Source organism: Flavobacterium chungangensis, from assembly GCF_042654045.1.
Taxonomy (GTDB): Bacteria; Bacteroidota; Bacteroidia; order Flavobacteriales; family Flavobacteriaceae; genus Flavobacterium; species Flavobacterium chungangensis.
Genome location: NZ_JBHSFY010000011.1, coordinates 57,672 through 173,014, shown reverse-complemented (window position 1 = coordinate 173,014; position 115,343 = coordinate 57,672). Strand labels below are relative to the sequence as shown.

101 protein-coding genes and 1 pseudogene (2 of these 102 cut by a window edge) are annotated in these 115,343 nt (G+C 34.6%); 45 read left to right on the top strand and 57 right to left on the bottom strand.

The window, feature by feature from the left end; genetic code table 11:
* Together ACFO3N_RS17385 and ACFO3N_RS17380 are read left to right on the top strand one after the other, a co-directional pair.
* Positions 1-331: the 3' portion of an aldo/keto reductase gene (locus ACFO3N_RS17385; protein ID WP_379799826.1), read on the top strand. 800 nt of this gene lie to the left of the window's left edge; 331 of the gene's 1,131 nt are visible here — the last part of the coding sequence; the start codon falls outside the window, past its left edge; it ends in the stop codon at positions 329-331.
* Between the two features lie 19 nt (positions 332-350).
* Positions 351-950 (top strand): NAD(P)H-dependent oxidoreductase, encoded by a 600-nt coding sequence (locus tag ACFO3N_RS17380; RefSeq protein ID WP_379799824.1) that lies wholly within the window; start codon positions 351-353, stop codon positions 948-950.
* Positions 951-1,492: 542 nt separating this feature from the next.
* On the opposite strand, the gene ACFO3N_RS17375 is transcribed toward ACFO3N_RS17380, so the two are convergent.
* Together ACFO3N_RS17375 and ACFO3N_RS17370 are read right to left on the bottom strand one after the other, a co-directional pair.
* Positions 1,493-1,915, bottom strand: a complete 423-nt coding sequence (locus tag ACFO3N_RS17375) for a DUF2141 domain-containing protein (protein WP_379799822.1) — start codon at positions 1,913-1,915, stop codon at positions 1,493-1,495.
* A gap of 19 nt (positions 1,916-1,934) precedes the next feature.
* Positions 1,935-2,993 (bottom strand): NAD-dependent epimerase/dehydratase family protein, encoded by a 1,059-nt coding sequence (locus ACFO3N_RS17370; RefSeq protein ID WP_379799820.1) that lies wholly within the window; start codon positions 2,991-2,993, stop codon positions 1,935-1,937.
* A 217-nt stretch (positions 2,994-3,210) separates the two neighbouring features.
* Between ACFO3N_RS17370 and ACFO3N_RS17365 the strand changes: the two genes are divergently transcribed.
* On the top strand, positions 3,211-3,759 hold the full coding sequence (locus ACFO3N_RS17365; RefSeq protein WP_379799818.1) for a TetR/AcrR family transcriptional regulator: 549 nt from the start codon (positions 3,211-3,213) through the stop codon (positions 3,757-3,759).
* Positions 3,760-3,898: 139 nt separating this feature from the next.
* On the opposite strand, the gene ACFO3N_RS17360 is transcribed toward ACFO3N_RS17365, so the two are convergent.
* The 4 genes from ACFO3N_RS17360 to ACFO3N_RS17345 all read right to left on the bottom strand — a co-directional run bounded on the left by ACFO3N_RS17360 (position 3,899) and on the right by ACFO3N_RS17345 (position 7,738).
* Positions 3,899-4,351 carry an Lrp/AsnC family transcriptional regulator gene (locus tag ACFO3N_RS17360; RefSeq protein WP_095929232.1) on the bottom strand — a complete coding sequence of 151 codons (453 nt, stop codon included), beginning with the start codon at positions 4,349-4,351 and terminating at the stop codon, positions 3,899-3,901.
* Between the two features lie 221 nt (positions 4,352-4,572).
* The gene (locus ACFO3N_RS17355) at positions 4,573-5,565 is read right to left on the bottom strand and encodes a bile acid:sodium symporter family protein (protein ID WP_379799816.1); all 993 of its coding nucleotides are present in this window, start codon (positions 5,563-5,565) and stop codon (positions 4,573-4,575) included.
* Between the two features lie 58 nt (positions 5,566-5,623).
* Positions 5,624-6,655, bottom strand: a complete 1,032-nt coding sequence (locus ACFO3N_RS17350; RefSeq protein ID WP_379799814.1) for a methionine synthase — start codon at positions 6,653-6,655, stop codon at positions 5,624-5,626.
* Between the two features lie 30 nt (positions 6,656-6,685).
* Positions 6,686-7,738 (bottom strand): DUF1852 domain-containing protein, encoded by a 1,053-nt coding sequence (locus ACFO3N_RS17345; protein WP_379799812.1) that lies wholly within the window; start codon positions 7,736-7,738, stop codon positions 6,686-6,688.
* 267 nt (positions 7,739-8,005) lie between these two features.
* Between ACFO3N_RS17345 and ACFO3N_RS17340 the strand changes: the two genes are divergently transcribed.
* Positions 8,006-8,635: a nitroreductase family protein gene (locus ACFO3N_RS17340; RefSeq protein ID WP_379799810.1), complete on the top strand. Its 630-nt coding sequence runs from the start codon at positions 8,006-8,008 to the stop codon at positions 8,633-8,635.
* Positions 8,636-8,905: 270 nt separating this feature from the next.
* Here ACFO3N_RS17340 and ACFO3N_RS17335 read toward each other — a convergent pair whose 3' ends face one another.
* The 13 genes from ACFO3N_RS17335 to ACFO3N_RS17275 form a co-directional block, all read right to left on the bottom strand.
* Positions 8,906-9,811, bottom strand: a complete 906-nt coding sequence (locus tag ACFO3N_RS17335; RefSeq protein ID WP_379799808.1) for a carbohydrate kinase family protein — start codon at positions 9,809-9,811, stop codon at positions 8,906-8,908.
* 23 nt (positions 9,812-9,834) lie between these two features.
* Positions 9,835-11,391 (bottom strand): glycoside hydrolase domain-containing protein, encoded by a 1,557-nt coding sequence (locus tag ACFO3N_RS17330; RefSeq protein WP_379799806.1) that lies wholly within the window; start codon positions 11,389-11,391, stop codon positions 9,835-9,837.
* Between the two features lie 21 nt (positions 11,392-11,412).
* Positions 11,413-12,810, bottom strand: a complete 1,398-nt coding sequence (locus ACFO3N_RS17325) for a DUF4960 domain-containing protein (protein WP_379799804.1) — start codon at positions 12,808-12,810, stop codon at positions 11,413-11,415.
* Between the two features lie 19 nt (positions 12,811-12,829).
* Entirely contained in the window at positions 12,830-14,521 is a 1,692-nt protein-coding gene (locus ACFO3N_RS17320) for a RagB/SusD family nutrient uptake outer membrane protein (RefSeq protein ID WP_379799802.1), read from the bottom strand.
* Between the two features lie 15 nt (positions 14,522-14,536).
* Positions 14,537-17,641 carry a SusC/RagA family TonB-linked outer membrane protein gene (locus ACFO3N_RS17315; RefSeq protein WP_379799800.1) on the bottom strand — a complete coding sequence of 1,035 codons (3,105 nt, stop codon included), beginning with the start codon at positions 17,639-17,641 and terminating at the stop codon, positions 14,537-14,539.
* Positions 17,642-17,823: 182 nt separating this feature from the next.
* Positions 17,824-19,440, bottom strand: a complete 1,617-nt coding sequence (locus tag ACFO3N_RS17310; protein WP_379799798.1) for a glycoside hydrolase family 32 protein — start codon at positions 19,438-19,440, stop codon at positions 17,824-17,826.
* Positions 19,403-20,761 carry a sugar porter family MFS transporter gene (locus tag ACFO3N_RS17305; protein WP_379799796.1) on the bottom strand — a complete coding sequence of 453 codons (1,359 nt, stop codon included), beginning with the start codon at positions 20,759-20,761 and terminating at the stop codon, positions 19,403-19,405. The genes ACFO3N_RS17310 and ACFO3N_RS17305 overlap by 38 nt, the downstream gene beginning before the upstream one ends.
* Positions 20,762-20,991: 230 nt before the next feature.
* A complete protein-coding gene (locus ACFO3N_RS17300; RefSeq protein WP_379799794.1) occupies positions 20,992-23,730 on the bottom strand; it encodes a substrate-binding domain-containing protein in 2,739 nt (912 codons plus the stop codon).
* A 321-nt stretch (positions 23,731-24,051) separates the two neighbouring features.
* A complete protein-coding gene (locus tag ACFO3N_RS17295) occupies positions 24,052-24,630 on the bottom strand; it encodes a DUF4833 domain-containing protein (RefSeq protein ID WP_379799792.1) in 579 nt (192 codons plus the stop codon).
* A 250-nt stretch (positions 24,631-24,880) separates the two neighbouring features.
* Positions 24,881-25,312: a GtrA family protein gene (locus tag ACFO3N_RS17290; RefSeq protein WP_379799790.1), complete on the bottom strand. Its 432-nt coding sequence runs from the start codon at positions 25,310-25,312 to the stop codon at positions 24,881-24,883.
* 1 nt (position 25,313) lies between these two features.
* A complete protein-coding gene (locus tag ACFO3N_RS17285) occupies positions 25,314-26,000 on the bottom strand; it encodes a CDP-alcohol phosphatidyltransferase family protein (protein WP_379799788.1) in 687 nt (228 codons plus the stop codon).
* Between the two features lie 154 nt (positions 26,001-26,154).
* Positions 26,155-26,961, bottom strand: coding sequence for a phytanoyl-CoA dioxygenase family protein (locus ACFO3N_RS17280; protein ID WP_379799786.1), 807 nt, complete (start codon positions 26,959-26,961; stop codon positions 26,155-26,157).
* A gap of 233 nt (positions 26,962-27,194) precedes the next feature.
* A complete protein-coding gene (locus ACFO3N_RS17275; RefSeq protein WP_379799784.1) occupies positions 27,195-27,983 on the bottom strand; it encodes an SDR family NAD(P)-dependent oxidoreductase in 789 nt (262 codons plus the stop codon).
* 278 nt (positions 27,984-28,261) lie between these two features.
* On the opposite strand from ACFO3N_RS17275, the gene ACFO3N_RS17270 reads away from it, so the two are divergent.
* The 6 genes from ACFO3N_RS17270 (at position 28,262) to ACFO3N_RS17245 (ending at position 33,229) form a co-directional block, all read left to right on the top strand.
* Positions 28,262-28,684 carry a hypothetical protein gene (locus ACFO3N_RS17270; protein ID WP_379799782.1) on the top strand — a complete coding sequence of 141 codons (423 nt, stop codon included), beginning with the start codon at positions 28,262-28,264 and terminating at the stop codon, positions 28,682-28,684.
* A complete protein-coding gene (locus tag ACFO3N_RS17265; protein ID WP_379799780.1) occupies positions 28,681-29,904 on the top strand; it encodes a hypothetical protein in 1,224 nt (407 codons plus the stop codon). The genes ACFO3N_RS17270 and ACFO3N_RS17265 overlap by 4 nt, the downstream gene beginning before the upstream one ends.
* A 303-nt stretch (positions 29,905-30,207) precedes the next feature.
* The gene (locus ACFO3N_RS17260) at positions 30,208-30,633 is read left to right on the top strand and encodes a VOC family protein (protein ID WP_379799778.1); all 426 of its coding nucleotides are present in this window, start codon (positions 30,208-30,210) and stop codon (positions 30,631-30,633) included.
* Positions 30,634-30,716: 83 nt separating this feature from the next.
* On the top strand, positions 30,717-31,295 hold the full coding sequence (locus ACFO3N_RS17255; protein ID WP_379799776.1) for a TetR/AcrR family transcriptional regulator: 579 nt from the start codon (positions 30,717-30,719) through the stop codon (positions 31,293-31,295).
* Between the two features lie 61 nt (positions 31,296-31,356).
* A complete protein-coding gene (locus ACFO3N_RS17250; RefSeq protein WP_250835994.1) occupies positions 31,357-32,148 on the top strand; it encodes a glucose 1-dehydrogenase in 792 nt (263 codons plus the stop codon).
* Between the two features lie 160 nt (positions 32,149-32,308).
* Positions 32,309-33,229, top strand: a complete 921-nt coding sequence (locus tag ACFO3N_RS17245) for a hypothetical protein (protein ID WP_379799773.1) — start codon at positions 32,309-32,311, stop codon at positions 33,227-33,229.
* A 316-nt stretch (positions 33,230-33,545) separates the two neighbouring features.
* On the opposite strand, the pseudogene ACFO3N_RS17240 reads toward ACFO3N_RS17245, so the two are convergent.
* From ACFO3N_RS17240 to ACFO3N_RS17215, 6 genes and pseudogenes are all read right to left on the bottom strand, one after another.
* A pseudogene (locus ACFO3N_RS17240) lies at positions 33,546-34,101 on the bottom strand (REP-associated tyrosine transposase).
* Positions 34,102-34,237: 136 nt separating this feature from the next.
* Positions 34,238-34,588: a hypothetical protein gene (locus tag ACFO3N_RS17235; protein WP_379799771.1), complete on the bottom strand. Its 351-nt coding sequence runs from the start codon at positions 34,586-34,588 to the stop codon at positions 34,238-34,240.
* Between the two features lie 251 nt (positions 34,589-34,839).
* Complete coding sequence (locus tag ACFO3N_RS17230) at positions 34,840-35,226, bottom strand: hypothetical protein (protein WP_379799769.1); 387 nt, start codon at positions 35,224-35,226, stop codon at positions 34,840-34,842.
* 265 nt (positions 35,227-35,491) lie between these two features.
* Complete coding sequence (locus tag ACFO3N_RS17225; RefSeq protein WP_379799767.1) at positions 35,492-36,088, bottom strand: hypothetical protein; 597 nt, start codon at positions 36,086-36,088, stop codon at positions 35,492-35,494.
* Between the two features lie 245 nt (positions 36,089-36,333).
* Complete coding sequence (locus ACFO3N_RS17220) at positions 36,334-36,639, bottom strand: hypothetical protein (protein ID WP_379799765.1); 306 nt, start codon at positions 36,637-36,639, stop codon at positions 36,334-36,336.
* Positions 36,640-37,181: 542 nt separating this feature from the next.
* Positions 37,182-38,204, bottom strand: a complete 1,023-nt coding sequence (locus ACFO3N_RS17215) for an META domain-containing protein (RefSeq protein ID WP_379799763.1) — start codon at positions 38,202-38,204, stop codon at positions 37,182-37,184.
* Between the two features lie 361 nt (positions 38,205-38,565).
* Here ACFO3N_RS17215 and ACFO3N_RS17210 point away from each other — a divergent pair, with 361 nt between their 5' ends.
* Positions 38,566-38,811, top strand: coding sequence for a ribbon-helix-helix domain-containing protein (locus ACFO3N_RS17210; protein WP_095929198.1), 246 nt, complete (start codon positions 38,566-38,568; stop codon positions 38,809-38,811).
* Positions 38,804-39,082, top strand: coding sequence for a type II toxin-antitoxin system RelE/ParE family toxin (locus tag ACFO3N_RS17205; RefSeq protein ID WP_379799761.1), 279 nt, complete (start codon positions 38,804-38,806; stop codon positions 39,080-39,082). The genes ACFO3N_RS17210 and ACFO3N_RS17205 overlap by 8 nt, the downstream gene beginning before the upstream one ends.
* Before the next feature lie 62 nt (positions 39,083-39,144).
* On the opposite strand, the gene ACFO3N_RS17200 is transcribed toward ACFO3N_RS17205, so the two are convergent.
* Together ACFO3N_RS17200 and ACFO3N_RS17195 are read right to left on the bottom strand one after the other, a co-directional pair.
* Positions 39,145-39,771, bottom strand: a complete 627-nt coding sequence (locus ACFO3N_RS17200) for an MEDS domain-containing protein (protein ID WP_379799759.1) — start codon at positions 39,769-39,771, stop codon at positions 39,145-39,147.
* 170 nt (positions 39,772-39,941) lie between these two features.
* Positions 39,942-41,366, bottom strand: coding sequence for an amino acid permease (locus ACFO3N_RS17195; protein WP_379799757.1), 1,425 nt, complete (start codon positions 41,364-41,366; stop codon positions 39,942-39,944).
* A gap of 176 nt (positions 41,367-41,542) precedes the next feature.
* On the opposite strand from ACFO3N_RS17195, the gene ACFO3N_RS17190 reads away from it, so the two are divergent.
* On the top strand, positions 41,543-42,238 hold the full coding sequence (locus tag ACFO3N_RS17190) for a pseudouridine synthase (protein ID WP_379799755.1): 696 nt from the start codon (positions 41,543-41,545) through the stop codon (positions 42,236-42,238).
* Between the two features lie 116 nt (positions 42,239-42,354).
* Here ACFO3N_RS17190 and ACFO3N_RS17185 read toward each other — a convergent pair whose 3' ends face one another.
* A complete protein-coding gene (locus ACFO3N_RS17185) occupies positions 42,355-43,053 on the bottom strand; it encodes a DUF1826 domain-containing protein (protein ID WP_379799753.1) in 699 nt (232 codons plus the stop codon).
* Between the two features lie 199 nt (positions 43,054-43,252).
* Between ACFO3N_RS17185 and ACFO3N_RS17180 the strand changes: the two genes are divergently transcribed.
* On the top strand, positions 43,253-43,855 hold the full coding sequence (locus tag ACFO3N_RS17180; protein WP_379799751.1) for a hypothetical protein: 603 nt from the start codon (positions 43,253-43,255) through the stop codon (positions 43,853-43,855).
* Between the two features lie 60 nt (positions 43,856-43,915).
* Here ACFO3N_RS17180 and ACFO3N_RS17175 read toward each other — a convergent pair whose 3' ends face one another.
* From ACFO3N_RS17175 to ACFO3N_RS17165, 3 genes are all read right to left on the bottom strand, one after another.
* Complete coding sequence (locus tag ACFO3N_RS17175; protein WP_379799749.1) at positions 43,916-45,274, bottom strand: NAD-dependent succinate-semialdehyde dehydrogenase; 1,359 nt, start codon at positions 45,272-45,274, stop codon at positions 43,916-43,918.
* 233 nt (positions 45,275-45,507) lie between these two features.
* Positions 45,508-45,690, bottom strand: coding sequence for a hypothetical protein (locus ACFO3N_RS17170; RefSeq protein WP_379799747.1), 183 nt, complete (start codon positions 45,688-45,690; stop codon positions 45,508-45,510).
* 103 nt (positions 45,691-45,793) lie between these two features.
* The gene (locus ACFO3N_RS17165) at positions 45,794-47,344 is read right to left on the bottom strand and encodes a vitamin K epoxide reductase family protein (RefSeq protein WP_379799745.1); all 1,551 of its coding nucleotides are present in this window, start codon (positions 47,342-47,344) and stop codon (positions 45,794-45,796) included.
* Between the two features lie 647 nt (positions 47,345-47,991).
* On the opposite strand from ACFO3N_RS17165, the gene ACFO3N_RS17160 reads away from it, so the two are divergent.
* Complete coding sequence (locus ACFO3N_RS17160; protein ID WP_379799743.1) at positions 47,992-48,780, top strand: polysaccharide lyase; 789 nt, start codon at positions 47,992-47,994, stop codon at positions 48,778-48,780.
* Positions 48,781-48,887: 107 nt separating this feature from the next.
* Here ACFO3N_RS17160 and ACFO3N_RS17155 read toward each other — a convergent pair whose 3' ends face one another.
* From ACFO3N_RS17155 to ACFO3N_RS17140, 4 genes are all read right to left on the bottom strand, one after another.
* On the bottom strand, positions 48,888-49,862 hold the full coding sequence (locus tag ACFO3N_RS17155) for a GNAT family N-acetyltransferase (RefSeq protein WP_379799741.1): 975 nt from the start codon (positions 49,860-49,862) through the stop codon (positions 48,888-48,890).
* A 172-nt stretch (positions 49,863-50,034) separates the two neighbouring features.
* Entirely contained in the window at positions 50,035-50,439 is a 405-nt protein-coding gene (locus ACFO3N_RS17150) for a putative quinol monooxygenase (protein WP_379799739.1), read from the bottom strand.
* Between the two features lie 133 nt (positions 50,440-50,572).
* Positions 50,573-51,268, bottom strand: coding sequence for a LytR/AlgR family response regulator transcription factor (locus tag ACFO3N_RS17145; RefSeq protein WP_379799737.1), 696 nt, complete (start codon positions 51,266-51,268; stop codon positions 50,573-50,575).
* Position 51,269: 1 nt separating this feature from the next.
* Positions 51,270-52,910 carry a histidine kinase gene (locus ACFO3N_RS17140; protein ID WP_379799735.1) on the bottom strand — a complete coding sequence of 547 codons (1,641 nt, stop codon included), beginning with the start codon at positions 52,908-52,910 and terminating at the stop codon, positions 51,270-51,272.
* Positions 52,911-53,034: 124 nt separating this feature from the next.
* Between ACFO3N_RS17140 and ACFO3N_RS17135 the strand changes: the two genes are divergently transcribed.
* The gene (locus ACFO3N_RS17135) at positions 53,035-55,410 is read left to right on the top strand and encodes an outer membrane beta-barrel protein (protein ID WP_379799733.1); all 2,376 of its coding nucleotides are present in this window, start codon (positions 53,035-53,037) and stop codon (positions 55,408-55,410) included.
* A gap of 123 nt (positions 55,411-55,533) precedes the next feature.
* Complete coding sequence (locus ACFO3N_RS17130; RefSeq protein WP_379799731.1) at positions 55,534-55,938, top strand: (R)-mandelonitrile lyase; 405 nt, start codon at positions 55,534-55,536, stop codon at positions 55,936-55,938.
* A gap of 55 nt (positions 55,939-55,993) precedes the next feature.
* Here the strand turns inward: ACFO3N_RS17130 and ACFO3N_RS17125 are convergent, their stop codons facing one another.
* Positions 55,994-57,016, bottom strand: a complete 1,023-nt coding sequence (locus ACFO3N_RS17125; RefSeq protein WP_379799729.1) for an LLM class flavin-dependent oxidoreductase — start codon at positions 57,014-57,016, stop codon at positions 55,994-55,996.
* Between the two features lie 139 nt (positions 57,017-57,155).
* Positions 57,156-58,775, bottom strand: a complete 1,620-nt coding sequence (locus ACFO3N_RS17120; protein ID WP_379799727.1) for an arylsulfatase — start codon at positions 58,773-58,775, stop codon at positions 57,156-57,158.
* A gap of 539 nt (positions 58,776-59,314) precedes the next feature.
* On the opposite strand from ACFO3N_RS17120, the gene aspT reads away from it, so the two are divergent.
* Genes aspT through ACFO3N_RS17100 form a run of 4 tightly spaced genes read left to right on the top strand, consistent with a single transcriptional unit; the run spans position 59,315 to position 64,983 of the window.
* Positions 59,315-61,009: an aspartate-alanine antiporter gene (gene aspT, locus ACFO3N_RS17115; RefSeq protein WP_379799725.1), complete on the top strand. Its 1,695-nt coding sequence runs from the start codon at positions 59,315-59,317 to the stop codon at positions 61,007-61,009.
* Positions 61,010-61,044: 35 nt separating this feature from the next.
* Positions 61,045-62,691: an aspartate 4-decarboxylase gene (gene aspD, locus ACFO3N_RS17110; RefSeq protein ID WP_379799723.1), complete on the top strand. Its 1,647-nt coding sequence runs from the start codon at positions 61,045-61,047 to the stop codon at positions 62,689-62,691.
* Between the two features lie 28 nt (positions 62,692-62,719).
* On the top strand, positions 62,720-63,769 hold the full coding sequence (locus ACFO3N_RS17105; RefSeq protein WP_379799721.1) for a type II asparaginase: 1,050 nt from the start codon (positions 62,720-62,722) through the stop codon (positions 63,767-63,769).
* 20 nt (positions 63,770-63,789) lie between these two features.
* A complete protein-coding gene (locus ACFO3N_RS17100; protein ID WP_379799719.1) occupies positions 63,790-64,983 on the top strand; it encodes a porin in 1,194 nt (397 codons plus the stop codon).
* Between the two features lie 648 nt (positions 64,984-65,631).
* Here ACFO3N_RS17100 and ACFO3N_RS17095 read toward each other — a convergent pair.
* From ACFO3N_RS17095 to ACFO3N_RS17080, 4 genes are read right to left on the bottom strand one after another with little or no spacing between them, the layout of a single operon-like run.
* Positions 65,632-66,801, bottom strand: coding sequence for an ABC transporter permease (locus ACFO3N_RS17095; protein ID WP_379799717.1), 1,170 nt, complete (start codon positions 66,799-66,801; stop codon positions 65,632-65,634).
* Positions 66,770-67,945: an ABC transporter permease gene (locus ACFO3N_RS17090; RefSeq protein ID WP_379799715.1), complete on the bottom strand. Its 1,176-nt coding sequence runs from the start codon at positions 67,943-67,945 to the stop codon at positions 66,770-66,772. The genes ACFO3N_RS17095 and ACFO3N_RS17090 overlap by 32 nt, the downstream gene beginning before the upstream one ends.
* 5 nt (positions 67,946-67,950) lie before the next feature.
* Positions 67,951-68,943: an HlyD family secretion protein gene (locus ACFO3N_RS17085; protein WP_379799713.1), complete on the bottom strand. Its 993-nt coding sequence runs from the start codon at positions 68,941-68,943 to the stop codon at positions 67,951-67,953.
* A complete protein-coding gene (locus ACFO3N_RS17080) occupies positions 68,944-70,398 on the bottom strand; it encodes a TolC family protein (RefSeq protein ID WP_379799711.1) in 1,455 nt (484 codons plus the stop codon).
* Positions 70,399-70,890: 492 nt separating this feature from the next.
* On the opposite strand from ACFO3N_RS17080, the gene ACFO3N_RS17075 reads away from it, so the two are divergent.
* Positions 70,891-71,571, top strand: a complete 681-nt coding sequence (locus ACFO3N_RS17075; protein WP_379799708.1) for a metal-dependent hydrolase — start codon at positions 70,891-70,893, stop codon at positions 71,569-71,571.
* Positions 71,572-71,738: 167 nt separating this feature from the next.
* Here the strand turns inward: ACFO3N_RS17075 and ACFO3N_RS17070 are convergent, their stop codons facing one another.
* Entirely contained in the window at positions 71,739-72,575 is an 837-nt protein-coding gene (locus ACFO3N_RS17070) for an alpha/beta fold hydrolase (protein ID WP_379799706.1), read from the bottom strand.
* Between the two features lie 281 nt (positions 72,576-72,856).
* Between ACFO3N_RS17070 and ACFO3N_RS17065 the strand changes: the two genes are divergently transcribed.
* Entirely contained in the window at positions 72,857-73,645 is a 789-nt protein-coding gene (locus ACFO3N_RS17065; RefSeq protein WP_379799703.1) for an alpha/beta fold hydrolase, read from the top strand.
* A gap of 122 nt (positions 73,646-73,767) precedes the next feature.
* Here the strand turns inward: ACFO3N_RS17065 and ACFO3N_RS17060 are convergent, their stop codons facing one another.
* Positions 73,768-75,744 carry a sigma 54-interacting transcriptional regulator gene (locus ACFO3N_RS17060; protein ID WP_379799701.1) on the bottom strand — a complete coding sequence of 659 codons (1,977 nt, stop codon included), beginning with the start codon at positions 75,742-75,744 and terminating at the stop codon, positions 73,768-73,770.
* 203 nt (positions 75,745-75,947) lie between these two features.
* Here ACFO3N_RS17060 and ACFO3N_RS17055 point away from each other — a divergent pair, with 203 nt between their 5' ends.
* The 5 genes from ACFO3N_RS17055 to ACFO3N_RS17035 all read left to right on the top strand — a co-directional run bounded on the left by ACFO3N_RS17055 (position 75,948) and on the right by ACFO3N_RS17035 (position 81,960).
* Entirely contained in the window at positions 75,948-78,383 is a 2,436-nt protein-coding gene (locus ACFO3N_RS17055; RefSeq protein ID WP_379799699.1) for a histidine kinase dimerization/phosphoacceptor domain -containing protein, read from the top strand.
* A 348-nt stretch (positions 78,384-78,731) separates the two neighbouring features.
* Positions 78,732-79,475 carry a hypothetical protein gene (locus tag ACFO3N_RS17050; protein ID WP_379799697.1) on the top strand — a complete coding sequence of 248 codons (744 nt, stop codon included), beginning with the start codon at positions 78,732-78,734 and terminating at the stop codon, positions 79,473-79,475.
* A gap of 25 nt (positions 79,476-79,500) precedes the next feature.
* A complete protein-coding gene (locus ACFO3N_RS17045; protein WP_379799695.1) occupies positions 79,501-80,538 on the top strand; it encodes an alpha/beta hydrolase in 1,038 nt (345 codons plus the stop codon).
* Positions 80,539-80,641: 103 nt separating this feature from the next.
* The gene (locus tag ACFO3N_RS17040) at positions 80,642-81,181 is read left to right on the top strand and encodes a hydrolase (protein ID WP_379799693.1); all 540 of its coding nucleotides are present in this window, start codon (positions 80,642-80,644) and stop codon (positions 81,179-81,181) included.
* Positions 81,182-81,189: 8 nt separating this feature from the next.
* On the top strand, positions 81,190-81,960 hold the full coding sequence (locus ACFO3N_RS17035; RefSeq protein ID WP_379799691.1) for an alpha/beta hydrolase: 771 nt from the start codon (positions 81,190-81,192) through the stop codon (positions 81,958-81,960).
* 90 nt (positions 81,961-82,050) lie between these two features.
* Here ACFO3N_RS17035 and ACFO3N_RS17030 read toward each other — a convergent pair whose 3' ends face one another.
* The 6 genes from ACFO3N_RS17030 to ACFO3N_RS17005 all read right to left on the bottom strand — a co-directional run bounded on the left by ACFO3N_RS17030 (position 82,051) and on the right by ACFO3N_RS17005 (position 90,219).
* Positions 82,051-82,980, bottom strand: a complete 930-nt coding sequence (locus ACFO3N_RS17030) for an NAD-dependent epimerase/dehydratase family protein (RefSeq protein ID WP_379799689.1) — start codon at positions 82,978-82,980, stop codon at positions 82,051-82,053.
* 329 nt (positions 82,981-83,309) lie between these two features.
* Positions 83,310-84,734 carry a SusD/RagB family nutrient-binding outer membrane lipoprotein gene (locus tag ACFO3N_RS17025; protein ID WP_379799687.1) on the bottom strand — a complete coding sequence of 475 codons (1,425 nt, stop codon included), beginning with the start codon at positions 84,732-84,734 and terminating at the stop codon, positions 83,310-83,312.
* Positions 84,735-84,746: 12 nt separating this feature from the next.
* Positions 84,747-87,938: a SusC/RagA family TonB-linked outer membrane protein gene (locus tag ACFO3N_RS17020; protein WP_379799685.1), complete on the bottom strand. Its 3,192-nt coding sequence runs from the start codon at positions 87,936-87,938 to the stop codon at positions 84,747-84,749.
* Between the two features lie 663 nt (positions 87,939-88,601).
* Entirely contained in the window at positions 88,602-89,045 is a 444-nt protein-coding gene (locus ACFO3N_RS17015; RefSeq protein ID WP_095929165.1) for a hypothetical protein, read from the bottom strand.
* A 162-nt stretch (positions 89,046-89,207) separates the two neighbouring features.
* Positions 89,208-89,843 (bottom strand): hypothetical protein, encoded by a 636-nt coding sequence (locus ACFO3N_RS17010; protein WP_379799683.1) that lies wholly within the window; start codon positions 89,841-89,843, stop codon positions 89,208-89,210.
* Between the two features lie 172 nt (positions 89,844-90,015).
* A complete protein-coding gene (locus ACFO3N_RS17005) occupies positions 90,016-90,219 on the bottom strand; it encodes a hypothetical protein (protein WP_248726625.1) in 204 nt (67 codons plus the stop codon).
* A 398-nt stretch (positions 90,220-90,617) separates the two neighbouring features.
* Here ACFO3N_RS17005 and ACFO3N_RS17000 point away from each other — a divergent pair, with 398 nt between their 5' ends.
* A complete protein-coding gene (locus ACFO3N_RS17000) occupies positions 90,618-92,036 on the top strand; it encodes an FAD-dependent oxidoreductase (protein ID WP_379799681.1) in 1,419 nt (472 codons plus the stop codon).
* 188 nt (positions 92,037-92,224) lie between these two features.
* Complete coding sequence (locus tag ACFO3N_RS16995; RefSeq protein ID WP_250835949.1) at positions 92,225-92,428, top strand: hypothetical protein; 204 nt, start codon at positions 92,225-92,227, stop codon at positions 92,426-92,428.
* A gap of 58 nt (positions 92,429-92,486) precedes the next feature.
* Here the strand turns inward: ACFO3N_RS16995 and ACFO3N_RS16990 are convergent, their stop codons facing one another.
* From ACFO3N_RS16990 to ACFO3N_RS16960, 7 genes are all read right to left on the bottom strand, one after another.
* The gene (locus tag ACFO3N_RS16990; protein ID WP_250835948.1) at positions 92,487-92,735 is read right to left on the bottom strand and encodes a hypothetical protein; all 249 of its coding nucleotides are present in this window, start codon (positions 92,733-92,735) and stop codon (positions 92,487-92,489) included.
* 173 nt (positions 92,736-92,908) lie between these two features.
* Positions 92,909-93,901, bottom strand: coding sequence for a cytochrome-c peroxidase (locus ACFO3N_RS16985; protein ID WP_379799902.1), 993 nt, complete (start codon positions 93,899-93,901; stop codon positions 92,909-92,911).
* 222 nt (positions 93,902-94,123) lie between these two features.
* Positions 94,124-94,990, bottom strand: a complete 867-nt coding sequence (locus ACFO3N_RS16980) for an MbnP family protein (RefSeq protein WP_379799679.1) — start codon at positions 94,988-94,990, stop codon at positions 94,124-94,126.
* A gap of 176 nt (positions 94,991-95,166) precedes the next feature.
* Positions 95,167-95,535: a hypothetical protein gene (locus tag ACFO3N_RS16975; RefSeq protein WP_379799677.1), complete on the bottom strand. Its 369-nt coding sequence runs from the start codon at positions 95,533-95,535 to the stop codon at positions 95,167-95,169.
* 215 nt (positions 95,536-95,750) lie between these two features.
* Positions 95,751-97,730: a TonB-dependent receptor plug domain-containing protein gene (locus tag ACFO3N_RS16970; protein ID WP_379799675.1), complete on the bottom strand. Its 1,980-nt coding sequence runs from the start codon at positions 97,728-97,730 to the stop codon at positions 95,751-95,753.
* Positions 97,731-97,734: 4 nt separating this feature from the next.
* Complete coding sequence (locus tag ACFO3N_RS16965) at positions 97,735-98,658, bottom strand: hypothetical protein (RefSeq protein WP_379799673.1); 924 nt, start codon at positions 98,656-98,658, stop codon at positions 97,735-97,737.
* 292 nt (positions 98,659-98,950) lie between these two features.
* The gene (locus ACFO3N_RS16960) at positions 98,951-99,355 is read right to left on the bottom strand and encodes a hypothetical protein (RefSeq protein ID WP_379799671.1); all 405 of its coding nucleotides are present in this window, start codon (positions 99,353-99,355) and stop codon (positions 98,951-98,953) included.
* 506 nt (positions 99,356-99,861) lie between these two features.
* Between ACFO3N_RS16960 and ACFO3N_RS16955 the strand changes: the two genes are divergently transcribed.
* The 13 genes from ACFO3N_RS16955 to ACFO3N_RS16895 all read left to right on the top strand — a co-directional run bounded on the left by ACFO3N_RS16955 (position 99,862) and on the right by ACFO3N_RS16895 (position 111,213).
* On the top strand, positions 99,862-100,677 hold the full coding sequence (locus tag ACFO3N_RS16955; protein ID WP_379799669.1) for an alpha/beta fold hydrolase: 816 nt from the start codon (positions 99,862-99,864) through the stop codon (positions 100,675-100,677).
* Positions 100,678-100,732: 55 nt separating this feature from the next.
* On the top strand, positions 100,733-101,050 hold the full coding sequence (locus ACFO3N_RS16950) for a phosphoribosylpyrophosphate synthetase (protein ID WP_095929150.1): 318 nt from the start codon (positions 100,733-100,735) through the stop codon (positions 101,048-101,050).
* A gap of 81 nt (positions 101,051-101,131) precedes the next feature.
* Entirely contained in the window at positions 101,132-101,764 is a 633-nt protein-coding gene (locus ACFO3N_RS16945; RefSeq protein ID WP_379799667.1) for a hydrolase, read from the top strand.
* A gap of 103 nt (positions 101,765-101,867) precedes the next feature.
* Entirely contained in the window at positions 101,868-103,199 is a 1,332-nt protein-coding gene (locus ACFO3N_RS16940) for an alginate export family protein (RefSeq protein WP_379799665.1), read from the top strand.
* 262 nt (positions 103,200-103,461) lie between these two features.
* Complete coding sequence (locus ACFO3N_RS16935; RefSeq protein WP_202002170.1) at positions 103,462-104,196, top strand: M17 family peptidase N-terminal domain-containing protein; 735 nt, start codon at positions 103,462-103,464, stop codon at positions 104,194-104,196.
* A 7-nt stretch (positions 104,197-104,203) separates the two neighbouring features.
* Positions 104,204-106,090, top strand: coding sequence for an amidohydrolase (locus ACFO3N_RS16930; protein WP_379799663.1), 1,887 nt, complete (start codon positions 104,204-104,206; stop codon positions 106,088-106,090).
* A gap of 11 nt (positions 106,091-106,101) precedes the next feature.
* Complete coding sequence (locus tag ACFO3N_RS16925; RefSeq protein WP_320493690.1) at positions 106,102-106,536, top strand: DoxX family protein; 435 nt, start codon at positions 106,102-106,104, stop codon at positions 106,534-106,536.
* Between the two features lie 240 nt (positions 106,537-106,776).
* A complete protein-coding gene (locus tag ACFO3N_RS16920; protein ID WP_379799661.1) occupies positions 106,777-107,250 on the top strand; it encodes a Dps family protein in 474 nt (157 codons plus the stop codon).
* A 9-nt stretch (positions 107,251-107,259) separates the two neighbouring features.
* The gene (locus ACFO3N_RS16915) at positions 107,260-107,928 is read left to right on the top strand and encodes a YoaK family protein (protein ID WP_379799659.1); all 669 of its coding nucleotides are present in this window, start codon (positions 107,260-107,262) and stop codon (positions 107,926-107,928) included.
* Positions 107,929-108,097: 169 nt separating this feature from the next.
* Positions 108,098-109,459, top strand: coding sequence for a sigma-54-dependent transcriptional regulator (locus ACFO3N_RS16910; protein WP_379799657.1), 1,362 nt, complete (start codon positions 108,098-108,100; stop codon positions 109,457-109,459).
* Between the two features lie 310 nt (positions 109,460-109,769).
* A complete protein-coding gene (locus tag ACFO3N_RS16905) occupies positions 109,770-110,060 on the top strand; it encodes a GNAT family N-acetyltransferase (RefSeq protein WP_379799655.1) in 291 nt (96 codons plus the stop codon).
* Between the two features lie 179 nt (positions 110,061-110,239).
* Positions 110,240-110,860 carry an alpha/beta hydrolase gene (locus ACFO3N_RS16900; protein ID WP_379799653.1) on the top strand — a complete coding sequence of 207 codons (621 nt, stop codon included), beginning with the start codon at positions 110,240-110,242 and terminating at the stop codon, positions 110,858-110,860.
* A complete protein-coding gene (locus ACFO3N_RS16895; RefSeq protein WP_379799651.1) occupies positions 110,860-111,213 on the top strand; it encodes a cupin domain-containing protein in 354 nt (117 codons plus the stop codon). The genes ACFO3N_RS16900 and ACFO3N_RS16895 overlap by 1 nt, the downstream gene beginning before the upstream one ends.
* Positions 111,214-111,310: 97 nt before the next feature.
* Here the strand turns inward: ACFO3N_RS16895 and ACFO3N_RS16890 are convergent, their stop codons facing one another.
* Positions 111,311-112,882: a sigma-54 interaction domain-containing protein gene (locus ACFO3N_RS16890; protein ID WP_379799649.1), complete on the bottom strand. Its 1,572-nt coding sequence runs from the start codon at positions 112,880-112,882 to the stop codon at positions 111,311-111,313.
* A gap of 316 nt (positions 112,883-113,198) precedes the next feature.
* Here ACFO3N_RS16890 and ACFO3N_RS16885 point away from each other — a divergent pair, with 316 nt between their 5' ends.
* Positions 113,199-114,137 (top strand): ring-cleaving dioxygenase, encoded by a 939-nt coding sequence (locus ACFO3N_RS16885; protein ID WP_379799647.1) that lies wholly within the window; start codon positions 113,199-113,201, stop codon positions 114,135-114,137.
* Between the two features lie 399 nt (positions 114,138-114,536).
* Positions 114,537-115,343 carry the start of a hypothetical protein gene (locus ACFO3N_RS16880; protein WP_379799645.1) on the top strand. 1,530 nt of this gene lie beyond the right edge of the window, so 807 of the gene's 2,337 nt are visible here — the first part of the coding sequence; the start codon lies at positions 114,537-114,539; its stop codon lies off the right edge, out of view.

Below are 115,343 nucleotides of genomic sequence, written 5' to 3'. Positions count from 1 at the left end.
AGAATCAGATTTCCGTTCGGGCTTTCCTCGTTTTTCAAACGAATTTTTACCATTGAATATGCCAATGATTGAGTGGCTAAAGGATTATGCAGAAAAAAAGAATGCGACACCAGCTCAAATTGCCCTCGCGTGGTTACTTGCTAAAAGTCCAAATATTGTTCCAATTCCTGGCACTCGTTATGAGAAACATTTATTAGAAAACCTTGGCGCATCAAAAATTCATTTAACAAAGGAAGAGATACAAGGCATAGAAATTTGTTTTACAAAGTTTCCTGTTTTCGGTGACCGTATGGGAAAAGCGCATATGAGTTCAATTGATTACACAATTTAATAACAAGATATAATAAAAAATGAAAAAGGTATTATTAATCAACGCACATTTAACTTATCAAGGCTGGTCAGAGGGAACATTAAACAATTCTTTTATCCAAAAGGCTAAAGATTTTTTTACAACAAAAGGATTGGAAATATTAGAAACCCAAATAGAGAATGGCTATGATGCAGAGGAAGAAGTTGAAAAGCATCTCCTAGCTGATATTATCATTCTTCAAACCCCCGTAAATTGGTTTGGTGCGCCTTGGATTTATAAAAAATATATAGATGAAGTCTTTAATAGTGGATTGAACAGTCAAAAATTTCTTTCAGGCGACGGAAGAACGAGAGAAGATTTAACCAAACAATACGGAACAGGTGGAAAAATGCAGGGGAAAAAGTTCATGATTTGCGCTACTTTTAATGCACCCGCAGAAAGTTTTGACAATCCTCTACAGTCTTTAATGCAAGGAAAAGGAACCGAAGATTTATTTTTAAATATTACAAGCAATTATCGTTTTTGTGGCGTAGAAATTTTAAAAGGTTATAACTGTTTTGATATTTTTAAAGATGGGGATATCGCTCAAGATTTAGAAAATTACCCTAAACATTTAGAAAAAATCACGAGCCAACAATAGAACTATTTTTGAAACAAAAAAGCACCAAAATCTTTGAATTTGGTGCTTTTTTATTTTTAATATTAGTATTTACTTTTGTGGAAGAATTACGCATAACAATTTTTAGAATGCATACCATTTTCTTCACAAAAAATTTAAATCATCTTACTTTAACTAAATAAAAATATACAATTGATAAACAGCACCTTACGATTACATTAAAACCATTTGAAAAATCTAATATCCTTACCAAATTTTGACTTAATAATTCTAAAGAAATTACCTTACAAATTGAGAGAAAAATAAGCCAATTTCTTCAAATCTTCCAAAAAAGATGTAGTAATTTGTCTCGTCGAGGTCATAAAGCCAAATGGCGCCAATTGAAGACAATTGGCACCTTTTTTTATTACCTAACCAAATAACTAAAAAACTAACGTTATCCAGCGGGGCTCACCCTTTCCAATTCCTAATAGAAAATTTAAACCCCGCCTGTACAGATATTAATGTATTCATGATCAGCAGAGTATAACAATATGTAATTCCCATAACTCAGCAAGGGTCTTCTATTTAATCAATACAATATTGGTTTTAGCATACTGGTTAATTGCAATTTTCACCTGATCAAAACTAGGTGCTGAGAATTTTGGTTTGTAATTTTTAGAAAATCCAAATCCTTCGGTAGGATAACCAATCATATTTTTATCACATTTTCCGTTATTATTCAAGTCTTGATAAACAGCAATGGCATAATCGCCATCTGGTAGGTTTTTGAACGTATAGACCACTTTATTTTCTGTAGCTTTTACTTTTGCGGTGGCAATCTGTGACTCATTATCAAGAAAGCCTTTCTCTTTATCGTACAATCCAAAAAAAACAGATCCTTTGCCGGGTTCTACGCCCGATACTTCAACGCTAAAATTATGTTGTGCAAACAGTGCCGAATTAACTGCTAAAAGCACTATCAAGCTTATCATTTTAATTTTCATAAGTTATATTATTTAGGATTTAAAATAGAACATTTTCTAGTTTCTCTTTCTCTAATTGGTTAAAAAAGTGATTCATTTTTTTTACATTCCCTTTTTTAAACGCCTGGTAGGGTTCTGATTGTGAGAGCAGCCATTTTTTTATAATACTTTTAAAAATGAAGGTAATTTTTTTTTGGAGAGGATGAATTTTCTGGCGGACCATCTCGAAATAATCGTTCAAATTTTGCTGTCGAAAACCCAGAATATTATCTAAATCTTCACCATCTTTTAAAATTCCGCAGTGAAAATTTTTCTCAGCAAACGCCTTTTGTGGAAAATCAGCTTCGCCTAAGCCAAATTCAGCAAACATTTTGTCTAGAAACGATTCATAAGTAATAACACAATCCGCTCCTCCTCCCAAATTGAATATTTGCTTCTCTAGTTTTTTTTGGTTTTCAATTGCTTTAGCAAAAGCTCTACCCGTATCTTTTGGCGTGCAGATTTCCATTGGCGTATCCAGCGGCATGTGAAACATCAATTTGGATATTTTATGATTCCCCATAATGGCAGCCAAACGAAAAATACTCCATGATAATTTGGATTTCCTAATCAAGGACTCACACAATACCTTTGTTTCTCCATACTGATCTCCTGGACTGGGTTGCAGAATATCAGTGATACATATCTGGGGATTCTTCATCCGATCGCCATAAACTGAAATACTGGAACTAAAAATCAAATAACAATCCGGTGAGTTCTTCTCTAAAGCATAAATAAGATTTTCGGTGCCTCTCACATTTACACTGTAAGCCATCTCTGGATCTATATCTGCAAGAGGTGGAATGACCGCTGCCAAATGGATAGCTACATCCTTATTTTGCGCAACTTTTAGCACTTCTTGTCGATTGCTGATATCGCCATACATAATCTCTACACGAGATCGAAAGGGAGCCAGTTTCTTTATCGAATTTTGGGTTTTTAGATCAAAAACCGTTATTTCATAATCCGTATGCTCAACCAGATGCTGCAAGGTTTCAATTCCTACGGTTCCAGATGCACCGGTGAGCAGTATTTTTTTTCGTGATATCTTATTTTCCATTTTTTTTTAATTTATCATTTATCCTCTTCAATCCGCTTAAATTTTGATGAAAAAGCTATATTTGTTATACAGTATGTTCAATATTTAACGTTGTGTTCTTTTTGATTACTACGTAAAACTAGTAAGGACGAATGTATTTGCTGTTTCAAAAAAGGATGTTACTGTACATTAGCGAACAAAGACTAATGCTTTTGTAGCGTATGTAAAATAATTTGTGATGGATTTAAGAAAAGACAGAAGGGTTCAGTATACTAAAAAAATATTGCGTGAGGCTTTGTTTAGTTTGCTGCACGAGAGGGAATTGAGCGAAATTACCATAACAGAACTATGTAAAGCAGCCGATGTCAACCGCAATACATTTTATCGGCATTATAATATTCCGCTGGATATACTGCTTGAAATAGAAGATGATGTTTTTGAAAAACTCTCAGCGGTTTTGCGTAAAAGCACCAATATGGATGAAGTGATACTGCTCAGCTGCCAGTTATTGGAAAGCGATAAGCAGATGAGTAAAATTGTGTTTACCAAAGCGGATGGAAGCGGAATTCTGTCCCGAATCCTTAGAAGTGTTCGGAATAATTTTCCAGTTGAAAATCAAATAGAACTTACTGCCGAAGTAAAGCCTTTTGCTGAAATGGCATACCAATTTGGCGAAAAAGGAAGTATTGCTGTCATCAAAAATTGGATCGAAAATGATTTCTCAATTCCTGCTGAAAGTATTGCACAAATAATAAGTTATCTGGTAAATAAACTCAATAAATTGTAGTCGTAATTCCAAAATAATTTTTGCTTGTACTTAATTTGAAAAAGCAGAACCTTGACGAAATCAAGTTCTTGTTTTAGGAAAAAATGTACACAACAGATAAAAAAAGTTTGCCAATTTCAAATAATAAACCATCGCGGAACTATCCGTACAAATTTTTAATCTCCGACATAACAAAGGTACTTTGGGTACTTCCTATACTTTCAACTGATCCCAATTTATTAAACACAAAATCCTGATAATGCTTCATATCTTTGGCAGAGACTTTCATTAAAAAATCGTAATCTCCTGAGATATTATAGCATTCCACAACTTCTTCGATTTTCATAATATCGCTAACAAACTGATTACCGATATTACGATCGTGCTGTTTAAGTTTAATATTACAGAAAACTATAAACCCTCTGTTTAATTTTTCTGCATCAAGGAGTGCTATATATTTCTTAATGTAACCGCTGTTCTCTAATCTTTTAATTCGCTCAAAAACAGGCGATGCCGAAAGATTTACCATCTTAGCAAGCTCTTTTACGGTATACTTAGAATTATCGTGTAGTATATTTAATAACTGAAGATCAATATCGTCTATTTGTTCCATAGAATATTTTGGTTTAATTTATTTCTAAAACAGAATAAAATTCCTCAAATATAACTAAAAACAATACAAAAATCTTATTTTGTAAAAATTAAAAACATAAAATACTGCAAAATTTATGTTTATAGTATAAAAATCCAAAAGGCTTTATTTTTATAGTAGGGAGCGTTATCTTTGGTGCCCTTTATCGAGAAAAAGATAAAGGGCTTCACCATAAATAAAAATTATACTTCTTTTCGTCGAGCCATACCCTGAGCAATGATGCTGGCAGCAATCAATTGCAAGGCATGGTAAAGCATGAGGGGAAGTAATACGATGCCAGTGATAGTACTGTGCTGAAAAAGTACTTTTGACATAACAGTGCCGTGTACCAGTGACTTTTTAGACCCGCAGAATAAGACCGTAATACGGTCTTCATCTGAAAAACCAAGCAGGCGGCTGAGTAGTCCAACACAAAAGAATACGGCAAAAAACAACGCTATCATTCCTGCAGCGAGTCCGGCAAGTTCAAGGGCAGTGAAGCCTTCAAAAAGATGTTCCGAAAATGACTTGCAAAACGACGTGTAAATAATTGTTAGAATAACGGCCTGATCGAAATATTTGAGCTGTTTCTTGTATTTTTCGGCAATGGCACCGAAACGGGAATTGAGGCTTATACCAATTATGACAGGTAGCAAGACTTGCAGAATCAATTTTATGACAATTTGAGTGACATCAAAATCGCCTGTCGCAGAAGCTATAAACAACCCAACCCAGAGCGGGGTAACGACTACTCCGATCAAACTGGAAATACTTGCATTGAAAATAGCTGCGGGAATATTTCCCTTGGCGATGGAAACCATGACCACCGAAGAGGAAACTGTGGACGGCAATGCCGCCAGAAAAAATACACCCAGCCAAAGCAGCTCGAAACCATTATTGACAAACAATGGGCGAAATGCCAAAACAAGGAGCGGAAAAAATAAAAAGGTTGTCAACTGTACGATAATGTGCATTTTCCAGTTGGAAAGTCCGGCTTTTAATTTCTCAACACTCAGTCGCATACCATAAAACAAGAAAATCAAGGAAACGCCAGCATTGGCAATCTCTTCCAGAGAAACAGGTTCTTTGACCATGCCTGGCTGTGGCAAAAAATAAGCCATCAGAATCATGGTGGCTATCATCAACAGGAAACCGTCGAAACCTGCTTTCTTTAATACTTCTAATAATTTCTTCAATGTGTTTTAAATATTATTCCTCCGTGGAGGCACGGACTCCATTATTACTATATTGATACTAAATCCCAAGTTCTTTGCGTATAATTTCTGCTCCTGCGCTTAAGGCACTTAACTTGCCTCTGGCTACGTCTCGAGAAAGCGGGGCCATACCGCAGTTTGTAGAAGGGTAAAGATTTTCGGCATCTACAAACTCAAGAGCTTTACGCAGGGTAGCAGCTACTTCTTCTGGCGTTTCGATAGTGTTTTTTGCCACATCAATGGCACCGACCATTACTTTTTTACCACGAACCAATTCCATTAAATCTAAAGGCACATTGGAGTTGTGACATTCTAAAGACACCACATCAATTTTAGATTTTTGAATTTTCGGAAAAATTTCTTCATATTGTCGCCACTCAGAACCTAATGTCTTTTTCCAATCTGTATTGGCCTGTATTCCATAACCATAGCAAATATGAACCGCAGTCTGGCAGTGCAAACCTTCAATGGCTCTTTCTAATGCTGCCATTCCCCAATCGTTTACTTCATCAAAGAACACATTAAATGCAGGTTCATCAAACTGGATAATATCTACCCCTGCGTCTTGAAGTTCTCTTGCTTCTTCATTGAGTGCTTTCGCAAACTCCCACGCCAATTTTTCACGGCTTTTATAATGGTCGTCGTACAAAGTATCTACCATGGTCAACGGACCTGGCAATGCCCATTTTATTGGCTTATTAGTCTGTCTACGTAAAAATTTAGCATCTTCAACAAAAACTGCTTTCTGGCGTGCAACCTCACCTACAACCACTGGAACACTCGCGTCATAACGGTTACGGATTTTTACTGTTTTACGATTTTCAAAATCTACACCGCTTAAATGCTCGATAAAAGTCGTTACAAAATGCTGGCGTGTCTGCTCGCCGTCACAAATGATATCTAGATCTGCCAATTGTTGTTCCTGCAAAGAAATGCGTAAAGCATCTTGTTTCCCTTCAAGCAGCTGATCGCCTTCTAATTTCCATGGTGACCAAAGTTTTTCGGGTGGTGCAAGCCAAGCGGGTTTGGGTAAACTTCCAACAATAGAGGTAGGTAATAATAATTTCTTCATAATAGTATAATTTTAAGGCGTTGTAATCAATTAAAGGGTAAAATTAGCAGACCATTCTTCCAAGAGATTTTTATAAGGCTTAATGAAATGCTCTTCTGCATATTTACCCTGTTCAACAGCCAGTCGGCTGCGCTCTTCACGGTCATAATCCACGCGAGTCAGTGAATAATCTTCGTATTTAAGACTAGGTTGATAGATTTTACTAGCCACTGAATTTGCATTGTAAATTTCAGGGCGATAAATCTTCTGGAAAGTCTCCATTGTGCTGATTGAGCTGATTAATCCAAGATCAGTATAATCAGCAAGCAGATCGCCAGAATGATAAAAAGCCATCGGTGCCACACTATGCGGAGGCATGAAAAAACGAACTTTTAAGCCCATTTTAGAGAAATAGTCATCAGTGATAGAATACTGATCCTGCAGATACTCAAAACCTAGAACTGGATGCTGATAATCAGTACGAGTATACGTTTTGTTGCTCGACACACTTAGACAAATGATCGGTGACATCTTAAAGTGTTCTTTATAAGTAGGTGAACTCACAAAGCACTTATAAAGTTTTCCGTGCAAATCACCAAAATTTTCAGGGATAGAAAAATTAGATTTATTTTTATTGTGCTCGATCAATAAAATACTAAAATCATAATCACGTACATAAGAGGAATAATTATTTCCGGCAACTCCTTCTATTTGCTGGCCAGTATTACGGTCAATAATATTTGTTTTTAAAACTTCAATCATCGGCAGATCGTTACTACCATCCTTATCATCAATACTCATTGTTACTGTGAGGATTTCAAGTTCCACATGGTAACGATCCCCTTTTGGATTATCCAAATGAGCCAATGCATTAAATCGATTGTTAATCATATTTAAGGCATTGCGTAAGTTTTGCTGGCGATTAGCTCCTCTGGCCAAGTTGGCAAAATTGGTTGTCAAACGCGTTTTACTTGAGGGGTGATAGTTTTCATCTAAACAAGTGCTTTTAAGTGCGAATGCAAAATCATTCTTGATTGTGTTCTGGGTGTTTTCAATATTCTGCTTTTCGTTTACTCCCCTATCTTCTTGTATGTTCGCTTTCATCTGATGATAATATTTAGTTTTTTTACCCTGCAAATTTGAATATAAAAGATTAAATATTTTTATTTATACTTAAATTCAGTTAATTATTCTTTCAAAATACTTTTTAAAAGAATATTAACCTTTAAACAAATATAATAATGAAGGAAAACAGATAAATATTCTTTAGTGACCTAAGATGATTGGCTTGGAGATTCCCAGAGCGCTTCAAAAACTCGAAAAAGAAAACAATATCATTTATATTTGCCAAAATTTAAGACCGATACAGCAATGAATTTGATAGAAAATTTAAAATGGCGCTACGCCACAAAAGCTTACAATAACATTAAAGTAACAGAAGAGAAGGTTGATCAGATCTTAGAGGCTATAAATCTTTCAGCATCTTCTTGCGGTCTGCAATCTTACCGTGTTTTTGTTGTTAGCAACCCGGAAATCCAAAAGAAATTAGGTGCTGATTCGTATAATGGACAGATTAGCTCTTGCTCTCATTTGTTAGTTTTTGCCGCATTCAATGACATGACTTCGACTTACATTGACGATTACATGGCAATGACAGAAAAGCAAAGAGGTCTTGATGCTGGTGCCTTATCAGGATTTAGAAATGGATTGCATTCCTATTTTAGCGCTATTAACGCAGAACAAAAAGCACATTGGGCTGCCAAACAGGCCTATATTGCATTAGGAACAGCACTTATTGCTGCGGCAGAACTGAAAGTGGACGCCACTCCTATCGAAGGATTTAATGCCGCCATTATCGATGAGGTTTTAGGTTTGAAAGAAAAAGGATTGCATTCTACAGTTATCCTCGCTTTAGGATATCGTGATTCGGAAAAAGACTATATGGCAGCTACAAAAAAAGTTCGTTTGCCTATAGAGGAAATGATAACGAAAGTTTATTAACGTTATTAGAATACTCTCCAAATTTTGAAATATAAAAAAACTGGCAATCTGAGATTAGAAAAGACGCTATTGGATTAGATGATTTTTGAAGAAAAATTAGTTTAATTATCACTAACCTTTACCATTAGGAACCAAACCACAATTGTTTCTCTATTTGAAAATCGGATTCTTTTGTAAAAAAAAGCCTGATATCAAAAAGATATCAGGCTTAACTTCAAAAAACAAGCATTCAATTAATCGAATACCATGAGTCTTTTTTTTGTAAATAAATTAAATTTTAATTACAGCCATTAAATTTTCAATTTTAGAATTAGGAACTTCCGGATTTGCTCCAGGCGCTTCAGCAACAAGAGCCCCCACTGCACAGGCAAAATCAATTGAATTCTGAGGTTCTTTTCCGGTTAATAATGAAGTGATCAAAGCAGCAAGAAATGAATCTCCAGCACCTACTGTATCAGCAACTTCAATTGGATAACCGCCATTTTCATAAATTTTTCCTTCCCACAATAATAAAGCGCCGTGTTTTCCTTTAGTAACACACATTGCAGTTGCTTTCGTCTTATCTTTAATGAAAGCCATATTGTCTTCCAAGCTTTCAAAAGGAGAATTCATCGCTTTTGCAATTTCAAGCAATTCTTCATCATTAAACTTTATAAAATCAGCCGCTTGCATAAGTTGGTTCAGGATTTCATAAGTATAATGTGGTTTTCTTAAATTGACATCAAATACTTTATAAACATCATTTTGAAGCAGCTCTTCTAAAGCATTTCTCGAAACATTATCTCGACAGACCAAACTTCCGTAAATCAATACATCAGCTTCTTTTACAGTTGTTTTTGCTAATGCATTCAATTCAATTTTATCCCAAGCAGACGGATAACTGATTTCGTAAGTTGCCGATCCGCGCTCGTTTAAGGTAACATTGACCAAACCAGTTGGGAAATCTTCAGAAACTACAATTGTATCTGTTTCAAGTCCCAGTTCTTTCACTTGCTCTTTTATTGCTTTTCCGTCTTCGTCATTGCCTACACAGCTTATCATAGCCACTTCGCAACCCAGCGTTTTCATACGCAAGGCTACATTCAATGGTGCTCCTCCAATCTTTTTTTCATTGGCAAAAACATCCCAAAGTACCTCTCCGTATGCCACCGCCTTAAGGTTTTTTCCGTTATTCATTCTAAAATATTTTATTATTGTTCTTATTCAGGCTGGGTTATCTGAAGATTTGAGATTGTGCTCGTTTGTCCTTCAGCAATTAAACCCCATTTATTTTGGTCTCTTCCGTAAATGCGGTTGGTGAGGGCTGCTTTTCCGTTGATATAAAAAACAACAACACTTCCTTCTGCAATTATTTCAACATCATATTTAACATTTGTCTGAAATACAAATGGCAAACGGGTAACTTCCTGTGAAGCCGAATTATAACCGCTTATTTTTCCATTGGCAATATCCAAAACCACTTTATAGTAACTTCCTGTATCATTAGTATGGAAAGCAAATCCGGTGGTTCCTGAAGCTTTTGTCAAAGTAACTTCTGCTTTTATTTTGACTTTCTTTCCAATGCTTTTAAAAGTTACCATTGCTTTTTCTGTTTCTCCGGACAAAGAATAAGTTCCATTGTTAGCTGTTGCATTAGAAGTAATTGCATCTACTTCTGTAGTTCTATTCTTTTTAGAAAACAAATCCTTAACCGACTTCGGAGATTGCGTTCCTAAAGTTCCATCTGAATTCTGAACCAATTCATGAATAACCATATTCCCTGCCCAATCTTTATTTCCTAAATCATTCTCAGGCGTTTTTCTCGCATTCCATCCAAAAACATATCTTTTATTTCCGTCAGAAGCGGTTTTTCCAGCATAAAAATATTCTCCGTCAATTCTGTCATTTTCAGGTTTTATCCAAGGACCATTTATTGATGATGAAATTCTGTAATGCGTTCCTTTGTTGCCGCTCCAATTCTCAGAAAAAATTAAATACCAATTGTTTCCCATTTTGAAAATATCCGCACATTCCATCATCAGATAATTATCCTCAGGCGTTGTGGTATAAATCGGAGCTTGAACATCCCATTTTCCAGATGTTGGATCAGCGCTTGTAAAGTGCAACAAAACGGCTTTTCTTCCCGGTTCTGTCTGCGTACTTACCAACATGGAATATTTTTTCAATTCATCATTATAAAACACATGCGGATCTCTGAAATCATAGTTGTAATAACCTGCGGGAGCTGTAATTTTAAAAGATGGAACTTTTGTCCATTTTTTTAAATCGCTACTTGTTGCGCACAACACACTTTCTCTAGCATTCGATTGTACAAAAGCCGGAATTTCATTATGTCCTGTGTAATAGAAATAATAAAGATTGCCCACTTTGACCACTGATCCTGTGCCAACAGCAAAATCTGGTTCCAGAGTTGTGCCATACGGAATAGTTTGACCTTCATAAGTAAAATGCGCCAAATTTGTACTTTGATATTCATGTATATTATGAAACCCTTTTCCAGCAGGTTTATTCTGTGCATCATGTAGAAAGTAAATATGGAATTTTCCGTTATCGAAAAAAGGCATAATATCTCCGGTATAACCTGCGCTGTAATAGGGGTCGTTTGCCCCCATCCATTGCGCGGGCGGAACAGGAAAAACACTTGTTATCTCAGAATTTCCTCCAGAAATCGAACCTCCAATATACGTTTCATCCTGACTGCACGAAGCCAGCGAAAAGAAAACGAAGGCGATTGTGATTATATTTCTATATTTCATTTTTATTAAATTCAAGGTGATTTATTTTGACGCTAAATAATTGATACTGTTTTGCGTCAATAGTCTGATGTTTGTTATAAACTCATTGGCCTGACTTGGCACGCCGCTGCTGTTGGTTTCATTGTACCAATCGTAAGCTCCCATAGAAATAACAATTACATTTTTATTCGTACTTGTATTCGGGAATTCTGCAATTGCTACTCTTCCGTTCAGTTCATTATCCCAAGCTTCGCTAGCCAGATTGGTTCCTCCTGTTTGGTTTCTCCACCCTTCTCCATTATTGTAGCCTCCCCATTCTGGTAAAAACCACCATGCTGTATGATTTAATCTGAAAGTTCCGCTTTGCAATAAATTGGCTTTTCCCGCTTCAAAAGTGGTTAAATCTTGGAATATAGGATGTCCTTCATGACCAACAAATGACATTCCCCATGAATTTCCATCTACAAATCCGTTTGGAGGAAAATCACCAAAAACATTATTCGGTCCTTTTCCTGACGGAACAATTCCTAAAGCATCAACATATTGCGAAGCAAAAGAAGTTAAAAGCAAGTTTCCACCATTTGTTCTGAAATTTTTAAGTGCGTTTGTAACCGCAGGATTATAAGCTACAGAAGGTAAATTTACAGCTGAATCAAAATGCCACCAAATCACATCGATATTACTTAAATCTGCACCGTTTTGAATGCTTTCAAACGAAATATATTTAGCTCCCGGGAAATTATCAAATAACCAATTTGAGGCTGTAACTTCATCCATATTTGTAATTCCCGATTTTGTAGCAGCAGTTCCTAAAAATGCAACTGTTAATCCTGTAACCGGAACTCCAACATTTGCCGTATAGTTAACGCTTTTGCCATTGGAGGTTATTACAAAAGCGACAGCATTTGTAAAATCAATTGCTACTCCTGAAGCTGGTGAAATTGTAACACCTGTTGTCACTTCAATAATGGGTTTAAGCGCTTTTAAATCAGTATTTTCAGGAAGGGTCATATTAATGGTTTTGCTAATATCGTTTATCGTGGCTGCAACACCATTGATTGTAAAACTTTTAATCGGACTTAAAACAGTTGTAGTTACGGTGTAATCTTTGTATAAATTGCCATTAACTACTCTGAATTTTACTGGATTTGTAAAATTAATAGCCGAATTTAATTCTGGATTGGATGTTGCGCCATCTACAAAAATAACCTCTGGTTTTATAGCTGTTATGTCAGATCCATAAGGCATTACAACAGTAATTTTTCCTGTTGTCTGATCAATGCTTCCTGAAACTCCATTCAATTTAAATGAAAGCACATCTGAAGGCGAACTCACATCAAATCCGCCCGTTTCAAAACTGTTTTCGCAGGCAGTAACCATAAAAATCATTGCTAAAACGATGGACACTTTAGTCCAATATATATTTAAAGCTTTTTTCATATTGCTGATTCTTTAAGGATTAATAACCTGGATTTTGTTTGTACAATCCCTGGCTGAAATTAATTTGCTTCAGCGGAATTGGGCAATATTCTTCCTTATGTGCATCAAAAAAAGCATCCTGATAATAAGTACGTTTTGTTTTTTCTTTAGCATAAAAATCATTCATCACCTGATCGGTAATTCCCCAACGAACAAGATCAAAGAATCGGCTTCCTTCCATCGCCAATTCTAAACGACGTTCCCAACGCAACGCTTTTCGGGCAAAATCCTGCGTCCAGTTGCAATTGCTTCCATCTACATAGGTATTGATTTTGAAGTTTTTCACGTAAGGTAGTCTTCCTGTACTCTGCGCCGCTCTTACTCTGATTTCATTAATTAACGGTAAAGCTTCAGATTGTCTTCCTAATTCAATCAAAGCTTCGGCACGCATCAAAATCACATCAGCATAACGAATCTGAATTCTGTTTTTCGAATTTCCGTAAAACGGATCAATATTTACGACACAAGTGCAATTTGGAGCAACGTTTTCTTTTAAAGAAGCAAAATAGCCATACGTTCCCGGAGATCTTACCCAAGCTTCAACATATAGAAATTCTGGATCATATTTATACGGAAGACCAGGCATTGCAACAGTATGGTACAATCTTGGATCAACTGTATTGGCATCAATATTTTTATAATCAAAATCTTCGTTGTTGTAAGTATCAAATTCTGGTAATCCATTTGCTCCAGTTTTAAAAGCATTCACTAAATTCTGACTTGGTTTATGAAAATCGCAACAACCTAAACCTTGCGGTGTAGAAAGAACATCAGAAAAATTCAATCTTCCATACAGCGTTCCATCATTATCAGAAAACTGAATTGAGAAAATAGATTCTGCTCCGTTTTCGTAAGTTCCAGGCAAGAAGTTATTGGCGAAATCTGGCTCTAAAGAAGCTTTTCCAATTACGTTATCTGTTGCCGCGATTACTTCCTGCAAATGCTGCTGGTTTATACCTGTAACTTTGAAAGTTTCATCCTGTGTATACGCCTGGTACAATCTTGTTTTTGCCAAATACGCATAAGCCGCTTTTTTAGTGGCACGTCCTACTTGTGGTTGTGCGTCGGGTAAATTTTCGGCTGCAGCCTGAAAATCTTCAGCAATTTTATTCCAAAGTTCTTCGTTTGAAAACACTTTGTTTGAAATGGTTTTGTACTCCTCTACTGGAATCTCTTCTGTTATATATGGTACATTTCTAAACATAATTTTCAGCATAAAATAAAAATGTCCTCTCAGAAAACGCATTTCAGCCATTCGTGTTTTTTTCAGCGGATAATCAGCTTCTGATAGCTGTTCTAAGGCTTTTAAAGCTTTATTGGCTCGCGAAACCCCTACATAACTGATGTACCAGAAATTGTCTAATTCTGCAAAATCTGGGCGGATGTTATTTGAAACTTCAAAAAAGTGAAAATCCTGAATATCATTTGTCCCGCTTCCGCCTTTATAAGCATCATCTGAACGAACATTACCAAACGGCCATAAACTGTACGGAGAATCGTAATGATCATTGCCTAACTGTGCATAAGCCGCGTTCATAAATCCTTCAACCGACTGCGGTGTTACAATATCTTCTTCAGACAACACACCACGCGGATCATTTTCTAAAAAATCGGAACAGGAAGTGAAGAACCCCATCACTGCAAATCCTGCTATATATAGTATTTTTTTCATTTTTAAAATCTTTTATTATAAAGTAAAATTAAGACCAGCAGTAAAAGTTGTCGGCTGAGGATATCCAAAACCTGCATTTTCCGGATCAACTCCTGTAAAGCTTTTCGCATCGATAATCAATAAGTTTTGACCGCTGATATAAAACCTGAAACTTTCCATGCTTAGTTTTTTCAGTAAATCTTTTGGCAAACTATAACCAAACTGTAAAACTCTAAGTTTAAGATAACTTCCGTTTTCTACATAATAAGTTGAAAATCTTGATTCCGCATTTCTGTCTACTGTTGTCAATGCCGGAATAGTCGAATTTGGATTATCCAGAGACCAAGCATTCAACAGGCGTGTTCCTTTATTTGACCCGACATCATCAACACTCCAGAAATCAGTCTGATATTTGGTATTGTTAATCACATCAACATCTGTTGCACCTTCCCAAAAAGTGGTAAAATCAAAGTTTTTATAAGACAAGTTTAAATTAATTCCGTACAACAATCCCGGATTTGGATTTCCGATCCAGGTACGGTCTTTATCTGTAATTACCCCGTCTCCGTTTAAATCTTTATAACGGATTCTTCCAAGGCCTTTTCCTTCCTGAATTGCCGAGTTGTCCACCTGATCCTGACTTGTAAATAATCCGTCAGTAACATAACCGTACATCGAATTGATTGGACGACCTAAAATATTATCTTCTAATCCATCGCCACCGTAGTTGTTTTTTACTTCATCTGGCAATTGTGTAATCTTATTTTTGTTTGCCGAAATGTTTCCAGAAATATCATATTTCAATCCAAATGAAGTTTCGTCGTGATAACCTAAAGAAAACTCCCAACCTTTATTTTCCATAGAAGCTCCGTTTACCCAACGATTTCCACCTTCTCCAATAACTCCTAAATATGGAGGCAATACCAAAATATCATCTGTTTTCTTGATATAATAATCTATAGAGCCGCTTAATTTTTGTTTGAATAAACCAAAGTCCAAACCAATGTTGGTCTGCGTTGTGGTTTCCCATTTCAAATCATCATTTCCTGATTGTGTTGCAATAAAACCAGACGGAAGCAGTCCGTTTCCGTTTCCTGCAATATCGTAAGCTGTCCCGTAAGAAGTTGCCCAAGTTGGACTTCCGCCTGCGTAACTTGCCAGATAAAGCGAATAAACCGCTGTATTACTGATTTCTTGATTACCCGTTTGTCCCCAGCCTGCTCTTAGTTTTAAGTCAGAAAAAACAGGAGCATTATTTTTAATAAAATTTTCGTTGCTGATTCTCCATCCCGCAGAAACTGCCGGAAATGTTCCAAACTGATTGTTTTTTCCAAAACGAGAAGAACCATCGCGACGAATTGTTGCCGAAACCAAATAACGATTATCAAACTCGTAATCTGCTTTTCCAAAATAAGAAAGCAAAGAATATACAGTCGAAGTTCCACTGGTAAACGATTCGCCTGTTCCTGCATCTGGATACATATAATCTGGCGTTTCGATCAAAAAGTCATTTTTACGTAATGTATTTGTATCATAAGTATCTTTGTACATCTCCGTTCCCGCCATCAAATTCAGATTACTTTTTCCAAAGTTTAAGCTATAAATTGCTGTATTCGTCCAAGTCCATTTGTCGCTGATCGATTGATCGATAGTTACAGAAGTCTGATCGTTTTGCAAATAACCCGATTTGTAGCTTCTTTGTAACGTGCGCTTCTTATAAAAACCATAATCCATTCCGAAACTGGTTTTGATGTGCAGGTTTTTAATGATTTCCAAATCCGCGTAAGCGTTACCAAAAAGACGTAAATAATCGTATTTGTTATCTTTATTGTATTCTAAAAGTCGAACCGGATTTTGTCTGTCGTTCATTCCTCCAACCGGTCCTCCCCAACCTATTCCGTCTACAGTATGCACCGGAATAATTGGCAAAGCTCTAAGAGCAGGATCTAAAACGCCCGGATCTGTTACTTCGTTGGTACGGTTTAAACTGAAGTTTTCTCCGATAACTAATTTGCCATCAAAATATTTATACGAACTGTTCATTCTCGCAGAAATTCTTTCAAAATCTGTCGTTTTTACAACACCTTCATTTCCATAATACCCTAGCGAGAAAACATAATTTCCTTTGTCAGAAGCATTCGAAACAGACAAATCATAAGAATTGGCAATTCCAGTTTGAGAAATTGCATCATACCAATCTGTATTTGAAGCCTTAAGGGTTTGCTGTGTATCTAAATATTCTGGAACCAAAACTTTATTCAACTGCGGTTTATTGTTATTTACCGACCAGTCAAACTGATAGCGCAAATTATTATTATTCGGATTTAAACCGTCGTTAATATTTGCCTGCCAAAGTGCCTGTCCAAACTGGTTTGCATTGAGAACATCTAATTTTCTAGAATAATCTGAAAAGGAAGCATAGGTGCTGAAATTGATTCTCATTTTACCTTCTTTCCCTTTTTTGGTTGTAATGATAATAACACCGTTTGAAGCTCGGGAACCGTAAATACTGGCTGAAGAAGCATCTTTAAGCACCTGAATGGTTTCAATATCATTAGGGTTTAATTCATGCATTCCAGATTTTGTTGGCATTCCGTCAATTACATAAAGTGGATCTGTGTTGTTTAGCGTCCCCACACCGCGAATCACCACTTTTGTATTTCCTCCGCTTGGCGAACCATCAGACGATACTTTTACTCCTGCAATTCTTCCTTGTAAAGCTTTGATTGGGTTTGGTTCTGGCTGTTTCATAACGTCCTTCATGTTCACCACTGCAACTGCTCCGGTAATATCTGTTTTCTTTTGTTTGGAATAACCAGTTACGACGACCTCATTTAATTGATTGTTGTCGACTTTCAGCGTTACATTGATTGTTTTTTGCCCTTTAACAGAAATCGATTGCGGGGCATATCCTATAAAAGAAACTACAAGTACAGCATCTGAAGCAACATTTGGGAAAGAAAAATTTCCATCAAAATCGGTTGCCGAACTGATATTTGTACCTGAAATAATTACTGTCGCTCCAGGAAGCGGCATTCCGTCATCAGACGAAATTATCGTTCCTTTAATTCCGTTTTCCTGCGCTGTTATCATCAGCATCGGAAAGAAGAAAAATAGAAAATAAATAATCTTACTTTTCATAAAATAATGGTTTTGGTTTATATTTAATTGGTTATTATGTAGTTAGTATTTCGCTTGCCAGTTTTAAGCAACCGATCTATTTCAGAATAAAGCATAAAAGGTCAGAAAGAAAAATCTTTCGAATTTTTTCAAGCTTTAGCAGTCATTTCTTCACTAAAGAAAAAGTGATTTGCTATTCTTTTTTAATGACTTTTAGAAAAATTTAATTCTTGAATTTTAAAATTGTTTACCTCTATTTTCTCTTGTGAAGAAATAGAAAGAGCTGAAAATGGTTTGTTTAGAAAAAAGATTTCCGTCATCACTTTTTCGCCATTGTTATAAAAGATTTCGATTGAAGTTTTATCCAAAATAATTTTAAAAGTGGCACTTTTTTGGCTTCCTTCCAAAAACGCCTTACTTACGGTTGAAGCAAACTTATCTGAGAAATCAACTTTACCGGCTTTAGAACGATCAACAAATAAATAATTTTCTTTGTTGTTTAAACCGAAACTTAAAGATTCTCCATTTGTATTTGAAAGTGTAAAAGTGTAATCTTCCTGTTTTAAGTTTTTTAAATCTAAACTAACAACTGTCTGCGTTAAATCAGCTTTTCCATTTTCAATTAAATTCAAAGTTCCTTTTCCAGTTTTGCTTTTTGTTTTAATGGTTTTAGAAACGTAATTATTGATTTCTTTTACCGGTGTGCTAACCAAATTATAATTGTTTTGTTTTTTAACCAATTTCAATTCGCGCGGAATAGTTGTACTGCTTCTCCATGTCGTTGTTGGAACCTGTTGCGCATATTCCCAGTTTGACATCCATCCGATAAATAAGCGTCTTCCGTCTGAAGTTGGAACATTATTCCAGGTCACTCCTGCATAATTATCTTTTCCATAATCTGCCCAGACTGCTTTTTCATTATTTACTCTTTCAACAAAAGTAGCGTCCATCGCAAATGTTTTACCATCAAAATCTCCAACAAAATATTGAACCCCAGAACCACCGTTTGGCCCGCCCGGATTTAAGTTTACAATTAAAACCCATTTGGTTTCTTTTGTACCCTCCACTTTAATCTCGAAGAAATCAGGACATTCCCAAACACCGCCGTGAGCGCCAATATTTTTTCCAAATTCAGATGCAAATTCCCAGTTTTTCAGATTCGATGATTTGTAAAACTGTATTCGATCTTGTGCTGCCAAAGCCATAATCCATTGCTTATGAGTTTCATCCCAAGATACTTTTGGATCACGAAAATCTCTAATTCCTGGATTTTTCACGACAGGATTTCCTTCCTCAAATTTCTGCCATGTAAAACCATTATCATTAGAAAAAGCAATATCCTGCTGTTCCACATCAATTTTGCCTGCTTTTTCCTTTGTCATATCATGCAACGTATAAATAGCAATAATTGGTGCTGTTTTTCCAGTTCCTAAACCAGATGTATTGTGCGTATCGACAACAGCACTTCCGGAAAATATATATTTGTCTTTATCTGGGTAAAGCGCTATTGGCTGTTCTTCCCATTTAATTAAATCTTTAGAAATGGCATGTCCCCAATGCATTGGTCCCCATGTATTTCCATCAGGATAATGCTGGTAAAACAAATGATAATATCCATTGGCGAAGAACATTCCGTTAGGATCATTCATCCAGCCTTTTTTTGGCGTAAAATGAAAATTTGGTCGATACATTTGTTCTTCTACCGTGTTCGATACAGTTACGGCAGCAGTTTGTGCGGTTGCAGAAGATGGTTTTAATCCTACTATCGACAGTAAGGCAGCACTATAAAGAGCTAACGGCAGATGTTTCTTTGATTTCATTTTTGTGGTTATTTTTTTTAGTTAGTGTTTCGCTTAAAGCTTCTAAAGAAATTCCTTTTGTTTCCGGCATCAGAAAAATTACAAATAACAATTGTAAAACCATCATTAAAGTAAAAATAAGGAATACAACTTCGGGTCCGATTTCTGAGAACAACATCGGAATTAAAGACGGAATAATTGCCGCCAAAACCCAATGTACTGAACTTCCAAATGCTTGTCCAGACGCGCGAATGTGATTCGGAAAAATTTCTGAAATAAAAACCCAAATTACTGCGCCCTGACCAATTGCATGCGAAGCTATAAAAAGGAAAAGGAAAATAGGAACCGATAAACCTCCCCAATTGTAATAGAAAGAAGCCGATACTAATCCGAGTGAAATAATATATCCAACAGAACCAATGTACATTAACAACTTCCTTCCTAATTTGTCAATTAATGCTACACCAATTAAGGTGAAAATAAGATTTGTAACTCCAATTCCGATACTGCTTAACAATGCTGTATTTTGTCCTAAACCAGCTTCTTCAAAAATTCTTGGCGCATAATAAAGAAATGCATTGATTCCCGAAAACTGATTAAAAAAGGCAATTAAAAAAGCCAGAATCAATGGGAAACGGTATTTCTTCATGAAAATATTCTCGTGTTTAGTAACACCGTTTTCACGCGAATCGTCGATTAAATCAGAAATATTTGCAGACGGATCAATTGTATATAAAACTTTACGGGCTTCTTCGTCACGATTTTTAGACAAAAGCCATCTAGGACTTTCAGGAATTGTCAAAATAAACAGAATGTAAATAAGAGAAGGGATTGCCTGAACACCAATCATCCATCTCCAGGCATTTTCGCCAATATCTTTTAAAAAGTAATTAGAGATAAAAGCAATTAAAATTCCTAGTACGATATTGAACTGATATAAAGCTACCAATCTTCCGCGTTTGTCTGCCGGAGCAATTTCTGATACATAAGCCGGAGCAGCAATAGTAGAAGCGCCTACTCCTAAACCACCAACAAATCTGAAGGCAGCAAAAACAAACGGATCGTTGGCAAAAGCGGCGCCAATTGCAGAAGCAAAGTATAAAATACCAATCCAGAAGAGCGTTTTTTTACGTCCTATTTTATTCGTTGGAATTCCTCCAAAAATAGCACCAACTACAGTTCCCCATAATGCCATTGCCATAACAACTGAACCATGAAAGGCATCTGATGAGTGCCAAAGAAGCTGTAATTGTTTATCAGCTCCAGAAATAACTACGGTATCAAAACCGAAAAGAAAACCTGCCAGTGCAGCAGTAACAGACCAAATCAATATCTTATTCATTGTACATGTATTAAAAACTTGTTGCTAAGATATCTGCAAAAAAAACAACTTATTTTTAATGATGTTACAATTTATTTCTATAAATATTGCTAGTTTAATATTATAAAGACAAAACCTTTATTTACAAGACTTTACGTAAATTAAAAATCTTTTACGAAAACCTTGTAGTTTCGATTTTGTTACATAACCTTCAAAATTGATACTTTAAAAGAAACAATTTCAAAGACAAATTAGCTTGACGTTTTATATTCTTTAGGAGAAATTCCAAATTTATTCTTAAAAGCTGTAGAAAAATAGTTAGGAGAAGAGAAACCTAACGAGTACGCAATTTCAGAAATATTCATTTCATTAGACTTTAAAAGCTCTGCTGCTTTCTCTAATTTGACATTATTAATATGATCGCTAATATTAATGCCGATAATTGCTTTTACTTTTCTATACAACTGCACTCTCGAAACGCCCAATTTATCCGCCAAGTGTTCAACCGAAAACTTTGGATTCTCAACATTCTTTTTGATAATGTCATTCATTTTGGTAATAAAAGTCTGTTCTTGATTTCCAAATTTAGATTCAGGTTCAACTCTATAAATATTATTGGTGTAATAATAACGTAGTTTTTCTCTGTTAAAAAGTAAACTTGAAATAGATTGTTTTAAAATTGAAAGACTAAAAGGCTTTGTAAGATATTGATCTACCCCACTCTGAAGCCCTTTTAAAACAGATTCTTTATTACTTTGTGCCGTTAGAATTATAATTGGAATATGCGAAGAACGAAGGTCTTTCTTTAGTTCTTTGCTTATTTGGTAACCATCTTTGTCGACTAAATTAATGTCGCAGATAATAATATCCGGAATAATTTCCAACGCTTTTTCAATTGCATCGCTTCCGTCAGAATTGTAAACTACATATTCATTGGACAGTTTTGCTTTTAAAAAGTTAACCAAATCTACATTGTCTTCTATAATGAGTAAAGTATGTTTCTCAGTATCTGAAAGGGTATTTGATTCTTTTAAATCGGGTTCTATATCTAAATTATCAGTAATTAAATTCGGAATATTGGTTAGCTTTTCGACTTTCTGAATAATTTGACCAGGCTGCAAATGACTGTTTCCTTTTAATAACGTAATCACAAATTCGCTGCCTTGCTTTGATTTTAGCTCGATAGTTCCCTGATGCAAAAGTACAAATTCTTTTGACAAATGCAAACCAATTCCGGAGCTGTTTTTATTATTATTTGAAGCCCTGAAAAATGGATCAAAAACATTAGAAAGCTCATCGTCTGGAATTCCAATTCCGGAATCTTTAAAGTGAATCTTTACTGTATTATCCTGATTTTCGACAATTGAAATACTAATTTTTCCATTATCTGGCGTAAATTTAAAAGCATTTGATAATAGATTGAAATACACTTTATCCATTAAACCGCGGTCAATAAACAGTTCTAGATTTTTGTTTTTACAGACTAATTGAAAATCAATATTTCTTCGGGCTGCTTCACCTTTAAAATTGGCCATGACTTCATTTGTAAAATCATAAATCTTTGTATTCGAAGCTCTCAGCGTAAATTTTTGCTCTTCAATTTTTCTAAAATCTAATAATTGATTGATTAATCGCAGTAATCTGTTTGAATTTTTATGAATCAGTTTTACTTCATCTATCAATGCGGTTCCTTTAATTTTCTCATTTTCGATTAACGATTCCACATAACTCATTATTAAAGTTATTGGCGTTTTAAATTCATGCGAAAGTCCCGTGAAGAAATTCAGTTTTGCTTCATTGCTTTTAGCTGCAATCTGAGCCATTTCCTGAATTTCATTGTTTTGGTCAATTACCGTTTGATTGATTCTTTCCAGCTGTTTTTTCTTTTTTGAAATCGAAATGGTAGAATAAATGCTGTAAATCGTTAAACTCAAAATAATTACAAGAAAAAAACTAAGCAGCCGTACCAAATTATTCTGCGAAGCATATTCTCTTTCCTGTACTTTAATAGCCCCTTGCTGTGATTCGATTACCAACTGCTGCTGATCGACTTTATCCATCTGGTTTTCGATAATTTCAGCATTGTTTTTATCAATAACAATCGTATTTAGGATATTGTTTCTGGAAATTGATTCTTTGTTGTACATTTTCAATGCCAATTTTAGAGCCTCGTTTCCTCCGGTTGGATATAATATTGTTCCATCAAGAACGCCGCTTTTTACCAGCTCTATTCCACCGTTTACTGAGTTTAAGGCGTCAACACCAATAAACTTTATTTTCTTTTCAAGCCCAAGGGTTTTAGCAGTTTCCCAAGCGCTTAAAGCCATTCGGTCGTTATGAGCGAAAATATATTCAATATTCGGATTTTGTATAAGAATTGCTTTCAAAGGCGCTTTAACCGATTCTTTTTCCCAATCTCCCCGAATGGTGTTTACAATCTTAAAACGCTTATTCTCGTTGATAATTTGATTAAAGCCAAGTGTTCTTTCATAAGCCGGAGATGATCCGCTGGCTCCTGTGATTTCTATAATATTGCCAGAACCTTTACTGTGCGATATGATGTAGCGGGCGGCAATTCGGCCAATTTCAATATTATCAGCTCCGAGATAAGCTGTGTAATTTTCTCCCTCAATTTTGCGATCCACAACTAGTACGGGAATTCCAGCTTTTATAGATTTTTCTACAACTACTGTTAAAGGTTTGGACTCAATTGGCGATACAATAATAACATCAACTTTATTAGAAATAAAACGCTCTATATCTTCGATTTGTTTCCCTACATTATTATTGGCATCTTTAATTGTCAAATCGACTTCAGGTCGCAAGGAAGCTTCGATTTTTATAGAACTGTTCATTTGCTTGCGCCAGTCGTCAGTTGTCATTGCCTGAGAAAAACCTACTTTTATTTTGTCTGCCTGTTTTTGTTTACAGGATATTAAACTTAAGGATGCCAAAAAAAGCATCAAAATATATTTTACAAATTGATACATGAAATTTTGAGTTTTGTAAATAAAAAATAAGCACTTAAAATGCATTCTTTAATTGCGTTTGTCTAAATAATTAGGAAGGATTATTTTTTAGATGACAAGCAAGAAAGGTGTATAGTTTAAAAAGTAAAATTAAACTTTTATTTCATGTACACAAATGAGCAAACAATATATCTGATGCAAAATAATGAAAATGCTACTATTCACTTAATTGATTTAGAAATCAAATAGATTTTCCCACGCATCAACTAAAGAAAAAACGCTTAAAGCTTGAAGTAAAATGAGTAATAACAGATTGTGAGACATAATTAACGTATCAATATCTTATTTTAATAGAATTCTTTCCGTAATTACTTTATTTGAATAAGCATCAATTCCGGTAACTTCGGCATACTTTACATTGGGCAGCCAAAAAGAACCTCCTTCAATACGTACAAATATTTTTTCTACTTGTATTTTTTTCTGATTTACACTTACAAAAACATGATATTTTTGATCTGAATCTATCTTTTTTAAGGTTAAAGGCAACTTTTTATACGAAACAAATTGAAGCTCAAATTCTTCATTATTCAAGACTTTGCTTTCTATTCCGTAGGCAAATTTGCGTTGTATATAATTGAAGTCTTTCTTCTCTCCTTTCTCGGCATATCGGATCCAATACCCTTTTATCGGATTCTCTTTATCTATTTTTCCATTTTCTTGGTAGTTTATGGCATAAATAGCAGTGTTTATGTTGGGATCTCTCTGAATGTAAAATAGCATATTATCTACGTTTTTAGGCGTAGGAAAATTTAATGGCGAAGGATTTTTAGCTTGTGCCGTTAGATTTTCGGAGATTATATTAACTAAGATCGTTAGAACGATAAGTGATTTTGTAAAATATTTAAATGATAATTTATTCATGATGAAATTTTTATATGCCGTATTGGATGCATTTATTTTAACACATAATCCCGAAGCACGATGTCAGTAACTTAAGAAAAAAAACAATAATGTTATGCCGAATAAATTTCTGGCAAAATCGCAAATGTTTGTCATTTCGACGAAGGAGAAATCACACTAGAAACGCCACAATCAAAATCGCCAATCTTTGTCGATTATCGTGTGTGATTTCTCCTTCGTCGAAATGACAATATTGTGTATACCCAACAGATTAATTTGATTTGATTATATCCTGTTTTTGGTTGGTCTTAAAAACCCAATATTTTATCAGCGGGTAATTAAATCCATAAGAAACAAAACTGTCGGTGATTAATCTTCCGATTCGGTAATCGATTTGAAATGCTTTTTGCAAAATAAACGTACCAGATGACTTTAAAGAAATGCTTCCTAATACTACCAACGCAAATTTAAAAAGCTGACTATTGATACGACTGCTATAACCACATTGATTTTTAAACACCCAAAATCTATTAATGCTGAAATTGATGATGGCGCCAACGGTTCCGGAGATTAAAATAGAGAATGTAAAATGCAATTTAAATACTTCTGTTAATAGGATCATTAAGCCATAATCGGTAATGCCACCTAAAAATGCCGCAACTTGCGCCTGCAGAAAAGTGACAATAGCTTTTTTCTTGAACATTTCAGCCTTGGTTTTTATCTTTTAAATCACCCAACTTTAAGAGTTTCAAGCTGTCTATGGTATTAACTATAAATAACGCAATGGTGATTAAGCCTGCCAAATAGGTTATTGATCCAGGAAATAAAACTTCTATAATTAAAATTAAAGCAATAATAAACCGAAGTTCTGTTGGACCAACAAAACCAGAATCTATACTGTATTGATCTGTAATTTTGTAGCGCAACTGACTGATGATAATCGACCAGCCATACAATGCAACAAAAGCAAAGGCTAATACTTGTGTGCCATTTTTAGCATAAATGTAGTAGCCAAAGCCTATAAGTACAATACCGATCCAATCGGCGATAATATCGAGTGCAAAACCATACCAACGGCGCGGAATATTTCTATAATAAGCCAATCTTCCGTCTAAAGAATCTCCTAGCCAATTTATAGCCAATCCGATAATACCCAAAAGCAAATACCAGTTTGTCAAATAAGTTCCTAAAACAAAGGCTAAAAAAACGAATCCTGAACCAAGCGTTCCAAGTAAAGTAAGCAAGTTGGGCGAAATGAATTTAGGCACTTTTGGAAGCAAAAATACAATAGTTAACTGTTCTGCTCTTTTTAAAATATTAGTTCGCTTGCGGTCCGAAAATGTTCTTTGCGCAATTGTACTATACTCCTCTACCTGTATTTCTTTTCCCATTATTAGCCCAATATTTGTAACCCTGAGAGGATTGCCAATTCTACTTTTGCAATTTTCAATTTGATTTTTCTTTGCTTATTTTTAAAGAAATCGCTGGCACTTTTTAGTTTACCTGATCTAACCAGATAACTAAATGCGAGAACAATCAGCATAATTATTTAACAATACCTGCAAAACGTTGATAGAAAACCGTTGGACTGTTCTCGTTTTTAGGAGCATATTTTCCTGCTATAATCGGAATATAAATAACCCTTCTTCTACTCTCTTCGCCACGAATAGAGGATTGCGCTACTCTGTGCCACAAACGGCCATCGTGAATAGTTAAATCTCCAGCTTCCGGATTAATAGAAACTTCCTCTGGATCGGCTTGATGATCTAAAAAGTATTTTTTACGAAAAAGCATTTGATAAATACTTTGCTTGTGTGTACCTGGAATGATTTTAAGACCGCCATTTTCGGGTTTTAAAGTACTTAAGTGAATACCCACATTTAACATCGGGTTTAATTTTCCACCATAAAAAATATCTCTTAAACCGTCTGTGTGCCAGCCCATTTTTGTAAACTTACTTTCTGGCCCGTTGATATAATGATTGAAAACCATTCCGTCTTTTTCTTCAGTTCCCAATCTAGCTCCATCGCCTGCCAATGGCAACAAACCATTAAATCTTGGATCAAGTAAAAGTCCGCTTAAGGCTTGATGATGTTGATTGATAAAAGCAAAACGCTGTACAATAGGAGAACCATCTAAATCTTTTCCGAATTTGATAGGAACACCATTTACTTTTTGAAGATTGTTTTCAATCCATTTTTGCTCCACTTGTTTGGAAGCTTCAATGATGGATGAAACCGTTTCTGGGTTTATGAATTTTTTGAAATGGATAAAACCATGTTCGTTAAAAAAGTTTATTTGCTCATTAGTTAATTGCTCAGTAAGAGTGAAGGTTTTATAAGAAGATCCCATGATAATATAGATTTAATAAATGAAATAATAGTGTTTATAATTTTGTCTAAAAGATTGCTGCAACAACAACAGCAACAACACATTCGCATATTTGCTTGCATTCGACCTTTAGGAAAATTAAACGTATTTTTTCTTTTATCTGACATACTCTATAGAATTAGTAGAATTTAATACAAACATAATATATATTTTTTCTTTTGCAAAGAATATTTTTATATTTTTTTCGAAAAAAATTAGATTTTATAAATCCCAGCTGCCGTTTTTTCGATAAAAGCCTTTGGTAATACACGGTTGGCATAAACTGAAATGATATTGGTAAACCCCGGAATAACTTCCGATTTTTTGCTGAACATGGCTTTTACCGCCATCTTTGCCACTTCATCGGGCTGCATATTAAACTTTTCTGCCATTTTGTTTAAAGCGCTTAAACCAGCTCTTGCAGCAAAACCAGTATCCACTGGACCCGGACTAAAACAGGTTACCGAAATTGAGGTTTGAGCCAATTCGAAACGCAAGGCACGGGTAAACGACAAAACAAAAGCCTTTGTAGCCGAATAAACCGCTAGCGTAGGTACAGCTTGATAGGCAGCGGTACTCGAAATATTTAAAACGTAGGCTTGTTTTTGTTTTGAAAGTGTAGGAACTAATAAATACGAAAGCTCTACCACTACATTCATATTGAGCTGCATCATGCCAAGCTGATCGCTTAGAGCAGACTGACTAAAATCGCCCCACACGCCATAACCAGCATTATTAACTAGAATTCCAAGTGGATAGTTATTACTTTTTATCCAATCGGTTACTTTTTGCGATGCGCCATTGGTTGAAAGATCAAGAGATAAAATAAAAGCATTGATGCCGTATTTATCTTGAAGATCATTAGATAATGCTTTTAATTCCTCCTCACTTCTTGCCACAAGCAATAGCGGATAACCTTGTTTGGCCAATTGATAAGCAATAGCTTTTCCAATGCCTTTGCTGGCACCCGTTATTAAGGCATACGGTTTCGTTCTTTCGCTCATTTTCTTCATTTAAATTACTCAAATATAAAAATTATTGTAACCTGTTGGCATAATTAAATTATTTGATTTTGACATTGTTTATTGGTCTGTCAAAGATTATCTTATTTTAATAGTATTATAACTTATTGTATACTATGTAAGTCGTATAACAGACTAAATTTGTAAATCCTAAATTTTATCTATTAGCTTAATCAATAAATATATATTAAAAGAATCACGAGAAGGTTTCTTTGTTACATAAAATTCAATAACGTCATAAATTAAAAAACTTAAAAATTATGAAACTAAAAATAGTGCTCATTTGCTTATTTACTACTCTGTTATCTCAGGCACAAACTAAAGTAATAGCACATAAAAGCCACAGTGGCTCTAGTAATTCTTTTGCGAAGGCATATCAAAACAATTTATTTAACATAAATAGTTCAAACTTTGGAACTCACGAAATAAATTTTGTTAGGCTTGATACAGTTATCATTGTAAACAAATCTCTCACTGTAATAAAATATAGACAATCTAAAAGTACGTATTACGATTGGTCAAAGTATGATACTCTAAAGGAGTCCGATTTTATTCATATGAGAGATACACTTGTAAATGATCCTGTATTGAATAAAAAAAACATCCTAAAACTAAGAAAATCCTCCAAGACAATACTGATGCAAACTCCTATTAATAAAATAGTTTTTATTGGCTTAAAATGAAAAAAATAGGCATTTTTATTTATCAATTATTTTTAATACTTGTCACTTTAGGATTAATATTTATCCCATTTTCTTTTCAATATCTAGATTTTCAACCTAAAATTACAAATCTCCTTTTTGGAAGTTTAATTCAATTTATTGCTTCAAATTTTGACGGAATTCATGTTGCAAATAGTGAAATCACATCAGATTCGACAACTCTATATTTGCTGTTCTTCATCTTATTGATTCTGGCACTAATTTCTAGAATTTCATTGTCCTTTTCTTATTTCTGGAAGATTCATCAAATTTTTATTATCAAGACAATTCAAATGATCTTGACCTTTTATCTTTCCTGTCTAATGCTTAAATATGGTTTTGATAAAATCTTTAAATCGCAATTCTACCTTCCCGAACCAAATACTTTATACACGCCTTTAGGATTGCTAGATAGAGACATTTTGTTTTGGAGTGCTATGGGAAGCTCTTATTCATACAATTTTTTTATGGGTGCAATAGAAGTCATTCCGGCTTTGATGCTGCTTTATAAAAAAACTCGAATTCTTGGTCTTTTTATTCTTTTTGGAGTTTTAACAAACGTTGTTTTTATCAATTTTGGTTTTGACATTTCTGTAAAATTATATTCTTCATTCTTATTACTAATTTGTTTTTTATTGCTTATTCCTTCTCTAAATATAGTTTGGCAATTTTTTATTCTAAATAAAACTGTAGCTCTCACCAGTCTTTCGGTCAACGATTTATGTTCTTCAAAAACAATAAGATTGAGTATAAAATCTGCTTTAATCCTTTTTCTCTTTTTTGAATCACTATATCCTTATATTCAAAAAAATGAATTCAATGATGACACTATTTTACGGAATCCACTTCATGGGGCATATGAAGTCATAGAAACAAAAAATGAAAACGAGAAAAAAAATGCGGTAGACGTAAAAATAAAACGAATTTTTATTCACCGAAAAAACTATTTAATTTTTCAGTACGCAGACGATAAAATGGAAGATTTTTACTTAGAAATTAATTCTTCTAAAAATCAATTTCTACTATCTAACTATCATAACAACGAAAAAATTAAAATGCAATACAAATATTCGTATGAATCAAAGATATTGAAACTTGAATCTCAGGAGTTAGGAATAACTATATATTCTAAATCACTTCCTTGGAAAAAACTGCCACTATTGCAACCTCTATTTCATTGGACAGTAGATTGTATTCATTAGAAATAATTAAAAATGTTATTCTATATTAAATACAATTACCTTGCTGGCCGGAGCGTTTCTCTCATAAACGTATGTTTTTAAATTACTCAAATATAAAAATTAATTGTAAACTGCTGGATAAGCAACATCCATAATGGTTATCCCTAACCCTATTCGCTGGCACTTATTTCGACCAATATGCCAGAAAGATATTCAAACCGATTCCGAATAAATTCTAATAATCAACCACACTTAAACTATTGAAAATAGTATAGTTAAAAAAAATACTACTTTTATAGTAACAAATAATGGAAGTTTATGAAATTGGAAGAAGAAAAAAATCAAGAAAAAAGTACACTTCAGAAAGCTCAAATCAAGCCTTTCCTGACAGTAAATAACGGATTAAAAGCGGTTAAATTTTACACTGACGCTTTTGGCGCTGTTGAATCTAAAAGATTTGAAATTGATAACAACAAAATATCTTCTGTATTGCAAATTGAAGGCGCCGAATTTTATCTTAGTGACGAAACACCGTGTGATGGCAGTGAAAATCCAGCATTTACTACACTAATCAGAATAATTCTCGAAACTAAAAATGCAGATAAAATATTTGAAAATGCACTAAAATTTGGTGCAATACAGATTTGCCCCATGGTAACCGAAGAAGATTGGAGAATTGGAAAGCTAAAAGATCCTTTTGGACATATATGGGAGATTGGCTATGAATTAGGAGAAAATAATAGCAATTGAGAATACTATCTAAACGCGTTAAAGAAAAGTTATAATTCAGACAACTGTATTTAAATGAATATTTTTTCATTTAACTTTACTATATGAGACCATTAGATCCAGATAAAAGAGAGAAAATTTTGAAATCTGTATATGTACTTACAGGCAAACAGGGATTAGCAAGCGTTACTATTTCTGGCATAAGTAAAACCGCCGAAGTTGCTGCAGGAACCCTTTACATCTACTTTAAAAACAAAGAAGAAGTGGTTCAATTGGCCTATGCCGCTGTAGAGGATAAAATGACGCAGGCCATGTATCGGGACTTTGACATTAATTTACCCGTAAGGCAATCACTTAAGAAGATTTACATCAATATGCTTAACTACAGGCTAAACCATTATGATGAAACCGTATTTATCGACCAATATCAACAGTCGGGTTACATACAACTCAATTTCTCCAAACAACTGGCTGAGTACGAAAAACAGAACAAACCTCTTTATGATCTTTTAGAAAAAGGACAGCGAGAAGGAATTATAAAAGCACTGGATGCCATTATACTAATCAGTTTTTTTGATGGTGCGGTACGCTCCTGCTCTACAGGCATCATACAAAAGTTATTTCCATTAAGCCAGCAGCTCATTGATGACTGCTTTGATTTGGTATGGAGAGGTATAAGCTAGCATTTTTTTTTTAATTTTAAATGAATAATTTTTCAATTAACCTATTTTAATACTATATATCATGAGCATTTTTAAAGACAAAACAATTATCATTACTGGAGCAGCTATGGGGCTCGGACTAGCAGCAAGTAAAGCAGTAGCAGTAAAAGGAGCCAATCTGTCAATTGTAGATTACAATGCCGAAGCACTCGAAAAAGCAAAAGCAGAAATCCATTCAGTTGCTCCAAATGCAAAAATCATAACTATAATCGCTGACGTTTCAGACGAACAGGCTGTCAAAAATTATGTAGACAAAACAGTTGAAGAGTTTGGCCGTATCGATGGATTCTACAACAATGCAGGTATCGAAGGAAAACAGGCATCAATAGTGGATTATGACATCAATATATTTAAAAAAGTAATTGACATCAATCTTATGGGTGTCTATTACGGTCTAAAATATGTGATCCCGGTAATGCAGAAAAACGGCGGAGGAAAAATTGTAAACGTAGCTTCTGTAGGAGGAATCAGAGGGGTTATTAATCAGATGCCTTATGTAGCAAGTAAACATGCCGTTTCGGGTATGACCAAAAATGCGGCAATAGAATATGGTAAAGATGGAATTTATACCAATGCAATCGCGCCTGGAGCTATCCTTACGCCAATGGTGGCAGAAGCTTTTAAACAAGTAAACCCATCTGACCCTAAAGCTGCCGAAACAACATACGCACAAAGAAACCCTACAAGAAGGTTAGGGAAACCTGAAGATGTAGGTAACCTTGTAGCATTTCTTCTTAGCGATGAATGCCAATATGTAAACGGACAGACCATTGCTATTGATGGAGGGGAATCAAACCTTTATGGTAATTCTTAATCAAGATATTTTTATGTAGAAACGGATTACGGAATAACCTGTAATCCGTTTTTTTTTATATTCATTTTTTAGGTTAAGCCTTCAGAAATTCTATTTCTAACGAAATGTTTTTTTAACAGTAAAAAGTTAATTCGTATTTTTAATGTTAAAGAAAATCAATATGAAACAGCGTAAAATATTTATTTTATTCATTATATCTATTTTTGTATCCTCATGTACAACCGTTTTGAATAGTCCAAAAATTGATTATCTCACCAGCAATTACTGTCAGCCTACCATTGAATATGATTATTCTAAACTCGAAGTTTTCCCGAATAAAACATCCAATAACGACAGTATTCTAAAAGCTAATTTATCGCAGCATGATATCCTGATAAGCAAGGCTATTGGTATTGAATCTTATCTAGCAGAATATCTTCAAATCAAAAAAGACACTTTAAAAAGACTCGTCTTAAAACAAAAAATTACCGATCGTTTAATTCTTACCAGCATAGAGATAAATGCACTGGCATCAGAATTAGATTGTAATGGCGAACGTATCGATAAACTGGCCAATTTTATAAACGATATCAATAATAAAAAAACTAGAAATCTTACGGTTGCTTCTGTAACTATTGGCGCATTAACTACTGTAGCCACTGTTTTAATAAAAAACAATAATGCCAGTGATATCGTTGGTGTCAGCGGCGGATTAGTGAGTGCCGGATTAGGAGCGCTGACTATTGCTCCTAAAGGAAAAAAAATCAACTTAAAACTGGAAAGAAATCTGCTGCGAAATATCTGGTTCAATGATAATTCTAACGGTGCATACCCTAACTCTATCTGGGCGATTCTAAACGAAAAACAATTTAGCAATTCGGGAAAAAATGATCTGCAGGAAAGCATTAAAAACAGATGGTTGCAATACAATTTTGATGGAAAAATAGATGCTCAAACCGAAAAACTCTTTTTTTATGATGGCGGAATTTACTCCGCAGACGATTTATCTTCGAGAGCCAATATGCTAAATGAATTGCAAGCCACTGTTCGCTCTCTCGAACAAGATTTAAAAAGTTTATCGGTAAGACTTAACAGTATTTAATATGCGTTAAAAATTAAAATTTGATTTTGTAAAATTCCTAAAAATCTATGAATAATTTTGGCTGTTAAATATACTAAATTATCAATATCAAATTGCTTTCGCTTTATTGGGTTACAGCATCAACTGGAATCTTTTTCTTGATTTTCTCTACTCCCTCATAAATTTAGTTTAAATTAATTGGGGGAAAAAAACGATCGCGCAGATCTACTCTCAATCGTTAGCGCGGATTTGAAATCCGTGCCCGCAAAGATTGGACACAATGCAAATCAAAAAAAATCAATTGTTGTTGATGTTTTCTAGAACGCAATAGATTTTTTCAAAACAGATCTAACAAAACAACATCTAAATCATTTTCTAAGCCTGAATAATTCCTTGCAGAACTAAAATAATAATCTTCAGCCGAACTAACAGTTTTGTTTTTTTACAGGATTGTTATGGATGTAATCAATTTTTTGCTTGATAAATTTATTGCTGTAAATATGTTCTGCGTGATAGCCATTTTGCCATACTTTATAAGTCTGGTTCTTTTTTAAATGTTCGCATGACTTCTGAAAATATTCCAACATCCATTCTCTTCTGCTTTCAGGTTCATCTATTATAGTTTGTATTATTTTTTTTGATGTAAATTTTTTAAAATCTCTAATAATATCAGATAATAAAAAACCATTCGTTCCTTTGCAGAGCAAATGAATATGGCTGCTCATAATACAATAGGCATAAATTTCTAAACCTTTATTTTCCTGACAATATTTTAAAGCATTGATTAGAACATTTTTCTGATTTAATCTTGTAAATATATCTATCCATCCTACGGCAGTTACAGTTATAAAATATGCTTCCTCAGTTGTTGTTGCTTTATATTTTGTTGACATGTTCTTTTTTCCTACAAAAATAAAAAGTATAAAGGAAAGTTTCACTTTTTATTTGTGGGGTTTTGACGGAATTACTTTGCGGGCACGGATTACAAATCCGCGCTATCGTTGCGGAGATAGATCTGCGCGATCGGGTTTAAATAGATATAAAATCTAACCATTCATTAAGTAATTCTTTCCAAATTTGTAAAGAAATCAAATGATTGTTTGGTGATATAATAATATTTGGAGGTGAAATAATCAATTCAAAATTACCTGTTAAACTATCAGGTTGATGAAAATCTTCAAACTGCATTCCATTTTGTGCTAATGTGATATTTTCAAGTAAATAATTTACATCATCTTTTTCATGATATCCAGATAGTATGGTAGCTAAGCACAAAGATTGATTGTTTGAAGAAGACAATGAATTACAATAATAAATTATGCTGCCACCAGGAGTTTTTGTTCTGTTAAATGCTAAATTAAAATCTTTTTTTCTAGACATGTTTTTATAGTTAGTTTAATATTAAGTTTAAATAAGAAATAGCGTTGTTATGACCGCGCTGGCGCGAGCGTCTCGCTCGTGAACACACTGAAGATTAATTAATGTGAATTTGTAAAAACATTCTCAGACAAGTACTAAAACTTTTTTAAGGACAGACAAAACTTTACGTTCACGAGCCAGACACTCGGGCTGCTGGGGGATCAAACCAATCTTTGGGGGCATGGATTGGAAATCCGCTCAATCGGATTTATTTATACATTAGTCACATGTAAAGGAGTAGTTTGTAAAAATGCACGCCACAATATAAGTATTTCTTTAAAATCAATAAGTGGTAATTCTTGTAGTAAGATATCGTTTTGGGTTTTAAAAATCACTGTTTTATCATGATAAAAAACAAATAATCGATCTAAAGAAATATCTCTTTGATATTCATCATTGTAATATCCATCGGTCAGGATAAAATCTATATCAGCTATTATATCATTAATACTTTCTACATCTTTAAAATAATGTAACAGATATCCAAAAAAATCATTTTTAATATTATGATTTGCATTTTTGTGATATACTTTTTGATTATCAGGGTAAGTAAAAATATCATTACTAAAATTTAAATTATAGTTATCTAAAATAGCCATATTGTTATTTATTAAGGATTGATATTTGGACAACAACTAATTCCCTTCTAACGCGAGCGCCTCGCTCGTGCACAAACAGGAAGGTCAATTAATGTCAATTTGTAAAAACATTTTCAGACAAGTACTAAAACTTTTTCAAGGACAGACAAAACTTTACGTTCACAGCCAGACGCTCGCGGCTGCTGGGGGGGAATTACTTTGCGGGCACGGATTACAAATCCGCGCTATCGTTCGTTGCGTAGCTAAATCTGCGCTATCGGGTAAATTAAACTATAATTTCACCAGGCACTTCCAGCTGAGCATTTAAATAATAAGAAGAGTATTGTGGCCACCATTCGAAATTAGGTATTAAAGCTAGTTCACTTAATCTAAATTCTTCAAAAAAATAGACCGTTTTGTTAGATACTATAATTCTAGCAAGTTCCCCAGAAGTATAATATTGAAATTTAAATTCATAACCTGTTTTTATATCTTCATAGTATTTATACGTTTTATTATATAATGGAATATTTGTTTGAATGTCTATATCTTGTGACATAATTGTCTTTCCATTTAATTCAATTTCTATTCCCTTACTCTCAAGTATTTTATTTGAATAGGTATAACAATGTAATTTAGTATAATTATCATTAATATCTTCAATTTCAATAATTCCAATTGAATCATTATTTTGGGATAATAGTTCTTCATGCGAAGCCCCTAATTCGATATAATTTAGCTCATTGAACAATATATTATTTTCGTAGTATTCTTTTTTTTTCAGTCTGTTATTATCTTTAAAAACTTTGACGAAAATATTATTTAATCCAACCTGTTGAGTTGTTAGATTTTCTCCGTATAAATTGGTATATTTAATTTCCATTTTTTATTAAACATTTAAAATTATATAAGGCGGTGTTCCATACTGATCTATTGAATTATCTTTAATTGTAATGTCAAAACCCGATCGCGCAGATCTACTCTCAATCGTTAGCGCGGATTTGTAATCCGTTCCCGCAAAGTATATCATAACAGATTTAAAAAGAAAATCCTACTTTCATTAATATTTAGGAATAGGTACAGAAAGAATTTCCACGCTATTGTTGAGTATAAACTAGTATCAAATTGTCAAACAAAATCATACTTTTCAAAAGGTAATGAGAAAGCACTTGTCCAATCTCCCCAATCTGGCGACTCATCCAAATTCCCATTATAGAAAGTCAACTCTCCATCATCTACAATTACAGTTGGAAAATTTAGATGGTATTCATTGATTAATTCAATTTTTGTTGCAATGCCTTTTCCAACAATTTGCAGTATCGATACATTCTCATTTTGATCATGTTTGTATTTAGCTACAAACTTTAATAAAATTGAATTCTCATCTATTTTTCGAACTTCTACTAGTACATGATGTTTATTTATGATTTTCATTTTTAGGAAATACTATTAAAATTACAACTAAAATTTTAGCAGACTATTTAAGATTAAGGTATTTATGCAAATATCGATCACTTTCTTAATTTCCACCGCCATATGGTTTTAACAAATCTAACAATAAAAATCTACCCCTGCTCTGCAAAGTGTACCTCACAAGCGCTGCGCAAAATGTCTCTGACTTTGCGCCATTTTTCAAATATATAATTTAAAACGTAAAAGTCATAAAGTCTCAGACTTTAAAACTAAATCTCTTAAATGCAATTTATAGATAAAGAAAGAATAAAAAACAACACTAAAAAATAATTGTAAAAAGTCGGGAGACTTTTATAAATTTTACTAATTCACAAGTGTAAAAAAAGCGCAAAGTCAGAGACATTTGCGCAGCATTTCAGTTGAACTCTTTGGAAATCTGAAGTAATCGAATCTCAGACTTTAAAACTAATTACCCATAAAAAAAAACATTGAATCACCTCCACTGGTTTTACAATTATCTTTCATAAATCATCCTCTATTTTAAGACGACTTATAGAACTGGTTTATTTTGTAATGCCAAACATCATGACCAATTTATCATTAAGATAAAAATTAAGCGTTTGGTCTGCTACATCAAAACGAAGGTCTTTATTGTTTAAATACGACAACACTTTTTGCTCTGTTTCATTTCCTTCACCAATACATGCCATTCTTGTAGACGCTACTTTATCAAAAGAAATATGATCACCGTTGGTTTCATAAATTCCAGAGAAGTTGTTGCAGCCTGTGTTTCCGCTTACTTTCTTTTCTGCTACATTAAACTTAATAGAAGCTCTACCGTAATCCTGTCCAACATTTTCTAGTGCTATTAGTTTCCAGTTATTTTTTTCGATAAAACTCCACAATTGGTCTTGAGTTGGAATAGAAAATTCCATCACCACTTTGTTCTTCGCGTTTTTAAACTGTACGGTATTGTTTTTCTTTACAATTTTGAACTTTTTCTTTGTTATTGCAGCGCTAAATTCTTGTTCTAATTTCATGCTTTCGTCGTCGCAAGCCATTAAAGTTCCCATTGGAGAATTAGTCTTAATTTGATTCTTTGAAGAAAGCTTCGTGTATTTTATGTTGAAATTATTACATCCGTTTTTACCGCTTATTGTGCCCGTTTCATCATTAATCGTAATAAATGCTTTTCCGCTATTTATCTTTTTCCCGTTTAATTGGGTTAAAATCATTTTGGTATTGTAAATACCTTTTTCGGTATTTACAGGCGTTTTCGAAATAATACTTTTCAGTTTATACTGGTAGGAAGAAGCATCCGCCGGAATAGGTTCTGGTCTTTTGGTTCTGGTTACCATTATCTCATATCGATTTCCTTTTTCAAAATTAAAACCTTCAATATGATCATAAAAAAGTTGCCATTCTTTGTCCTTATCGTACTTCACTTGCAGACATTCCATTGGGCCAACACCCTGACATGGCACTTTACTTTCTTTTACAAACATTTTTAAACTTTCCTGACCGTATGTAAATGCTGATACTAATACTACCACAAAAACATACATACATTTAAATCTTTTCATCATTTTAATTTTTTAGAATACCGATAAGCATTCAGATTATTTATGTTTTTTTTGCAGGCATGAATTGTGCCATTATAAAATAAAGAATGCTTTTAACTTTTTTTTATCAGCCATAGATTCGGCTTTTTCTTTAACAATCAAACTGCTAGATATTGATAATCAGTTTACTTGTTTTACTTAAGCAAAAGTTCTTCTTTGTATTACATTTAAGGATGCATTAGTAGGATTTTTAGCTTTTTTTTAAGCTTGAAACTGTCAGCATATTGTAAAAATAGGCAAACTTTTATAAACTTTAATAATTCATAAATGTTTCCTTTTCAAAATTTTGGTGTAAATTTACACCAATAAAGAAACTTATATTATTATGACACGACAAAGTATATCATTAACTACTCCTAATGATGAGTGGTTGAAAAATCAGGTAAATACAGAAGAATTTAGCAGTAAAAGCGAAGCTATCAACTATTTGATTAAGCAAGCTCGTTCGCAAGAAGAATATTATGAGTTTGTAAGAGCTAAAATAGATAAGGGAGAAAAAAGCGGTTTTGCAAAAAAACAAACTAGAGAAGAAATGTTAGCCGAATTTAAAAAAGGTCTACCTGATGTATAGCTATTATTTAAGTAGCGAAGCCAAAGAAGATTTGAAAAGAATTTATTATTATGGTGTTGGTAAGTTTGGCATTAATCAAGCTGACAGCTATTTCAATATGTTTTATGATTGTTTTGAAAAAATAGAGGAAAATCCTTTTTTATTTCCATCTGCTGACCACATTAAAATAGGATATCGCTATTGTGTTTGTGGTGTTGACACTATTTATTACCAAATTAATGGAGATAATCGGATAGAGATTATTACCATTATTGGAAGGCAGAACTTTTGAAGCAGTTCAAATTTACGCATTATCGTTGTGCGTAATCAAGCGATCTGTCTAAAAACAATTACTTACGATTTAAGTTTATCAGATCGATAATTCGAAAGATTAGAAATAAATTCCAAAGGCTCTACATAGTGTGGATTTTTGCTGATTTTTCCATCTTTTATAACATACGGATGTGTAAGCAATATATCGGTAAGTGTGCTTGGGCTAAAACTGCTGACATCGTACATACAAATTAGAGAAACTGCATGTTGTGGAGTTAACAGATTTAATTTGGCTTCATATTCTAAAAGTTCATCAGTTCCTGGCAGATTCTTAAGAGCCCAAATCATATCTCCACACGCTCTTACACTATCATATCCTGATCTTGAAGCTGATAATAAAGTCTGTTCAAGCGTTTTATACATTTTTTCGGCAGCAAACTCGCCATCTTTTATATACGTATTTTCAGAAGCTAGCACTTCTAATTGACCACTCGCGAGTTTTTGAGCAATAGATATTCCATTATCTGCCAGACAACGACAATGTTCTCCATGGCGGTTTCCTTCAAGGATATTAATTACTTTATCATTCGTTTCCAGTCCCTCCAAAATATAAGGAATAATGACTTCATATTGTTGTTCTCTCGAATCGAAAAAACCACAAATATGCATAGGAGCCGAAAATGATTCTCCACATACCGAAAAAGACATTTGTTTGTTCATAACTCAAATATCGCAATAAGTTTTTGCTTACACAAGTACTACATTTTAAAATTTTAAATACCATTTGCTATTTCAATTTTCCCAATATAAAAAGGCATCGAAAATCAACCTTACGTTAATAATCAATGCCTTAATAATGATATTATACTAAATGATGCCTATTCTTTCGCTTTAAAAACTTTATAAAACACAAAAAGAATACCCAGCCAAATCGGAATTAATTCTACAGATATCTCCATATTCGTCATCCACATGATGGCTAAAATACCCAATAGAAAGGCGAAACAGATGTAATTGCTTACCGGATAAAATATAGAAGCAAACTTCGTTTTGGTGTTTTCTTTGTCTTTGGCACGTCTAAATTGAAAATGCGTATACGAAATCATAACCCAGTTAATTACTAAGCAAGACACAACTAAAGACATTAAAATACTAAAAGCCTCTTCTGGAATTATTTTGTTTATTAAAATACAGATCGCGGCAAAACACGAAGAAACTAAAATAGCATTAACTGGAACCGATTGTTTGTTTAACTTCTTTAAAAATTTAGGAGCACTATTCTGATCTGCCAAACCAAATAACATTCGCGAGTTACTGTAAACACTGCTATTGTAAACAGATAAAGCGGCAGTTAATACAATTAAATTAAGCACATTGGCGATAAGGCTTGTAAAAAATATTTTGTTTCCAAAAAGTTCAAATTCCATTCCGTTTAAGTTTTGAAAAACCATTACAAACGGACTACTGTCTGTCGTAATTTGTCTCCAAGGCGACAAAGCAAATAAAATGACCAATGCCCCAACATAAAATATAAGAATTCTATAAATAACCTGATTGGTTGCTTTTGGAATGTTTTTTTCTGGATTCTCTGCTTCAGCAGCGGTAATTCCAATAAGTTCCAAACCACCAAAAGAGAACATAATCAAGGCCATTGCCGACAACAGACCTTGAAAACCGCCACTTCCAGTTTTTTCAAAAATCCCTTTTGGAAAAAAACCTCCGTCGTTATATAAATTATGAATCGTAGCGTGCTCTCCTCCTGTTCCGCTTATTAGCAGATAAGTACCAAAAAGAATCATGGCAATAATCGCAACCACTTTTATAATTGAAAACCAAAATTCAGTTTCTCCGTACACCTTTACCGAGGCAAAATTTAAAGCATTAATAACCAGAAAGAAAAACAAACTGGATGCCCAAAGCGGAATTTCAGGCCACCAAAACTGCACATAAACTCCAATGGCTGTCAGTTCGGCCATACTTACCAGAATATATAAAATCCAATAATTCCAACCTGATGCAAAACCGGCAAAAGAACCGCAATATTTATAGGCAAAATAGCTAAAGCTTCCAGATACGGGTTCTTCGACCACCATTTCGCCCAGTTGTCTCATAATAAAGAAAGCGATAATTCCGGCAATAGCATATCCTAAAATAACAGATGGCCCTGCTAATACGGCCGCTGGACCAATGCCAAGGAAAAGACCTGTTCCTATAGATCCGCCTAAGGCAATTAACTGAATGTGTCGGTTAGTTAGTCCACGTTTAAGCTGATTCTCTTCTACAGCATCATGATTGTTTTTCACAGATTTTGTTTTAAGGTATTTAAATGTATTCAGAATGTATAAAAAGCGAAGATAAGTAAAAAAGTAATCGTACAAAACACGAAGATTATTCTTGGGCGTTCCTTTTTCGATTTAAAAAAATATATAAATAAGTACTAAAAAGCAATTTGAATCGAAATGTCTTCTACTTTTGCCGCATGTTAGAAATTCTTTACCAAGACGATTATATTATCGCCATTAATAAACCAAGCGGATTGTTGGTTCACAAATCATTTTATGCGCGCGATGCAAAAGTGTATGCCATTCAGGAATTGAGAAACCAAATTGGGCAGCACGTTTATCCTGTTCATCGGTTAGACCGCAAAACATCTGGTGTCTTGTTATTTGCGCTCGATAAAGATATTTTAAAAATTATGAATGATCGTTTTGCCACACGCGAAGTAGAAAAAAAATATTTAGCCATTTTACGCGGGTGGTCTGCCGAAGAACAAACGATTGATTATGAGTTAACGAATGATGATGACGTTACACAAAATGCAATAACACACTTTCATCGTTTGCAAAATGCCGAAGTGGAGTTAGCATTTAACAATAAACCTACTTCAAGATATTGTTTGGTAGAAGCGATTCCAGAAACTGGACGTATGCATCAATTACGAAAACATTTCAAGCATATTTTTCATCCTATTTTAGGAAGTCGTCCGCATGGTTGTAATAAACAAAATAAATTATGGCTGGAGAATTTTGACCTTAAAGAAATGATGCTTCATGCGCATCAGTTAATTTTTAATCATCCTATAAACAACGAACAATTAATCTTGAATGCAAAGGTTAATGAAGAGTTTAGTAGAGTTGGAGATATTCTTAATCTGGATCTGAGTAAGTATCAATAGAATATCATTGTAAAGCCTAAAAAAATTAAACACATAGAAACATAGATTTTATGTGTTTATCTGAAGATATTAGAGCAAGCGAATAATAAACAAATATTATTAACAAGGAATCATACTTAGCAAATCAACAACAATCTATATTCTCCATCATTTTCTTTTGGTGCCCTATGAATAGAAGGTTTCACTTGCTGTTTTGGATGATCGACAGCCAAACGCCAAATGTGCATTTTACCTAAATTAATGGGTTCTGCGTCTTCATGCAATTGATAATGCAGGTCAAAGAAATTCTCTTTTAAAAAGTCTTCGAAATCTTCCTCTGCTCCATCATGCAGTTCTTTTAGTTTTGCTCGAATTTCTGGAATTAAAATTTTCTGTTCTGCCTGCGAATTAGGAATTATATCACTTGCCGCTCCGTGGTAAGTGCACAAAAATGTATCGGTTGCAATGGGCGATCGATCAACGTGAAACGAATATACATCGGTGGATATGAAATCAAATTCGTCATCGCGCTCGTAACACTTCAGTAAATTAAGAGAAGGCGAAGCGCCAAATTCAGTTAATAATTGCAAATCGTTTAAAATGATTTCTCTCGCTATATTTCCTTTTTTAGATAATTGGAGCGCGATTAAATCTTCTGGATAAACTTCTGTTATATTTTCTTTTAAACTTAATTGATTCACAATCTCTTTAAAATCGCCATCCAGGTTTCTGTACCAACATAATGCATTCATTTCTTCCTTAAAATCGGTATGCACAAGCTCAGAAAAAGTAGAGACCACGCCAATTTGACTGTTGGAAGAAAATGTTTTGTTCATAGTTTGGATATTTTAGATCGATTGCAAAAATAGGCAATAGCAGTTGCTTCTTACCTTCTTATGCATTTAATTTTATTTGATGCTGCACTCTTTTCTTAAAGAAAAGCTACTGCTTTTTAATAGCAAATAACCATGAAATCAGGTATTGTTTACTGCATATTGCATTGGTAAATTTGTTGTGAACTCAAAAAAATATAGAATGATAGATACTAATGTTGATGGTTTTAAAGTAATGAAATCATTTTCTTTAAAAAATAAAACAGCTCGTTTTATAAAACAGCTTTTTTATATTTCCATTATAACCATGCTTTTCTCGGCTTGTTCAAGCAGTGATAGTGAATCAAATAACAATGAATCTGATTATTATTTTAAAGCCACTCTAGATGGTCGTAAAATAAACTTTTATAATGCCAACTTTCAGGCCTCTGGCAACGATAATCGATTTGAGTATATTATACTCGGGGGATCTGAAGCGCCTTACCCTAAAACTGCTGGTGAGCAACTTCCTCCATCATTAGATTTTGAAATTTGGAAAATTGGAGGAAATATCACCGCAGGCACTTATTCTACTCCAGCAGAATTAGAAATGGTGGCCCGATATGCTGTTCAAACCGCAAACGGAACTATTTTGTATAGTACTAGAGCTGCAGATGACGTATTTATAGTAAAAATTGAATCTATAAGTAAAAACGGAATTAAAGGCACCTTTTCTGGAAAGGTTCGAAATCTAGAATCAGGAGTAGCAGTAGAAGTCACAGACGGATCTTTTAACCTTCCGGACTCAGACATAATTAATCCGTAAAATAGGATTTCTAAAATTAGAAAAGGTGTTTAAAACTCTCAAACACCTTTTCTACTTCTATTAATATTTATTAATGTAAACCGTTTTCTTGTTTACAAATTCCTGAATGCCATCTTGCGAAAGTTCACGGCCATATCCGGAGTTTTTAGTTCCGCCAAAAGGCAGCCTCTGATCGCTTTTTACCAGTTCGTTTACAAATACTGCTCCTTCATTAAATATGGGCACTAATCGGAATGCTTTTTCGAAATCTTCTGTAAAAATGGTAACGCCAAGTCCGAATGGACTATTGTTTGAAAGTGAAATAGCTTCTTTTTCATCCTTAAAAGTCGTGATTCCAATTAATGGACCAAAAACTTCTTCTTTAAAAATCGACATATCTGTCGTCACGTTTCCAATAACAGTCGGTTCAAAATAAGCCTTATTCCTTTTTCCTCCCAGTAAAACTTCTCCGCCTTTATCCAATGCATCTTGAAGCTGTTTTTCCAATTCCTCAGCAAGGTCCACTCTTGCCATTGTTCCTATCGTTGTTTCTTCACTCAAAGGATCGCCCGAACGAAGTTTGCCAACTTCTTCTATAAAAGCTTTTGTAAACTCTTCTGCAATAGACGATTCTACTAAAAGACGTTTTCCCGCGATACAGCTTTGCCCCGCATTCTGAAAACGTGCTTGAACACAAGTTTTAACCGTTTTCTGCAAATTGCAATCTGCAAAAACCACCAAAGCATTACTGCCTCCTAACTCTAAAACTGTTTTCTTAATTTCATTTCCAGCAACAGCGGCTACGGCTCTTCCTGCGGCTTCGCTTCCTGTTAGTGTAACAGCTTTAATTTTAGGATTTTTAATGATTTCTTCTACCATTTTACTTCCAATAGGCAAATTTGTAAAACATCCTGCAGGAAAGCCTGCTCGATCAAATATTTTTTCAATGCTCATGGCGCTTTTCATCACATTGCTGGCATGTTTTAAAACGGCAACATTTCCCGCCATTAATGCTGGAACTGCAAAACGCATCACTTGCCAGAAAGGATAATTCCATGGCATAATGGCTAAAACAATTCCTATTGGTTCGTAGCTTACATAACTCTTATGGGCTTCTGTTTCTATTATTTTATCGGCAAGCATCTTAGAGGCATTCTCAGCATAATAATCACATAAAGCAGCACATTTTTCTACTTCTGCCAATGCCTGAGTAATCGGTTTTCCCATTTCTTGGGTAATCACCTCGGCGTATTCTCGTGCGTTTTTCCTTAACTCTTGACCAGCAGCTTTCATTAAAACGGAACGTTCAGAAAAGGGAATTTCTTTCCAAATCGCGTATTGAGTGTCCGCTCTATCAATTGCATTTTCTACTTCTTTCCTATCAAATTCAGCAACTTCATAGACAATCTCTTGATTATAAGGATTTATAGACTTTATCATAACATTATTTTTTATCGTATTTATTTAAAAACGATATAAAAGGTACAATTTATTTTTAGTTTTTAAATTGTGTAAAGGCTGTTTTTTTGATGAAAGTCTCTTTTTAAAACAAAAAAAAAGAGACTGCCTAAACAGTCTCTTCTGATATTCTGATGTTAGAAATTCTTTTTTCAATAGTTATATCACATTATGTTAAAGCACCTAAATTGAAATATAACAGGAATTTGAAATTCTTATCCTGGACAACTCGTACCAATTAATCTGCAAAGCTGTTCTCCACTTGGATAAGGAGGACAACAATAATTACCTGGTTTTGGACATACTCCATCAACACACGCTAAACCTCCTTTTACACTTCTTTTTTCAGTTTTAGTTAGCTCAGCAACACCGTCTAACTTTAAAATGTTTTTTAACATAGCATATAGTTTTTAATATTAGTTAATACCTCAATCGGTTTAAAGACACTTGAAGTTTATGTCTATTCTTGCGCAAGAATTTTTTATATATTTTTAAATACTATCAAACTACTTTTCTTAAACTTTTTGCTTCTGAGAAATCACCTAGAAAGTATCTTATGTCACTTATTTCATATTCATGAGGAAAGATTACATTATTTACAATTTTCACTGGCGTGTAATTAAATTGATTTTCGCGACACCAATCGTATTGCAATTCTACTTGTTGATTTATTTTCATGCTAATAGCACCTGAATTCCATTTATCCAACCATTTATCCAATCCCATTTTCTTTATGTGCCAATCTGAAATTGCCTCTAAAACAGAGTCCTTATTTTTGCTATTAATTTCCAATAATTGATCTACCACAATTTTATATGGATTGTTCGCATTATCAGGATTAATATTGAATAAAACTTTGAGAGATATTTTTTCTGGATATTTAGTTATTAATTCCATAGATTCCGCAAAAGCTTTATGGCAATACCCGCAACTTGGACTTAAAATAATTAGAAGTTCAACATCAGCATCAATTTTACCAAACTGAAGACCTTCTAGCTTATTAAAACCAGCCAAAACCGGAATCTCTTTGGTCAACGAATTGAAGATCCCGAAATTTCTTTTAAATTTTTTCAATTTGTTTACCTCTTCTTCTGCTTTCATTTTACCCGTTAAAATAGGTTTTATAGCTAACCAAGAGGTGCCAATTACTATTAACGAAAACAAATAAGGAAAAAGACTAGAAGCACTATAAACAAATGGTTGCATCATAAAGATCCAAACAGCACTTTGAAGAATTATAATAGCGGAAACTGTCAAACACAACAAACACCATTTTTTAAGCTGCCATTTTTGTATATAAATAGAATAAACAATTACAGGGAGAGATAGTAAACTTAAAAGTCCAATTACAACACTTGATCCAGAAGGATTGGCTAATACCGCAAGTAAATTGATACCGAAAAAAAGAACAGGCAAATCTGCAAAATTAATCCATTTATTAATCTCTCCTTTATTGGAGCCAATCACAGAGTCACAAGATGCACTAGGACTCATACTACAAAATTTAGATACCATTTCGTTTTTTACACCTAGTTTTTCTTGAACAATAAAAACGCTGAAAATAAGGCCTGCAAGTGAGGTTAAAAGCAACAGAATTTCACTAATGCCATAACTATTATAAACAAACGAAACTATTACCAAAGCAAGAATAGCTAAAGCATAATAGTGCCAATTTGAAGCGGTCTTAAAGCTTGCTGACTTTGAAGTTTCATTTGGTTCAATAACTGCTACAATTCCATCCCAATCTTGAATAAAATCATCAAGAAGTAAAACCTTCTTTCCTTCCTTTTCTGTCTCAATAGTTATGGTGTTTTCTTTTTGAGTGGCCAACACTATATTGTTTTTGTGTACAGCGAAAAAAGAATCTGGCAATTCAGATAATTGCTCTTTTTGAATTCTTACAGCTACATTTTCTATGGATAATAAATCAAAAGTGTCGGTAATGGCAAATAGACTAGGATAATCAGGATGAGATTGAAATAAGTCTTCGAATTCTTCTGTTTGATCTTTATAATTATTGATGCTTAAATACTTTTGAACTAATTGTACCATGTCTAAAGATTATGTTTGTTTCTTGTAAATGTAATTTAAATCTTTCAAAACAAGCAAGTTTTTTCAGTAAAAAAAATAGTACATTTTGGGATATTTTTTGATAATTTCGACAAAACAATGCAATATAAATACTATATCTGCACAAACATTAACATATCCTCAATATAAACAATCCAAGTATTTATCGGTCTTTTTTAGGATTTTAAGCATATAATTAAATTTTACAATAGTCATAAAAATTACTCTAGTTTTCTTCAAATTGAGCATCTGCCTATTTAGACATTTGTCAAAATTTGGATCTCAAAAAAGTTAAAATTTGTGCCAGAGCTATAAAAGAAATCTCAAGATTCTGAGTGTGCCAAAACTTTTTTGGATCTAAAAAAAATTAAAAAGCCTCATTTTACCTTCATTTTTTTTAAGTTGATTTCTACTCTATTGACAATTTTCCTTGTTCCGAAAAACTTCTCCATATCAATCTTATCTGTTTGATTATACAACAAATAGACACACTGGATTTCTGTGTACGTAAAAACGTACTTTATTACTCCTCGTATAAATTATTAATAATCAACTTTACACTTTCGGTTTCAAATACTACTATCTATTTTACTAACTATTAATTGTTTACTAACCTTAAAATTTAAAAAATGAAGAAAATCATAAAATTATCTTGTATGCTGGCTACTGCAGCATTATTATTTTATTCCTGCGAAAAGGAACAAGATTTAGAGGTATCTCAAACTGCTAAAAAAGATACCGACTTAATCGCGAATAGAGACACTGTTTCAAATAATTCTGCCATACAAGCCGGTACAACAGCAAAAGGAACGGCTGGCGCAAGAACCATTACTTTGCAAACCAACACCTTATCTTGCCCAGGTGGATTGTGTACCTCTTATGGTGTTTGGTCTACAGGCGTTTATACTGTTTGGTTTCAAATGAAATTTAACAATGGATTTTATTGGAGCCGAGGCGGAAAATGTGGATATGGTATCTTAATTGGTGACCAAAATACGGGTGGTGATGCTGCATGGGATGGAAATGGCGGTAGCGCAAGATTTATGTGGTATTGCCCAAGCGGTTCTAATACGGCTAAAGGAAGCGGCGCTTATCTTCAACCTTATGTATATTATAGAGATCAGCCGGGACAATACGGTAATGATTTCGGAAAGAAATATTACATACAGGAAGGTGTTACTTATAATTGCCAGATATCTGTGAAGTTAAATACAGGATCAAATACTGATGGATATGTAAAGTATTACGTGAACGGTACAGAGATATTGAACGAAAAAATTCGCTGGGTAACCAACGATGCTAAGCGAAATGTAAATGCAGTGAGTCTTCACACTTTCCGTGGAGGAAGTCAAAGCTATTGGACAGCTCCTGTAACAAGCTCTATCTACTATCCTAGTGCATCTTGGGATGCTCTATAGTGTTTAACGCACTTTAAAAAACATTTGAACCGAAAAAATAAACCCAGCAACTTCGATGCTATTAATTATCATAAAAGCATCGAAGTTGTTATTAGTTTAAAGACTTTCTACAATTGCTTTTTGAAGCAAATACTAGTTTCTATTCCGGCATATTGTCCGTAGTTTTCGATAACAGTATACGTTTTAGTGTACAATGCAACTGCTTCTGTTTGCACATTGCTGGTTTCTAAAACGGTCGATGCATAACCTAATTCTTTAGCCCAGTTTTCCAGTTCATTTAAAACCTTAGATGCTATGCGTCTTCCTCTGTATTCGTCGGAAACAAACATGCGTTTTACCTCAACAGATTCGTTATCAAACTGTTTTATGGCTCCGCAACCCACTGCAATTCCGTTGATATAAGCAATAATGACGTGCTTAATGGCATCAACCTTATTAAATTGGTTGAAGTATTCCTGCATATCGCCATTTCGGCTTGCTAAATTCTCATCTAGTTTTACAATTAAACTGGCGAAATCTGCATTTTGAGAAGTCGTTCTTACGAGTTCCAGATCTTCAGTATATCCGTATATTTTCATATCTATCAAATCTTCTTCTCTTTTTCTATAATCTTTTTTTAGAAGTCCTTCATATACAAATCCAGAGCGTTCGGCTACTTTAATGCTTGCAGCGTTTTCTTCTGCAATTTTCATAAAAAGTCTATTAAACTTTTTAGTTGCAAAACACCAGTTTTTAAACGCCGTTAATGCTTCGGCAGCATAATTATTACCGTTGTATTCTTTTAAAATAAAATAGGCTAGTTCGCCTTTTGGAATTCTCCAATCGATTTCCCGTACAGATATATGTCCAATAAATTCATGGCTTTCTTTTGAAAATATACCGCAAGCATAACTTTTATTTTCTTGCCAATCTATCTCTTTCTGTTCGAGATATTTTTTTGTCGATTCTAAGCTATCATTCACTTTTATCATGTTTGCAAAGTAATCATACAAATATTCGCTGTTATCGGTTATACTTTTAAAAAAACATTCCGAATCTTCTATTCTGTAAGGTTTTATAAAAAGGTTTTTGGTTATTATCATTTTGTGGTTCTTTGTAGTTGTGTTTTCTAGGGATAAAACTAGACAAAAACCTAATGCGCAAAAATGCTATTTTTTAATTTGTTAATGCGTTTTTTGCATTACGCTCCTTTTTTTGACAATTCGTTAAAGTGCATTAAAAAATAAATACCAAAAATTAAAAGTCGACTCGCATCTATTGGTATTTTTTAAACAACGCCGACATGGTCTCAACATCCAAAGCCTCAAGATCATTAAGCTTTAGCGACTTGACCATCTTAAGTGTAGATGTTTTGTAAAGTAAAAAATGAGGCGTTTTTAAATGAGACTGATATGCTTCAGTATTAGCATAAATTTCTAATATTTTTATCTGATTTGGATTGTCTTTTTGAAACATTGGAAAAATAGCAATCACTCCAGGCTCTAATCTAATAGATGCCTCTGCTTCTTCTTTAAGAATAGCTTTGTATTGCTCAAGATAATCGGGTATTATCTCAACTTCTGCAATGCGAACCATTTGATCTTTATTTTGTGCCATAATACCAAGTGAGAAAAAAGTAAATAAAAACGATACTTTAATTTTATTCCAAAATACATTCATAAATTAATTCTTTTGTCTTGAATTTATAATTACCCTAGTTTTAATCCATTACTAGCGCGTTTAAATATACTGAAAATATAAAGATTTGTCTGTATAATTGTTTTGGCTAATAGTTTAAAATTGAAATATTTTACTAAATCAGCTTGTTTTTAATCTCTTTGTATTTCGAACGTCCAATGGGTAGTAAGTCACCGTTTTTTAGCTGTATGCTGTACTTTCCTCCTGCTTCTACCACAATTTTGTCTGCTTGTTCCCAACAGAAAATATAGGATTTGTGTATTCTTTCAAATGTTACGGGACGCAGCTTTTCTAAAGCTTCAAGCGATTTATCGTGTAATTCTATTTTGTTATTTGCCAAATGCAATTCAGTATAAATCCCTGCCCCTTTAATGTATAGAATCTCATTAATTGGCACGAGTCTAAATGTCTTTGCTTTTCTTACCGCCAAAAAACGAACATCTCCGCCCGATTGTTTTCCCTGTGTCGTAAAACGCATAAAGGCTTGCTCCAATCTGTTTTGATCGAAAGGTTTGGGTACAAAATCCAAAACTCCATAATTGAAAGCTGTAATAGCTTTATCAGTATAGGCAGAAATAATAATGGTCTGAAACGGTCCTGCCACAAAAATCTGCAAGATTTCAAATCCGTCTTCTCCATTCAGATTTAAATCTAATAGCAAAAGATCGATTGGATTATTCTCAATCGCAATCAATCCATTTTCGAGAGAATCAGAAAGTAGAATTTGCACGTCTTTGTCAAAAAAATCACGTGTCATTCTTTCTACTCTTTTGGCAATACGAGCTTCGTCTTCAATTATGAGTATCTTCATCTTAATCAAAAATTTTAATGATGGTCTCCCACCCTTTTTCTACAGCATGAGAATCAAAAGACCAATTGGTGCCATAACTTTCTGTTAGTCTGGCTTCGATGTATTTAAATCCAGTTCCTACCCGCTTATCTTTTTTAGTTTGTCTATTTTTAGCTAAAGTCAATAAAGTGTATTCTTTGTATTGCTTCTCTCGGGCGAATTTTAAACAGAAAACAATACAGCCTTCTTTTGGAGGAAGACTATGCGTAATTCCGTTTTCTATTATGGTATGAAAAATAGCTGGCGGAATCGTTTCATTTTCGTCTATTCTTTCTTCCTGCCATTCATAACAAATTTCTTTACGAAAAGACATTACTTCCAAATGTCTTCGGCACAAATCAATCTCTTGTCTAATTGGAATAAGTGTGTCTTCGGCAATATCATTCATTATATCAAATTCTTCCGCCAGAGCGCGAATAAAAACAACTCCTTCTTTAGGCGATTCCTCAATCCAATCAATCAGCGAGGTTAAAGTATTTCGAAGAAAATGCGGCTGAATATTTTTCTTAATCAATTCTAATTGCAATCTGGAAGAAAGCAGCAATGATGCATTATGAGCTTCTTCCATTGCTTTTGCCCGTATCGTATGGAGATAGAGCATACAAAGCACCAAAATGGTAAAAGCAATAAACAATCCGAAGTCATAAAACATAAAATAGTTGACCACTACTCCTGCCAATAAACCCGCCGCAACTATAAGTCCGCCTTTTGCTTTTCTAATGGCGGCTTCAATAGCGATTATAATAGAAAAGAAACGAGCAGTAATAGTAAAATAGGCTGCCGAAATATCATAATGACCATAATACCCAATATAAACTGCTAAAAGGACAATGAACAAAAAAAACAGCACTAGTTTCTTTCTTTTAAATTCAAACTGCAACATAAAATACCACGGTATGAGCATTGAAACAGCAAAAGTGAGCCACCCGATAATCTTTAAACGAGTATAAAATTCATTATAAGGAATGTCTAGATAATACTTGACATATTCGATAATGAGCAAACAAAAGAAAAGCAGGCAAATAATTCCGAAGAGCAAAACGGCTAGTTCTTTACGGGTACTATTGAGATAGAGAAAAAAATAGTAAATGCCTGCAATAAGAAAAGCACCTGCCATAATATTCATAAAAGAAACCACGATAAGCGGTGAACGTTGAAGTTGCAGATAATCTTTAAGTTTTACATCGATACCGCGCTGTGCTTCTCTATTGTAGGTTTGCGAACCCATTAAAACAACGGTGTGTTTCCCGAGTTTAGACAAATCGTTTGGTATTTGATAATACGATGTTTCTGTTCCTGGCACCTCAACACGATCTGCTTGTGCCATTTGACCATTTCTCCCAATCAAAACTCCATCCCAATACACATCAAAAGCACCAAAAGCATTTATTTGAAGCCCTAACGATTGAGAAGTGTTTTTTCGTTTTTGTATTTCAACGTCTGTTTCAAATCTAAAACTTGAACTATCCGGTTTATCCCAATCCATCTTCTGATGATCGTAATCAACATCATATGTTACATCGGTTGTAACGTACTCTTTGTAATAGTTACAAGAGGTACACATGAGAAGAAGTAAAACGATAAAAAAGTAAGATTTATACATGAGATAAAGATAGAACAAATATCGAATTGCCAAATGCTTTTGAGAAGCTTATAGAGCCGTTTGAATGTTTTAGAAAACGGTGCTTTCTTTTATGAATTAATCTTGTACAACAAAATCAATCAAAATGAAATCTCTAATAATCAAAACCTTAATTCTCTTTATTCCATTTTTAGGAATAGGACAGCAAACCGTTATTTCTGGTAAAGTTCAAGACAGCACTACAAAAGAAGTACTGCCTTACGTAACAGTAACCATACAAGATAATGCCTCTAAAACATTGGCCACAGCCATAACAGACGACCTTGGCTTATTTACTATTGAAGCAGCCTCAACTGGTTCGACAAGTATTTCATTTAGTTACACGGGGTATCAAAATCATATCCAATCTTTAATTGCAGGAAAACAAAAAATTGATTTGGGAACAATTGAATTAACTACCAATATGGTACAATTAAAAGCAGTTGAAATTAGCGGTCAAAAATCGAATGTTAGTTTAAAACTTGACAAAAAGGTTTTTGAAGTGGGTAAAGATGTGCTTTCGCAAAATGGTTCTGCTCACGATGTATTAAATGGAGTTCCATCTGTTGCTGTTGATGCTGCGGGAACGGTAAGTCTTCGTGGAAATAGTAATGTTTTGATCTTAATTAACGGAAGACAATCTGGACTTACCCAAAGCAATGCGCTTGATCAGATTGCAGCCGACCAGATTGAACGAATTGAAGTTATTACCAATCCTTCTTCAAGATATGATGCTGCGGGTTCTGCGGGGATTGTTAATATTATATTGAAAAAGAACAAAAAAAGCGGTTTTAGCGGTCAGATTAGATTGGTTGCGGGCTCGCCAAATGATAGTCGTCTTAATCCGAGCCTTAATTTTAAATCAAACAAAATCAATATTTTTTCCAATTTCAGTATCCGTTCTAGCGATTATGTGGGTTTGTACACCACCGATCAGGTAACTAATAGTACCACTTCTCCAAATTACATGCATCGCGTGCAGAATGAAGATCGTCACGACGATGGAAAATTGCTTTATATGGGTGCCGATTATTTTATTAATGAACATCAAACGATTACGGCTGCTTTTTTAAAGAATGCCACACATGATAATGATAAAACCGATTTGCGTTATCAGTACGATAGTGATCAAGGCAATACCACACCTGATAGTCTTTTGACGAGACATGGAAAATCATTGGAAAAACGGGATTACAGTCAAATTGAGTTTAATTATACACGAACATTCCAACAGAAAGCAAAAAAATGGACTATTGACGTTCAATACGATTGGTGGAACAGCGACAAAAAATGGGATCTTTCTACACAGCGTTTGCTTCCAGACATAATGGTTTATCCTAGCATTAGAACAAGTTCTGTAGGAAACAGCAGAGATTTTCTGGCTAAGACCGATTTTATTCAGCCAATTGACAGTCTTTCTACTTTGGAATTTGGATTAAAAACTGAGATTAGAACGGTTACAAGCACTTATCTGGCAGAAGAACAACAGGACAATAATTGGATCGTTTATCAGAACATTGATAATGATTTAAATTACGACGAAACCATAACGGGCGCTTATACACAATTTAGCAGTAAAATCAATAAGTTTAGTTATATGTTGGGCTTAAGAGCCGAACTTACAGATATTGCTATTAAAGATGTAGAAAATGCGTATAGCGATAAAAAAAACTATAACAAACTCTTTCCTACTATCAATCTAGCTTATAAGTTTGATGCTTCGTCATTACAGTTAAATTACAGTAAACGCATTAAACGTCCGTCCTTATATGCTTTATATCCTTTCAATGAAGTCACCGATTTAAATGCACAATATATCGGAAATCCTGATTTAAATCCTTCCTATACAGATGCATTTGAAATGGCATTTCTTAAAAATTGGAAAACATTTACTTTGAATCCTTCGCTTTATTATCAATACGAAAAAGGCTTTATTCAAGATTATACGTATCGCCAAGATGATATCTTTCTTACCACACCCATAAATATTGATTACGAAATAAGAAGCGGAATTGAATTATCGACATTATACAATCCGTTAAAATGGTTTCAGGTTAATGCCGAAATGAATTATTATCACTTCAAACAAAAAGGAAATTATAGAGACGAAAACCTAGATTATAGCAGTCAAAACTTTACTGCTCGCTTAAGCACGCAGATTAAACTTCCTGCTAAATTTAGTTTTCAAGGCCGTTATAACTTTCGTGGAGAAAAACGCAATGCACAAATTACCAGCGAAGCATTACAATTAATTGATTTCGGATTTAGCAAACTCCTCCTTAAAGATAAAGCTACTATTGTGTTTGATATTACGAATGCTTTTAATCTTCGTCAATACAAAAGCGTTACCACTGGAACCGATTATGTCATTAAAGATAATAGCATTCCAAATGCAGAGAGATATCGCTTGAGTTTTGTTTATCGTTTTAATCTAACCGATGCAAAAGCAATTCGACAAGCCAATGATGCTAATAGAGATTGATGTTCGTACAATAGCTAAGAAAAACAAAAACAAGAAGTTGTAGTATAAAACAGAAATAAATGAAGAAAATAATCATTATATTCACAGTACTTTTAACTGCATGTAATTCTAAAAAAAAATAGTATGAGTTCAACAGAAATATTTCCAAAAGGAGAACCTCTTTCTAAAGATTGGTTTACAGGCAATGCATTTTTGAAGCCTTTGATTGCAAGAGACAAGAACAATGAGTTTTCAGCAGGCAGCGTAACTTTTGAACCTGGAGCAAGAACGAACTGGCATACACATCCAAAAGGTCAAGTTCTGTTGGTTATTGAAGGCCATGGACTTTATCAAGAAAAAGGCAAACCTGCTCAAATCATTCAAAAAGGAGATGTAGTCAATATTCCCGAAAATGTAGAACATTGGCATGGTGCTAGCGCAACAACTACAATGGTTCATGTGGCAATCACTAACTTTAAAGAAGATACTCAAGTTACTTGGCTCAATCCTGTTACTGATGAAGAGTATAAAACTGCGAATGAAAATTAAATCATAAAAAAGCCCTCTATAAACAGAGGGCTCTTTTCATTCTTTTTATCAAAACTTATCGCCAGCCCAATGCAGGTGCAACGTGTTCTAAAATAGAAGACAAAATATGAATATTGTAATCTACACCTATGGTATTCGGAATAGTTAGTAATAAAGTATCTGCTTCTTGAATAGCTTCATCTTGAGCAAGTTCTTCAATTAGTTTATCGGGTTCTGCTGCATAGCTTTTACCAAAGATGGCTCTTTTGTCTTGCTCGATATAACCAAAACTATCATTGCCTTTGGCTTGTCCGCCAAAATAATATCGATCCTGCTCATTGACCAAAGCAAATATCGAACGACTTACCGAAACTCTTGCTTCACGCTGATGGCCAGCATTTTTCCAAGCCTCTTTATACAATCTTATCTGTTCGGCTTGCTGCACATGAAAAGGTTTTCCGTTTTCATCATACTTAAGCGTAGAACTCTGAAGATGCATTCCGTTTTCGGCAGCCCAAACGGCCGTTGCATTCGACGCAGCTCCCCACCAGATTCTTTCTCTTAATCCTTCAGAATGCGGTTCAATACGCAACAATCCAGGCGGATTTGGAAACATTGGGTACGGATTTGGTTCTGCAAACCCTTCACCTTTAAGTTTATCTAAAAACTCTAGTGCTTTTTTACGGCCCATATCGGCATCCGTTTCTCCTTTTTCTGGTTCATAACCAAAGTAACTCCAACCGTCAATAACTTGTTCTGGTGATCCTCTACTAATTCCTAACTGCAAACGACCTTCCGATATTAAATCGGCAGATCCAGCATCTTCTACCATGTACAATGGGTTTTCATAACGCATATCGATTACGCCAGTTCCGATCTCGATTTTACTTGTTTTCGCTCCTACTGCTGCAAGCAAAGGAAAAGGCGATGCCAGTTGTTGCGCAAAATGATGTACTCGAAAATAAGCACCATCTATACCTATTTCTTCAGCAGCCACTGCTAAATCAATGGATTGCAACAATGTATCTGCCGCTGTACGAGTTTTATATGACGGATGATTAGCCCAATGCCCAAATGATAAAAATCCTATTTTCTTCATAATGGCTTTATTTTTTTATTCTCTCAAATATACGGATAACTAATAAGAAAAAGAAAACCATGTCTTTTCTTGAAAAGTACATGGTTTTGCTTATCTATAAAATTATCAAAGCAGATAATTTTGCCTTCTAATTTTCTAATTATTGCTTAGGGTCTACGCTTAAAGGAGGAAGATTAACTTTCTTTTCATTCATCATTTTTTTCACTTGTTCGATAGTTCTATATCGTTCAATCTGCATTTCACCCGTAAAAGTTTCGCTCTGAGGTGCTCTTGGAGGAATCTGAGCATAAGTTTTCATCAGATCAGCAATAGCTTGATTAAAAATTATTGCAGTCCATGTTTTCTCTGTCCAGCTGTTCATAAACAAATCATAACGTTCTTGTGGATCTTGCCATAAATTATAAATAGCAGGAACTGTCGCTACATAGCTTTCATCTCCTCTCCAACCAAGCTGTTGTCCAGGTGCGTCACTTCCGGCAATAGCACCATTATCTCCTCGGGTATTAAATACTGCTTTGAATTTTCCGATTCGTACAGCACCTGGCGATAATTCTGCTTCTGTAAAATAAAACCATTTGTCGCGAAGTGGTGTTCCTTTTTTAAACAATACGTTTGACATATCATAACTATCAAAAACCATATCAGCACCTGCTCTGTCTTTTTTAGGAAGTTCTACTCCAGCAAGACTAGCAAATGTTGCCATAAGATCTAGTCCGCCTACAATATCATGACTTTGGCTTCCTGCTTCAATTTGTCCAGGCCACCAAGCAATTGCAGGTACACGGCTACCTCCTTCTCTATCCGTTCCTTTTGTACCTCTAAAAGGTGTATATCCAGAATCAGGATGTACATCTTGCCAAGCGCCGTTATCTACTGTGTATATTACGATAGTATTTTCCGCAATACCCAAAGAACGAATCTTATCCATAATTCGGCCTACATTGTAATCCATCTCTACAACAGCATCTGAATATTTGCTCTTACCTGGCGATTTGCCAACAAATTCTTTGGAAGGAAGATTAGGCTGATGGTTTTTAGCAAAGTTGATACACATAAAGAACGGATCTTTGCTTTTTCCATATTCATCAAGTTGTTTCAAATTATTCTCTACCATCATCATATCTAGCTCGGCGATATTATCTTCAGTAACTTTGCTTACTTCACGCGCTTTTCCTCCCGCTTCACCTTCAAGTATACCAGTAGTTACTTTTTTAAAAAACGCTAACATTTCTGGAGACATCTCTGGATTCCAAGACTGAAAAGCATAAGTATAAGCATTCAAATGATAAAGCACTACATTCTGCATTTTATCAAAACCGTGGGCTATTGGCATAGAATAGTCTGCTTCTCCAAGGTGCCATTTTCCCGAAAAATAGGTTTTATAATTGGCTTTTTTTAGTACCGAAGCTAGAGTCCATTCTTCTTTGGGCAATCCGCCTCCTTGTCCCTGAAAAGCAACGGTAGTCATACCACTTCGATTCGGAATACGTCCTGTTAGCATCGCAGCTCTTCCTGGTGTACAACTTGGCTGTCCGTAAAAGGACCAGAACTGCATTCCTTCTTTAGCCATTTTGTCCAGATTAGGTGTAGGCATTCCGCGTCCAACTCCTCCGCCGTACACTCCTAAATCTCCCCAGCCAGTATCATCAGAAATTACCATAATGATATTAGGCTTCTTTTTGGTTTGTGCGCTTATGTATCCTATAAAAGTGAAACACAGCAAACCAGCAAAAATAAATTCTAAGGCATTTTTTTTCATGGTTTTAAATTTTAATTAAATATGGGTTGTTTAAAATCTTGGCAAAAAAGTGCAGTAAGAAATAGCGTTTTTTACTTCTCAAAGAATTCCAGAATGAGAAACTTTTTTGATAACCTAAATTACAGCTAATAAGAGAGCCGTTTTTTCTAAACTGGTTGCAAATTATAATATGCAACGAGAATATAAATTTTCTAAATAAACCTTTCTTAAAATTTAATTCTTAAAAACGCTGCTTGATTTATAAATTTTCACCTTATTATATTTTTTCAAGCTTAAGTGAGATTTGTTTAAATTTCTAAAAAAACAAAGACAATTCGAGCAAATATCTTAATTATCAAAATGTTAAGTTGCAAGTTTTCTTGTTCCAAATTATAATTTGAAACATCTCCACCTGTCATTTTGTGTAATTATTCTCACTTTATGACATATTTTTGAATGGCTTAAAAAATTCCTTCCTAAACGCCTCTCCCCATATCTTTTTCCTGCTCCTCGATTTTTATAATCAATTATTGATACATCTAAACTAAAAACAAATAATTATGGATTGGATTATTACTACATTAAAAGATTATCCCGAACTGGCCATTTTTCTCACGCTGTCACTAGGTTATTTTATCGGAAAATTTAAAATCGGAAGCTTTTCTTTAGGAACGGTTACCAGTGTTTTGCTTGTGGGAGTCTTAGTCGGACAATTAGACATTGTCATTTCTCCCAATGTAAAATCGGTCTTTTTCCTTATGTTTCTTTTCGCTGTTGGATACAGTGTCGGACCCCAATTTTTTGGAGGTTTAAAAAAAGACGGACTGCCTCAAATGCTTTATGCCGCGGTAGTATGCGTTTTATGTTTGATCTGTCCGTATCTAATAGGAAAAATTATGGGCTACGACATGGGATTAACCTCTGGAATGCTTGCAGGCTCTCAAACCATATCTGCGGTAATTGGTGTCGCGTCTGACACTATCAATCAGCTTAGTATTCCTGCCGATCAAAAAGCAGCATTAATCAACAAAATTCCAGTTGCATACGCTGTAACTTATATTTTCGGAACTGCAGGTTCTGCTTGGTTATTGGCTTCTCTTGGTCCAAAGTTATTAGGCGGTAATTTAGTCGAAAAAGCAAAAGAACTCGAGATTCAGCTTGGAGGCGATGCCATTGGCGATGATCCAAGTATTGCCTCTGCTTATGATCGTGTGATATATAATGCATATCAAATCTCTTCAAACTCGTATGCTAATAACAAAACAGTGGCTGAAGTTGAAAATGAATTGGAAAGAAATAAAAGACGTTTGTTTATACAGCGCATCCGGAGAGGAAAAGAAATTATAGACGCTTCTCCAGAATTTGTAATTCAAGAAAATGATGTTGTTGCACTCGGCGGAAGAAGAGAATACATGATGAATTACGTTGCTGTAAATGAAAAAGAAGTTTTAGATATCGAACTTCTAAATTTTCCAGTAGAAGTATTAAGTGTACTCGTTGTAAAGAAAGAAGTAATAAATAAAACCCTTGCCGATTTACGCCATTTAAAATACATGCACGGTGTTGTGGTAAGGTCTTTAAAGCGAGCTGGGATCCAGATGCCGATATTACCCAATACAGTTCTTCAAAAAGGAGATATGATCGAACTTATTGGTATTAAACGAGACGTAGATCAAGTTGCTACACACATTGGTTATCCAGACCGTCCAACAAATTCTACCGATATGGCTTTTGTTGGTTTAGGAATAGTATTAGGAGGATTACTTGGCGCATTAACCATTAAAGTAGGCGGAGTGCCAATAAGCCTTAGTACAAGTGGTGGTGCCTTAATATCTGGACTTTTCTTCGGATGGCTAAGAGGTCAGCACCCTACTTTCGGGCGAATTCCAGAGCCTGCTTTGTGGATTATGAATAATGTGGGTTTAAACATATTTATTGCTGTAGTGGGTATTACAGCAGGACCAAGTTTTATAGTAGGTTTTCAAGAAGCTGGCTGGGGACTTTTCATTGCGGGTGCTGCAGCAACAGCCATTCCGCTAATACTCGGACTTCTTATAGGAAGATACATTTTCAAATTCCATCCTATTATAACCTTAGGATGTGCTGCCGGGGCAAGAACAACTACTGCCGCCCTTGGAGCTTTGCAAGATGCCGTAAAAAGCAAAACCCCAGCATTGGGTTATACCGTGACCTATGCCGTTGGTAATACGCTACTCATTATATGGGGCGTCGTCATTATTTTAATCATGAGTTAGTCGAATTTTTTATATAATCTCTAAACATTTTAGTTATGGCAATTGATATTTCAAAAATAAAAACATCAAGAGAGGTAGAAAAAACACTTCAGACCCTCAGCCCATTTGAAATTAAAAATGAATTAATTCATTTGGCAGATGAAAGTGCGCTTAAATCTACAGCGATTACACTTAATGCCGGAAGAGGAAATCCGAACTGGATTGCTACAGTTCCTAGAGAAGCTTTTTTCCTTTTCGGACAATTTGCATTAGAAGAATGCCGCAATGTTATGGAAGAACAAGGCATTCTCGCAGGAATTGTACAAAACAAAAGCGGAGTAGCTTCTCGTTTTGAAGCTTTTTTATTGAAACATAAAGATACTCCTGCTGCTGCACTTTTAGAAAAAACATATCATTATGGTGTAGACAAACACGATTTTGATGGCGATGCGTGGATCCGTGAATGGATTGAAGCTGTAATCGGATTTAACTATCCTGTCCCAGATCGTATGCTAAGTCAGATAGAAATTATTGTTCATGATTATTTGGTACAGGAAATGTGCGGTGCAGGAAACGATAAGGGCAAGTATGATATTTTTGCTGTTGAAGGCGGAACTGCTGCAATGTGTTACATTTTTGATTCGCTTATGCAAAACCACCTTACCGAGCGTGGCGATAAAATAGCCTTGCTTACGCCTACTTTTACGCCATATATCGAAATTCCTGAATTAGATCGATACAAATTTGATGTCGTTTATGTAGAAGCAAGCGGAGTTGGCGATAACGGATTCCATACTTGGCAATATCCAAATTCTGAATTAGAAAAACTAAAAGATCCTGCCGTTAAAGTGGCTTTTGTGGTAAATCCGAGCAATCCGCCATCTTCGGCGATGAGTACTGAGACGCTCAATTATATCGCTGATATAGTAAAAAATCATAACCCCGGTTTGATGGTGATTACAGATGACGTTTATGGAACTTTCGTTAATAATTTTAGATCATTAATGGCTATTATTCCACAAAATACTATCACAGTATATTCATTTTCAAAATATTTTGGCTGTACAGGCTGGAGACTTGGAACGATTGCCATTCATCAAGACAATATTTTCGATAAAAAAATTGCCAATTTAAGTCCGGATCTTAAAAAAGAACTGCACGATCGTTATTCTTCTCTGACATTAGAGCCAGAAAAAATCAAGTTTATTGACAGACTCGTTGCCGATAGCCGACAAGTAGCTTTAAACCACACGGCAGGATTATCTTTACCTCAGCAATTTCAAATGATGCTTTTCTCTGCATTTTGTTTATTGGATACTCAGGATGTTTATAAAACCCTTACACAGTCTATTATTCACAAACGCCTGAGCTTGTTATGGGAAGGATTAGAAGTTCCGATTCTAGAAGATCCAATGCGTGCAGGATATTATTCTGAAATCGATATTATGGTGGCGGCAAAACACTTTCACGGTGATGATTTTGCCAATTGGCTGAAAACAAATTTTGAACCCGTTGATGTATTGTTCCGCTTGGCAGAAAAAACAGCAATCGTACTTTTAAATGGAGGCGGATTTGCTGGTCCAGAATGGAGTATCAGGGTTTCTCTTGCCAATCTTCCTACTGATAGTTATCTGATTCTTGGGAAAAATATCCGTAAAATTTTATTGGAATATGTAACCAGCTGGGAAAACTCAACAAAATAATAGACGCTTAAATTAAAATATTAAACCTATGAAAAATTTATTTACTTTATTATTATCCGTTTTATTGGTAACAGGTATTTATGCTCAAAAATTACCTAGAATAAAAATATTGGCAACTGGAGGAACAATTGCCGGACAAGGCGCATCTGCAGATCGCTCTGCTTATACTGCGGGACAATTGCCCATAAAAGATTTAATCGCAGCAGTTCCAGGAATTGACAAAGTTGCCGAAATTTCTGGAGAACAGATTTCAAATGTAGGAAGTCAGGATATGACTGTGGAGATTTGGATTAAGCTGAATAAAAGAATCAACGAAATTTATAAAAATAATGAAGCTGATGGTATCGTAATCACTCACGGAACCGATACGCAGGAAGAAACAGCTTATTTTTTATCATTGACCGTAAGATCTGATAAACCTGTAATCGTTACCGGTTCTATGCGTCCAGCAACAGCCATAAGCGCAGACGGTCCAAAGAATTTATATGATGCCGTAACTTTAGCAGCTTCTAAACAAGCAGCGCACAGCGGTGTTTTACTAGTATTTAATGAATATATCTTTACGGGAAGAAATGCTGTAAAAACGAGCACTACTCACTTAAATGCTTTTACAGCACCAAACAGCGGTCCAATCGGACAGGTTTATGACGGAAAAGTTTCTCTTTATGAAAATCCGATTAGAAAAACCAATAAAAATACTCCGTTTGATATTACAGGCTTAACCACTTTACCAGAAGTAGCTGTTGTCGAATTATACGCTGATGCGCCAGCAACTGCCATAAATGCGTATGTAGCGTCTGGAGTAAAAGGAATTGTGACTGGCGGTTTAGGTAACGGAAATCTAAATAAAGTAAACTCAGATGCTGCGGCTAGCGCTGTTAAAAAAGGAATTGCCATTGCAAGAGCTTCTAGAGTACCGTCTGGAAGAGTTACTTTATTTGACGAAACCGATGATCAAAAGCTTGGTACTATTGTCGCAGATGATTTAATTCCTCAAAAAGCGAGAATTTTATTAATGTTGGGACTTACCCAAACTACAGACAGTAAAAAACTCCAAGAATACTTCTTTGAGTATTAAACCATTTGATATTGTAAACTATGCGTATCTTAACTTCAATAATTTTGAGCGTTTTTCTGGCAACGGGTGCCTATGCACAACAGGAAAAACAGACTGATACCGTTCTCAATCATAAAACTCCCCTAATAAAAGCAACCAAAGTTGATTTGCTCAATAATGTCGATTTAATTTTCAATACTCAGGTTGGTTTTAACAGCTATATTGAAGACGGAAAATATACTAGCAGTAAATTTGAAGTGAACCAATTTAGATTGGAAGTAAAAGGGAAAGTGTATAAGGATAAAGTATTTTTTAGGTTTAGAGACCGATATACTAAAGAGACTGAACCACAATCTACAGACAATATCAGCAGTTCTACAGACTTGGCTTTTATTGGGTATAATATATCCAACAGGACAAGTATTGCCATTGGAAAAATGACCGCAAACTGGGGTGGTTATGAGTTTGACATGAATCCAATTGACATTTATCAGTACAATGATATTGTCGATAATTCAGATAACTTTTTAACTGGAGTTCAGTTCAACTGGGAACTCAATAAGGATCATGTTTTTTCTGCTCAGATTTTAAATTCTCGAACTAAAACTTTTCCTGAACTCTATCAAAATGTGCCAAATGTCGAAGAAGCAAAATTCCCTGCTGCCTATGTTGGAAACTGGAACGGTAGTTTTTTAGATGGAAAATTTAAAACGATTTACAGTTTCAGTATTTTTCAGGAAGCTTCAAAAAATGGACACCCCGTAAATATGTATTATACGGCATTAGGAAATCAGTTTCGAACCAAAAAATGGCTTTTTCAATATGATTTCAAATGGAGCAGCGAAGATCTGGATCGAACAGGAGTTGTGACTTCTTTAATTCCAGACACGGTTCTAGATCATGCGGCAGAAAATGTATATTATATCGAACATTGGCTGAGAACTGTATATTCATTGAATGAAAACTGGAAAATTTCGGCAATTGGAATGGTTAGCACGGCTTCATGGAAAGATATACCCGATCCAAATGTCAGCTCTAGCCGAATCCGTACCGCGTGGGGCGTTATTCCGACAGTAGAATTTTATCCAATTAAAAACTTTAATTTAAAGTTCTTTGCTACTTATGTCGCTCGTTTTTATGAGTACAGCGATTATTCAAAAACAAGTTTAGGGCAATCTAATAGCACTACTGGAAGAATTATGATTGGTATAATTTCGCCTCTAGTTGTATTATAAAATTTTAAATAATTAACTCCATGAGAAATGCTGAAATAAATCGAGTTTTACGATTTGTTCCAGCATTTCTAATTTGTTCTCTCGCAGATTAGGCAGATTTAAGAATAATTTAAAATGCTTTAAGTTAAGCTTCTTTTGAATAGCCTACAGCTTCAGCTGGAGGTATTTAATGATTGTAATAACAAGGCTTTAGCCAAATCACGTATGTTTGGCTAAAACCATCTTGATTCTCTTTATTTAAACTCCAGCTAAAGTTGGAGCCAATTCAAATTAATAACTGGTTTATAAACATTTCACCCGTGTCCCCGTGTTTGAAACCACGGGCTATGTTTGAATATATGCGTAATGATTGGCAACACGCAACACGCAACACGCATAACTCATAACTTCATAACCTTTTTTATGAATAGCCTCCAGCTTCAGCTGGAGGTATTTAATAATCGCAAGAATAAGGCTTTAGCCAAATTGCGCAATTTAGGCTAAAGCCATTCTAATTCCCTTTATATAAAACTCCAGCTAAAGCTGGAGCCAATTCAAATTAATAACTGGTTTATACGCATTACCTGTATCCCAGTTCCCCGTGGTTGAAACCACGGGCTATGTTTGAATATATTGTGTAATGATTAGGCAACACGCATAACTCATAACTCAAAACTCATAACTCATAACTCTCTTCAAATATTTTAAACGAATAAAACAAATCGTACTATAAAAAGCAAAAAGCAGAATAAGATGCAATAAAACTGATGGATTATCCCATAAACTGGCACCCGATTGTACAATAGCAGTATACAAAACAATAAAAGGCGTTGTAGGCAAAAGATTAGACAGCCACTGCAATGCTAGCGGAAGCGATTCAAATGGCCAACTGTATCCTGTAATCAAGAAAATCGGATAAGTTGAAAAAGCCATCATCTGCAAACAAAGTAATTGCGATTGGAACAAAGAACCTATAAACTGCGCCATCGGAATTAAAGTAACAATAAACAAAAGCAGCAATAAGCTTAACTCGAATCCGCTGCCTCTCATGGGTAAATTAAGCAGTTGGTAATTTACATTTAAAAAGAAAAAACCATACGAAGAAAAAAGTATCAAGTAAAACAATCCTTTTCCCCAAATACCATTAGAAATGCCAGAACCCAGCCACTCGCCTAAACGAGAACGCTGACGCTCGCCGGCGACACTTTCGCACAAACCAATTAATAAAGTTTGCTGTAAAATCAAAGCCAACAATCCTGGCAGTAAAAATGCGCCATAACTCGATCTTTCGTTAAATAGAGGACGATAATCTAAGTTTACAGGCATTACATTTTCCATCGCAATGGTAGTGCTCATGCCTTCTTTCTTTTGATAATATTGAAGTCTCACTCCTGCTCCAACGGTCAAACATATCTGCTGCACATTTAACAACAGATCACTCGATGGAAGAAATCTCGCGGCATTGATTGCCAATACTACATTGCTTTGTTTTAAACTCAATAAATTGGCTTCTGTTCCTTCTGGAATATAAAAATAGCCTTGGCAATTCCCTTGATACATCTGTTCTTTTGCCTGTTCCAAATTCGAAAAATGAACGAGTTCTACAATTGGGGAATCATCTATATTTTGCTGCAGCAAACGTGATAATCTGGAGCCATCATCATCTACCACAGCCAATTTTACATCGAATTCTTCTTTATTGATATAAATGCTTCCGTAAAAAAAAGCATACAGCAAAGGAGCGATAAGAAGCGTAAGCAGCAAACTATGATCCTTTACTACTTGTGAAGCTTCTCTCAAAAAGAGATTAATCAGCGATTGTTGCGGTTTCTTTTTCATCTTTAATCGAATTAAATTGACGTTTAAACAACAACATTGCTGTCGGGTACATGACCAAACAAAACAATAAGAGTTTGGTCATTTCTCCTTGAGCATATCTTAAAGGCAAATTCATATAATACACCTTAAAAAATCCGTCTAAAAAAGCGGTATAAGGCATAATAAGCGCATAATACTGATCGTACCAAGGCATTGCCCATCTCGGAAAAGTAAATCCACTGAACACAAAAGCAGGCGAAGTATAAAAAAGAGCCACATCTCCAGAAAGCATTACATCTTTAAACAAAGCCGATATAAACATTCCGATACCAATGCATGCCAGAGAAAGCATGGTGTATAGTACAAAAAACTTTCGCGTAGCTACGGGAACCCCGATATCGAAAAAAGTAAAAATAATTCCCGTAATGATGATAAAATTAATCCAGCTGATGGCTAGATGCGCAATTGTTTTTCCGACAATTACTCTGAGAACAGAACCTTTTGACGAATCGTACAATTCTTGCATCGTTCCTGTAACCCATTCATAATTTAAAGCCAGCATAGAACTGATAATCAGAATCATCTGCATTCCGACAGTTATTAAACCTGGAACCAAATATTCCTGATAATTATAAGTTGGATTATAAAGCTGATAGGTTCTCAGACTAATCGGATTTGCAATCGCCATGGCTTGATCAGATTTCATTCCCGTTTTTACCAGTTTCTGCAAAATTACCCCTGTACTTCCTGTAATTACAACTTCGGCGACAGCCTTATAAACTAACTTAGCAGGAACAAGCGCGGCGGCATTGGTATACAAAGTCACATTACTCGGATGACGGCTGTAGATATTCTTCTGCAGATTTGCAGGAAAATGAACAGCACCCAATATTTTACCTTCTTGAATCAGTTTTTTAACTTCGGCTTCACTGCTTACTCTTCTGGTAATCTGCAACGTTTCTTTTTGTTCTAATAAAAAAATTAGCTCTCGGCTTATGGCGCTTTGATCTTCATCCCAAATTGCAAATGCTAAATTCTTGGCATCTTGTTTTTGGTAAATAAGAGCATAAAAGAAAAACAAGGCTACAGGAACAACAAGCATGACCAAGTAAAAAACCTTTAAACTCAGAATGCGCTTCCACTCTCTAATAATTATGTTCAGCATCAAAATCATTGAGGAAGAATTAAAGAAGCAGTCATACCAGAACGAAGGCCTTTAATCTGTGCAAGGTTTTCGGGTTTCAATTCTATTGTAAAAGTTCTCAATTCAAATTCCCCTTTATCTTTGGACGGAACCCAATTGGCAAATTCTAATGTAGGCGCAATAGAATGCACAACGGCATCAAACGTTTCTGGTTCACAACCCGGAACTTTAACTGCTGTTTTGCTTCCCACTTTAAGCAAATTGGATTTATCCTGTCGGATATTAAACTTAATTATCGTTGAGTTCTTTTTCTCTATGGTCATAATCGGATACCCAATAGAAATAATTTCGCCCTGATGTGTAACCAAGTTAGAAATTACGCCATCTGCAGGAGCATAAACTCTCGTATTATCTCCAAGCGCTTTGGTTAGTTCATAAGCTTGTTCTGCTTGTTTTACAATAGCATTTGCAGTTTTTAGCAATTCAGGCCTTGTACCATTTTTGAGCATTTGCAGATTTAACTGAGCGGTTTCCATTTCCTTTTTTGCCGCTTGAAATTTAAAATAGAAAACATCCTTTTCCTGTCCCGAGATCACATCTTCATTATACAGACGTTCCATGCGGTCATAAGTCGTGCTAAACAATTTATATTGCTCTTGACTGATTTGATATAGTTTAGAAGTCGCTTCTATCAATTCTGGTCTGGCTCCTTGCGTTAGCAGTTCCTGTTGTCCTTTTGCAGCATCAATTGCCGATAATGCCTGTGCTTTTATGGCGTTTATTTCATTAGATCGAAGTACAGCCAGCAATTGTCCTGTTTTTACGGTATCGCCTTGTTTTACCAATAACGAATCTAATCTGCCTGGAAATTCGGCCGCAACATCAACACTTGTTGCATCGACCATTCCGATAAAATTATCATCTTCTTTATTGTTGTCTTTTAAGAAAAAAATCAGTCCTGCTATTACTACAAAGATTGGAATAATCAGCGCCCAGTAGTTTTTAAATATATCTTTCATCTATTTAATAAATTGCGTTATTTGACTTGGATTTCCTAAACTATTAAAATATTCCGCTAATGCCAGATAGTATCCCAAAACAGCGGTATAATACCCTTTTTCTATTTCTGTTTCTATCAATAAAGCATCATTAACATCTTTTGGCGACGAGAGCTGATTGTTCATTCTCTTGGTTATTAAACTGCTTGTCGTATTGGCTTCCTTTCTCGCTGCATCCATAGCCATAACATCATTTTGCAATGAAGTCATTTTGTTCTTTGCCACCCTCGACTGCACCTGAAGCATTAAACTGGAATTCTCTTCTCCTAGTTTCGCTTCTTCTATCAACTGTTTTGCGGCTAAAGTCCTTTTATTGGTCTGTCCGTTATACAAAGTCCATTGCAATTCCAGCCCTACAAACCAATCGGGAATAGAAACGGGTAAGTCTTTCTGATATAAATTGTAATTTCCAATGGCAAAAATGTTAGGCAAAGCCAATGATTTGCTAATTTTTTCAGCAGTTTCTGCATAAGAGATCTTGTTGTTTGCAATTCTATAAACCGGGTTTGTAAGCCAATACTCATTCATAGGTTTCTCTAGATTGATTTCGGTATATTTTAAAGTATCAGAAATCACTATTGCAGCATCAAGGTCCACTCCCATCAGTTTATTCAGTTCAAGATGCGCATTTTGTTTTTCCATCTTAATATTGTTATACTGAGTCTGCGCCTGAATTAAAACTACATTCGTCCAGTTTTTTTGGTATGGAGGCAGTATTTTATTCTTGACCAATTCTTCGGCATAATTTTTATTTTTATCTAAAGCGCTTACAATCTGTTCCTGTTTTTTAATTAAAGAGTTGAGGTACAATATTCTAAGATACTGTACTGCAATTAAAAAATTAACTTCTTTACCGGCAATCTCAACACCAATTCCAGCCGAATTGGCAACCGATTGAGCCAGATCTATACTCGAATTGATTTTGTTTCCCAGAAAAATAGGCTGACGAACTCCCACTCCTGCAACAAAATAAGACTGTTTGCTTAAACTAGGATTATAGTCTGGATAAATGCCTCCAATAACCGTTTTTGAAGTATTATAAATACGATCCTGCGCTGCCTGAGATAAATTGTTTCCCGTAATTTCATGATAAATTTCGTTTGCCGTATTCACACTTTGTTGTGATGAACCTTCAACGATTCCGTCTTTAACGGTCTGCAAGTTTATCGTAAGCGGACTACTCAAATAAGAATAACTCGATAAAAGATCTACTTTAGGCAAATAGCCTTTCTTTTCGGCCTGCAGATTATATTCGCCTGTCTTCAATGCAGATTTTGCCTGCTTGATGGTAATATTATTTTGCTGTGCGATAGAAAAACATTCTTCAAGAGAAGTGGTCTGCGCTTTTGTTTCCAAGCAGGATACAAAAAGACAAAACAAAATAAAAAGCTTTAGAAATTGTAGTTTTATATGCATCTATATAATATTCTAATGATTTGAAATTACTTTTAACTAGCGACTTCTTTGCTGTTTAATTAAAAACTGCAGGATAAAATAGAAATGAGATAAAAACTTATTATTCAGATAAATTCTGAAATGGTTTAAATTTATTTAGAATATACTGCTTACGAAAATTTGGGTTCCTTAACTTAAGCAGCGAAAAAAAGTATACCAGCAAAAATCATGTACAAGCCAATATACCAACTAGTTAAAGATAAAGATTTTATTTTATAAGTGCTATTTTAATTTACGGAAATCAGCATAATGCAATCTCCTTATCTAAAACCATTTTTTATATCGCTCCTCTGGAGCTTTTTTGTAGATGCGAAATAGATTCTTCTATAAATATTTTGCTCCTGTGGAGCATTTAAACACAGTTCTTAATAATTTTGCTTTTATAATGTCATTCCCCACTGGCACATTTCTTGAAAATAATTATCATTATTAACTGATTTAAAACTATTTATCATGAAAGTTACTTACTACGGGCATTCGTGTTTTTCTGTTTATGCCGGCGGAAAACACCTTCTTTTTGATCCTTTTATTACACCAAATGAGTTAGCAAAAGAAGTTGAGGTAGATGCTATAAAGGCAGATTACATTTTTATCTCTCATGCGCATTATGACCATATTCTCGATGTCGAGCGAATTGCCAAAAATACGGGCGCAAAAGTGCTCGGAAATTTTGAAATCTATAATTGGCTATTGAAAAACGGAATCGAAAATGCACACCCCATCAATCCAGGAGGAAAGTTTGATTTTGATTTCGGAACTGTAAAATGTGTGATAGCCCAGCATCCTAGCAGTTTTATAGATGGTTCTTACGGCGGAATTGCCTGTGGTTTTGTGCTTACAACAGCAGATGGAAATTTCTATTACAGCGGCGATACGGCTCTGACTTTGGATATGCAACTGATTCCTAAATTTACCCCACTTGACTTTGCTGTTTTTCCTATTGGCGACGGTCTCACAATGGGAATCGAAGAAGCTATTGAAGCCGCAAAACTCGTTGGGGTAAACAAAATATTAGGCGTTCATTACGATACTTTTGGATTTATTGTAATGGACCATCAAAAAGCTTTAGAGGAGTTTAATAAAGCTTCTTTTCAATTATTCTTACCTAAAATAAATACGACCATCGAGATTTAAATTGGTTATTTTTCTTTGCTATATTTCGCTAAAATGTGGGTTTTAGCGAAATATCATTTTATAAAAAAACCATAGAAAACAACATAGAAATTTTTTCATAAAAAAAAGGAATAGCTGCTGACACTATTCCTTTTGCATATAATAAAGTTCTGCTGATGAACTTCAAATTATATGTATTCTACAAAATTAATGATGTATTGCGCGGTAAGTTCCGGATATTGATGTTGAGGTCCGTGCCCTGTTGCGGCATAAACAATCATTTGCGCATTTGTCATTTGATTGATAATCGGATACCAATTGTCTACGGCAAAACTGATATCATGATCTCCAGAAATAATTAGAATGGGAGTTTTGGTCTTTTTCAGCTGTTCTCTAAAGTTTAAAGCATCTTCTCTAAAAGTATCTCCTCCGCCAAAATACAACTGAAAAACATCCATTGTAGAAGGAATTTTATCTACGGCTATCTTTTTATGAATTCTATCGTGCGAAGCTTTTGCTGCCAAACGGCTTGATTCTGATTTTGGTTCAAAAAACAGCACAATTTCATCATCAAAGTCATTTAAAGGTTTGAGTGCGGCATCAAAAAACGCTTGCTCAATAGGAACTTTGTTTTCTCCCGGCGGATTTGTTCCTACCAAAACGGCATGCGTTACCAAATTAGGATAAAGCAAAGTTGCCGTCTGTGCCACCAACCCACCATAAGACCATCCTAAAACAATTACCGAATCTAATTTTAAGGCATCTGCCAAATCCTTCACGTCTTTGGCTACAACGGTAATGTCTGGAGCAAGACTTCCTGTAGAAGAGCCAATTCCAGAATAATCAAATACGATAACGTTGAACTTTTCTGCCATCGATGCAACAAACAACGGATCCCAAGTGTCTAGTGTTCCTCTAAAACGGTTCACAAAAATTACTGCTTTTCCTTTGCCGTACGAACGATAAGCAATTTTACGATCGCCTAAATCGGCAAAACGTGTCTCTGCGTCATAAATTTTTTCCATAATTATAAGTTAAAGATTGAAATCAATATTCGTTTTCATCAAGTAGACAAAGATTAAACCAAAACGCAGAACACTAACAATAAAGCATTTAACTATTATTTGTGTGCTAAAGAATTATGATATTTCAAGAATCCAATCTTCTTTTTAACGATATATAATAATTCCCTCATGCGTTTTAAGAACAATGCTTTTAGAATCAATACTTTATAAAAAAGGCATTCCTTTTGTTTTTTGTAAATGAAATAGTACTCTTTTCTAAACATTAATCTAACAGCTTCGATATGATGTATTTATCTACTAAAAAAACGATTATGTTTATTACTGGAACATTCATCAGCCATGCTTGCTGGAAAGAATGGATTGTTTTTTTTGAAAATGAAGGCTATAAAACGGTTGCTCCGCCTTGGCTTTACAAAAACGAATTGGCAGTAGATTTAAGACAAACCCATTCAGAGTCCAAAATTGCTTTAATTCGTTTAGATAACTTATTGGATTATTATACTGAAATCATTGACAAGCTTCCTGAAAAACCAATTTTAATAGGCCATTCCTATGGCGGACTTCTAACGCAGTTACTGCTTCAAAAAGAATTGGGATCGCACGGAATCTGCATCAATTCTATTCCGCCTGGTAATCTTATGCATTTTAATTTTTCGTTTTATAAAGCAATTTGGAATCTTTCCGATGGTCTTAGTCTAACAAATAAGACCTTTTTAATGCCTTTTAAGACATGGCAATACTATTTTGCGAACCAAATGCCGTTTGAAAAACAAAAAGAAGCTTACGAAGCTCTATTGATTCCCGAATCTAAATCAGTTATACGAAACGTTTATTCTAAATCAGCTAAGATTGATTTCAAGAAAAAACACAATCCGCTTTTGTTTGTAGCGGGTTCAGAAGATGCTTTTGTTCCTGCTTCTTTAAATAATTTGAACTTTAAAAAATATAAAAATCTTCATTCTATAACTTGTTACAAAGAATTTCAAGATGGCAATCGTTTGAGTATAAATCAAGAAAACTGGCAGACTATTGCTGAGTTCATCGCCAATTGGCTAAAGAAAATTTCTTAATGGATTGCATATTTTTTTTGTGTTCCCGTGGTTGAAACCTCTTGCGGAATTTTTAAATGTTCCCGTGGTTGAAACCACGGGCTATGTTTAAACATGATTAAAAAACAGAATCAATATTTCAACTAAATAATCCCTTTCTTAATCTCCAGTTTTTTAATCTTAGAATTTAAAGTCGATGGATGAATGTCTAAAATTTCGGCCGCGCCACCAGCACCAGAAATTTTTCCGTTGCATTTTTTAAGAATATACAAAATATAATCTCGTTCATTTTCTAATATCGTTTTTATCGAAAATGATTCTTGTGCTGGTTCAGGATGCATTTTGGAAGACATAGAAAGTTCAATTTCTTTAATTGTATTTCCTTCTGTCAGCAAAATGGCGCGTTGCATTACATGTTCAAGTTCTCTAATGTTTCCTGGCCAATTGTAATTTATAATCTGCTGCAAAGCAAAATCGGAAAGAATGGGCGCTTTTCTGCCCATTTTCTCGCTATAAACCGCTATAAAATGATTGGCTAAATCTGGAATATCTTCTTTTCTCTTTTTTAACGGCGGAACCATAATCGGAAAAACATGCAAACGATAGTACAAATCCATCCTAAATCGTCCTGCTGCCACTTCTTCTTCCAAATTTTTATTGGTTGCCGCAATAATCCTAACATCTATTTTCATTGACGAAGTGCCGCCCACACGCTCAATTTCTCTTTCTTGCAGAACACGAAGCAGTTTTACCTGCAATTCGAGAGACATCTCTCCTATTTCGTCTAAAAAAATAGTTCCTCCATCTGCCAATTCAAATTTACCTATGCGTCTGTCCAAAGCGCCTGTAAAAGCACCTTTTTCATGTCCAAAAAGCAATGACTCGGCAAGATTTTCAGGAATAGCGCCACAATTGATAATAACCAAAGGCTTGTCTTTTCTCGGAGATAAAGCATGTATGCTTTGCGCAATTTTTTCTTTTCCTGTTCCGCTTTCTCCTAAAACCAAAACTGAAGTATCTGAAGGCGAAACTTTCCGAATATAATTAAAAACTGTGCCCATTTGCGAACTGTTACCAATAATCCCTTCAAAACCTTCTTGTGTCTTTACGGGAGAAGTTATGCTTTTGATTTCCGTTTTTTTAATTGGCAGGTTTAAATCTTCTTTCGAATAAATTTTAGCAATAAATTGATGAAAAAGCAGTTCTAGTGAACCTAATAATCGTAAGTGTTCTTGAGAATAAACAGTAAGGCTACGGCTGTAAAAAGTAAAATGATAGCTCTGGATCGTGGCAATTGAAAGCGGAAAAACCAAATAAGATTTGATGCCAAAATTGTGTGCAATTAAAGCTTTAATTGGTGCTTCTTGCAGGTTGTTAATCAACGCTTCTTCGCTATAAATTACAGGCTTTTTATCTACTTTAGATTTCCTGTAAGTTTCGTTGATTTCTTTTTCTGACAATACCGCTATTTGTGAAAGTTTCTGCAGATTGATGATTTGATATTGTTCCAAATTTCTGCGTACAATTCCTAGATTATCGTAATGTGTGGAAGTCACAAAACCGGTTTCCAAATAATCAAAAGGAATAAAAGTTTGAACCGCTTTTGCAAATGCCAATAACGCCTCTTCTTTCTTTAGGTTGGAATTTATAATTTCTGCAATGGCCGCCTGAAGCTGAAATTGCTGCAGTAGCTGACTTTCTAAACTGTATTGCTGACGATAAAATGCAATTTCAAGAGTCGTTAGCACATCTTGATCTCGAAAAGGTTTCACGATAAACCCATAAGGATGAGTAGTTTTAGCTTGATCTAATACAGTTTTACTTGAATTGGCAGAAATAAATATGAAACCAATATATTTCTCTTTAAGAATATGCGCCAACTCAATACCATTTCGGCTTCCTTTGAGCATAATATCTAAGAAGACCAAATCTGGTTTTTCAATTTCAATTTGCTCCAAAGCCTGTTCTACCGACCGCGCGATTCCGATCACTTCATAATTTGCTTTCTCAAGAATTAACTGTAAATCGTGAGCTTCAATAAATTGATCTTCTACAATTAAAATTCGTTTTTTCAAACTAGCAGCAACAGTTTCATATCCGTTATCGGGAGAGTTTTTCATAAGTGAGCTTTTTTTATATTATCTTGCACTTAATTTATTGATACAAAAATAGTTAATTATCGTAATTAAAATTAGTCGTTTCCAAATTTAGATAAATAAAAATCACAATTAACCGTAATTTTCATATTATTTTTCAAAACATAAAAATTGTTTCTTCCTATATTTGTTAATCCAAAACCTACTAAATTTAATTCTAATAAACCATGAAGCTACTTTACTCGTTTTGTCTGCTGTTTTTTATTACAATTAATTCTCAGGCACAAAACCACCCTGCCACAGCAAATTATGACTTAAAAAAGAAACGTCTATTAATTCATACCTGTTCTTCTTATTTATACAATTCAAATCAAGGATCTATTGATGCCGATAGTTCTGTAGTTTTAACCTGCAAAGCCTATAAACTTCCTGTTTCTTTAGCTTATGACGAAGGTTTTAATGATGGTTCTTATCTAATTGGAAATGATTTAATTGAAAAAGGAAATATCGATGCCGCAAAAAAGCTTTATTTGAAATCTAAAGGTGTCGATAAAATAAAACTGGCGCTACAATTGGGAATCTTTTATCTCTTCAAACCTTTTACAAAACCAGACGATTTAAAAAACGCTAATCTTTATATCACCGACGCGGTAAAGATTAGTAATGAGCTAAAAATACAAAAGTGGCAGCATGAGAGTTTAATGCTTTTGGGAAAGTTTTATTTCCAAATCAACAATTATCCTGAAAGTAAAAAATGCTTTTTGCAGGTTGTAAACGAATGCCGAAAACAAAAAGATAAAGCAGCGCTGGCACATGCATTACTCAACCAGGCGAGCTATCAATACGACTTAGATCCCGAAAAAGAGAAAATTCTAAAAGAAGCCGAAGCTTTGTTTAAAACATTGGGCTTTGAAGAAAAAAGATTGGAAACCAAAGCCAATTTGTGCACCATTTATTTCTGGCACGGAAAAATAAACGATGCCAAAAAAATACTTTATCAAAATATTGCCGATATGCGAAAAATCGGCTTCAGACAGCAGCAGTTTGGAGAAACTACAATTGCTCACATCGAAGCCGTTCAGTTTAACATGAAAAGTGCTTTGTATTATGCTCTAAAGAGTGTGCAAACAATGGAATCTAGCAAAGATTACACTTTTGCAGATATTTTTTATATGCGGTTAGGTTTAATCTATTTGCAGATGGGACATACAGATGACGCTATGAAAATGGCTAAAAAAAGTATTGAGTATGGGCAAAATGTTTACAGCAGCGGCAGTTGGTACAAGAGTTTTATAACTGCGACAGCATCTTTGTCTTTTAAAGGAAAAAACAAAGAAGCCATAGCATATATGAATTCTATAACAAGCCATTATCCGCCTCCAAATAAATTTGACAACATGCTTATGAATTATGCTTACGCAAATTGTTATTGGCGAATTAAAAATTATGGCACCGCCGAAAAGTATTTTATAAAAGCAGGAGAAGCAGCAGATGCTTTAGATTCACCGCAGACTTATCGAGATCTCTGCAATACGTATTCGTCTATTGCTTTATTTTATGCAAATCGACAAAATCTGTCCAAAACAAAATTCTATATTGATAAAGTCGAAGCACTTTCCAAAAAATATGGCAAGACCTACAATTCGGAAGCATTGGAAATGTCTTTATATAAACTGGACTCGCTAAATGGTGATTTTAAATCGGCTTTGGCGCATCATAAATTGTATAAAAAATTCAGTGATTCTCTTTTAGATTATTCTAAAAACAAACAAATTGAAGAGCTTAGAATTCAATACGAAACAGAAAATAAAGAACAAAAAATCAAACAATTAGACAAAGAAACCGATTTACAGCAAACGGCTTTAAAAAAATCAAAATTATTAAATACGCTTTCCATCTGGAGTTTGGTTTTATTGGCTCTTTTTCTTGGCTTATTGTACAATCGATACCGCCTAAAACAGAGAACAAATGCCGAATTGGAATTCAAAGAAAAAGAAATCAATCAAAAGAACATTAATCTTAGACATTTGTTAGATGAAAAAGAATGGCTTTTGAAAGAAATCCATCACCGTGTAAAAAACAATCTTCAAACCGTCATAAGTCTTCTTAATTCGCAATCGGCTTATTTGGAGAACGATATGGCGTTGTCGGCCATTAAAAACAGTCAGCATCGCATTCATTCTATGTCGTTAATTCATCAAAAACTATATAGTTCAGAGAATATTTCGACAATCAATATGCCCAATTACATCAAAGAATTAGTCGAATATCTGAGAGAATCTTTTTCGCTTGGGCAGCGCATTCGCTTTGAACTTAAAATTGATCCGCTCGAATTAGATGTTGCACAGGCCGTTCCGCTTGGGCTTATCTTAAACGAAGCGATTACTAATTCAATAAAATACGCTTTTCCAGACAACAGAACAGGAATGATCTATGTTACGCTCCAAGCGACAACCGAAGACAAATACCTGCTGACGATTACCGATAACGGAGTGGGCTTTGATGCAAACATCAGCAATAAAAAAATCAATTCGTTTGGGTTAAGTCTAATAAGAGGTCTTAGCGATGATTTGGATGCGGCTTTTTCTATGGAAAACAATAACGGAACAATTCTTAAAATAGAATTCTCTAAAGAGTTTCCAATCAATGAAAAAAGAAAATAGTTTTCTATTGCATACAATTAATTTCAACACATAGAAACATAGTTTTGTTGTATCTGAAAGAAGGCAAAAGAAACAGGTTTCTAAACATAGACAACTATATGTTTTTAAATTAGCAAAATGCCTTTTCTAGTTAAAGATCAACACTTTAAAACTATGTCTCTATGTGTTTAGTATCACACTACAATGCTTATTTCTTTTGTAGCGAAATCTCACGAATCGGAATGGGTTTAGCGAAATATAGCGCTTTTAATCTCCATAAAAGTGCTAAAACCGTATTATTAAAGCTTTTATTGCCATGGCATATAAATTGGTTTCCTAGGGAAGTTAACCCTTAAAAACCAATTTATTATGAAAAAATCAATATTGCTAATCATCATTTTATTTCTAAATTTTAGCGCTGCAAAAGCCTGCGATAAATGCAGTTCCTACAATAACAGTGATTTTAAAATAAAATCGGCTACAATAACCCATAAAGCAGATTTAGGCCTTACGGTTTGGGACATTAAAGTAGAAGGAACTGCAGGTAAAACAATGCCTAAGCCAGTGGGTCAGCTAAATGGTGCGCCAGTTTTGGCCTATGTTTTTCCGACTACTTTAAAATCTTCTGATATTGGTTTCGGTCAAGCCGAAGGAATAGTAGCACTTGCGCTTACTTCTCATCCCGATTTTGAAGACACTCCGCTTTGGGATGAAAATCTTGACGGAAACTATCTAAATGACGGTTTAATCTGGCATGCACACTGGGTTTTGTTAGTGAAAGACAAACGTGTTGCCGGCGGACTTTCGGTTAGAGAATTTACAAAAGGAGATCCAAATGTAGTTCTGCCTCCAACAAATCCCGGAATGGCAATGTATATGGATAGTCCTGGTTTTAATATCGTGGCTAAAGGAAATTCTATAAAAGTAATCGTTCCCGATTTTAGAATCAACAACAAAACCAATTTTAAGTTTGATGCTGTAAGCTGCTATATGGAAGTTAGCACAGGAGCTGGCGGTTCGCATGATTCTGAAGGTTCTAAACCAATGCTCGGGGTATACAAAGTTTACACTGTTGCCAGCGGAAATCTTTCATTGCCTTATTCTGTAAAATAAAACATAATTCTAAAGCTTAAACACAATGAAAAAATCAATTCTCTTAAAAATGATCTTTATCCCTTATATAATTCTAAACACTTTAACAACAAAAGGTTATGCGCAAGGCGATTATGCTACAGATCCGCATTTGACTCCAGCTGTAAAAGCCTTTTTAAAACCTCTAAATTCTGGAGGAGCTCCATTAGAATCGCTTCCGGTTGCAGATGCCCGAAATGTATTGGTCGGTGCACAAAATGCTTTTAAAGTTGATTTGTCTGGAATTGAAGAATCGGAAAAAGAAATTACAGCTGACGGTTACAAAATCAAATTGAATATTGTTCGTCCCGCTGGCGCAAAAGGAAAACTGCCTGTTTTTATGTTCATTCATGGCGGCGGTTGGGTGCTGGGCGATTATCCTACTCACAAAAGAATGGTTAGAGATTTGAGCGTTTTAACCGGTTATGTGGGCGTTTTTGTCAATTATTCTTTGGCTCCAGAGCACAAATATCCTCAGCCTGTAAACGAGGTTTATGCAGCTGCAAAATGGATTTCGGCGCATGGAAGCGAAATCAATGTGGATGGAAGCAAATTAGGAATCGTGGGCAACAGTGCAGGTGGAAATCTGGCTACAGCGAGTGCTTTGATGGCTAAAGAAAAAGGAACGCCACTCTATAAAGTGCAGATTCTTTTCTGGCCTGTAACCGATGCCAATTTTGAAACAGAATCGTATAAACTATATGGCAAACAGCGCTTTCTGACCGATTCTTTAATGAAATGGATGTGGGATCAATACGTAGATCCTTCCAAAAGAAAAGAAATATACGCTTCGCCACTGCAAGCCAGTTTATCTCAGCTGAAAGGCTTGCCTCCTACTTTGATTCAGGTTGCTGAAAATGATATTTTGAGAGATGAAGGAGAAGCTTATGGACGTAAATTGAGTGATGCTGGAGTTGTCGTTACAACTGTTCGATACAACGACGTCATTCACGATTTCGGATTATTGAATGGTTTAGCTGAAATTCCGCAGACAAAAGCACTTTTTATTCAAGCAGCAGCAGAACTTAAAAAGCATTTGAAGTAAGACTAATTCTTGAACAAAACAAACATAACAATCTGTAATCAAATATTTTACAAGAAAATAAATTTGTAAATTTAATTCTCAAAAACAATAAAAAGAAGTCATTATGCTTGTACAAGAAAAAACTGGATTGATTGTAATTGATGTTCAAGGAAAATTGGCCCGAATGGTGCACAACAGCGAAAAGCTGACCGCTAATTTGGAAAAACTTATTCGAGGCTGTCAATTACTTTCAATTCCGATAATTTGGGCCGAACAAAACCCAAAAGGACTTGGCGCAACAATACCTGAATTAGAAAAGTTATTTCAGGATCAGAAACCAATTGAGAAGTTTTCTTTCAATGCTTTGGATAATGAAACCTTTAAACAGGCGATTATAGATTCTGGCAGAAAGCAATGGCTAATCTGCGGTATAGAAGCTCATATCTGTGTGTATCAAACGGCAATAGTATTACTGGCCTATAATTTTGAAGTCGAAGTTGTAGCCAATTGTATTTCTTCCAGATCAGAGGAAAGCATTGTAATTGCTTTGCAAAAATTGCAGCACAAAGGAGCTTCAGTAACCAATGTTGAAATGTGCCTTTATGAACTTGTAAAAGATTCGAGACGGGAAATTTTTAAAGAAATTCTAACATTAATCAAATAAAAAGAATCATGTCAAAATCGAAAACTATTGTACTCATTCATGGAAATTTTGTGAACGACAAAACGTGGACAGAATGGAAAAAGTACTATGAACAAAAAGGATATACGGTTTATACTCCCGCAAATCCAGGACACGAAGGAGTTCCTGCCGAATTGAGAGCAAGAGTGCATCCTGATCTTACCAAAACTGGATTTATAGATATTGTTACGGCTATCGGCAAATTAATAGACACTTTACCCGAAAAGCCTTTGGTAATTGGACATTCTATGGCTGGTATGGCTACCTTAAAACTGGTTGAATTAGGTAAAGCGGCGGCTGGAGTAAGCATTGATGGAGCGCCTCCAAAAAATGTGTTTCCGCCATTTCAAACCTTAAAAACAGTAATACCAGCTTTTGGCTTTTTCTCTACAAGTAAATATTTTATGGGAAGTAGAAAATGGTATGATTATGCTTTTTTTAATACCATTCCGGAATCGCAAAAAAGCATTGCTTTTGAGAAATTCGCAGTGCCAGAAAGTTATAAAGTCAGCAGAGAATTGGTTTTGAATTCTTTCTCCAATATCAATTTCAAAAAACCGCACGAACCTATTTTGTTTATTGGCGGAGGAAACGACCATATCTTCCCTCCTAGTTTAACGGAGACAATTGCCAGCAGATACAAAGAAAATGCAGGTCGTGTCGATCTAAAAATATTTGATGGCAAAAGCCACTTTATTTGCGGAGAACCGGGCTGGGAAAGTGTCGCCGATTATATTTTAGATTGGTATGAATCGTTATAGAAATTATATATTTCAACTTTAAAAAATATAGTAAAATGCTAGATCTTTTGGATTTAGCATTTTTAATTTTCTTTCAAACCATCATTCTGATTAAGATTGCTGCTCCTTTTTTATTTCTTCGATTCCGCTTCTATAGCTTGTTACAGCAAAATCTGGAAAACGCTTTCTAAATTTTGAATCATCAAAAACATTGGCATGCTCATATCTTGGAAGCAATTCTTGGAGTTCTTTTGCTTGTTTACTGAAAAATGCTCCAATGGTAAAAACAAACTTTGGAATAACTTTATATTTTAGTTCTCTCCCATATATTTCAGAAGCTAAGGCAATGAATTCTTTATAATTAAGATGGCTTTCATCTACTGGCAAATGCCAAGTCTGGCCAAAAGCATCTGGTGTATTACCTATTAAAGCTGTGGCACGGCTTGCGTCTGGTGTCCAAATTAGGCTTCTTTTTTTAGAGTCTTTCAAAGGAACTTTTAGTTTTTTATTTTCTTTAATAGCCTTAAAGATTAAAGTATTGGTAATGCTCTGCGTTTTGGCAGGTCCATAAAATTCAGGCGCACGACAGATTACGGCTTCCAATTGTCCCGTTTTTATTTCGCTTAGCACCATTTCTGCCATTTGTTTTCTAATTTCTCCCTTTCTGCCGACAGGTTCAAACGGTGTTTCTTCGGTAAGCACTCTGCTGTCTTGCGGATACATATAGGTATTATCAAAAAAGACCAATTTCGTTTTATTGATTTTACAGGCTTCAATAACATTTCTTAAAATCAGCACAAACTGTTTTTCCCATAAGTCAGTATCCATTGGAAGTCCTAATGTAAAATAGGCTATTTCACTGCCTTTGACGGCTTCTATTGCTTTTTCTTTAATGGTTAAATCTGCCGAAAAAACGGAATCTGTATCATTTACTTTTTGTGCTTTACGGCTTACAATTCGTATATCTGAGGTATAATTTCTTTTTAATTCTCTTGCCAATTCTTCTCCAATCTGTCCGTTGGCTCCTAATATAGTTTGCATACTGCTTAACTTTTTAAATTGCTTTATTTTTTATAACACTTGTATTTACTGCAGAAATTGCAACAAGTCTCATAAACTTTAACTCATTTATATTCTACTTTATTGCTATTTTAAAACCTATAAATCAGTTAATTTATTTCTAAATTACAACAAAAAAAAACATACCATTTTTGCCGTCTTTCTTATTAGTAAAATCAGAGAAAGTTTTGTTACTGAGTTCTATAAGATTTTTTACTTTTTTAAATTGATATTTAGAAAATGCGAAAGCAAAAGCCCTGTATCAACTAAGATACAGGGCTTTTTTTAACTCAAAAAAACAACAACATTTTTTATTTTACATCAAACCATAATTTGGTTGTCAATAAATCTTTTCCTTGTTCGGCTACAGCAGCTTGATAACTAGCACCATTTAAAGACTGTTCTGTACCCGGATAGAAAAGGCGCGAAGGAATTTTTCCGTCCAAAACAGTAGCAGGACCAGCTGTAAGAACTGGATAATCCAATCTTCTCCATTCTGTAAAAGCATCCAAACCTTGTCCGAAGAAAGAAATCCATTTTTGTGTACCAATAGATTTAGCATAATTTGACGCATCATATTTCACACTTGCTTGATCTAAATAAGTTGAAATCGTAGTCGCATTCGTAATTCCAAACTGGTTCAAAGATGCTGTAATAGCATTTTTATAATATTGTTCTGCATCTCCCGAAATATATCCGCGGGCTGCTGCTTCTGCAAGATTAAACAATGTTTCTGAATAAGAAGCAATTACAGCTGGAGAAGCCGATGTTAAGAAATAAGTTCCAGGTTTTGATGTTTTAGCAAAACCTTGGCTATTGGCATCACTATTTGATAAGCCGTTTGCACCTCCAACATATTTCCCTACAGTTGCATCTGAAGGCAATTGTGCGAAAACAGGCAAACGAGGATCAGACAATGCATACAATTGATCGACCATAGTTTTTGAAATACGGAAATCATCTCTAGTTTCAAACCAAGCCGAAGCTGGATTTTGCTGTGGCGAACTGGTATAAACAAATTGGAATGTTTCGGCATTACTACCAATTAATCCTCCTGCATCGCTTGTAGCGTCTATAGCAGCTTGTTTTGCCAAACCTGGTTCTTTGTCTGAAATTCTCAGCGCAATACGCAAACGAAGTGAGTTTACCAGTTTTTTCCATTTCAAGATATCGCCTTTGTAAGCCAAATCACCTGTAACAGAGCCATTTGCTGGATTTAACAAAGATTGCGCTTGTTTTAAATCGTCAAGCAATCCTGTATATACTTCTTTTTGTGTGTTATATGCAGGCGTTACATTTTGACCCGCTTCTTTGTACGGAATGCTTCCGTAAGCATCTGTCAGCAATAAAAAGGTCCATGAACGCAACGTTAAGGCGATACCTTTATAGTTAGAGTTTGCCTGAGCATCTGGAAATTTTATAATCGTATTCAAATCTGTAATTAGAGTCGAATATCCCTTATCCCACAATGACGTGAAAGAAGCATTAGAAACATCGTAACGATCTGGTTCTGTATATTGAATTTTAGCCCAATGCTGTACAAACAGCAAAGTCGAGTTAAAGTTATTGGCATCTCCCCAGTACAAATCGGCACTTTGCTTTAAAGTACCAGTTAAAAGATATGGTGCAAGCGGGGTTTCAGTTGCATTTGGATTTTTATTAATATCGTCCAAAGTATCACTGCAAGAGCTCAGTGTCAATGCAAACAGTATTGTATATGATAGTTTTTTTAGCATGATTCCGAGTTTTTAAAATTTAACGTTAAGGTTTAAACTGAAATTTCTAGTTGTTGGTAAAGCTAAACTTTCCAATCCTTGCGCATTTCCAGTATTGAAAGCCGTTTCAGGGTCAATATTTGGAGCATCTTTGTAGATAAAGAATAAGTTACGGCCAGCAGCAGTAACGCTTGCTCCTTCTAATCCTAGTTTTTTAATCAGCTTTTTATTAAAATTATAAGTAAGTTTTATCTCTCTCATTTTTACGAAAGTTGAACTATAGATGTAAGCTTCGCTAATATTGTATGATGCTTTATAATATTCTTGTGCGCTAATCACTTTATTATTAGGAGTTCCATCTGCAAACACACCTCCGAAAATCATTCCGTCATCATAAACTGTTGCGCCACTTGGAGCTGCTCCGCCTGTTACCAAAGTTTTCGGATTAGCGGTATTGTTTCCTGGATAATAGTAGCTTAAACCACCATTTTCAGCACCACGACCTGGAAGAGTCTGTGCTAAAACCCCAGTATAGTTACCAGTTCTGTTTGTTCCTGAGAAAAGTTCTCCACCAACACTAGCATCAACAAGGAAAGAAAGCTCAAGATTTTTGTAAGTCAAAGTATTCGTAAGACCAGCTAAATAATCTGGAGTATAATGTCCTAACACTTTTTTTGTCGGATCTGCTTTTGGAAGACCATTTGCTCCTACCACAATATTTCCGCTTGTATCACGCTCGTAAGCTGTTCCGTATAGTGCTCCATAAGCTTGCCCTACAGACGCCAATACATCTACACCTCCAGAAGAACCAATCGTATAGTTTTTAATATCTCCTGCGTAATCTAGAATTTCAACCTTACTTTTGTTTTTAGAATAATTCACCGCAACATTCCACTTAAAGTTTTCTGTTTGCACAGGATTTCCGTCTAACTGTATTTCAATACCTTGGTTATTAATTTTACCTGCATTGATTAACTGTGAAGTATAACCGCTTGCTGCTGTAGTTTTGATTTCTAAAATCTGATCGAAACTATTGGTATTGTAATACGCTATATCAAAATGAAGTCTGTTTTTCCAGAAAGAAGCTTCACCACCTATTTCAGTAGAGCGTGTTGTTTCTGGTTTCAAATTTTCATTCAGTTTTCTTTGAGAAGAAGTCTGGATCGGATTTCCGTCAAATGCCGTTTGGAAATTATAAACTGTAGCCAATTGGTACGGATCTGCATCGTTACCTACTTCAGACCATCCTCCACGAAGCTTTAAGAAATCTAATGTACTGCTCTTAATATTTAATGCATCTGTTAAAACCACACTACCGTTAATAGATGGGTAGAAATAAGAACGGTTGCTGCTTGGTAATGTAGAAGACCAGTCATTACGCGCCGTAACGTTCAAGAAAGCATAATTTCTAAAACCAAACTGAGCAGAAGCGTAAGCACTGTAAACTCTCAATCTAGATAATGAGTTTGATGATGTTAACGGATCTCTAGAGTTTGTTAAAGTATACAAATCTGGAACCGCTAAACGAGGCGCTTTCTGATAGTTGTTGGCATCGCTATGGTTACGAATGTTGAATCCCGCAAGTGCATCTACAGTAAAATCATCGTTAAGCTGTTTTGTATATTGAAATATACCCTCAGTATTTTGCTCATTTACAGTGTAAGCATCTTCTGCGTACGATCCGAAAGGAGTTCCATTTGTACCATATTTAATAGTATATTTTCTTCTATCGTTATAATAATCAACTCCTGTACGGAATCTGAAGTTTAATCCTTCAGCCAATTTCGCATCTAAATGGATATCTCCAATTAAACGATTACGCTGTTGACTTGTTGTATTGTAATAGGCATTCCAATACGGGTTGCTGTAATAGCTGTTATTCCAGTTGGTATTTCTATCTTTTTCCAATTCATTAATATCAACCTGACGTCCGAACCAAAGAAACTGAAGCATTACCCCAGCCGCACGACCACCAGATGGACCACCTGGCAATTGAGGAGCATTTGTAGCGATATAATTGGCATTAACCCCAACTTTTACACTTTCAGAAATCTGATAATTAGTATTGATAGAAAAGTTGGTTTTGTTGATTTCACTGTTTGGTACAGTTCCAAGCTGTTTTTGATTGTTTACACCTAAACGGAAATCTGATTTATCGTTAGCTTTTGCAATAGAAACACTATTATCGTAAGTAAGTCCTGTGTTGAAGAAATCTTTCACGTTATTTGGATGCGCAATAAAAGGAACTGCTTCTCCTTTAGAATAAAATTGCGGAATAAGGCGTCCGTCCATTCTTGGTCCCCAGCTTTCATCAACACCATCATTAACTCCTCCACCTTTTCCGTCTACGTAGCTGAATCTTCCGTTAGAACCTTGTCCAAAAGTGTTTTGGAAAGAAGGCAAAGTAGCCACTTGAGAAACGGTTAGGCCCGTATTAAAAGTAACACCAAATCCTCCTTTTTGTCCCTTTCCTGATTTTGTTGTAATAAGCACAACACCATGAGCAGCACGCGATCCGTAAAGAGCAGCGGCATTTGGCCCTTTTAAAACAGTCAAAGTTTCAATATCCTGCGGATTCAAATCGGCAATTGCATTTCTGAAATCACGAGTAGCTCCACCAAAATTCAATTGAGAGTTATCTACAGGAACTCCATCTACCACAAAAAGCGGTTGGTTGTTTCCTGCAATAGAAGTTTCTCCACGAATAATAATACGAGAAGATCCCATATCTCCTTGCGAATTGGTAATACGCACACCCGCTACTTTACCAGAAAGAGCATTTAAGAAGTTGGTTTCTTTAGTAGTTGCCAATTCTTTTCCTTTTACTGATTGAGTTGTATATCCTAAAGATTTCTTTTCTTTTGAAATTCCAAGTGCCGTAACAACTACTTCAGATAGAGCATTTTGTTCTTCGGTAAGATTGATCGTAATATCGTTTTTGTTTACTACAACTTCTTGTTTTTTATATCCTAAATAACTAACTAAAAGTACATAAGGGAATTTTTGTCCTGTTTGGAAATAAAATTTTCCATCTGTATCTGTAATAACACCATGTGTAGTTCCTTGAATCGTTACCGAAGCCCCAATAATAGGCTCTTTTGTAACGGCATCGACAACTGTTCCTTCCAGTTTAGACTGAATTAGCGGCTTTGTCTCTTGAGCTTTAACTCCTATGGAAATCAACAAAATACATAGCCAAGCATATCTTTTTAATTTTATTTTCATTACTTTGTTTTAGTTTAATAAATAAGGCGAGCTTAGAGCGCTTTGTGCTATTCTAGCTTTCCCTTTTAGAGATGACAATTTCTTTTTAAGCTTCTACCATTTCTGCTGCAACAGAAATGGTTTTTTCTTTTTATCTGCAGCACATTCGTTTTTTCATTTTTACTTTTTTTTTGGATTACTATTCTTTTAAATTGGCCTATAAAATTTTAACCCCAATTCGGGATTGTTGTACTTTTTAAAATTTATAATGAATTAAAAAAGAGGAATTTTAACCGTAGAATGCATAGGGACGAAAACTGCCGAATGCTTTTTGCTTATTTTGGAATGAAATATCGTGGTTTTTAATCTCTGGCTTTTAACTTATATTTTAAACTCTACTAATTTGATAGAACAAAAATAAGTTAAAAATAATATTCCCCAAATTTTAATTAAACTTTTTGCAAAAAATATGTTAACTTTTTTAAACAGGAAGATTTAAACCATTAAAAATAAACAAGTTACAATAAAAACATGTTTTTACAGTTTTATAAGAATTGTACTAAAATCTTAAAATTAGAAACCCTTTTTTGGCTATTTTAAATTCCAATTCAGGAAAGTTTAAACCAAAAAAAAACTCCAAGATCATAAGACCTTGGAGTTTCTATTTTTTGTATTTCTAACTTATTATAGCTCGTTGAATTCGTGTAGCGATTTCAATGTAGTTTCATAAAATAAAATGGCTGCAATAAGATTCCCTTTATCGGAGTAAGGCATCATTTTTCTCTGAAACTCTACTGTAGTATCTAAGAAACTAGTTGTACCTAACGCCTGACCATCTAAGATTTTTTTGTTATCAGCCGTATCAGGAATACCTAGATCTGCCATTGTAACACCTGGTTTAGTAACCAAAGCAATGTAAGGAAGTGTTTTTACTAGAACTTTAATACGTTCAATGTACAATTCTAAAAGCTCTCCTTTTTGCATACCGCTTAATTCTTTTTGATCGTGGTATTTACGGATTAAAGCTGTTGTACTAATGATACTTCTTGGTGCGTTTTTTGCCTGTGCAGAAACAGCGGCAGTCGTCAAGAAGAAAAGTGCACATAATAAAATAATTTTACTCTTCATTTTCTTAATAGATTTGGTTCTTGAATAAAAACAAAAATATATAAATTAACTTAAAATGCAATTTTTAGAAGTCCTTTTTACTAAAATTATAATAATCTTTTAATGTTATTAGCAAAATAGAAATAAAACGCTTACAAATTACGATATTCCAATCGTTCTTTTTTAAGACTTAATGATTCTAAAACGTCCTGGATATTTGATCCAAATGCTTTTCTTGTTTCCGTAGTAATCCATAAAGTCTTCGCAAACAAAAACAGCATGAGCTTTAGACCAAGCTACCACTCCGCAATATTCGCTTCCAGATTCTCTTTTTAACTTCTGAATTTGTTTGCCTAATTTAAATCCTAAATATTTGTAGATTGTTGGAGTGTATACAGTGCCTTCTTCTAATTCTTCCAAGGCTTTCTCAAAAGTGGGTTCTTTATCGATAATCTGCATGTATTTTGCCATAACAGCATACGTTAAAATAGCATAATCACGTATTTTTTCGCTGTCGCAATTATCTTTAATATAAACAAAACCTGCAGATTTTCTAGCTTTAATAACTTCGCTGCTGTCTAAATTAAAGGTTGCATTGTTTTTTAGCGTAATCCTATAAGAATTATTGTGTAGTTTTTCGCTTTCAAATAGATTATCTAATCCGTACACATTTAAAGAAGCTTTAATAAATGCTATCGATGAACAATTTGTACGTTCACCTTGCTTAAAACTTTCAAATATTTTATCTGAACTCAATTGCGAATACGAACTTGAACAAACAAACATTAGAAGTAAAAAAAATGAAGTAACCGATTTCATGCCTTATTATATATTATTCCTCAATTATGGTTTGAAAAACTGTATTAGATTTTTACAAATCTATAAAAATCCAACCATATTTCTACTTCTTTACTTTTATCTATTAAAAAAAAAGTGCTTTCTGAGCGAAAAAATATGAAAACGTCTCAAATAAACTTTGAGACGCTTCTAACTATTTTTTTTCTTCGTTATTCAATTTATCATCGAGTTCAGGTTCTTTGCCTTTAAACTTTTTCGTGTCAACATCATAATTTTCATCATTTGTCAAAACTTCATCATGATCTTTATATTGATGTTTTCTCGTATCGTTTCGATGATCTCCTCCACCCTGTTGTTTAGGATTCGGGTTTTTCTGGGTTTGATTATTCTTCTCCATAATTCCTAGTTTTTAAATGATTATTAAAATTAGCTCAAATACACTGGTTTGGTTTATATAATCATTTTTAAAAATTATAAAATAAAACTGCTCCTATTTATATCACACCTATTTACTGTATTTCGAAAATCTGCTAAATATCGCTGTTTCCTATCTTTTCTATTTTTCGAAAAGATAATAAATACAACAAAAATGCAACTGGCATATTATTAGAATACAGCAACTTAAACTAAATTTTAAAAATCATGAGCTTACACGCCATTATTATTAGTATTGATCCTTTTAATAGAACACTCAAGATCAATAATATGACAATTATAAAAGCTCAAGATTGAAAATCAAATAGTTTAAGCTTAACTTTGCTCGCTCAATACTCAAAGTAAGTTATACAACAGAATATGTGGACTATATGCCATGAATGCCAGGGACAAGGTAAAATAAATCGCGGACTCAGTAAAAAAGCGCAACGTCTTTATAAAACGGAATTGGCTTTGTATGAGAACAAGCAAAGTAATACTGCTCCGATACGTCCTAAGGCACATTTGCATTTGTGCACAAATTGTTCTGGGTCTGGATTAATGCAATCTGAAAACTATCTTGAACCCGATCTCACAAAACCGCACGTTGCCATTATTGGCGCAGGTATTGGCGGAGTTGCTCTAGCGGTAGCCTGTTTGCATCGCGGTATTCCGTTTACCATTTATGAAAGAGACAGCAACTTTGATGCCCGCTCTCAAGGTTACGGACTTACGTTACAGCAAGCCAGTAAAGCCATGAAAGGGTTAGGAATTACTTCTTTGGGAGGTGTAATTTCTACAAAACATATTGTACACAATACAGAAGGAAAAATATTAGGCGAATGGGGAACCAGAAAATGGTTGGAAACCTCCATTAAAACGCCTACAAAACGCACCAACATCCATATCGCAAGACAAGCGCTTCGTTTAGCTTTATTAGAACAACTTGGAGGAAATAATACTATCCAATGGGGGCATCAATTAATAGATTTTGTAGCATCTGAAAATGGTGTAGAGTTAAGTTTTCAGGTAAACGGCGAAATAAAAACTGCAAAAGCCGATCTTGTTGTCGGTGCCGATGGTATTCGGAGTGCCGTAAGAAAGCTAATAATTGGCGAGGAAGCAACACCGCTCCGTTATTTGGATTGCATTGTAATCTTAGGAATTTGTACTTTAAGTTCGCTCGAAGGGCTTTCGAGTGATTTACTAGATGGTGCAACGATATTTCAGACTGCCAACGGAAATGAACGTATTTATATAATGCCTTATACTGCAGATTCTGTCATGTGGCAATTGAGTTTTCCGATGTCTGAAGAAGAGGCCAAAGAACTAAGTGCAAAAGGACCGCAAGCCTTGAAAGAAGAAGCCTGCCGAAGAACGCAATGGCATACTCCTATTCCTCAGATTTTACAGGCAACACAGGAAAATCTAATTTCTGGATATCCGGTTTATGATCGCGAGTTGTTGAGTTCTGAATTATTAGAAAAGAATCAGAATATTACTTTAATTGGCGATGCGGCGCATCCGATGAGTCCGTTTAAAGGTCAAGGTGCCAATCAGGCTTTATTGGATGCTTTAAAATTGGCTAGAAAAATTTCGAAAGGCTGTAACGCTAAGTCCAAATGGAAAGAAAGAGGATTGAGAGAATGTGTATTAAATGATTTTGAAGCTGAAATGCTTGAACGCAGTGCCACGAAAGTACAAGGTTCTGCTGATGCCGCTCAGTTTTTACATTCCGAAATTATACTTCTAGAAGGTGATGAACCGCGAGGGAGGTGTTCTAAAAGGAGTGAAGAATAAAGAATAAAGAATATAAATTGGAGATCAATAAAAAATGCTAAACCTATTGTTTAGCATTTTTTGTATAGAGTTATTTTTCAGTCATATACATGGGAATTAAACAACAATTTAATATTTTTTTATAACTGATTCCGACGCGATCTTTTTACTTTTATGATCTCATTTACAAACAATTAAATAGTTGCGCCATGAATAATACACAAATAAATTTCAGTCCAAACAATAAAACCTGTACAGGCCGAACTTTGGTTTGTGATGGTGATAATAATGAATTAATATTTCGTAAAACTTATGTAGGAGATTGGGGAGATTGGGACGAGAAACCAGATGAAATTTTAAAAGATCAGCATCTTTACCTGGATCAAAATACTAGTTTTACAAATGCAATTTAAACTAAAAGCTACTTATTAAGTATATAATTTAAGCAATACAATCTTGCGATTCTATCTATTAGGCTAGAACGCTGATTGTATTGCTTAAATTTTCTTTGTTTATAAAATCCAAAATAAATTCTCTTACCTCTTTACTTGCTTCTGTTTTGGTTGCAAAAGAGTTAATGTAGAATTCATCGTCCTTGTCACTAATATGGATAATTTCTGTGTAGCCTTTAGTTATTAAACTCCCTTTTAGTTTAATAATGTTTACTTCTTGTTTTCCGTCAAGTTCTTTACGAACCTGTAATTTTATAGCTCTTTCCATATTCAAAAATTTTTAAATAATTAACTATCATTCAGTTATAAATTTAAAACATTTAATCTATCGAAATCAGATTTTAACACAGTTCGCAACGTATTATTTATCAACATATTATAAACATTTTCCTCTTTTTTAAAAAGAAATGTAAAACATCAGTAAAATCAATACTTTTCAAGCTAATTTCCTGTAAAATCTTTGTCGCTCAGGGTTTTCATAAATGCAAGAAGATTCTCTTTTTCTTGTTCTGTAAGCGGAATTCTATTGCCATTATTTTTAAAAATCGGATCTAAATTCTCTGCACTTAAGACTCCATTATCAAAATAATCTAAAACAGCTCTTAAGGTAGCAAACTGACCAAAACTTCCGTAAGGTGCTGTATATTCAACATTTCGCAAACTCGGAACTCTAAAACTCATAAAATCAGACGGAATTCCGGTCACTCTGCCTCGTCCTGCCTCATTAGAATCTGTGTTTAAAGGAAAACCTATATTTCTAAAACTCTGATCTGTAAACAATTCGGTGCTATGACAACTAGCGCATTTCTGCTGAAATGTGGCATAACCTGCCGCTTCGCTATCTGTAAACGATTGACCTTCTTTTCGTTTTACGTTATCGTATTTACTATTAGCAGAAATCAAGGTGTATTCGAACTGAGCAATGCTTTTATAAATTCTATCTGGTGTAATTTCTTGATCTCCAAATGCTTTTTTGAACATCTCTTTATACGAAACATCATCTTTAATTTTCCCAATAACTTCTAGAATTGAAGAATCCATTTCTTCGTGAGTTATAATAGGAACCAAAGGCTGGGTTTCTAATTGCAATCTGCTTCCATCCCAATTAAAGAATTTTAAAAACATCAAATTCTGAAGCGGTGGCGCATTTCTCAGTCCTACTCTACCTTCAATACCTATGGCCCGCGCATTATGATCTGCAAAAGCATTCGCTTGGATATGACAGCTTGAGCACGAAATGGTATTGTCTTTACTAAATCTTTTGTCCGAGAAAAGTTTTTCGCCCAATTCAGCACCATATTTTGTAGGCTTATTCAAACTTACATAACTGTTTACCTCTGGAAAATCAGTCGGAATAGGCAATGAAAGCTCAGAATTATCAAAATAAGTCTCATCAGAATCACTACTGCTACAAGAAGTGAAAAAGAGCACCATTAGGATAAAGCCAACTATTTTTTTCATTTTAATGAATTTTAAAATAGAGCCGTCTTTTAATTTCAGACGGCTCATATAATTTAAAGCAACAGATTAATTTAATCTGTCTATATCTGCTTAAATCCTTTTCAATCTGCGTGAAAAAATCTATGCGCAAAAATATTTCACGCAGATTTTAAAAGATTTAAGCAGATTAAATTAGATTTCTATCAAAGAGTCAATTTAGTTTTCTACACTAGTAATAGAAAACATTCCTGTAATATCGTTTGTTCCGTTTCCTCCTAGATTATCTACAAATTTTACCATTTGCGCTGCAGTATGAACATTTGGAGTTGCATTATCACCCATTCCTGTTCCTGTAGACAACGTAATTGTATTGATTTTTCCGCTCAACAATTTGTCGAAATCAGCTTTAATTTTGATTTTCGGAGCATTTTTACCCACAGTTGCATTTGTAGTAAGGTTTAGCGTAATATCTCTGTATGCATTTACACCTTGTGTGTAAGCCCCTTCAGTACCCGCAACAGTACTTCCTGTATGAATAGATAGGGCTTTATTGTCTGTATCATAAAATCCTTCAACTTTTGTAAAACGATATCCTGTTCCCCACTCCCACATCATTGCCGTGTCGTTGGCACCAGCTGCTGCGTAAAACTTAGGAAATCTTGTTTGGTCTAGCGTATTTTGTTCTGTTTTAATACCTAAACCAAATTTTATCTGCTTGTATGACGCAGAAGGCACATTGCTCAAAACATAGCTTAATGAAGCCGTTTTTGCCTGATCGATTACTGTTGCACCTTTGTCTAAATCATTTACGTTGTAAGGCACTTCGCTTCCGTCATCTTTTATTAGACGAATATTACTAATCACATATTTTACTTCAGAAAAATGATGCACTTGTCCTACCGCTGAAGTATTTGTAGACGCAGATGCTGAAGTTGCATCTCCCAAAACAATGGTTTTATCTTTGAACGTATTGTTGAATTCCAACGTTACATTGTTTGCTGCTGGAGCATCGTCATCGTTTGAACATGAAACAAATGCCAAAGCGGCCACTGATAATAAAAGGTATTTTTTAAAATTTTGCATTTTTTATGATTTTAATTTTTGTACTGATTTTAAACCATTGAGCTAAATTATTCTAACACATAGAAACATAGTTTTCTAAACTTAAAAAAGGCGTTTCACTAATTTAAATTCACATAGCAAACTATATGTTAAAATTCAATTTAACGCAATGGCTATTTTATTAATCGAAAGGAAGATTATAAAATAGGCGGCGGTACAAAAATTTCAAGGCAAGGTTCTAGTCGATCCAATTCTTTGTAAATCGACACTTTCTTGGGGGTTATAGTTTTTAATAGTGGAACCTGAAACTCAATAGTTGTGTTTAAAGCAATATCGATCTTTTTGCTAATGCTTCTCAATTCCAAATCGGTATTTTTTTCCGATTCTTGAAGTTCTTTCTTCAAATGGCATTTACCATGACATTGCAGTTCTGGCTTGGCTTTGTTGACACAAAATTCTTTTTCTATAGCAACTTGATTCAGTTTAAAGTGCACCACGATAAGCGCCTGCTGGAAAGAAACCAGCAGGAACAGAATCGTCATTGTGATACTAAAAACTTTTTTCATTTTTAATTATAATTTCCTTTTTATGCACTTTTTTGTCATCATGACAAACGTTGTCGTAGAACTATGTGTTAGAAACTAGTTTCTTTCTATTCTCTATTTTCTATTCTCTATTTTCTATTCTCTATTTTCTTTTTTCTTTTTTCTTTTTTCTTTTTTCTTTTCAACATTAAAAAAACTATGTTTCTATGTGTTTCAATTTAATTTTACTAAACAGATTAGAAATTCAATTTTAAAGACGTGAAAATATTACGTCCCATTCTCGGGATATTTCCCCAGTCAGCATAAGTACTGTAATACGCATTTAATACGTTCTCTGCACCAATTTGTATCTTGCTTTGCACCTTATTTATTTTAAAAGAATAATCGGCAGAAATATTCCAAATAGCATAAGACGCTGTCTGATCTTCTCCATATTCTGGACTGTAATTAATCTGTTCAAAATCACCATTTACAGAAGTCTGGATTCCAAAATTTTTATACATATAATGAATGGAAGTCAAATAGCTTAACGGACGTATAAAAGGCAGATTTCCTCCTTTATTATCCATTCCGCGTGCATAGGTAAGTGTTCCTTTCCAATGCAAATGTTCTAAAATATCGTAACTCACATTGGCAGACATATTTAAAAGCGTTGCGTAATCTAACGATGTATACCCTTTTACTCCAACCGATTGATAATTCATCGGACTTCCCATGCTCAGGATTTTACCAATAATATAGTTCTGAATATAGAAATAGTTGACTTTTCCTTGAATGCTTAATCTTTCGGTTTTAAAACCTGCGCTAGCATTTCCTTCATACGAAATTTCATTTTTTAGATTCGGATCTCCAATGTAATCATAACGGTCAAAACTATTATAGATATAATAACCATAACCCTCAGAAACAGAAGGCGCTCTATGACCATAACCCGTTCCGACAGAAAAATTAAACTGATCAATATTTAAGTTATATGCCGCATTTAGACTTGGCAGAAATCTGGTTTTTTCTTGAGGCGCTCCTGGATGAAAAATCCAATTGAATTCTACATATTTAGAATAATTGTAATTCACTCCCAAAGAACCTCCCAAATGCACTTGACTTTTTTCAGAAATGTCCCAAGAATTATTCATAGAAAGTCCTGCATAACGAGTCGTAACCCAAGGCCAGCTGTAAGCAAACATCGTTCTTTCGCTTCGATCTTGCGGATACATACGCATTTCTGCAATAGACAAATTATCGTAAGCATTCAGCTGAATTTCAGAAGAGTAATCATTCTTTTTCAAATTCGCTTTAGAAACCAATCCATATGTTGTACTCCAACCCGGCATATCCATGTGAACCAAGTTTTCTGGTCGTGTTGTATCGTCCATATAATGCTCAATGGCATTAAAATATACTTTAGTGTCCACCACTCTAACCAAACCTTCTTCGAACAATTGTTTATAAGAAGCCGAAGTAATTAGCGCTCGCGAAAGCCACAAATCCATTGGTAAAGCAGGATAACCCACATCTTTTGCCACATCAAAAATCGCGTCTAATCTAACCGATGATAAATCGCTGGTTTTATAAGCCAAACCTAACGAAGTATTGAATTTATTGTATTGAGAATGCTTTACTTCGTTGTTGTTTCCGTCGTAATAATTATCAGCCGTACGATACGAAATGCTTCCGTCGGCCACAAATTTTGTCCCTGAATAAGCAATATTTCCTAAATTGAAAAACTGCTTGTTATTAAATTCAAATCCTGTTTGATACGCTCCATTCCATTTCTTCTGAAGTCCAAATGGCGTGGTTTTTCTTTTTAAATCGATACTTCCCGCAACAGTTGCTCCATGCAAGCTTCCCTCCTGACCCGATTTAATATCTACTGCCGCCAGATTATTACTTTCGACATAAGACGTAATTGGGTCCATTTTGTCGGTACACGCGCCAAAAACATGCATTCCGTCAATGGTAACCGTAGAACGTTCTGTACTCATGTTGTTTAATAAAGGTTCCCAAGCGTAAGCTCCGCGTTTTATAAAGCTAATATTATCTGATGAAGACAAAAATTCATCAACAGAAACAGCCATTTTCATCTCGGTTTCTATTTTCTTTTTTGTCGCGTTTTTTACCGTTACTTCTTCTAAGTTTTTTATGCTATCGTGATGTGCATGCTGATTTTGAGCTGTAACTGAAAAACCCAAGAAAAGCAGCATTATAATATATTTCATGTTTTTAAAATAAAGTATCAATATAAAGTTCACTTTTCACGCCTTCTACTCCTGGCGTATGATCGGTTGGAACTATAGTTCCTTTTACGATTAAACCGTTTTGGTTCATCATAATTAAGTTTAAGGTCCAGTTTCCTGTCATCGTATAATTAACAACACCGTGATACAAACCATCATTTTCTTGTGTCAAATCCTTATTATTTGGCGAAGAATGATTTCCCATAGAAGGTTCTGGCATTCTAGGGTCTAATTTTAAAGTGTATCCCACCACTTTAGAATAAGAAAACTGTGACGGATCTGGAAAAGTTCCTGCTGGAGTTGTTGGTTTGTTGTATTTGTAAACACCAGCAACCAAAGCGTTTTCTGAAACTGTAGGCTTTTGAGGAGAAATCAAGGCAATTACATATTGCTCGCCGTCATTTCCTGCAAAAGCAGTCATATTGAGGTTTTTATTGCTTTGTTTTTGAACCGTAACATCTTTATTGATCTCATATTTTTGATTATCAGCGGTAAAACTGATGTACAATTTCCAGCTTGCTGTTGTAGTGCTTTCTCCCGTAAAAACAGCATAACCGTTGTAGTATTTATTGGCAGAATCATATAACACATTATACTCGTGCGGACAAGAACTTTTGCTTCCGTCGGCGTTACTTATTACGGGTAAAAAAGTTACCGCAGCTGTCGTTAATTCTTGGTTGTTTTGAGTATTGATAATTTTAAAATGAAGCTCATTGTATCCTTTGTAAAAAGTTCCGTTTAAAGCTTCTATACTAATCTTATAGTTACCGCTTGTAAGAGATGTTGCTTCTTTAAATTCTAGATTTTCAGGAACTTCAGAACCTATTTCAGCTTCGTAATCTGTTTTATCAATTGTACAGGAAGTAACCGCAAACAATAGTGCGATTATCCAAAAATTAAAAGATTTCATTTGATGATGTTATAAAAAACGTTTAAAATATAGCACCCTGCCATAAATTTTTGAATACCAAAAAAAGAGCCAAAATGCTGTGAGTGAGCCAAAAAAATGGCGACGTAAATAAAAATGGAAGAGTTTTCCTTTTCAATTACAAAGAAGATCAAAATCAGTTTTAGAATAATAAATTATATAATCCTAGCCTAAACTTAAAATTTTTAATCCCAGCAAGTGAACCAAACCATTCAATTTCAGAATTGGAATTTGGAATTTAAAAATATTGGAATTTAAAACTAAATGTTGATCTCTAAACTGTGTAGAGAGGAGGATGAAAAGTAAGATTAGAAGCTCCGATTGGTTTCTTCTCAAACAAAATTGAAGTGTTATTTTTTGATTCCATAACCGGAATTGCGCCAAAAGTGATTTCAGCAGTATTTTGAACATACACAAGCTCTAATTTATCTTTTAGGCTGTCTTGCATTTTTCGTTCATTATCAGAATATTTTTTAATGCTTTTTTGAAGTTCACATCGACCATTACAACTGTTAAAAGCTTGTTTACGCTGAACGCAAATCGTTTTAGCAATTTCTTTCTGATTGATTTTAAAAGAAGCATAAATAAACAAGCTGCCAAAAGATGGCGACATAAGTAAAATAGAAAGTGCTATGATAATTAACCTTTTCAAGTGCTTGTTCAAATAGTTTGCTGGCAAAAGTACATACTATTTTGTATTTATTTTAACTAATTCTGATTTTTTATTTAATAAAAGACAGATCCATTTTTATTTACAAAAAACGGAATATTCATAAAATAACGAAATATCGTAAATAAAAAAACGCCCATTTTTAAACAATCCCCTTAAAATAAAGGCACTGCGAATAAGGCACGTTAATTGGCAATAGTTAGGCATTCTGCTAAATCACTTAAAAATGCTAAACATTATGAAACCAAAACTACAGTCATTTTCAGGTCAAGATCTATCTTTTTGTAGAAAAGAAAAAGCAAACTTGTCTAGGAAAGATTTCGATAAACTAAAATTTTTAACATCATTTTTCACTTCTTAATCTAGGTTAATCGATGCAGATGCTTTTCCGTAATAAGTTTGCATCAGAAACATCACAACATTAAACATCTATCAAATCATTTGTTAAAAAATTAAACATAATTATTAAGTATTCAAATATTTCAAAATAAAATTAATCCTAAAATCAAAAAATCATGAGCACATTTACAGTAAAAGACGGAACACAAATTTATTACAAAGACTGGGGAACAGGACAACCAATTGTTTTTCACCACGGCTGGCCTTTATCAAGTGATGATTGGGATGCACAAATGATGTTTTTCCTTCAAAAAGGCTACAGAGTTATTGCACACGACAGACGCGGACATGGTCGTTCTGGTCAGGCTTCTGAAGGAAACAACATGGAAACTTACGCATCTGATATCGCTGAATTAACTGAAGCTTTAGACTTAAAAGACGCTATTCATGTTGGACACTCAACAGGTGGTGGTGAAGTAATTCGTTACGCAGCAAAATACGGAAAAGGACGTGTTGCAAAAGCGGTGATCATAAGTGCAGTTACGCCAATAATGATTCAAAACGAATCTAATCCAGAAGGAGTTCCATTGTCAGTTTTTGATGAAATCAGAAAAGGAACTGGATTTAACAGAGCACAATATTTCTACGACTTCCCTATTCCTTTCTACGGATGGAACCGCGAAGGGCAAACTGTTCAAGAAGGCATCAAAGCAAATTGGTGGCGTCAAGGAATGATGGGTTCTGTATTGTCTCATTACGAAGGGATTAAAGCATTCTCTGAATCTGATTTTACAGAAGATTTAAAAAGTTTAGATATTCCAGTTTTAGTATTGCACGGAGAAGACGACCAAATTGTTCCTTATGGTCAAGCACCAAGAGCTGCAAAATTGTTGAAAAACGGAAAATTAATTTCTTATCCTGGATTTCCTCATGGTATGCCTACAACAGAGGCAGAAACTATCAACAACGATATTCTAGATTTCATCAAATAATCCATAATCACTACCTGTAAAGGTTCCTTTGCAGGTAGTATAATCTTCTCAAATTATGAGTTTTTTCCAACAACCCTCTTTTGATACGGTTACAGAAGCTTTGCAATGGTTGAGTACACAAGGTTTTACAGAAAACTTTAATCTAGATTCTAACTGTATTCGCTACAATAACAATACGCAGAGCATGTCGCCAGAAGAATTCAAAATCGAATATTTATTCCGTTTTGAAGGAGATACCGATCCAGGAGATGAAGATATTGTCTACGGGATTAAATCTGAAATCTACAATATCAAAGGTGTTTTAACCAGCGCTTTTGGAATTTATGCCGACTCCATTTCTTCTGAAATGATTAAGAAATTGTCTACGCACTAATCTTTAAAAAAACACGAAATATCGCTAATGATTACTCTATTTCATTAGCCTAACCAATTAAAAATCTTAAAAATAAATAGTATGAAACCATCAGTTAACTTATTATCACCAGATAATCACGCATTAGTATTAATCGATTTTGAAGGACAAATGGCCTTTGCAACGCACAATATTCCAGTAAGCGAATTACGCACCAATGTGGCAATTGTTGCTGGAGCATCGAAAATTTTTAACGTAGCTACAGTTGTAACTACAGTTGCAGAAGAAAGCTTTTCTGGACCTGTTTTTCCAGAATTAGAAGAGTTTTATCCAATTGCTACTTCTGGGTACATTGACAGAACTAGTATGAATACTTGGGAAGACGAAAATGCTTATAAAGCTATCGTAGCAAAAAACAAAAAGAAAATTGTGCTTGCTGGACTTTGGACAGGCGTTTGCATTGTAGGGCCTGCATTGTCTGCAATCGAAGATGGTTACGAAGTTTACATTATTACAGACGCGTGTGGTGATGTTACTGCCGAAGCTCACGAACGTGCTGTACAAAGAATGGTTCAAGCTGGAGCAATTCCGGTAACTTCTATCCAATATTTATTAGAACTTCAAAGAGACTGGGCACGCGAAGCAACTTACGGTCCTGTTACTTCTTTAATGAAAAAATATGGCGGTTCTTACGGAATTGGTATTCACTACGCACATAACATGTTGAAACACTAATCGGACTAATTCATTTATTATAAATCTCTTACGCTTCATTATGTTGGAATCATCAAAATTCATATTATCAAAAATCCTTTTCCTCTGTATTGTTTCTTTTCTTTTGATAGGAAACACGGCATCGGCTCAAAGTTTTAAGCTGCTCCGTTACGATGAAAATTATGAATTCTTAAAAGATTCAAACAGAAACTTTTACGAACGATTAAAGTTCATTCCCTTAAATCAAGATAAAGAGGTTTACATGTCTATTGGTGGCGAAGCCAGATATGAATATGTTGATTTCAACAATGAAGACTGGGGACGATTCAATATTGGACACAACAATTTCTTACTGCAGCGTTACGATCTTCATGCCGATGTGCATTTGGGAAAACGCGTTAGAATATTTGCCCAATTAAGAAGCGCCCTAGAAGATGGCCGTGAAAATGGCGCTCGCGGTATTGACGAAGATCAGCTGAATGTTCAGAATCTTTTTGTAGATGTGAATGTTTGGCAGCAAAAAGACAAAAAAATAACCATTCGTGCCGGAAGACAAGAGTTGGACTATGGTTCTGGAAGACTAATTTCTGTTAGAGAAGGTCCAAATGCGAGACTTTATTTTACAGGAGGAAAATTGATGTACACTTCGTCAAGAGTATCGATAGATGCCTTTGCCATGATGGCTGATACAGTTCACACAGGTGTTTTCGATAATAAAATGTCTAAACAGCTTAACCTTTGGGGAGCCTATTCTAAAATAATTTTTCCAAAAGCAGGAAATCTTGATCTGTATTATCTCGGATTCAGAAGAGATGAATCTGTTTTTGAAGAAGGAATTGCTCCTGAAAGAAGACATACAATCGGTTCAAGATTATGGAAATATGGTGGCGGTTTTATTTACAACCTCGAAGCAGCCTATCAATTCGGAACTTTTGGTTCTGGAAATATCAATGCCTGGACTGGTTCTGTAGATATTGGGTATATGTTTGAAAATGTAAAATTTAAACCCACCATAAATCTTAGAAACGATTATATCTCAGGAGATAAAAATCAAGGCAACGGAAATCTTCAAACATTTAATCCGCTGTATCCAAAAGGAGGATATTTTGGTTTTAGTCCGCAAGTTGGACCAGTAAACCTTATCGATATTCATCCGTATGCAACGATGGATTTATTGCCACAGCTAAAGATGCAGGTCGATGTGGTTTTAAACTGGAGATTTTCAACACAAGACGGAGTTTATAGGCCAAGCGGAATTCTAAATCTTCGCGGAAGCGATTCTGACGAAAGATATATTGGAACTGCCTATCTCGCCAATTTTACCTATAGCGTAAACAAATATATTTCGGTTGTCAGCGGTATTCAGTATTTCAAAACCGGCGCTTTTATCGATGACATGATTCCGAACTCAAAAGACGGAGTTTTCTTTAACGCCCGACTTGGATTCAAATTTTAATCAAATACATAAATTAATTTTTAACACATAGAAACATAGTTTTTGAGGCGTGAAAAGGCGTTTCACTTGCAATACTACACATAGAAGATGTACTGGCGCTATTTGAATTACAAACTTTGTCAAAGTTTTAAACTTTGACAAAGTTCTCACAAAGCGTTAAAGGAGCTATGTACTAGAAACTAGTTTCTTTCTCTACTCTTTTTCAAAGTAAAGAAAATCTATGTCTCTATGTGTTTAAAAAAACTTAACTAAACCCTTAACAATGAAAACAAACACTTCAAAATACAGTTTTAGATTTTCCCATCTAATGCTGCTAATTATAGCATTTGCAGGCTCTCTTAGCAACAATGCTTTTGCACAAACAGCTTCAATTGGTTCTACGGTAACTTGGGGGAAAGTAGACGGAATTGCAGTAAACGGATTGGTTCAAGGACCATCTGCAGCAGAAGCTGACTTGCAAGTTGCCTGCGTTTTTGAATATACAGAAGGTGATATATTTAACCCTCCTGCCCTTCCTGCCAACTTAAACGGAATGGTGCATTTAGACGACGCTTTAAAAGGCATTATTACCGAATTACGCAAAAGTGGCAGATTTACTGGTCATTCTCTTGAAACTTTATTGATTACACCTCCAAAAGGAACTTTAGCATCCAAACAATTACTATTAATCGGATTGGGAGACCGTAATAAATTTACTCCCGATTTAATGATTAGTGTTGGAAGCACTGCCATGCGTGAAGCTTTGCGTTTAGGGGTTTCAAACTATTCTTTTGCAAGTGATATTAAAGATGCAGGAATCGATTCTCCAACTGCTCTAGTAGCCGAAAATGTGGTTTTAGGTTCTTTCGAAGCTTATAGAACTCAATCTTATTTAAAAGAAAAAAAGCTAACAGATTATAAGCCTCTAACCAAAGTTATCTTGCTTGCTGGCCCAGCTTTTTATACCGTTGCCGGAGAAGGAATAAAAGAAGCAATTACCAAATTGAACGCTAAATAATTAGACTATGAAAGCAGATTTAATTTTATTCAACGGGAAAATTCATAGTTTCAACGCTGAAACTCCAAACGTTACAGCTGTTGCCATTAAAGACGGAAAATTTATTGCAGTAGGAAATGACAGCGATATAATGGATTTTGCATCTGAAGAAACCAAAATAATTGATCTTCAGAATAAAAGAGTCGTTCCTGGAATTAACGATTCGCATATTCACCTTATTCGAGGCGGATTAAATTATAATCTTGAACTACGTTGGGATGGCGTTCCTTCTTTGGCAGATGCGCTTCGAATGCTGAAAGAACAAGTAGATCGCACTCCAAATCCGCAATGGGTTCGTGTAGTTGGCGGTTGGTCAGAATTTCAGTTTGCAGAACGCAGAATGCCTACCTTAGAAGAAATCAATGCTATTGCACCCGATACTCCTGTTTTTATTCTGCATTTGTACGACAGAGCCATTATGAACAGAGCAGCGCTAAGAGCTGTGGGTTACAACAAAAATACACCTGCACCTCCAGGAGGACATATCGAACGTGACTCCAACGGAGAACCGACAGGACTTATTATTGCGACTCCAAATGCAATGATTTTGTATTCGACTTTGGCAAAAGGTCCAACGCTTTCTTACGAGCATCAGATTAATTCGACGCGTCATTTTATGAAAGAATTGAACCGTTTCGGAATCACAAGTGTTATTGATGCTGGAGGCGGGTTTCAGAACTTTCCAGATGATTATAAAGTGGTTAATGAATTGAACGAAAAGAAACGATTGACCGTAAGAATTGCCTACAATCTTTTCACTCAAAAACCAAAACACGAATTTGAGGATTTCTCCGATTGGATTGACACCGTAAAATTATATCAAGGAAACGATATGTACCGTCATAACGGAGCTGGTGAAATGTTGGTTTTTTCTGCTGCCGATTTTGAGGATTTCCTTCAGCCAAGACCAGATCTTCCTGAAAACATGGAAGCAGAATTGGAAAAAGTAGTTCGCCTTTTGGTAGAAAATCGCTGGCCATTTAGACTTCATGCGACTTACAACGAAAGTATTACAAGGTTTTTGAATGTTTTTGAAAAGATCAATCAAGATGTTCCTTTCAACGGACTTCCGTGGATTTTTGATCACGCAGAAACGATTGACGAAAGAAACATCGAACGTGTAAAAGCTCTGGGAGGTGGTATTGCTGTTCAAAGTAGAATGGCGTATCAGGGGGAATATTTCACCGATCGTTACGGAGCAAAAGCTGCCGAAAACACGCCGCCAATCAAAAAGATGATTGAAATGGAAGTTCCTGTTGGTGCAGGTTCAGACGCTACACGTGTGAGCAGTTACAATCCGTGGGTTTCTATGTATTGGATGACCGTTGGAAAAACTATTGGCGGATTGCAATTATACAATGAAACCAGATTGAACAGACAAACTGCTTTAGAATTGTACACCAGAGGAAGCGCTTGGTTTTCGCAAGAACAAACTAAAAAAGGAGATATTAAAGTGGGAATGTTTGCCGATTTAGTGGTTTTAGATCGAGATTATTTTACCATTGACGATGAAGACATCAAAAAAATCGAAGCCGATTTAACTATTGTCGATGGAAAAATTGTGTATGCTAATGGAGATTTTTCTTCGTTCTCGCCGCCTCACATTCCGATTTTGCCAGATTGGTCGCCAACCAATATTTACAACGGATATCCGGCGAGAAGCAGTTTCCAGAGTGCAATTGAAAAAAACGCAAAAGCAGATGCAAAACCAAAATTGACTTCGCAGATTCACAGCTGTAGCGGAAGTTGCGATGTTCATTTGCACAATCATGATGCTGCTAGAATGAGCAATGTTCCAGTAAACAATTATAATGCATTCTGGGGCGCTTTGGGCTGTTCTTGCTTTGCCTTCTAAATTTTAAAAATATGATCGAAATTATAAAACAAATATTGAATTCCGATTTAGGAAATTCATTCAACAACGCAGCGCTTTTAGCATTTAGAGTACTGCTGGCGATTGAGCTTTTCAGAGTACACGGAATGAAAAAATTCAGAGTCGAAAACGGTCAGAAAGAACAGGTACCTAATCCCTTGCATTTGCCCGAAAAATTAAACGGTTTAGTTGCAACATTTTCAGATACTGTAATTCCGTTTTTCATTATACTCGGACTCGGAACACGTCTTGCCGTTCTCCCAACAATTGGTGTAACTGCAATTGGATATTTTGTGGTTCATAGAAACGATTCATTAGAAGTGCGCGATGTTCCATACATGTACACATTATCCTTACTATTACTTCTTGCCCTAGGCGCAGGAACGTATTCACTTGATTATTATTTATTATCGTTACTAAACAATTAATTTTTAACACATAGAAACATAGTTTTTTGAAGCGAGTAAAAGACGTTTCACTTGCATGAATACACATAGCTTTTTCAACTTTGTCAAAGTTTAAAACTTTGACAAAGTTCTCGCAAAGAACTATGTGTTAGAAACTAGTTTCTTTCTTTATTCTTTTCAAAAACAAGAAAAATCTATGTTTCTATGTGTTTAATTTAATTACCCTAAACATAAATATTATTTACTAAACCTAATTTAAAAATGAAAACAAACATCGGAATTAAACAAGAAAACATCTCAAAAATTGTTGATGTATTAACTAAAATTCTTGCAGACGAATTCGTCCTTTATACCAAAACAAAAAGAGCACACTGGAACGTTGAAGGCCCAGATTTCTATAACAAACACCTTTTCTTTGAGCAACAATACGACGCAATCGACGAAATTGTAGACACGGTTGCAGAAAGAATTAGAGCTTTAGGCCACTATACTCCAGCGACTTTAAAAGATTTTCTAGCGCTGACACATTTAACAGAAGAATTAAAAGAGAAAAACGATAGTAATGGTTTTATTAAAGAATTGCTTTTAGATCACGAAAGCATTATTATTTATCTTCGAGAAAACATTAACCCTATTGCCAATGAATGGCAAGATGCTGGAACTAGCGATTTTATCACCGGTCTTGTAGAAAATCATGAAAAAATGGCATGGATGCTTCGTGCACATTTAAACTAAAAACAAATTATGGAAATTCAACAAAAAAATATTTGGTATGTAACCCTGCTTCTTACCATAATAGCAGGGTATTGCGATACCGTAACTTTTGTCGCAGCCGATTCGATATTTTCGGCGCACGTAACAGGTAACTTTATCGTTTTTGCCTATCAGATTGTAAAAGGTTCAGACCTTCATGCCTGGGTAAAACTGCTTACTTTTCCCGTTTTCATTATTGCGGTAATTACAGGAGGAAGAATTGCGCTAAAGGCAACCAATCGCTACACTATTTTATTTTGGGAAGGCATAATATTGATTTTAAGCGGTATTGCATCTTATGTTTTTGGCTATTTGCAAAACTTCGAACAATGGACCATGTATACAGTTGCTATGACAACAGTTTTTGCAATGGGACTTCAGAATGCTTTTGGAAAACTTTATGCGAAAGAAACCTATGGACCAACCACTATGATGACAGGAAATGTGACTCAAGCTTCTCTTGATCTAGGAAGTTTATTAAAAAATGGGTTTAAAGATGCCGAAGTTCTTTTAAGTTTTAAAAAACAGTTTATAACCTTAATCGGATTTCTTGTCGGATGTTTTCTAGGAGCAGTTGCAGGAAAGTTTTTCGGATTAGGAACTCTAATTCTACCCGGAGCAGCCATGATTATTTGCTATTTATACCACCGAAAAAGCTAGTCAAACCCACATTTTCAGATTGCAGATTTCTGATAATATAGTATCTTTAAAAAATGATTTTAGTTCCCTTTTTTCAAAAGGGAATTCTAAAATCGGTCCAAAAGAAATTTCTAAAAAACTCCAAATTCTTGGCTATTCCTGAAAATTCTGAAATTATACAAACAATGTAATGAAGGAGAAACTACTAATTGTTGAAGATGAATTTATAGTTGCAAATGATTTAAAAATCATGCTGCATAAAGCGGGTTATCAAGTTGTTGGTATTGCTGCGTCTGTAGCTCAGGCTCGAAAATTAATCGAAGAAAAAAGCCCTGACTGGATACTGCTTGATATCATTTTAAAAGGCCAATTGACTGGAATTGATCTAGCTTGGGAGCTTCGCCAAAAAAATCTGCCCTTTTTATATATTTCAGCAAATACCAATCAAAGTACACTTGAAGCTGTAAAAGCTACACATCCGTACGGTTTTATGGTAAAGCCATTTAGAGAAAAAGATCTTGTTGTAATGCTTGATATAGCCAGATATCGATTTAATCAAGAAAAAGAAGATTTGGCAGTAACGCATGCGAATCCAGAAACTCAAGAAATTCAAGGAATTATTGGTCAGAGTCCTCTCCTAAAAGAAGCCATTGAGAAAATAAAAATTGTCGCTCCAACTGAAACTTCTGTTTTAATTTTAGGCGAAAGCGGTACCGGAAAAGAAAGAGCAGCAAACGTAATACACGAACTTTCGGCACATAATTCACACCCGATTGTAGTAGTAAACTGCGCCGCTTTACCGCAATCTTTAATAGAATCTGAGCTTTTTGGACACGAAAAAGGCGCTTTTACAGGAGCTAATGCCTTAAGAATCGGTAAATTTGAGCAAGCCAATAACGGAACTATTTTTCTGGATGAAATTGGAGAATTACCTCTTGACTCTCAAGTTAAATTATTACGAGTTCTGCAAGAAAAAGAAATTCAGCGTCTTGGAGGCAATAAAACAATTAAAATTAATGTTCGCATTGTAGCGGCCACCAATAAAATTCTTGAAAAAGAAGTTGCAGAAGGCCGCTTTAGATTGGACTTATATTACAGACTAAATGTGTTTCCGATACAATTGCCTTCTTTAAGAGAACGAAAAGAAGATATTGAAATGCTTGCTACTTATTTTCTGAAAAAATATGCCGCAATTTCGAGAAGAAACGTAAACAGTATAAGCGCAAAAGCTTTAGAACAATTAAAAAATTACAACTGGCCAGGAAACATACGCGAATTAGAACATTTGATTGAAAGAAATGTACTTCTCGCCAAAACAAACGAAATCGAAAAATTTGATTTATCTTCCATTGCCCCTATCGTGTCTTTAGAAATCGGTACAGATAAAATAAAGTCGATGGAAGAAATGGAAAAAGAACATATTATGAATGCACTTCAAATGTGCAATGGCAAAGTTTCGGGTGTCGGCGGCGCTGCCGAACTTTTAAAACTGCAACCGCAGACTTTGTATTCAAAAATGAAAAAATTAGGTATAAAACAAGGATATAATTAAAATTATTTAACCGCAGATTTAACTGCAGATTTAACCGCAAAGTTCGCTAAGGTTTACGCAAAGGTCGCTAAGTTTTAATTAAAGATTAATTGAAAAATTTAAAGTTCGCAAAGGCTTTATGTAGACAAAGTTTTATCCGCACAAACCTTTGCGAACTCAATATTTAGATCTAGCTTAAGTTCTTAAAAAAAAATCTTAGCGAACTCTGCGTAAATTTTTTTACACAATCAAAAAATAAAAAACTTCGCGACCTTTGCGTAACCCTTGCGCCTTTGCGGTTAAATTTCACAAGCTATAAAAAACAGAATATATGGAAACAATAAAACTAGAATTAGACGAGAAAAAACATGGTGCTTTCAACCTTTATGTAGACGATAAAAAACTTGGAGAAATGACTGTAAGCATTAAACCAGATTTGCTGACCGTTTACCACACAGGAGTTGAGCCAGAAGCAGAAGGAAGAGGTTATGCTAAAAAACTTTTAGAAGAAATGGTCTCTTACGTACGTGCCAATAACCTGAAAGTTTTACCGCTTTGTCCTTACGTTCACGCGCAATTTAAAAGACATCCAGACGAATACGAAGATATCTGGAAGAAATAATTCTTGATAAAATGGTCTGGAATTTTCTCTCGCAGATTTGGCAGATAATGCAGATTTTTAGCTGAAAAAGATTTATGCAGATTTTTTATAATCATCTTTAAAATCAAAATCTGCTAAAATCTCTTTAAATCTGCGTGAAACATTAATTCGCTGTTCTAATAATTTAAAACAAAAAAACTATGAATACAGATATTTTAACAGATGGTATTCCTTTAAATGAAGCTAAAAAAGCCCTGATTCTAATTCACGGACGCGGTGCTAGCGCTCATGATATTCTTTCGATTGCCAAACACCTTAAGGTAGATGACTTTGCATTGGTTGCGCCTCAAGCAGAAAATAGAACTTGGTATCCGTATTCGTTTCTAGCTCCTTTGAACGAAAACGAACCATCTTTTTCAAATTCATTGGAAGCCATACATAAAGTTGTGGTGGCTATACAGCAAAACGGAATCGAAAAAGAGAATATTTATTTCTTAGGATTTTCTCAAGGTGCTTGTCTTGCTTTAGAATTCACTACAAGAAATGCAGCAAAATATGGCGGTGTCGTAGCGTTTACAGGAGGATTAATTGGGGATCAAGTTTATGAAAATCATTATTCTGGAAACTTCGAAAACACGCCTGTTTTTATCGGAACAAGCGATCCCGATTTTCATGTTCCTGTAGAAAGAGTCAATGAGACCGAAGCACTTATGGAAAAAATGGGTGCAGATGTTACTAAAAAAATCTACCCAAATATGGGACATACGATCAGTCAAGATGAGATAAATTGTGCCAACGCATTAATTTTCAATAAAAAATAATGATTACGATAACTCGCATTTACAGCGATCCCAAGGGAGAAAGTCATTTTGAAGACTTTGAAGTTCCGCTGAAAAACAATGGCGACATCGGATTTTTATCAGATGATGAACCTGTTAAATCTATCATTTTTAGAGAAGTTAGCCCTTCATACGATTACGATTTTCACAATGCTCCAGATCGTCAATACATTGTTTTGCTGGAAGGAGGCGTAGAGATTGAAACTTCATTAGGAGAAAAAAGAAAATTCAATACGGGTTCTATTTTACTGGTAGAAGATATTACAGGAAAAGGGCACAAAACCAAAAATATGGAACCTAAACTTCGAAAATCTATTTTTATAAAGTTGGTTTAAATAGTTTCAAGTTTCAGGTTCAAAGTTTCAAGTTTCAAGTTCTGTCGAACTTTGTCAAAGTTTAAAACTTTGACAAAGTTTTACGCTGTCAAAAAAATCAATCCAAAAAATGCTCTTTTTTAATTCCTAGCTTCTTCATTCTAGAAGTTAATGTTGTAGACGGTAAACCGAGTAAAACAGCTGCGCCTTGCGGTCCCGAAATTCGTCCGTTACATTTTTTAATCACTTTTAGAATGTGCTCCTTCTCTACTTCTTGAAGGGTTTTGGTATAAAATTCATTGACCAAAGTATCTGGGCAAGCCATTACAATTTCAGGAAAAATCATTTCTTTGATCTTGTCATCTTTGGCAAACAAAATGCTTCTTTCTACCATATTCTCCAGCTCGCGTACATTTCCAGGCCAAGCATTAGCCATCATACTGTTGAGAACTTTTTTAGAAAACCGTTTTACATTTCTTCCCATTTTTGCAGCATGCTTTTTTAAGAAAAAATGTCCCAAAACTGGAATATCTTCTTTACGATCGCGTAAAGCAGGAAGTTTGATCGGATAAACATTTAATCTAAAATATAAATCACTTCTAAAACGCTCGCCATAAACTTCCTTTTCGAGTATTTTATTGGTTGCGGCAATAACTCTAGCATTCACTTTTATGCTTTTGTTTCCGCCAACCCGTTCAATTTCTTTTTCTTGCAAAACACGAAGCAGTTTACCTTGCAATTCTAATGGCAACTCTCCTATTTCGTCTAGAAAAATGGTGCTGTTTTCGGCTTGCTCAAACTTACCAATTCTTTGTTCGGTTGCTCCTGTAAAAGCACCTTTCTCATGACCGAATAATTCGCTTTCGATCAAATTTTCGGGAATTGAAGCGCAATTTACTTTAATCATTTTTTGATTGGAAACTTCAGATAAATTATGAATTGCACTTGCTACCAGTTCTTTTCCTGTTCCTGTTTCTCCCAAAATTAAAACCGTAGAATTTGAAGATGCTCCTTGAGAAATCAATTCATAAACGCCTTTCATGGCATCACTAGTTCCTATAATTCCATGAAAACCTTCCTTTTTCTGAATGTTTTTTTCTTTCTTTCCTAAAATATGCTGCTTCAATATTTTCAACTCAGCAAACGCATTTTCATTTTGTTGAGTCAGCATAATGTTTCTCACCGTAATAGAAAGCTGCATTACAATTCCTCTTAAAACACGATTCGATTCTCTGTTGAAAATTTTAGCATTCTTAAAAAAAAGAAAAAGCACATATCGATTTCCTTTTATATAAGGAAGCCCAATTCCAAATGTATTTTTAAAGCCTTTTTTATAGATGTTCTGAATGTAATCTGGATACTTTGAATTTGATAAATCGAAAGAAACTACATCAGCCGAATTAAGGCAATCATCAAAAAAGCCATCATTTATAGCATACCTTTTTGAATCTACATATTGATCTGTTGAATGAAAAATGAAATAATCTCCTTTGCTTTCATCAGAAAAAGCCAAAATAAAATCATCAAATTGGAAGTTCTCTTTTAATATTCCGTTTATAACGGATTCGAGTTCCTTTTTGTTTAAAGCCCGAGAAAGTGCTGTACAAATAGACATAATAAGCATTTGTTCCTTTTCTCTTTCCTGCAATCGGTTTATTGCGATCGCAGCTTTATCTATAGGCTTTTCCATAAACGGTATTTATTGTGGTATTTTGGCGGTGATAGCGTAAAAATAAGGAATAGCATTTAGTAAACAAGTATAGATTTTCTAAATATGCCATTTTCAAATCATAAAATTACGATATATCGTAGGTACTAAAATCTGATACTTCTTCGAAAGCCCTGTTTTCAAAGCCTTTATTAAATCGGAATGTTATTTGGTTTGCTTTTGATGTTTTCAAAAAACAGTGCGTTTTTATTTCTTAATCTAGGTTAATCGATGCAGAAGCATAACCGCCGTAAATTTGTAAAAGAAAAATCAATAACAATTTAATATAAAAAATACCATGGAAAATAAAATTTTAGGCTTACACCATATTACTGCAATTGCAGGTGACGCTAAACGCAATTTTGACTTTTATTCAAAAATTTTAGGATTAAGATTCATTAAAAAAACAGTGAACTTTGACGATCCAGGAACATACCACTTTTACTTTGGTGACGAAGTAGGAAGCGCAGGAACTATCTTAACCTTTTTCCCTTGGGGAGCAGGAATTCAGCAAGGAAGAAAAGGTTCTGGAATGGCAACTGAAATTGGATATTCTGTTCCTAAAGGAAGTCTAGATTTTTGGCAAAAACGTTTCGAAAAATATAATGTAATTTACAATAAACCAGCTGAAAAGTTTGGTGAAAAATATTTGACTTTCTTAGATCCAGACGGATTAAAATTGGAGTTAATCGAATCTAAAACAGACGATAACAGAAAAGCTTGGGAAACTGACGAAGTAAAAGCAGATGTGGCTACAAAAGGTTTTCATAACATTACGTTGACTTTAAACAATGTTAAACCAACTGCGGCTATCTTAACTGATATTTTTGGTTATAAATTGATTGACCAAGATGTAAACCGTTATCGTTATGCAACAGATGCTGTAGAAAATGCTGCTATTGTTGACTTGGTAGAATTACCGGAAGAAAAACGCGGTTTAAATGCTAACGGAACTGTGCACCACGTAGCTTTCCGTGTGCCAAACGATGAAATTTTAATGAAATTCAGAGAAAAAATCGAAGAATACGGATTGCAGATTACTCCGCAAATTGACAGACAATATTTCCATTCTCTATATTTCAGAGAACCAGGTGGAGTTTTGTTTGAAATTGCAACAGATAATCCTGGGTTTACAGTAGACGAAAGTTTAGAAGAATTAGGCCAAAACTTAAAACTTCCAGCTCAATACGAATCTCAAAGAGCTGCTATTGAAGAGCATTTGGTTAAAATTAATTAATTTAAATGCTTAACTGGGATTAATCCCCGAATAACACAACTATTTTTTTTAAAAAGCTATCCTAATTTGGGATGGCTTTTTTTTTGGAGGGAAGGGGAATTGAAAAGACCTTTGATTTACGAAAAAACCTACTTATATTTACTAGCAAAATTACTTTATATAGTAACAACTTATCCAATTAATTTTATAAACCGACATTTAAGTGCCACCATAAATGAATAATTTATTTTGCCATAAATAAAATTAATACGGACAATAAAATTGCATTATTATAAAATAATAATCTTTTAAATTAAATAGCGGAGCAACATTTCAGAATTTTCTCAATAGTTCTGTAGATGTCGCAAATTTTTCAAAACAAAAATTGTCTATTTTTTTTATGAAAATTAATTAAAAAATATGCCTAAAAGTAGAAGAAGATATATTCCCAAAAAGAAAACATCTGATAAGAAAAAACCTAAACCTTATGAAGTAATAAAGCACAAATTTATCCAATTTGAGACTCCTTCATTAGAGCATATTCCATTTGACAAAAAAACTAAAGCAATTTGTGAAATTGGTATTAATGCCTCAATTGAATTTGAAAATGAATACGTAAAATTAATTAACTATTTTGAAAATTATGATGCTCTTTATTTATGCTCTTTCAGTTCATATTATTTCATGAAACAGAAAGAAGGAATAGACGAAGAAGCTATAAATGGACACATTGAATTTCCTCCCTTTTTTTTGGAAACTTTGCAATGTATCTCATTAAAATCTTTGAGAAAGATAACGGGAAAACCCCTTCATGATAAGATCGAAGATTTCAAAACGACAATTCAAAATCTAAACCGTAATCAATCATATTCTTATTTAAAGCTATTAGAAAACGTAAAAAGCCAAGATGATATAGCGGTAATAATGTTAAGAACTGAAATGATGACTAATACTTTAGCCGTTAGAAATTGGGCATATATTCATCAAATGGAAAACATTGCATTCGAACTTTCAAATTTAATAGAAAGCAAATTTTTAAAAAGTCAAGGGTTCAGTCCTAAAAATTTTCTTGAAATACTATTTAGTCTTGCAACATTAACTGAAAAAAAGTTAAATATTCATTATAGAAAGACTCTTTCATTTGCTAAAGAGAAATCGTACACTGCTATATTTAATAAATATGAAGAAAAATTCAATGAAATAGAAAAAAATGATCAAGCATCTAGG

Excerpts from the sequence above, each read along its gene's own strand:
- ACFO3N_RS17380 (WP_379799824.1), top strand. The coding sequence starts at position 351 with ATGAAAAAGGTATTATTAATCAACGCACATTTAACTTATCAAGGCTGG.
- ACFO3N_RS17375 (WP_379799822.1), bottom strand. The coding sequence starts at position 1,915 with ATGAAAATTAAAATGATAAGCTTGATAGTGCTTTTAGCAGTTAATTCG.
- ACFO3N_RS17370 (WP_379799820.1), bottom strand. The coding sequence starts at position 2,993 with ATGGAAAATAAGATATCACGAAAAAAAATACTGCTCACCGGTGCATCT.
- ACFO3N_RS17365 (WP_379799818.1), top strand. The coding sequence starts at position 3,211 with ATGGATTTAAGAAAAGACAGAAGGGTTCAGTATACTAAAAAAATATTG.
- ACFO3N_RS17360 (WP_095929232.1), bottom strand. The coding sequence starts at position 4,351 with ATGGAACAAATAGACGATATTGATCTTCAGTTATTAAATATACTACAC.
- ACFO3N_RS17350 (WP_379799814.1), bottom strand. The coding sequence starts at position 6,655 with ATGAAGAAATTATTATTACCTACCTCTATTGTTGGAAGTTTACCCAAA.
- ACFO3N_RS17345 (WP_379799812.1), bottom strand. The coding sequence starts at position 7,738 with ATGAAAGCGAACATACAAGAAGATAGGGGAGTAAACGAAAAGCAGAAT.
- ACFO3N_RS17340 (WP_379799810.1), top strand. The coding sequence starts at position 8,006 with ATGAATTTGATAGAAAATTTAAAATGGCGCTACGCCACAAAAGCTTAC.
- ACFO3N_RS17335 (WP_379799808.1), bottom strand. The coding sequence starts at position 9,811 with ATGAATAACGGAAAAAACCTTAAGGCGGTGGCATACGGAGAGGTACTT.
- ACFO3N_RS17330 (WP_379799806.1), bottom strand. The coding sequence starts at position 11,391 with ATGAAATATAGAAATATAATCACAATCGCCTTCGTTTTCTTTTCGCTG.
- ACFO3N_RS17325 (WP_379799804.1), bottom strand. The coding sequence starts at position 12,810 with ATGAAAAAAGCTTTAAATATATATTGGACTAAAGTGTCCATCGTTTTA.
- ACFO3N_RS17320 (WP_379799802.1), bottom strand. The coding sequence starts at position 14,521 with ATGAAAAAAATACTATATATAGCAGGATTTGCAGTGATGGGGTTCTTC.
- ACFO3N_RS17315 (WP_379799800.1), bottom strand. The coding sequence starts at position 17,641 with ATGAAAAGTAAGATTATTTATTTTCTATTTTTCTTCTTTCCGATGCTG.
- ACFO3N_RS17310 (WP_379799798.1), bottom strand. The coding sequence starts at position 19,440 with ATGAAATCAAAGAAACATCTGCCGTTAGCTCTTTATAGTGCTGCCTTA.
- ACFO3N_RS17305 (WP_379799796.1), bottom strand. The coding sequence starts at position 20,761 with ATGAATAAGATATTGATTTGGTCTGTTACTGCTGCACTGGCAGGTTTT.
- ACFO3N_RS17300 (WP_379799794.1), bottom strand. The coding sequence starts at position 23,730 with ATGTATCAATTTGTAAAATATATTTTGATGCTTTTTTTGGCATCCTTA.
- ACFO3N_RS17295 (WP_379799792.1), bottom strand. The coding sequence starts at position 24,630 with ATGAATAAATTATCATTTAAATATTTTACAAAATCACTTATCGTTCTA.
- ACFO3N_RS17290 (WP_379799790.1), bottom strand. The coding sequence starts at position 25,312 with ATGTTCAAGAAAAAAGCTATTGTCACTTTTCTGCAGGCGCAAGTTGCG.
- ACFO3N_RS17285 (WP_379799788.1), bottom strand. The coding sequence starts at position 26,000 with ATGGGAAAAGAAATACAGGTAGAGGAGTATAGTACAATTGCGCAAAGA.
- ACFO3N_RS17280 (WP_379799786.1), bottom strand. The coding sequence starts at position 26,961 with ATGGGATCTTCTTATAAAACCTTCACTCTTACTGAGCAATTAACTAAT.
- ACFO3N_RS17275 (WP_379799784.1), bottom strand. The coding sequence starts at position 27,983 with ATGAGCGAAAGAACGAAACCGTATGCCTTAATAACGGGTGCCAGCAAA.
- ACFO3N_RS17270 (WP_379799782.1), top strand. The coding sequence starts at position 28,262 with ATGAAACTAAAAATAGTGCTCATTTGCTTATTTACTACTCTGTTATCT.
- ACFO3N_RS17265 (WP_379799780.1), top strand. The coding sequence starts at position 28,681 with ATGAAAAAAATAGGCATTTTTATTTATCAATTATTTTTAATACTTGTC.
- ACFO3N_RS17255 (WP_379799776.1), top strand. The coding sequence starts at position 30,717 with ATGAGACCATTAGATCCAGATAAAAGAGAGAAAATTTTGAAATCTGTA.
- ACFO3N_RS17250 (WP_250835994.1), top strand. The coding sequence starts at position 31,357 with ATGAGCATTTTTAAAGACAAAACAATTATCATTACTGGAGCAGCTATG.
- ACFO3N_RS17245 (WP_379799773.1), top strand. The coding sequence starts at position 32,309 with ATGAAACAGCGTAAAATATTTATTTTATTCATTATATCTATTTTTGTA.
- ACFO3N_RS17235 (WP_379799771.1), bottom strand. The coding sequence starts at position 34,588 with ATGTCTAGAAAAAAAGATTTTAATTTAGCATTTAACAGAACAAAAACT.
- ACFO3N_RS17230 (WP_379799769.1), bottom strand. The coding sequence starts at position 35,226 with ATGGCTATTTTAGATAACTATAATTTAAATTTTAGTAATGATATTTTT.
- ACFO3N_RS17225 (WP_379799767.1), bottom strand. The coding sequence starts at position 36,088 with ATGGAAATTAAATATACCAATTTATACGGAGAAAATCTAACAACTCAA.
- ACFO3N_RS17220 (WP_379799765.1), bottom strand. The coding sequence starts at position 36,639 with ATGAAAATCATAAATAAACATCATGTACTAGTAGAAGTTCGAAAAATA.
- ACFO3N_RS17215 (WP_379799763.1), bottom strand. The coding sequence starts at position 38,204 with ATGATGAAAAGATTTAAATGTATGTATGTTTTTGTGGTAGTATTAGTA.
- ACFO3N_RS17210 (WP_095929198.1), top strand. The coding sequence starts at position 38,566 with ATGACACGACAAAGTATATCATTAACTACTCCTAATGATGAGTGGTTG.
- ACFO3N_RS17205 (WP_379799761.1), top strand. The coding sequence starts at position 38,804 with ATGTATAGCTATTATTTAAGTAGCGAAGCCAAAGAAGATTTGAAAAGA.
- ACFO3N_RS17200 (WP_379799759.1), bottom strand. The coding sequence starts at position 39,771 with ATGTCTTTTTCGGTATGTGGAGAATCATTTTCGGCTCCTATGCATATT.
- ACFO3N_RS17190 (WP_379799755.1), top strand. The coding sequence starts at position 41,543 with ATGTTAGAAATTCTTTACCAAGACGATTATATTATCGCCATTAATAAA.
- ACFO3N_RS17185 (WP_379799753.1), bottom strand. The coding sequence starts at position 43,053 with ATGAACAAAACATTTTCTTCCAACAGTCAAATTGGCGTGGTCTCTACT.
- ACFO3N_RS17180 (WP_379799751.1), top strand. The coding sequence starts at position 43,253 with ATGATAGATACTAATGTTGATGGTTTTAAAGTAATGAAATCATTTTCT.
- ACFO3N_RS17175 (WP_379799749.1), bottom strand. The coding sequence starts at position 45,274 with ATGATAAAGTCTATAAATCCTTATAATCAAGAGATTGTCTATGAAGTT.
- ACFO3N_RS17170 (WP_379799747.1), bottom strand. The coding sequence starts at position 45,690 with ATGTTAAAAAACATTTTAAAGTTAGACGGTGTTGCTGAGCTAACTAAA.
- ACFO3N_RS17165 (WP_379799745.1), bottom strand. The coding sequence starts at position 47,344 with ATGGTACAATTAGTTCAAAAGTATTTAAGCATCAATAATTATAAAGAT.
- ACFO3N_RS17160 (WP_379799743.1), top strand. The coding sequence starts at position 47,992 with ATGAAGAAAATCATAAAATTATCTTGTATGCTGGCTACTGCAGCATTA.
- ACFO3N_RS17155 (WP_379799741.1), bottom strand. The coding sequence starts at position 49,862 with ATGATAATAACCAAAAACCTTTTTATAAAACCTTACAGAATAGAAGAT.
- ACFO3N_RS17150 (WP_379799739.1), bottom strand. The coding sequence starts at position 50,439 with ATGAATGTATTTTGGAATAAAATTAAAGTATCGTTTTTATTTACTTTT.
- ACFO3N_RS17145 (WP_379799737.1), bottom strand. The coding sequence starts at position 51,268 with ATGAAGATACTCATAATTGAAGACGAAGCTCGTATTGCCAAAAGAGTA.
- ACFO3N_RS17140 (WP_379799735.1), bottom strand. The coding sequence starts at position 52,910 with ATGTATAAATCTTACTTTTTTATCGTTTTACTTCTTCTCATGTGTACC.
- ACFO3N_RS17135 (WP_379799733.1), top strand. The coding sequence starts at position 53,035 with ATGAAATCTCTAATAATCAAAACCTTAATTCTCTTTATTCCATTTTTA.
- ACFO3N_RS17130 (WP_379799731.1), top strand. The coding sequence starts at position 55,534 with ATGAGTTCAACAGAAATATTTCCAAAAGGAGAACCTCTTTCTAAAGAT.
- ACFO3N_RS17125 (WP_379799729.1), bottom strand. The coding sequence starts at position 57,016 with ATGAAGAAAATAGGATTTTTATCATTTGGGCATTGGGCTAATCATCCG.
- ACFO3N_RS17120 (WP_379799727.1), bottom strand. The coding sequence starts at position 58,775 with ATGAAAAAAAATGCCTTAGAATTTATTTTTGCTGGTTTGCTGTGTTTC.
- aspT (WP_379799725.1), top strand. The coding sequence starts at position 59,315 with ATGGATTGGATTATTACTACATTAAAAGATTATCCCGAACTGGCCATT.
- aspD (WP_379799723.1), top strand. The coding sequence starts at position 61,045 with ATGGCAATTGATATTTCAAAAATAAAAACATCAAGAGAGGTAGAAAAA.
- ACFO3N_RS17105 (WP_379799721.1), top strand. The coding sequence starts at position 62,720 with ATGAAAAATTTATTTACTTTATTATTATCCGTTTTATTGGTAACAGGT.
- ACFO3N_RS17100 (WP_379799719.1), top strand. The coding sequence starts at position 63,790 with ATGCGTATCTTAACTTCAATAATTTTGAGCGTTTTTCTGGCAACGGGT.
- ACFO3N_RS17095 (WP_379799717.1), bottom strand. The coding sequence starts at position 66,801 with ATGAAAAAGAAACCGCAACAATCGCTGATTAATCTCTTTTTGAGAGAA.
- ACFO3N_RS17090 (WP_379799715.1), bottom strand. The coding sequence starts at position 67,945 with ATGCTGAACATAATTATTAGAGAGTGGAAGCGCATTCTGAGTTTAAAG.
- ACFO3N_RS17085 (WP_379799713.1), bottom strand. The coding sequence starts at position 68,943 with ATGAAAGATATATTTAAAAACTACTGGGCGCTGATTATTCCAATCTTT.
- ACFO3N_RS17080 (WP_379799711.1), bottom strand. The coding sequence starts at position 70,398 with ATGCATATAAAACTACAATTTCTAAAGCTTTTTATTTTGTTTTGTCTT.
- ACFO3N_RS17075 (WP_379799708.1), top strand. The coding sequence starts at position 70,891 with ATGAAAGTTACTTACTACGGGCATTCGTGTTTTTCTGTTTATGCCGGC.
- ACFO3N_RS17070 (WP_379799706.1), bottom strand. The coding sequence starts at position 72,575 with ATGGAAAAAATTTATGACGCAGAGACACGTTTTGCCGATTTAGGCGAT.
- ACFO3N_RS17065 (WP_379799703.1), top strand. The coding sequence starts at position 72,857 with ATGATGTATTTATCTACTAAAAAAACGATTATGTTTATTACTGGAACA.
- ACFO3N_RS17060 (WP_379799701.1), bottom strand. The coding sequence starts at position 75,744 with ATGAAAAACTCTCCCGATAACGGATATGAAACTGTTGCTGCTAGTTTG.
- ACFO3N_RS17055 (WP_379799699.1), top strand. The coding sequence starts at position 75,948 with ATGAAGCTACTTTACTCGTTTTGTCTGCTGTTTTTTATTACAATTAAT.
- ACFO3N_RS17050 (WP_379799697.1), top strand. The coding sequence starts at position 78,732 with ATGAAAAAATCAATATTGCTAATCATCATTTTATTTCTAAATTTTAGC.
- ACFO3N_RS17045 (WP_379799695.1), top strand. The coding sequence starts at position 79,501 with ATGAAAAAATCAATTCTCTTAAAAATGATCTTTATCCCTTATATAATT.
- ACFO3N_RS17040 (WP_379799693.1), top strand. The coding sequence starts at position 80,642 with ATGCTTGTACAAGAAAAAACTGGATTGATTGTAATTGATGTTCAAGGA.
- ACFO3N_RS17035 (WP_379799691.1), top strand. The coding sequence starts at position 81,190 with ATGTCAAAATCGAAAACTATTGTACTCATTCATGGAAATTTTGTGAAC.
- ACFO3N_RS17030 (WP_379799689.1), bottom strand. The coding sequence starts at position 82,980 with ATGCAAACTATATTAGGAGCCAACGGACAGATTGGAGAAGAATTGGCA.
- ACFO3N_RS17025 (WP_379799687.1), bottom strand. The coding sequence starts at position 84,734 with ATGCTAAAAAAACTATCATATACAATACTGTTTGCATTGACACTGAGC.
- ACFO3N_RS17020 (WP_379799685.1), bottom strand. The coding sequence starts at position 87,938 with ATGAAAATAAAATTAAAAAGATATGCTTGGCTATGTATTTTGTTGATT.
- ACFO3N_RS17015 (WP_095929165.1), bottom strand. The coding sequence starts at position 89,045 with ATGAAGAGTAAAATTATTTTATTATGTGCACTTTTCTTCTTGACGACT.
- ACFO3N_RS17010 (WP_379799683.1), bottom strand. The coding sequence starts at position 89,843 with ATGAAATCGGTTACTTCATTTTTTTTACTTCTAATGTTTGTTTGTTCA.
- ACFO3N_RS17005 (WP_248726625.1), bottom strand. The coding sequence starts at position 90,219 with ATGGAGAAGAATAATCAAACCCAGAAAAACCCGAATCCTAAACAACAG.
- ACFO3N_RS17000 (WP_379799681.1), top strand. The coding sequence starts at position 90,618 with ATGTGGACTATATGCCATGAATGCCAGGGACAAGGTAAAATAAATCGC.
- ACFO3N_RS16995 (WP_250835949.1), top strand. The coding sequence starts at position 92,225 with ATGAATAATACACAAATAAATTTCAGTCCAAACAATAAAACCTGTACA.
- ACFO3N_RS16990 (WP_250835948.1), bottom strand. The coding sequence starts at position 92,735 with ATGGAAAGAGCTATAAAATTACAGGTTCGTAAAGAACTTGACGGAAAA.
- ACFO3N_RS16985 (WP_379799902.1), bottom strand. The coding sequence starts at position 93,901 with ATGGTGCTCTTTTTCACTTCTTGTAGCAGTAGTGATTCTGATGAGACT.
- ACFO3N_RS16980 (WP_379799679.1), bottom strand. The coding sequence starts at position 94,990 with ATGCAAAATTTTAAAAAATACCTTTTATTATCAGTGGCCGCTTTGGCA.
- ACFO3N_RS16975 (WP_379799677.1), bottom strand. The coding sequence starts at position 95,535 with ATGAAAAAAGTTTTTAGTATCACAATGACGATTCTGTTCCTGCTGGTT.
- ACFO3N_RS16970 (WP_379799675.1), bottom strand. The coding sequence starts at position 97,730 with ATGAAATATATTATAATGCTGCTTTTCTTGGGTTTTTCAGTTACAGCT.
- ACFO3N_RS16965 (WP_379799673.1), bottom strand. The coding sequence starts at position 98,658 with ATGAAATCTTTTAATTTTTGGATAATCGCACTATTGTTTGCGGTTACT.
- ACFO3N_RS16955 (WP_379799669.1), top strand. The coding sequence starts at position 99,862 with ATGAGCACATTTACAGTAAAAGACGGAACACAAATTTATTACAAAGAC.
- ACFO3N_RS16950 (WP_095929150.1), top strand. The coding sequence starts at position 100,733 with ATGAGTTTTTTCCAACAACCCTCTTTTGATACGGTTACAGAAGCTTTG.
- ACFO3N_RS16945 (WP_379799667.1), top strand. The coding sequence starts at position 101,132 with ATGAAACCATCAGTTAACTTATTATCACCAGATAATCACGCATTAGTA.
- ACFO3N_RS16935 (WP_202002170.1), top strand. The coding sequence starts at position 103,462 with ATGAAAACAAACACTTCAAAATACAGTTTTAGATTTTCCCATCTAATG.
- ACFO3N_RS16930 (WP_379799663.1), top strand. The coding sequence starts at position 104,204 with ATGAAAGCAGATTTAATTTTATTCAACGGGAAAATTCATAGTTTCAAC.
- ACFO3N_RS16925 (WP_320493690.1), top strand. The coding sequence starts at position 106,102 with ATGATCGAAATTATAAAACAAATATTGAATTCCGATTTAGGAAATTCA.
- ACFO3N_RS16920 (WP_379799661.1), top strand. The coding sequence starts at position 106,777 with ATGAAAACAAACATCGGAATTAAACAAGAAAACATCTCAAAAATTGTT.
- ACFO3N_RS16915 (WP_379799659.1), top strand. The coding sequence starts at position 107,260 with ATGGAAATTCAACAAAAAAATATTTGGTATGTAACCCTGCTTCTTACC.
- ACFO3N_RS16910 (WP_379799657.1), top strand. The coding sequence starts at position 108,098 with ATGAAGGAGAAACTACTAATTGTTGAAGATGAATTTATAGTTGCAAAT.
- ACFO3N_RS16905 (WP_379799655.1), top strand. The coding sequence starts at position 109,770 with ATGGAAACAATAAAACTAGAATTAGACGAGAAAAAACATGGTGCTTTC.
- ACFO3N_RS16900 (WP_379799653.1), top strand. The coding sequence starts at position 110,240 with ATGAATACAGATATTTTAACAGATGGTATTCCTTTAAATGAAGCTAAA.
- ACFO3N_RS16895 (WP_379799651.1), top strand. The coding sequence starts at position 110,860 with ATGATTACGATAACTCGCATTTACAGCGATCCCAAGGGAGAAAGTCAT.
- ACFO3N_RS16890 (WP_379799649.1), bottom strand. The coding sequence starts at position 112,882 with ATGGAAAAGCCTATAGATAAAGCTGCGATCGCAATAAACCGATTGCAG.
- ACFO3N_RS16885 (WP_379799647.1), top strand. The coding sequence starts at position 113,199 with ATGGAAAATAAAATTTTAGGCTTACACCATATTACTGCAATTGCAGGT.